This is a genomic window from Candidatus Chlorohelix sp. (genome assembly GCF_037138995.1).
In the GTDB taxonomy this organism is placed as follows: domain Bacteria; phylum Chloroflexota; class Chloroflexia; order Chloroheliales; family Chloroheliaceae; genus Chlorohelix.
Genome location: NZ_JBAXHI010000001.1, coordinates 57,672 through 173,014 on the forward strand (window position 1 = coordinate 57,672; position 115,343 = coordinate 173,014).

A 115,343-nucleotide genomic window follows, 5' to 3' on the forward strand; every position below is an offset into this window, starting at 1 on the left:
AGAATTTTTTAAGAGAATGGAACTTTTTAAGCAATTCTAACGTATTATAATATAGATATATACTATATACAGGTAAGCATTTGCTATTGCAAAAGCAAATGAGAAACTTTGCCTGTTGACCATTGTGGATATGTTGATATAATTGGGGATAAATAGTGTTATTTACCCCACACAACTTGTTGTATTATTAGTTTTAAGTAATAAAATTAGCCTTTCACGAGCGAAGTAGCCCGCGAAAGCGTACACGGAGGATGCCTACGCAGACCTTTTCCGAACACGATGAAAATCGCGAGTTACACAACCCCGATAAATTTTCCGATAATGAAAACACTGCGCAGGAAACCCCACCGAGCGCATACGAGCATCTTTTTGAAGAACCCCGTATTGTTAAGCCCAAACGTTCCAAAGTTCCGGTTTATCCTACGGGTACCCCGCAAGAGAAAGCCTTACTGGTTGGTGTGGGACAGCAGAGCGACCTGTTTGATGTCGAAGATTCGTTGCTGGAATTAGAGCAACTATGCGACACCGATGGGGTAGCGGTAATCGGCAAAACTTCCCAGAAAATTAGTACACCGAATCGCTCATATTTCATAGGCAAAGGCAAACTGCACGAGCTTAAAGCGATGCGCGAGAGCATGGAAGCGGATGTGGTGATATTCGATGTGGAACTTTCCCCCACTCACCAACGCGAAGTGGAAGAATATTTAGGGGTTAAAGTTATTGACCGCACCGCGCTGATATTGGATATTTTTGCCAAACGCGCCCGCACCAAAGAAGGACGCTTGCAGGTTGAACTGGCACAACTGGAATACCGTTTACCTCGCCTAACTCGCATGTGGACGCACCTTTCGCGCCAAACTGGTGGTGGGGTAGGATTGCGAGGTCCCGGTGAAACTCAGTTGGAAATTGACCGACGCGCCAGTCGTACCCGCATCAGCTATTTGAAAGAGCAGTTGGAGCATGTACACAATCACCGAGAGCTTTACCGAGAACGTCGCCGCACCGAAGAAATTCCGGTAGTTTCGCTGGTGGGCTATACCAACGCAGGAAAAAGCACCCTATTGAACAAGCTCTCTAACGCCGATGTGTTGGCAGAAGACAAACTTTTCGCCACGCTCGACCCCACCACGCGCCGCGTAAAACTGCCCAACGGTCGAGACATATTGTTGACCGATACGGTAGGGTTCATTCAACGCTTACCGCATGGATTGGTAGAAGCTTTCCGTAGCACTCTAGAAGAAGTCAACGAAGCGGACTTGTTGATTCACGTGCTGGATTTCACTCACCAGAACGCGCAAGAGCAAGCCCAAACAGTTGAAGAAGTGCTAAAAGAATTGGGTGCAAGCGACAAACCTCGTATTATGGCGCTAAACAAAATCGACCTGATGGTTGATTTAGAAGATACGGGAAGTAGAAATTCCACCACTATCAGCCAGCAGTTATCGAAAGAATTTGAACTGCCGGACGATTATGTGCCTGTTTCCGCGCAGACGGGCATCGGGCTTGACCAGTTATTAATACGGATTCAGCATATGCTAGATGTTGGTCTGGTCAAGGTAAAGCTGAACATCCCCTACAGCCAAAACAAATTGGTGGCGTTATTCCACCAGAAAGGGCATATTGACAAAGAGCAATTTCTGGACGAAGGCACCCATATCGAGGGACGGATACCCGCCCACCTTGAACCTATGTTCAGACCTTACACTTTCAAACGCGCCTCTTAAATAAAAGAAAACCCCCTTCCTGAAAACTCAGGTATGGGGGTAATTTTTTTATCCGGGTTATTCACTAATTAATCTGCCTGCAAGATTTGCCGCTTATATACCGTGCGCCTAATTGAAGCTCAAATATGCCCAATTTTCTATGCCATTAGGGCTGGGTTCATAGCCGTTAATATCTCGCCGTACTGCAACGGGCCAATCTACATAAGCCAAAGGTAGTAGGGGAATATCACTTAATAATTGATCGGTAACTTGACTATAAAGAGGTCTTCGGTTCACAAGGTTATTTTCGTTGCGGGCAACCTTTAGCCACTTCCGCACCACCGGATTGTTATAGCCCAAATCCTTGCGTTCCTCCCCAAAAAAGCGGAAAAGAAACTCTTCAGGGTCGCCATTTTCACCTTGCCAACCACCCATATAAAGAGTATAGCGCCCATCATCGCGATGTGGATTAAAATTAACCCACGAACTTTCTTCGTGCAGAACTATCTTGATGTTAATTTTTGCAAGGTCATCTACAATGGCTTGTGCTATTTTACCGGGGTCAGGATAATATAAGCGCGAAACAGGAATGACCCATAAGTCTATTGGAGTAGTAATACCGTTGATATAACCAACTTGCGCCAGCAAATCACGCGCTTTTTGCGGGTCATAAGGGTAAGATTTAAGGTCGGAACGGAAACTAAGCGCAGAGGGCGGCAAAAATCCGGAGGCGATTGTACCCAAGCCCTGATAATATTTACCCACTAAGGCAGCGGTATTAATCCCATAAGCAAGCGCTTGCCGTACCTCTATCAGATCGAACGGCGCACGAGTTTGATTTATACCGAGGAAAGCTATATTTAAAGCAAGGCGGTGCTTGATTTCGAAAATGGGGTCATTAAGATTAGCGGTCACATCCTCAGGTTTAATCTTATCGGTTGCGCTGATTTCACCGCTACGTAAAGCACGCAAGCCATCCTGATTTCCCGGCAACACCTTCAAAACGATAGTTTCAATGGCACGAGCGGGCAACATATTTGGGTCTTTCTCCACCGAATAATTTGGGTTTTTCTTCAATGTCATATAACGCTGCTCTAGTTTGGCGCGGCGGTCGTAGGGTTTATCCACCATATAAGCTCCGCTACCAACCGGCTTTATGAAATTACCCTCCTTATCAAAAGAACTTTGAGATACTATCGCAAATTGTGGCATGGACAACACCTGAAAGAAATTAGGCATTGGCGCTTTAAGATGCACCACCAATGTGCGTGAATTAGGTACTTCTAACCGATCCATATCAAGAATACCGGGATAACCGGGATAACCGGGTAAATCCACAAAAAAATTGCGGTAAGTGGAGAAATCACCCTTATGATAAACACTATTAGGGTTTGACCAGCGGATAAAATTCCAGCGCAAAGATTCCGCATCCAACGGAGTACCATCAGAAAAAACCAGTCCGCCACCAATACGAATTGTATATGTTAAACCATCTTCCGAAATGTAAAAGCCATCAGGTTTAAGGAGAGAGGCATATTGATATTGCATACTACCCGGTTTAAACTCGAAAAGAGTATCAAAAATCTGGCGAACGATAATCAAGGAGGGCTGATCAACCAGATTTGCGGGGTCAAGCCCTATGCCCGTGGAGGGGTCGTTGGGGCTAGTTCGCATAAAAGCAACCGGCTCTTGACTCAGCCCGAAAATAAATTCCCGGTCGGGCTTAAAATTAGCTGGCGTAGTTATTTCAGTAGCAGATGCAGGCGTACCATTTACTGCTGCTTGTGTGTGCTGTGGAGTAGGCTGTTCGGGAGTAACAACACTAACGGTTTCCTCAGTACAAGCCCCAAGAATTAGATTTAAAACCAGTATTGCAAGCAGAAACCTGACCAATTGCATTAGAACTCCGTTGCACTATTAAATCTGAATCTACCAACCCTAATAGCAGGAACCAATGAACCAAAAACGAAATTAGGCAATAAAATTCGGTTTTGTGTAAGGGCAGTTACATCCCGCAAAGCTTCAACCGCGCTTTGGGTGAAACGCAGGTTTTTTACCGGACGTACAATCTCACCGTTTTCAATCAAGAATGTGCCATCGCGGGTCATACCTGTTAGTATCGCTTTATCCGGCACAAGGGGATTAACATAGTGAAAGCGCGTAACCCAGACACCGCGTTTGATACCCTTAAGCATTTCTTCTTTACTGCTGTCGCCTGCTTCCATAAAAAGGTGAAGTGGGATAGGACCAGATTCATTCTGTGTACCTGTGCTATGCCCGGTAGTGCTTTTGCCGGGTTCGCGATTAGCAGTATAGGTATCGTACACTACCTCTTTTGCAACGCCTGCGGCAATCATATTAACCCGCTTCCTAGTAACCCCTTCCGCATCGAAAGGCATTATTATATTGCGAGGGTCACTTCCATCATCATAAATAGTTACGAGCGGATTCATCAACTGACGCTCTAGTTGCATAAAGCTGCGCCCTTCTTGGATAGATTGCGCCCCCATTCCAAGAAAGCTCATATACGAGAGCATTTCGGATACGGCATATTCTTCCAGAATTACCTCATACTCGCCCGGTTCTAATGGTGCAGGGTTCGCGCTTCGCAGTGTCTTGTTAATAGCTTCATCTGCTATTGCTTCGCCATCTATTTCAGAAACACGAGGGCTGAGGCGTTCAGCATAACCGCTACTATTCTCGCCCATTATCACAGTTACAATATCGCTGCTCGCGCCTCGATAATAATTTGAAAGCCCTAGTGAATTTATCACTGCCACTTCAAAACCTTGTGTTCTAAACGCGCCACTGGCAATAATGCCCTGTTCTTCCGCTTTGCGACAAATGATACTAGCAGCATGGGCGCGTACTTGTGGGTCAGTATTGTAGGTTGCAGCATCCGGCTCAGGCACATTTACGGCTGTTACCAGTTCCGACCCCGGCAATGATTTGAAATTAGGATCAACTACCTGTAATTTAGCCAACCTTTCAGCGGTCTGTACCAGTGCTTTTAAATCTTCCGGTTTCAGGCTGTTGCCGCTGGCAATCCCAACCTTTTGACCGAACACACTCCTTACCTTTATAACGGTGTTATGCTCTTGCACGTTCTGGTGAATATAATTATTGGCAAAGCGGGTGAGCGCGGTTGTACCACCGTTGAAGCTGATTTCTGTCTGGTCTGCGCGAGCAAACTTCAAAGTATCCTGCAAAAGTCGAGTAAGTTGCTCTTTACCAAGAACCTCCGACATAGCCATATCTCCTATTGGGGCGTTCCTAGAGAGTAATCCGTTATGTACCAGCTATTTTCAACCATTTGCAGCATGGAGGTAAAACTTCCGGTACGCCCATCGTTATAATTTATCTTACCGCTCAAGTTAATTACAGTATTTCCGTTGTTTGTGGAAATTTTGGAAGTGACGTTGGTCAAATTGCTATAACGCGAAAGATAGCTTCGCCGTTGGCTCACAAAAGTCTGCAAACTGACACGAGTCAAACGATTTTTGGCAGAAGGTAAAACCAATTCGTACATTTTATCGGCGTTACCTTCGCGGGCAGCTTTTAAAAACTGGTCGCTTACATTGAGGGCATCCTCACGCCACGTTGACACCGTAGCAAGGCTAAACCCTACCACTATTATGCCAAGTATAACAATTCCAACCCAACCCGCTAAAAGTAGCCAAGCCCAACCCGGTAACCCGCTTTTACGAGGTAGCAAATAAGGGTAAACGCCCTGATAATACTGGTTATAATAAACTTGCGCCGATTGATAAATCGGGGTTATAGGAGGATAACCCGGCGGAGGAGGCGGATACATCTGGGGCGTGAGCGATGTAGCCGGAATATCGGATATGGGTGTATCCTGAAGATAATTCACTAGCTTTCCGCCCCGAATACCTTAATATTGCAAAAACGCACCGGAGCCGCGCCATGTCCAACGTGCATTCCCTGCATTGGCTCGCCCTTGCCGCAATTCGGTATCGCCCAAATATTCCAGCTATCGAGACTGCCAATTGCCTCGGCGCTGCCCCAAAACTGGGGAGTCATGCCAGTGTACGCCGGGTTACGGTACATCTGCCCAAGTTTACCGTTCTTTATTTCCCAAGCGGCTTCCAACCCGAACTGGAAATTTAGACGCTTATCATCAATACTCCAGCTTTTATTGGTTTCCATATAGATACCGTCATCCACGCCACCGATTAAATCATCCAGTGAACCACCGTTGCCCGGTTCGAGGTTGATATTGGTCATGCGAATGAGCGGGATGCGATTCCAACTATCGGCGCGGGCAGTGCCATTTGACTGCTGACCAAGCACAGCAGCGGTTTCCCTGTCAGTAAGATAATTCACGAAAAGCCCGTTCTGTACAAGAGGAGTGCGCGTAGCTTTGATACCTTCGTCATCATAGCCAAAAGTGCCAAGCCCACGCGGGGAAGTGGCATCGGCAATGATATTTACAATATCTGCGCCGTATTTTAATTTCCCCTGTTTCTCGGTAGTCAAAAAACTGGTTCCGGCAAAACTGGCTTCCATGCCAAAAACCCGATCCAATTCGGTGGGATGTCCGCAACTTTCATGCACTTGCAAACCTACTTGGCTACCATCCAAAACCAACGTGGTAACTTTGCTAGGGCAAACAGGCATAGTGAGCAATTGTATTGCCTGTTCGGCTATCCGGTTTGCATGCTCAGGTAGAGCTAGGCGAGGTATTAGTTCATAGCCTCCAGTTTCCCATTGCCCACCTTCCGAGTTCGGGTAACAGCGCCGCTGAAAACCGCCTTCTCCCACTGCATAACACTCGATACCCGCGCCCGCTTCACTCAATTCTTGCTCAATATAACTACCTTCGCTGCTGGCAAAAATCTTGTTGGTATTCAATACGTTGATAAAGCCTTTCGCAACGTGAATACCCTTGATGCGGCGCATCGTGGCATCCGCTTGCAGCAAAAGCTCAATTTGCTGTTCTATCGGCACGCTGAAAACCGGAATCTCAACCGAAGCGCTGTATTTATCCACCACTGAAACCGGATCGCCTAATTGTACCGGACGGCGGTGAACACTGGCAGAGGCTTTGGCAATTGCCACGGCTTCGGCTGTTACACGCTCTATCTCATGCTTTGTAACCACACTGCTGCTGCTAAAGCCCCATGCACCATCCGCAACAACCCGCACCCCAAACCCGGCGCTTTCGTTGAGGGACAGCGATTCAACCACGCCGTTCTTTACCTGAACATTTTGTTTTTTATCGGTTACGAAGCGAATATCCGCATAAGTAGCCCCTCTCAAGAGAGCGGTATCTAAAGCTATATTTGCAAGGTCGCGCATAAGCACTCCTTCCGTAAATAGTACAGTAATCTGCAATTGCTTTACACCAAGCATGTTACCATATTATGCTTCGACTGGAAAAGGTCATCCAATATATATAGACTAAAAAGCATAGTTAGAATATACTTTAACATATAAAATTGTCTGACCAAACTACTCGCCGTCTCGGTAGAGGGCTTATTACCTTGAATGTGATAGACAGGAGTATCTTTCAATGTTCAACGATAAAGTAGGTTTGGGCATCGCTGCTGCTGCACTTACCGGGGGCTATGCCGCCTTCAGAATTATCAAGGCAAAAAAAGATAAAGTTCAAATACCTGAATCACAGCCGGAGCCGATACCTGAGTCCTTAAAAGAAGCCACCCACATAATTATTTACGAGAGACGCGAGAAGTTTGCTCCCGTAAAATCTAGCAAGCTCAACTTGAAAGCGGCAGCCGAAAACGTACGTGCCGCATTGAATCTTACGGTTCTTCAAATCAAGATGCTCGTAGCAAGTGGGCTGGCATTGGCTTTATTATGAAAGAATTTTTGGGAGGCTTTGTCTTCCTGCATCACTATCTTTACAGCAAAATCTAGAGGGTTCAGTGTGGTATAGCACTGAATCAAACCTTACAATGGGTGGGAAAGCAGTAGCATAAAACAATGGGAACAAGTTACTATATTGGGATAGAAGCGGGCAGCCGCACTATCGCCCTTTTAGCGGATAATGAAGGAAACATAGTGGGACGTGGGGCGGCTACCATGTCCACTTACTCGATTGTAGGGCAGGATCGTTGCAGCCAGACTATTTGGAGCGCGTTATTTGCAGCTTTTGGTGTAGCTGGGATTAACGCACGCGACTTGCTGACCAGCGGGTTGCCGCTCCCTGAAGTGGAAGCAATCGCAATAGGCATGCCCGGCATCGAGAAGCCCAAAGAGGAAGCAACACTACGCCGTATTCTGCAAGAATACAATTTCACCGATAATATCAAAGTAACTTCGGACGCACACATCGCGCTGCTGGCAGGTTCGGAAACCGGCTATGGCGTTGCGGTGCTATCGGGTGAGAGCGGTCTGGCTTTTGCAATGGGCGAGAACGGCAGCAGCGCAAGGGCTGGCGGTTGGGGCTTTTTACTCGGTGAGGAAGGCAGCGCATACTGGGTTGGGGTTGAAGCGGTAAAAGCGGTACTGGCAGCAGCAGACGGACGCGCACCTGAAACAACTTTAACTGAAAAGGTCGCGATGGAATGGAAAATCGCGGCTAAACGCCCCGACTCGTTATCGCAACAATTCTATCGTCACGCCGCCGCACTCGGTACGGGTGGCAATAAGGCGCAAGTTGAAGATACGCTGGATAACTTCAGGCGGCAGGTTGGCTCACTCAGCCCCATAGTGGAACGCGCTGCTGCCAAAGGCGATGCGATAGCTATCGCAATATTAGAACGCGCTGCCGACCATTTGGAATCTGCGGCACGCGCCGCCCTGAATCGGGTTGGGATGGGTTCTGAAACAAAGGCTCTCCAAATTGCCAAGCAGGTGCTACAGGTATCTACAGTAAGCGAAAAAGCGCCGCTGGTGTACGCTGGTTCGTTACTACTTAGCAATCCGGGCGAGCTACGCCGTCGCCTTACCGAACGGCTCGAACCTCTTTGCGCCGAACCGACGCTGGTTTCCGAACCCGCAGAAGGGGCAGTACGCCTAGCAATGCAACCCTAATGAACCTCACACAGCTATTGGTACAGAGCGGCGTTGCAGTCGAACAAGCCGCTCAAATAACAAGCGATGTGGAAAATCTCTATTCGGAAGCGGGCAGATATTACCATACGCTAGAACATATTACCTCCACTCTTAGCATAATTAAGAGCTTGCAAGACAAGGCGCAAAACCTTATAGCCTTGAAGTTGGCAGCTTGGTTCCACGATGTAATCTACGACTCGAAAGCGAAGGATAACGAGGAGCAAAGCGCCGCTTATATGCGCAAAATATTGGGCGCGGCGGGTGTAGCCCTAGCATTAATAGAACAATCCGAGCGATTAATTTTAGCCACCAAAACGCATCAAGCCGCCTCTAACGACACCGACTGCCAGATTCTTCTGGATGCAGACCTATCTATTCTGGGTAGCCCTGCCGAAGAATACGAAACCTATAGGCATAAAATCAGGCTGGAATACGCATGGGTTCCCGAAGAACAATACCGAACAGGGCGCATACAAGTTCTGGAAAGTTTTCTGGAAAGAACGAGCCTGTATTACACTCGCCCTATATATGAGTGGTATGAAATACAGGCACGTTTTAACCTACGAAAAGAAATCGAATCTTTAAGCTGAACGGTGCAGCAATCCCGGTTTATGGCAAGGCTTAGAGCATCGAATAATAATAATCCTCGTATTCAGCGATAATCCGCGACCAGCTAAATTTTTTCTCGATATAGAGGCGACAATGCGCCCGGTCAATTTCATTTAGGCGCTTCACTGCTGCCTCCGCCGCTGCTACATCCTCGTAGGGTAGTAAAAAACCTGTTTCGGCATGCGTTATTATTTCAGGAGCCGCGCCTTTGTCCCACGCAATAACCGGAGTACCAGCCGCCATGCTTTCCGCCAATACCAGCCCAAAAGGTTCTTCCCAACGACTGGTGAACAACACCCCATCGGCGCGACTCATCAACGCAAAAAGGTTAGCACGATGCAACTGTCCCACGTATTGCAGATTTTGGTCTGACTCAAGCTGAGAGCGAATCTTGCTTTCATAAAAGCCGGAATCGTAAATACCACCTGCTATTACCAGTTTTTTTCCTGCCATACGCGCAATTTCAATGGCAAGGTCGAGACCTTTTTCAGGGGTGATACGCCCGGCAAAAAGCAGAAAGCCCTCGCCTTTCGCCCCAAAGGGAATGGCAGCGGTATCAATCGCGTTATAAATCACTCGGTCAATTTCAAAATAAGGGGCGTAAGTGGTGGCGCAGGCATTTGAAACTGTAGTAGCGCGACTCTTGCCTGTTTCGATCCAAGTGGTACGCAAGATAGAGTTTATACGCGCATCTAGCGCACCGATATGCAAGGTATGGACAGTAGGCACACCGGAGAGAGGCGCAAAGGCAAAAGCGGGCAAATCGTAAGCCATCGCATGGGCAATATCAAAGGCAGGAATAGCCCGATTTATACGCAAGTAGGTTTGCAGGAAAAGCTCAGTTTGCCGAAAGAAAGCCTCATCATTTTCACGGTAGCCGTCCGCTTTACTGAAATCGGCAGGGGTGAGTTCACCGAGCTTAACCGGCACCTCCGCCAGCGTAATTTGCCGAGCTAAAGCGGCATCTGCGGGGTGGGTTGCTTCTATTTTAGAACCGGGAGCGGCAAAAAGCGTAACCTTATGACCACGCCGCGCCAATTCCAGAGTCATATCGTGCAACATGGCTTGCGCTCCGCCGATAAAGGGTTGAGCAATGGGGGAAACCAACGGAGCAAGCAGGGCGATGTTCAGCTTTTTTCTATTACTCATTCTTTGAACCTCGCGGGGATTATAGCATGTGTTGGTAGTTTTTGAGCTTGTTAACCGAGTTTTCTGACAAACTATATAGTATTAACCCGTTTGTTAGGTTAAACTTGAAGGAGTAAAGAATTGGTAAATAGCAAGGAGAAAATTTACACTTGGGCGAAACATTAAAAGGTAAGGTAGCAATAATTACAGGTGGTGGGCGCGGGATTGGCGCAGCAACCGCTCTGCTTTTTGCCAGAGAAGGGGCGCAAGTGGTAATTGCCAGTCGCACATCTCACGAATTGCAGAAAATTATCGCACAGATAGAAGACGAGAGCGGGAAGGGTAAAGCGTTGGCAGTTATTGCGGATGTGAGCCGAGAAGAAGAGGTGCAGAAACTCTTTGGAAAATGCCTCGCTACCTTTGGGACGCTCGACATATTGGTAAATAACGCAGCAGTCATCGAAAAGCGCGATTTTATAGATTTTGACGCTGAAACATGGGATAGCATAATGGCGGTAAACATACGCGGATCGTTTCTGTGCAGCCGCGAAGCTTTCCGGCAAATGCAAAAGGCGGGGCGGGGCGGTTGCATCGTAAACCTCAGTTCGTTATCAGGAGTGCGCGGACCTGAGAAATTCCCCGGCATGAGCAGCTATGTGGTCAGCAAATACGCGGTAACAGGTTTGACCGAGAGTCTTGCGGTGGAAGGTAGACCGCTAGGAATACGGGTAAATTGTGTTGCGCCCGGCGCAGTTGAAACGGCGATGCTCCGAAAAGCCGCACCCTTTCTGAAAACCAGCACCACCCCGCAAGATGTAGCGCAAACCATTCTATTTCTCGCCGATGAGAGTCAATCGCGCCACATGACCGGAGCATTAATTGAGATATTCAGTAACATGTAACAGGAGTTATAGATGGCAGTTGTATATCTGACACGACGCGCCACTTTCAGCAGCGCACACCGCCTTCATAGCCCTGAACTAAGCGCAGAGGAAAACCGACTTATCTTCGGTAAATGTAATAACCCCAATGGACATGGGCATAATTATACGCTGGAAGTTACAGTGCGAGGCGAAATAAACCCTGTTACCGGAATGGTGCTAAATCTGACTGAACTCAAGAAAGCGATGGAAGAAACGGTAATAGCGGAGGTTGACCACAAGCATTTGAATCTTGATGTACCGATTTTCCGTGAGATTAATCCAACCGCCGAAAACATGGTGGTGGTATTCTGGAAATTACTGGAACAAAGACTCAAAGGCGATATTCTGTACGAGGTCAAGCTTTGGGAAACTGAAAATAATGTGGCAGTGTATCGTGGGGAATAATAAAGCGGCAGCAACATGTATACTACTTGCCGCTTCATTTCTTTTTTCTTATTTCTCGTCCAAGATGCGGTATTCAGAGCGGTAATATAACAGAGGGGCGGGATTTTGTGCCTCAGTATAACCCAATGCCAGCACTTCCCCCAGAAAAATAGTGTGGTCGCCCCCATCATACTCAGCTACAATCTTGCAATCCAAATATGCCAATGCCTTTTCAAAAATCGGAGAGCCTGTTTCCAGCGCACGCAGATTTAGGTCATCAAAGGTTTTGCCACCTGAAGAATCGTGTTGTGCAAAGCGTTCTGATAGGTATTGCTGCTCACCAGAAAGCATACTTACCGCAAAAACCTTGCTTTTTTTAAGAACTTCGTGGGTATAAGTGGTTTTATCTATACAAATCAACGCTTGTGGTGGTTCTAGCGAAACCGAACAAAAGGCGTTGACAGTAATACCATAATATTTGCCGTCTAGCACAGTGGTAACAACATTTATACCAGTAGCAAAGTGACCCATAGTATTGCGAAAATCTATTGAGGTAAAGGACATTTGTTTTAAATATCTCCATAAAGTTTAATTAGAGTGTTAAGAGCAATAAGCTTAACATACTATGTAGAACTATTCAATAAAAACGGGTGAGAAGACAGGGGAGAGTAGTGGTAGGAATCAGTGTAGCCATTGCGCGATAATTTCACGGCATGACAGGCTGCTCCTTAATAGAAATATGTCACCCTTGAATTACTAACAGCCGGTTTTTTTCTTTGTCCAGCTATTTTTAATACTTCTTGCATTAAATCACATACCTAATAAAGCCCGCAGGTTTTTGGCATTGCCTCTACTTACCTGAACTTCACTATTCTCGCGGTCATTCACCTTTAGCACATAAGCGCCGTTAAAAAAGGGGTAAATTTCGATGACGTTTTTTAAGTTTACCAGAAAGGCGCGATGTGTACGCAAAAACGGCGGCGAAGGCAAGCGTCTTTCCAATTCCGAGATTGAATAGCGGGTCAAATATTCCTGCTCAAGCGTTTTGATATAAACATAATCGCCACGTGCCACCGCAAAGCGAATATCGGCAAGGTCAATCAGAATGGTTTTACCTTCCTTGTCAACGGGAAGTTTTTCCAATAATTTCTCGCCGGGCGGAGCATCAACTTTCTTCCGCGAGTACGCATCATCATCGCTCTCGACCACTGGAGAATCGCCGGGTCGTCGTGCGGCACGTTGCAAAGCTTGTTCCAACCGCTCTTTGGAGAAGGGTTTGAGCAAGTAATCAACCGCATCGAGTTCAAAAGCTTGTACGGCATAATCATCAAAGGCAGTAACAAAAACCACTTTGGGAGGTGAAGCAAACTGGCGCAACACGTGTACTAGTTCCAGTCCTGTTAAGCCCGGCATCTGCACATCAACAAAAATTATGTCGTATTTCTTCTCTTTAAGAAATTTTAAGGCTTCCAACACTTCACTGGTAGTATCTATCCTAGAGCAGTAACCGCTCTGATCAAGCATATAGCTCAATTCTTCCAGAGCAGGACGCTCATCATCTACCACCAGAGCGCGAAAACCCGGTTTAGTGGGAGGCATATTCTGTGTAAGCTGCGTCATGACACCACAATTCCTGATTTATATTTGGGTACGCGGAAAGTTATCTTCGTGCCTTCGCCCGGTTTCGTCTCAATTTGCAGCGCATTCTCCAAGCCGTAAATGCTTTTGACGCGCTCGCTAACATTGCTCAACCCCACACCGTAATTAATACCGGTACGCCGCTTGATAGCCTCTCTCAACTCTTCTTGGGTCATTCCTATACCATCGTCAATTACGCTAATAATACATTCTGCGCCATGGTCTTCGGCAGAGACAATTACCTTGCCGGGACCAACTTTCTTACCGATACCATGACGCACCGCATTTTCTACCAACGGTTGTAGGATTAGAACAGGAACAACAGTAGGCAACACCTCTGGGTCAACCCGATAAACCACCGTAAGCCTGTCGCCAAAGCGGGCTTTCTCAAAGCTGAGATATTGGTGTACATATTCAAGCTCTTCGGCAAAAGTGCTGTATTCGCCATGTTTTTTGAAAGTGCGGCGGGTAAATTCGGCAAACTGCACGATAAGCTCACGGGCGGTTTCAGGGCGCGTGCGAATGAAGGAAGCGATGGTATTAAGCGTATTATATACAAAGTGAGGGGAAATCTGGCTTTGCAAAGCCTGTAACTCGGCTTTGGCGAGCCGCTCGGTTTTACGGTCAAGTTCACTCAATTCCATCTGGGTACTCATAAGTTGTGCTAGACCAGTGGCAATTTTAATTTTCCCGGCAGTAAGGCTAGGGTTATCGCTGTATAAGAGCGTTAAAACGCCAACGGTGTTCTTCTGGATTTTGAGCGGCGCACTAACCGATGAAATCAGGTGGCAATCCCACAGCGGGAATTTACAGCCGATATCACTTTTACCATGCGCTACCCTCGTGCGTCCGGTTTTTATGACTTCACGGTTCACCTGCAAGTTATGGGTGGTACTCTGCGAGTGATGGTTATTCCCAACTCCAATGTAACTTAGAATCTCGTCTCCGTTGCTGATAGAGATAGCTTCCGCCTGCATATAGCGGTAGATGATTTCAGCGGTTTTCTCGGCGGTAGTTTTATTCAAGCCCTGCCGCAGAAAAGGTAACGTGCGATGGGCAAGATGAAGTGTCTGGAAAGTGGCTTCCTCACGCCCCTGCCCGAAAGTTTTGTTGCGTCTTATCACCAGTAGCGCAACTATAAAACCAACCAATGCGGTTATAACTACTTGAGCTAATAACATCGCCCAAAGTGGAATTTGCTCCATCGCGTTTTTTCCCTATTGCGATTGTAAGCTAAAAATACAAGATGGCTACCCCTTAAGTTTAAGGTGCAGACTATACCATGTCAACATGTTCTTTTAGTTGCCCTAATTAAAGCGATTTGAGGGTACTATTAATAACCCTTGGTAAAGGAAATAGGCTTTTAGAATTGTAATTCAGAATGGGTTGCACAGAGCATGCGACCATTTGCAGCCTTTCGCAATTTTTCCAGCGCTTTAGGGATACCACAGACTCCACAACGCGCCGCCAACCACGCCACCATCGCCGAATCGAGCCAGCGCTTGTCGCAAAAATGGTGATTGGTAGGAGACGAATCATCAAAAACCGCGCATTTGCCCTTAGTCGCAGCATGTTCCATCAATTCCCCTCAATCTCGCTGTTAGCAACCCGCTTAACCCCGTTCAATTTCAGCTTGCAATTTATCACATTCGCGTATCAAAGGTGCAGTGGTGCGATTGCTGCTATTGATAAAAACAGCCATAACCAGCAAAAGCAATACCAAGGGGAGTAGCAAGGCAACCCAGAAAAGCAAGCTACTCGACACCAGATTAGCCACCAGAATCGAAATACAGGCTACTAGAGTAATTCCCAGAGTAGCAATCGCACAACCTACGCCATAAATATCGTCTTTTTCTTTAAGTTTCCGATTTACCTCAACCAGTTCGAGTTCAGCAGGAGAAAGTTCTGCCTGAGTAGCGGTGCTTGGTTCAAGTCGCGCTTCCCCATCCGCTATTACCACGGCAAGCTCATTGCCACAATTCAAGCAGGCAAACATATTTATGCCTTCCGCTACTTTCAAGTGAGTCTGACAAATTGGGCAGGTCAGGCGGAAGGGTGGGTTTTCACTTTCAGCCATTAGTTTTCCTCGAAAATTTAGTAGAATATGCCGAAGTTGGTATATCATATTCGTTCAAGCGGTGCAACCCGGAGTAAGTTTTGTTATAATTTAGCTTATAAATAACGGAAAATAAACGGTTAAATTTTAAGCAAGTAGAGTGAGTTATTCGGAGATGAAGCAAGTATTACAAATGGGTTCACAAACTGTCCCCGAAATAGATGAAGCTTTGCTGAGAAAGCTTCTACCGCCCTACAAAGTAATTCTGCACAATGATGAGCATAATAGCATGGATCATGTGGTCAAAGCTTTGCTTAAATCGGTGCCACAATTAAAAAAGCAAGCTGCAATCAAAATTATGATGACAGCGCACGAAAAAGGCAAGGCAGTGGTAACGGCATGCCCAAGAGAAATAGCCGAGTTGTATCAGGCGCGTTTACTCAGTTTCGGGCTAACCTGCACTATCGAGCGGGATGAATAATCCGCCAAGCCATATCTTGCGCTCGTACTCTTGTCAGCCTTTGTTGATAAGCTCACTCAGCGTCGCCGTTTTTTGATAAGCGGCATAAACCGCTTTGGAAAGAATAGTACGCAACCCGCCTTTTTCAAGTTGGTATAACGCTTCGGCGCTGGTTCCGGCTGGCGAAGTTACCATATTACGCAGTTCGGCGGGATGGCGATGCGATTTTTGCGCGAACAATACCGAACCTAGCAAGGTTTCAGTAACCAACTCACGCGCATCTTGGCGAGAAAATCCAAGATGAACCGCCGCATCAATCAGGGCTTCCATCACCAGAAATACGTAAGCAGGCCCACTGCCGCTGATAGCCGCTGCCATATCTACGAATTTTTCTTCTTCAAAGTATTGTTCTTTGCCTAACGCGCTCAGAATAGCGCGAACCTGTACCCTTTGGGCTTCATTTACTTCTGGGGTACAAGTCCAAACGGAAATGCCGTGACCAATCTGTGCCGGAGTATTGGGCATGACTCGTACCACCGCCGCATGTCGAAGTTGTTGCGCTATTGAACTGGAATTTGCGCCCGCTACGATAGAAATTACCAATTGGGAACTCGTCACCACGCCCGCCAGTTCATGAAGAACCGCTCGCAAGCGTTGGGGCTTCACACAAAGAACAACGATATCGGCTGCTTGTGCGGCTTCCCGGTTAGAAGTAGTGCCGCATACCCCTAATTGTGTCTGCAATTCCTCGGCGCGTTTAGTGCGGGGGTGGCTGGCAAAAATATTCTGAGGCAGTATCAATTTTTTCTCCAGCACACCGCTAATCATCGACTCTGCCATAACACCACTACCGACAAAAGCCAGCTTTTTGCCTTCCAATACCGAATTGGTTTCGCTCAATTTATTTTCTCCTCTCTGAAAATCCGGGCAAATTATAGCACGGCTTTATAAAATGAGCTTATGGTATAATTCAAACCCTAAGAGCTAACCAAGCAAAAGTAGAAGAAAAGATGAACAAGAAGGTCAGAGAAGCGCGAGAACCGGAAATTGCCACCGGATTACAACTTCAGGATATAGCCTATGGAGGCGAAACAGTGGCGCGATTACCGATTAGCACCGAAGATTCTGGTACAGAAGCGGTAGTTTTTGTAGCGGGTGGCGTACCGGGAGAGATAGTTGATGTACAACTGTACCGGCGCAAGAAAAGCTATCTACGTGGTAGCGTGATTCGGGTTATCGAACCCTCAAAAGATAGACGCGAAACTCCTTGCCCTTATTTCGGCATAGAAAAATTCCCCAATTGTGGCGGTTGTCAGTGGCAACATATTAACTATGCACGCCAGCTTGAAGCCAAAGGACATATACTACGCGACCAGTTTGTGCGGTTGGGAGGAATTGCCGAGCCTCCGTTGCAAGCGCCAATCGGAGCATTAAGCCAGTGGGGCTACCGCAACAATGTCGAATTTCAGGTGAATGAAGAAAATAAACCCTGTTACCATCGCCAAAATAGCATTCGCCTTGTGCCGATAGCTTCTTGCCAAATCGCGCACCCCTTTATTACTCTGGCATTGGAGCCATTAGGACTCGCCCTGAAAAAGCATTTGCCCGGTAAAGTGCATCAGGTTACGCTAAGAGTAGGACCAGTTGCAAATGCCGCGCCCGTAGAAGCACACGAAATTCTTGCGCTCTCAAGTTTGGGACAGAACAAGGTGGAACAATTGGCGGAGCTTGAAAAGTTTGCTGCCAGTAAACCACTCGCAGGGTCGCTAAATACCCCTCAAACCACCCTTATGTTCGTTTTACGTATGTTAGGACAATGGACGGTTGACGATATGCGTCCTTTCGCACAGGAACTAGAGGCTGCTTTAGAGCGGTTCGTGCCAATTACGGTGCTAGGCGAGGGTAAAAAGCGTCGCATGGATTTGATTTGCGGGCAACCCTACCTTGAAGAAACGCTCAAAGGTATAACATACAGGATTCCGCCCTTGGGATTTTTCCAGAGCAATCCGGTAATGGCGCAAACGCTGATAAATGAGGCACTTTCTGCCTTTGAGTCGGTAGGCTTAAATTGGAGAGAAGCAAAGCTTCTGGACTTATATTGTGGAGTCGGCACGTTTGCGCTGCAAATGGCGCGTAGGGGAGCGCAAGTGCTAGGCGTAGAAGAATACGAAGGGGCAATTGAGTACGCCCTTGATAACGCCCGCTTGAATGGTCTGGATGGTACTACCCGGTTCGTAGCCGCTAAAGCAGAAGAGTATATTCTTAGCCTTGCTGAACCTTTTGATGGGGTATTGGTTGACCCGCCCCGGCGTGGTTGTGACCCAGTATTGCTGGATAGCTTACTCAAAATTCGCCCGCAAACGCTGGTTTATGTTTCCTGCGACCCAAGTACACTAGCGAGGGATGCCAAAATACTGGCAGCGGGCTATCGTCTGATTAGTTCACGTGCAGTTGATTTGTTCCCGCAGACCTACCATATGGAAAGTGTCTCGCTGTTCCAGCGAATTTAAACAAAAAAGGCGCGAGTGAATCGCACCTTTTCACGGGAGTTTAAATCAGCAATTCTAGGGATGCCCGGGACCGCTAATATCACTAGACATTTTAATCCAGCCGTGCCGCAGCGCAGTTATAACCGCCTGAGTACGGTCATTGGCGTTCAATTTCTTGAGAATGCTGGTGATATGATTCTTTACCGTTTGATCGCTAATGCTTAGGCTACGCGCTATTTCTTTATTGGAATTACCGCGTGCAATGCAGTCCAGAATTTCAACTTCGCGTGGGGTAAGTGGCGCGAAAATCGGCTCATTATCATTTTCGGTGGTACTTAGCTCGCGGAATTGGTTCAGTACGCGACTAGCAACGGTAGGTTTACTAAGCACATTATCATTAATAATATAGTTACCACGCGCTACTTGACGCACAATATCTACTAAGCGTTCAGGGCTTATATCTTTGGGAGAATAAGCCGCCGCACCCGCTTTAATAGCATTAAACAATTGCTCATCGTCTTCGTAAACGCTCAGAATTATAATATTTGATTGTGGTTGGCGGCGTTTAATTACCCTACTAACTTCAAGACCATTCATTCCGGGCAGATTAATGTCAATTAAAATTACATCCGGCAAAAGCTGCTCAGCCAACATTATGGCGCGTTGCCCGTCAGGAGCTTCACCAACTACCTGAAACTCACCGGAATCTTCAAGTGTTGTTCTTACACCGCGCAAAAAAAGCGGATGGTCATCTACTATTAGCAAACGAGGCTTTTCTTTGTGGATGCGTCTATCTTGTCTCCAATCGGTACCCGTAACGCTACCCTCTTTCTTTATATGATCCGGTTAACATTGCCTGATTACGAGCTAATTTTTGCGGAAGATTTTATTTCAATAACTATTGGTTTTCTGTGGCTTTTTTGCCACTACCGGCAGGTTTTATTCTTAAAATAACCTGAGTACCATCTCCGATAGCGCTTATAATTTTCAAAAAACCTCCAGCAAACGCTGCGCGTTCTCTCATACCGGAAAGCCCTGTGCTTTTGTTCAATTCAAGTTGAACTGCCTGATACTGAAAGCCCTTACCATCATCGCGGATGATTATGGAAATCAAACCATCTCCATCTCGCGTTCCGTAGATATGTACCTTGCGTGCTTCAGCATGTTTTCGGATATTTTGCAAGGTTTCTTGCACAATGCGGAACACTGCTATTTCTTGATTATGTTCTAGCAAGCCGCTGAAATCGGATAAATCTAGATTAATTTCCAGTGCATATAGATTAGCAAAATCGGTGCAATATTCCTGCAAAGTACGAGATAAACCGTGTTGCAACAAGGTGCGGGGTTGAAGGTTAAACATAAAACGCCGCATCTCACTAAGCGATTCGCGCATCACTCCGCTCAGGTTTTCCAACTCTTTTTGAACTTCAGAGCGGTTAGTGCGGAGGAGGTTAGAGCTATGTTCTAACCGCATCACCACATTGGAAAACACCTGAGCCGGTCCATCATGCATCTCACGTGCCAATCTGCCACGTTCATCTTCCTGACCCAGCACCATTTGAGTACGCAAAGCAATTTCCAAGGGATCAGAATGTCGATTTGCTGCTGTATTAATCGAAGAATTGCCAGTTTTTGTCAATAGGCTTCCGGCAATTTCAAAATGCCGTATCAATAATTCAATGCGCCTAGAAGAGTCTTCAAGATCATTTTGCAGTATTGAAAGTTTCGAATCACGAACTTCCAATTTTGTCTGTTTCTCATTAAGTACCCGGAGGCGGTTCTCTTTTTCTGCTGCGGATAGAGTATCTATTGGCGGATTTTCTGCTTTACGCGAATGAGTAAGCAGCCTATTTTTTTCTGACGGTTCAGTAGTATCGAGATACCGAATCCCATAAGTAATTTCTTCAAGTATCTGGTAAAGATTTTGGCGCTCTTTTGCAGTATCTTCAACCAGTTGCCGGGCGGCAGCGCTTAATTCGCGTAGTTGCTTTAGTTGGATTGAAACGAGGTCTGATGCCCGGCTCAGAAGAGTATCTCCAACCTCGCTTTGGAAACTTCTAGCTACGGACGAATTTTCTACAGGCGCATTTATTGCATTATCGCTATCCTTGCCAGAAGTGTTTGGAGTTTTATTGGCACCTTCGGGCATATTCAAGCCCGGATCACCTGTTTGCATTTAGCCAAACGACCTTGTCTTAATAGCCTCCGCAGATACCAATTCTCTACATCAAGTTAGCAGTAGATAATCAAATAACACTACTCTAAGGACTTTATAGCTATTATGGGAAAGTATATCATCAGCATTGACATAACGCAATAGTTACGCCAACTCAAAAGAATATTATTTTTTTATAAATAATATATAGTTTCGAGAGCTTTTTCGAGGATTTATCTAAATTAAAAAGCTTCTTGACTGACCGCAGTACCCGCTGGAAGTGTCGTATTTTCGTTTATTGGAATACGTATGATTACAGCAGTACCCTGCCCGACTATTGAATGAAGCTCTACCTGCCCACCCACTAACCCAGCGCGTTCACGCATATTGGTCAAGCCAAGACTACCGCGTTGTTCATAGTTTTTCTCAACCTGAGATACGTCAAAGCCACGCCCATCGTCTTGAGCCATCGCAATGATAAAGCCATCACGGGTTTCAAGATGTATCCAAATATTACGGGCGTGTGCATGCTTGCGAGCATTATTGACGGCTTCCTGAATGATAGTAAAGACCATCGTCTCGACCTGTGGTGCAAGCCTAAGATCAAAATTAGCAGTGGAGAAATGGGCGGTTGGGTCGCTAGGGTTATGCGGAAACCGTTTAGCGTATTGTCCAAGAGCCGGAATCAAACCTTGAGTCTCGAGTACCAACGGACGTAGTTCATAAAGCAAGGTGCGAATCTCACGGGAAGTTTGTAGAGCCTGCTTACCCAAATTAGCCAATTCTTCCAGAGCGCGGTCTGGCTCGGTTCTGAAAAGCTTACGGATAAATTCGGTTTGCATAGAGATAGCAGCCACAGACTGAGCAGGTCCATCGTGGAGGTTACGAGCTAGTTCGTGTCTTACTTCTTCTTCCTGAGTCAACAGCTTGTTACGATCTTCCAGCAAGTTATGATATAGAGTGGCATTTTGCATCGCCAACACAGTATGGGCACCCATACTGACCATCAGTTCGGTATCGCTGGTATTATAGGCATTTTCATTCTTGCTGGCTATCAGCAACAAACCAAAAACTTCCATACCACCGCGCAATGGAATCAACATAGTAGTCTGGCAAATACGTAGGGAAGGAAATAATGAGCGGATTCCTTCAAGTTCGGCAGGATCCACCAACAAACGAGGTTGCCCACTATTTAAGGCATCTTTAAAAAGGTTATTTTGCATTGAAATGCTCCGGTGCGATTCTTCAGGTGAGAACCTGAGAGAATCAACCACCTTTACATTATTCAGGCTACTATCAAAAAGTAACACTGCGCCACAGTGCATATCAAAAACCGTTTCCATTTCGTGCAAAATCGCTTTGATGACCTCCTGATAATCAAGAGTACCGCTCAGCGTATTAGCTACATGGGAAACGGCGCGGGTGCGGTTTTGCATATCCAGCAGATGGCTTTCGCCGGCACGCGCCAGCGCATCTTCAACCATAGTATTCGAAATACGGATAAGCGCATCGGGTGTTTGCGTGATAATGTAATAAGAAACTAACAAAAGCAATAATGCCCCAGATACGGAATAAAACTCTAGTAGCATCATGTCTTTCGGGTTGGTAACGCTGAAATTGGTGATATACAGGTCTACAAAATTCACAATCAGTACAACGAAAAGGGAAAATAGTGACGGAGTTAACCCGACTAGCAGTAATATGAGGAAAACAGGAAGGATAGCAAAAGAATATATAGAAGCTTGTAGAAAATGCGAGATTATACAGACAAAGATTAGGTCAAAAACGAGTGATACATTGATTAACAACCCGGCTTGTTTGCTGAAGGACAAAATCAGCAACCAGACTACCATATTAAAAACAATATAACCGCCGGTAAGCAATAAAGCAGGATTCGTAAAGGTGATGTTGCCACCGTTTAGCGATTGTCCTAGAAAATAATAGATTCCCAGAGCCAATATTATCAACCAACGCGCATAAGACAGCCTGATACCAAACAAGTTATCTATATCAAGCGTGCGTTGGGACATAAGTTTGCGAGATTGGTTAGTCAGATCTAAATCCCTCGTATCCTGTATTTTGGAAGGTGATGATGTTGTAATTTGCATAATTATATCAACGGTGTTATCACGCCGCATTATTTCCCTTTACGATGGAATTATCCCACTACCATGAAATTTTGACAAGCAATATTTGTTGTTAAAATTACACTTGTCCCTATATGTTAATTTTTCTAATAAATTCATAAATCCTTACCCAATAAGAAGTTTTTGTATGCCTTTTATGATAGCATGTTATCAGTTTGTTACGGTTTAATTAAATAGTACTCTGCTAGTACTATAAGGCTATCAAATTACTTACTTTTTATAGCTATGAAAAATAATTCAGCCCCTTCAGAAAATCGCTCGGATTTGAGTTTGAATAATACTATTATTCCACCAGCCTTTAGCTTTGCGTTGCTCTGTTTATTTATAGTTGCTTCTATTTCTTTTTATTTCTCTTATACCTCCCAACGAAATGCGGTTGCCGATTTCTACATCGAGTGGAAAGGAACACAGGTAGCGCTAGAGGGTGGAAATCCCTATAGCAATGAAACAACGCGCTTGATTCAGTTGGGCAGTAAAGGCAGGTTGGTTGAACCGGGAGAAGATCAACTGGCTTTCGTTTATCCGTACTGGAGAATCTTTTTTAACGCGCCAATCGCCTTTCTATCCTATGATTGGGCTTCAGCTGCTTGGCTGGGTTTTCTACTAACGCTCTATTGCGGGGCTTTGTATTTGCTTCAGCGTGGTTTGAATTGGAAATCGAAGTCTCCTATCAAAAACGCTTTCTATTATCTAGCTTTTATCTTTTCCTTCCCTGCTTTTTCCTCTTTGATGTTAGGGCAATCAGCTTTGTTGGTAACGGCGTTTATCGGTGGGGTTTATTATTTTCTCAAAAAGGGCGCAACCGGAACTGCCGGCGTTTTGCTAGCTCTGGCTACAGTCAAACCGCAACTAACTCTAGCGCTGATTCCTCTGCTGCTGATAAGAGCGTTGTGGAGACGCGAATGGCGTTTCATTATCGCTTTCTTCGTTACAATGGGTTTGCTGGCAGCAATCTCATTTATATTGTTTCCCGCTTGGTTAAGCGAATTTATAGCAGTTGCAACACGCTATCCTAGTTACAAGCCATCGCTCACCGGTACGGCTTTTGCGTTTGTGTGGCTAGACGGAGCAGTTGGTACAATTCTGGGATGGTTTTGCTGGTTGCTGCTGGCATGCGCCGGAGTATGGCTGTGGTGGCGTTTTACGCTAATAGAATCTGGTAAAATAAAAGCGGGCTTGGCTTATGACCTATCTTTTTCGATTGCCCTCATTCTTACACTTTTGCTACCGCCCCAAACCAATATCAGCAACCCTGTATTACTATTCGTACCTATTGCGCTGCTGATGAGCCGAGCAAGTGAGCGTGGGTTCTGGAGTCTCGCGCTGGGAATTATTGTTATTTCATGGTTAATTTATTTTCTATTTTACAGCGTAGCATACGGAGCAGTAATAATCATTCCACCAATATTAATAGCAATATTTTTGTTTTTCAACTTCCGAAAAGTGTTGTCTGAGCTTAACACAAATGCAAATTGAACCTCAAAATAAAGCACAATCGCCTGAAAAAAAGAAAAGTATATTTAAGATGCAGCGCTTAACCGGGACGCTTATCACATTTTGGGCAGTTATAATAGTGGCGGCATGGTTTGCGATACATCGCCCCTTTTCGGTAGATGCGCTGGGAATTTCCGCTTCCGCCGATATTGCCGCAGGAGTAGGACGAACCCTGTCAGATTTGTTGCTGCTGGCAGCGATAGCAACGGGAGCAGAAGCAAGCGGTTTCAGGCTGCTGGTGTGGCTAAAAATTAAAGAGGGCGCAACAGGGCTGGAAGCGGCGTTGTATGCTTTTGGGCTTGGGCTTGGCGTTGAAATCTTCACGGTATTGGGTTTAGGGCTACTGGGAGGCTTGAACAAGCCTGTTATGTATTTGTTGCTGCTGGGTTTAATTCTACTCAACCCACGCCAGAGCTTGCAAGTACTAAGAGGCTATCAAAAGCTGGTTCTTAAAATTTGGGGTTGGTTTCTGGGCGCAAACTGGTGGGAACGCGCTCTTGGGCTTTATCTGGGTATTGCATTGGCTATTCCTCTGACAATTGCTCTCAGCCCGGTTTTTAGCTGGGACGCAATTATGTATCATCTGGCTGCGCCCAAATTATATGTTCAAGCTGGTAGAATTTACAATATTTTTGAAATGCCCACCGCCAGTTATCCTTTTGGAATAGAAATGTTGTACACATGGGCGATGGTTTTGCAAGGCGATGAATTGGCACAGACCATTCACTGGTTATTTATGCCGTTAGGAGGGGCAGCAATTTGGGCTTTTGCCGAACGCTTTTTTACCGGGCTAGATGAGCATAACCGCCAAAGAGCAGCCCTTCTCACAGTTACTCTATATTTCTCGGTGCCACACGTACAGTTGCTGGCAAGTTGGGCTTATACCGATTTGCTAATTGCCTTCTACGCCCTGATTGGGCTTCACGCCCTGCTGATAGCTATCAGTAGAGGTAATAAAACCTCTTGGGGTTATGTAGCTATAGCTGCGGTGTTTGCCGGATTAGCGTTTAGCGGTAAGTACACCGCCGTTACCGTAGCAATCTCGATAGTAGCCACAGGGCTTTATTTTGCGCTGGTAACAGGACAATTTCAGGTGAACCGTTATGCTAGATGGGGCTTTTTGTACGGAGGAATAGCATTTGCAGTGGTGTTACCTTGGCTTATCCGTAACTGGTTCTTTACCGGCAACCCGGTTGCTCCTATTTTCTGGGGTGTAAATGGATGGCAACTTGACGAAATTGCCCCAATAGTTGGTAAAGGTCTGGGACAAGCTTTGAGTCTGGAAATGGTATTGGGACGACCCTTCAAAGCAGCTATTTTTGGTGCTGCCGGGGGTGTAATGGATGCCACCATTTCGCCTTTATACTTGGCTTTTTTACCGCTGACGGTGTGGGCGGCTTGGCGCGAAAAAGTAGCGGCAGCATTGCTACTCAATGTCGGAGTACAATATTTCTGCTGGATTGCTATAATCGTTTCAACTGCACAACTTGACCATAGCCGCATTCTGCTACCCACCTTCCCTCTGTTGGCATTGGCTACGGGCTATGGGCTGGCGATTTTACCTTCACTTAAAGTCGGGATATTGAAAACCTTTGCAGCCTTTTTACTCGGAATTTTCTTGCTTGGAAATCTTTTGAATCTGGGATTGTGGTTTGCAGCCGCCGATACTGCGCCTTATCTGGCGGGATTACAAACCAAAGATACTTTTTTGAACGGTATTCTAGGTTCGCAAATAAGAGCGGCGCACTTTGTAAATGCCCTCCCACAAGATAGCTACACCTTTTTCCTATTCGAGCCACGCAGTTATTATTTTGACCGAAAGGTTGCTCCTGATTTGAACGGCGGTGAAATCTTTTATTTTGTAGATAATCAACCTACGCCTGAAAAAATGCTGGCTGATTTGAAGCAGCGGGGTGTAACGCACCTGTTGGTCTGGGAAGCAGGCTTGAAATTTATGCAGGAGAACCCCGACTATGCAAAACCCGAACGGGCGCAAGCGGCTGTTAAGTTGCTAGAGGGCTTGAAAACCCGTTATCTGACTTTGCTGTATGAGGAAAAAGGGCAGTACAACGTGTATGCGCTTGGATAACGCTATCCCACTATTGGCTTCCAGCCTCAGAGTTTGACGTTATCAAGCTTTGGGGTTAAAATTTTGAGCGTTTTAATATACTAGAATATCATTCTTTTTTTGAGGAGAAACTTTTGGGACGCAAATTTAAGTTTTCCAGAGCGCTGGCACTATTAGCGGTTAGTACCATGATTGGGGCGCTTCTAGCGGCTTGCGGCACTACCACCGCTACTTCCGTACCAGTCGCAACTATAAACCCGTTTAATGCACCGATAACCCCCGTACCGACTCCGGCGGTTTCTGCAGCTGCCGATGCCCTTCCTAACTTAGCTTACAGTAGCAATAGTAAAGAAATAAAGGTCAGCGATACTATTGCCAAGCAAGTTATCACGAATATTGGCTCTGCTGCCTCGCTGGTCGGCAAATTCAACGGTAACAAAGTTAGCCTTTATTCTTCAAGCGACTCTAAGGAAACGATTGAGGAATACTATCGCAAGCTTATGATTAGTGGTAGTTGGGGCGCGTTCAATCGGCAGGAAGATGATTTTGGAACCATTCTGGTATATCAGAAAGCCGGAACCAAACTGGTAATTACTATAAATAAGCTAAGTAGCATAGACAATTTCCCGGATGACTTGAAAAGCCAGCTAAAACAGAACGATAGCCTGATTTTGGTGGCAACGGGTATCCCAACTGACCCGCCGCCAACCCCGCTGGTTATTCCGGGTACACCTATCGCTAATGTTGGCGCAAATCAGAAGAAAATCTTCACAATCGAACTGGATAAGGGCGGCACTATTACAGGAGAGCTTTATCCCGACCTTGCGCCTATTTCGGTGGAAAACTTTGAAAAGCTTTCCAGTAGCGGTTTTTACAATGGCTTGAACTTCCATCGGGTTGAACCGGGTTTCGTGGTGCAGGGTGGTGACCCGAAAGGGGATGGTACGGGCGGTCCCGGCTACACTATACCTGGTGAGTTTGAAACCAATACTGGGGTTTACACCCTACCGGCAAACCTGAAAGATAAAGCAAAACACGTTTATGGTTCGCTGGCAATGGCACGTTCCGCCGACCTGAACAGCGCGGGTAGCCAGTTCTACATCGTGACCGGACAGGAAGCCGATGTCAACGTAGCGGGCTTGAACGGTAAATATGCTGTTTTTGGTAAAGTCACACAGGGTATGGATTTGGTAGTAAAAATCCAGAAGGGTGACAAAATCAAGAGTATCAAAATCGAGGTTAAATAAATTAACCATTGACCCTCTCTTAAGCGGCTGTTACAATTCCTGCGTAAGGAGTTTTAACAGTTGCTTATTTTTTAAGAATAGGAGATATACTACGATGGCGACTAAAATTGCTACCATCAAACTGGCAAACGGTAGTACGATTAAAATTGAGCTTTACCCCGATAGCGCTCCAACCACGGTGGAAAATTTTGAAAAGCTTTCCAGTAAGGGTTTTTACAATGGTCTGACCTTTCATCGAGTAGAACCGGGTTTCGTGGTGCAGGGTGGTGACCCGAACGGAGATGGCACCGGCGGTCCCGGCTACAAAATCAAGGCAGAATTTAACGAGCGCAAACACATTACCGGAACTTTGGCAATGGCACGCGCCAGCGACCCCAATAGCGCCGGTAGCCAATTCTACATTTGCCTCGCTCCCGCGCCTTTCCTAGACAAACAATACACCGTGTTTGGTCAAGTAACAGAAGGAATGGAAGAAGTGCAAAAAATTCGACGGGGCGACAAAATGACAAGCGTCACCGTTGAAACCATTTAAAGTGATTTTCACACTTTCAGGTTGCGCTTGATTCTCTGATGCAAATAACGTTGGATAGCCTTGAACTAAATCTTGAACCGAGTTCAGGCTTGAAGCCTGAGATTGTACGGGCGGCTATGCAGAGAGCGGTTGAATACTTCGGCTCACTGCATAGCCCTACCGGCAATCTTTGGGATACACGCGATCAAAACAATAACCTGATGCTTGGCAAGTTTACCTATAATACTGCCGTAGGCATATTGCCCGGCACTACCCTTGAGCAACACGGTGCGCTCGAACACCATGCCCGCGAAATATTGGGAGAGCTTGATGAGAATTATGTGGTTGACCGTATCGAGCAGGTGGTGAGTGGTCGCACTCTTAGCTTAATGGGGTATGTTTCGGGTGGTTCATCCAGTTATGGGATGGTAGCTTTCCAGTTAGACCCACATTTGATGTATCTGCCAATGCCTCAGAGTGATAGGGTTTTTGAGACTGTCAGCCGTGCCTGTTATCTGCTGATTAAATCCGGTATGAATCCCCTAAAACCGACTGCCTTTCACGCCGAAATCAACAATCGCTACGGCTTCAGCCGTTACGCCAAATTGGAACACGACCGTCAGATAGCGGAAGGCAGACCAGAGCATGAGCTACCGCGCTATAAAAGCCATATTTACATTACCATGCCACACTTGTTACCGCTCAACGAAGATTTGATAGCCGAAGATTTGGTACGCGCCAACCTGCTACATTGGTCAAGGGGATAAAAAAACCCTTCCGATTTTCACAGGAAGGGTTTAGTCCGAAAATTTTTCTACCAGCGGTTACGGCGGTTCCAAGGATCATTTTTCCCCCTGTTTCTTCCACCTCTAATCAAACTCTTTAGCTTTTTCCAAGTAAAGACCGAATCTTGCTCAACCAAATCGCCGCGCCAGTATTGAGTTGTGGAGTCTTTATCAGGGTTTCCACCGAAGAATCGGATGAATATGGGCGCGATATAAAGTGCTAATCCGGTTAGCGCCAACAATTGCGCCACTATTTGGATACTGCTGAAATTCTCACTCACCATCAAGCCGAGAATAATAAAGAAGAATCCAAAAATAAGGTAGGCTAAACTCCCGGTAATTTTATGTTCACGAAGCCATTTACCAAAACCCGCCCCGAAAGAGTGCTTAGCGCGTATCGGGCGGGGCGGCATAGGCTGTAAAACTCCAATATTGGTTGGTGTTGGTTTCCTTTTAGGTTCACGCTCACGCTCTTTTTCTTGAGAAGGAGTTTCAGGAATAAAAGTATCCATCTTCTCCAGAATTTCGCGTATTTCTTTTTCGTACTTCTTCATGGCTTCACCATCCCGCTAGATAAGGTTTGGTCGGTTATATGACCAAAAGCCCCACAAAGGCGTGGAGCGCGTTCAATCTGTGTGTCAGATTGAAAAGACTGTGAGAGCAGGGGTTCAAAGTTTTAAGTATGTATTTTGATTGACCGGCATTGCTAAGGAGAACTAAAACAATACGGGGCTTTGCTGAGACTCTACTACAAACGTGAGCTGCTCCCCACACAGCTATATTTACATTTTAGAACAGGCTTGTGGAAAAGTAAATAGCATAAAATTCGGATTTGTAAGAACTTTTACAGATTTTTAGGTTTGACTCACCTGCGTCAGTGATGTAAAATTTCAAAGTCAAATTTTCACAGGCTAATAAAGCCAAGACGCGGATAGTTAGAAGCTGTGGCAAGCTGCCAGAGAACCGCCCCAAGCGCTGTAAGGGTGGTCAGCATGTCGCTTCGAGAAAGACCGCCGAGCTAACGGAAGAAATTTTGCGGGTTTATACCGCCAAAAAGTAGAACCGTTCGGGATGCTCCCGTTACAGAGCGCCGGTTGTATAAACCGGGCGAGGCTGCTTATCGTAAGGTTTGCAGCGAAGTAAGGTGGTAACACGAATTAGGTGATTGCTTTGTGCGACACATTCGTCCTTATAAAAATGGGCGGAAGTGTCGTTTTTTTGTTATATTATCATGGTCAAAATAGCTCTAAATTCATTGTAAAAGGAGATATGAAAATGCCAGCTGAATGTCCTGAATGCGGCGCAACCTTGAACCTCGCTGCGAATGTAGAAAAAGGGGAAATCGTACAATGCCCCGATTGTGGCGCAGAACTGGAAGTAGTCAGTGTCAATCCGGTAGAACTGGCGGTAGCGCCCGAAGAAGAAGAGGATTGGGGCGAATAAACCATGAAGATCGGCATGCTGCTTTCGCGGGTCAGAGTGGAGGAAAAATTACTTTTTGCCGAGTTTGAAAAGCGCGGCATTGGTTTTGACCGTCTCTACGACCCGGAACTGGTTTTTGATCTTGAGACTAAACCATTTGAATATGATGTGGTGGTGGAACGTTGCATTAACCATAGCCGCGCCCTCTACGCTCTCAAAATATTGAACGACTGGGGTATTCCCACCGTCAACACCTATCACGTGGCGAATGTTTGCGGTAATAAATTTCTTACCACCCAAGCGTTGATTCACGCCGGTGTAGCAAGCCCTATCACCAAACTGGCTTTTACCCCCGAATCGGCTTTGCAAGCGATTGAAGAACTAGGCTATCCGGTAGTTATCAAGCCGCCGGTAGGTTCTTGGGGACGCTTGTTGGCAAAGCTCAATGATCGCGAAGCCGCCGAAGCTGTTCTCGAACACAAGGAAACGCTCGGTCATTACGAACATAGCATTTTCTATGTGCAAGAATATATTTCCAAACCCGAACGCGATATTCGCGCCTTCGTGGTAGGCGGTGAAACGATTTGCGCTATTTATCGCCGCAGCCCTCACTGGATTACCAATACGGCGCGTGGCGGGGAAGCCACCAATTGCCCCATAACGCCGGAGCTTAACGAAATTTGCGTGCGTGCCGCCAAAGCAGTAGGGGGTGGCGTAGTAGCAATTGACGTGGTAGAAGACAAAAATCGGGGCTTCTTAGTAATCGAAGTAAATTACACAATGGAGTTCCGCAACAGCATAGACACCACCGGGGTCAACATCCCTGCCAGAGTGGTAGATTATGTGCTGGAAGTAGGCACCGGTAAGCATTCATAATTATAGAATGAGGGAAACGGGATGAAGTTAGCCTGACTCCCGTTATTCTTGAAATCAGGAGATAGAAAAATTGTCTGGCAGCAAGATTAGAGTAGGCATAGTTGGCGGTAGCGGTTACACCGGGGGCGAATTATTGCGAATTCTGCTTGGGCATCCCCATGTGGAAGTAACGCAGATTACCAGTGAAACCAACAGCGGCAAGTTTGTTCACATCATTCACCCAAACCTACGCAAGCGCACCGAACTCAAGTTCATCTCCATGACTCAGCTTGAGGAATGCGATGTATTGTTTTTGGCACTTCCGCATGGCTCTGCCATGGGCAAAATTGACAAGTTCGCCCAACTTGCGCCGCGCATTATTGACCTTTCCGCCGATTTTCGACTGCGCGACCCCGCCGATTACCCGAAATGGTATGAGCATGAACACCCCAACAGGGAATGGCTCTCTAAATTCGTGTACGGCATCCCTGAATTGCATCGTGAGCAAATCCGCGAGAGCAATTACGTAACCGGGGCGGGTTGTTCTGCTACCGCTGTGGCGTTGGGCTTGATGCCCTTATTTAAACACGGGCTGGTAGATACCAATATCATAGTGGCTGAAACTAAAATCGGCTCTAGCGCGGCAGGTAACAAACCAAGCCTTTCAGGGCATCACCCGGAGCGCAGCGGTGTAAGCCGAATTTATCAGGCTACCGGACACCGCCACAGCGCCGAAATTATTCAGGAACTTAGCTTCGGCACTAAACCCAATATACACCTCACCGTTACCTCAGTCGAGGCGGTGCGCGGTATCCTTGCAACCTGTCACGTTTTCCTGAAAGAAAATTTGCAGGAGAAGGACATCTGGAAGGTGTATCGTCAGGCATACGGCAATGAGCCATTTATCCGCATCGTCAAAACCAAAGAGGGGATTTATCGCTACCCACAGCCGAAGATTCTGAGCGGCTCCAATTACTGCGACATAGGGTTCGAAAAAGACGAGAACAGCAATGCGCTGGTGGTTATCTCAGCAATTGATAACCTCGTTAAAGGCGCGGCGGGTAACTGCGTACAGGCGATGAACCTCATGTTTGGGTGGGAGGAGACGCTGAGTCTTGAATTTACCGGGCTACACCCTGCCTGATAGCTGATTTTTTGAAGAGCGATTGTAAATAGAAGGGCTGGCATATGGACTGGATAGAATATCTGGGGCGACAAAACATTGAAAACTGGATTATCAAGCAGTTCGCAAACGCTGCCGAAAATTTGTTGTTCTCCAGAGACGATGCGGTAGGCTATGTTGAGCAAGCTTTCGATTACATCGAGAAGCACGACTTGATAGACTCGCTCTTACAACTGGATAAACGCACCATTTGCCAGATTATTTATCGAATCGCGATGAGACCAGCCGAAGAATATCTCTGGCAGGTACAAATTGACATGGCGTTGGCAGGCAAAGTGGATACTCCAGATGGCGCAATATATTATTACACCAAGAAGGCTGAGGATATTGGAGAGCGTAAAGCTACCTACCTACTCTCGGTGGAATTGAGCAAGCGGCGCGGTATCTCACCGCACTGGTAATATTGAATAAATTTTTAGCCTAAGAGAAAAGACAAATGATAGTCGTAAAAGTCGGGGGCGGTAAAGGAATTAATTACGAGGCGGTAACCTCAGATTTAGCCGAATTGCATGCTGCCGGGCAGAAAATTGTGCTGGTACATGGCGGTTCTTACGAAACCAACGTCCTCAGCGAAAAACTGGGACACCCGCCCAAGTTTGTGACCAGCGTTTCGGGCTACGAAAGTCGCTATACCGACCGCGAAACGCTCGAAATCTTCGAGATGGTTTATTGCGGTAAGGTCAACAAAAGCATCGTAGAAATGTTGCAAGCTAAAGGCGTAAATGCGGTAGGCTTGAGCGGGATTGACGGGCGTTTGCTGGAAGGTACGCGCAAGGATGCTATCAAAATTATTGACAGCGAGGGGCGCAAGCGCATTTTGCGGGACGATTTCACCGGCAAAGTGGAAAAGGTCAATATCGGGCTACTCACCTTGTTGCTGGATAACGGCTATTTGCCGGTAGTAACGCCTCCCGCTATCAGCTACGCGGGCGAGGCAATCAACGTAGATGGCGACCGCGCCGCCGCTATTATTGCTTCTTCGCTAGGAGTTGACCAGCTTATCATTTTGAGCAACGTGCCGGGCTTGTTGCGGGACGTGAAGGACGAAAGCTCGCTCATCACCCATATTGAAAAAGCCTTTGTGGAAGAGAGCATGAGCTTTGCCGAAGGGCGCTTCAAGAAAAAGGTAATGGGCGCATCGGAAGCGTTGCAAGAAGGCGTAAAAGAGGTGATTTTCGCCGATGCGCGAGTGGATAAACCCATTTCCGCTGCAATCGCGCACAAAGGCACAGTAATCAGTTAATTATTTTGGATAACCTGTTTTCTGAAACGGGTTACTATCCCCTGAGTTTGATGGAGGGAAAAAATGTCCGAAACGCTTGAAGTTGTAGATCAAATCAGAGCCACCGAAGATAGCCTTGAAGTGGGCGTATATCCCAAGCGCGAAGTAAATATAGTGCGAGGGGAAGGGGCTATCCTGTGGGACGATAAAGGCAATCGCTACGTGGATTGCGTGGGCGGTCAGGGTGTGGCAAACGTGGGTCACTGCAACCCGTTGGTGGTGAAAGCCATCGAGGAACAGGCTAAACGCTTAATCACCTGCCCTGAGATTTTCTACAATGATAAGCGTGCGGAACTTTTGCGAAAACTGGTCGAGGTTGCCCCCGCCGGATTGCGCCGGGTCTTCCTTTGCAACAGCGGTACAGAGGCGATAGAGGCTTCCATCAAGTTTGCACGCCTCATTACAGGCAAAACCGATATCATCGCCACTGTACGTAGCTTTCACGGTCGCTCGATGGGTGCGCTGAGCGCAACGTGGGAGAAAAAGTATCGCGAACCTTTTATGCCGTTAGTGCCGGGCTTCAGTCACGTACCTTACGGTAAAATCGAGCCATTGCGTAATGCCATTACCGAAAATACCGCCGCAATTCTGGTTGAGCCGATTCAAGGTGAAGGCGGGGTGCATATACCGCCCGCCGGATACCTGCGCGAGTTGCGCCAACTTTGCGATGAAACAGGGGTATTGCTGATTTTGGATGAGATTCAGACAGGCTTCTGCCGAACTGGCAAGTTCTGGGGTGGCGACCATGAGGGTGTGCGCGGCGACATTATGGCGCTGGCAAAAGCCATCGGCGGTGGCATGCCGATGGGTGCGGTGCTGATTGACGAGAAGTTCGGCGAACTGCAAAAAAGTACGCATGGCACAACCTTTGGCGGTAATCCGCTTGCATGCGCTGCCGCTATAGCTGCCATCCAGTTCATGCAGGATAACAAACTAGAGGAACGAGCCGCCGAGATGGGCGATTATCTGCGCTCTCGCCTTGCACCGCTTGCGGAAAAGGGCGATGTGGTGCGCGAAATTCGCGGACGTGGGCTAATTACCGGCATCGAGCTAAAGCAGAAGGTCGTACCCTATCTGAAAGCCTTGCTGGAACGGGGCGTGTTGGCGTTACCTGCCGGTCCGAACGTGTTACGCCTACTTCCGCCGCTGGTCATCGAGAAAGCCGATCTTGATTTCGCGATTGAGCAACTCATCGCGGTTCTGAGCTAATCTCAGCGTAAAAGAACAAATAGAAACGGCATGACCACGCCGTGCAGCGTGCTAAAGCTGGGCGCAAGCAGTGTCAACAATCATCTAATTTCCTGCAAAAAAAGTGAAAGCCCACCGTGTGAGCGGCGGGCTAAAATTGTGTCGGGAAGAGGATACGCTTTTATGTATCTTTCAGATTTTATGTTCTAATAATATACGGAAATTTGTTCGTTGTCAATAGGCATGTGGCTTTTTTCGCCAATTTCCTGAAAAACCCGATTTTGGACACTGGGCGCATCCGTTCCTCTCACAATTCATTAGCCCATCAGGGATATGTCACTAACATCTCAATCTGCGTCTTTGGTCACAATCATAAAGTGATTAAGTTCGGCATATCTCCAGACGGTTCTATCTTATTAGGCGCTACAAAGCCCAACAGCAGAAACATGAAGCGAGTCTGGATATAAATCTTCCAGCATATTAACCAAACGTGGGGAGAGATTCTGGTCGAAAAGCAACTTCATTCTTTAACCGTCAACATCAGCTTTTCCCGGTCAGCCGCATAACTCAGGCTGGCAAGAATATCTTCTTTCGTCAGGTAGGGGAAATCTTGCAAAATTTCTTCCACTGACATGCCGGAAGCCATATATTCTAGAATATCGTACACGGTGACGCGCATGCCCCGGATACAGGGCTGCCCTCCGCGCTTTCCCGCTTCAATCGTAATAATGCCTTTATAATCCACACTAACGCCTTTTTGTTTTTTACAAAAGGTTTTGCCTATTCAGACCCTATAGTAATCAGCTTGGGCAGTTTCGGCAATAACCCAAACCATATTTATCAACTGCATCGAATATGGACGCATCCAACTACCAACACGCCCTGTTTTCAGTCTGCCAACGCTTGCTCAAGGTCGGCGATAATATCCGCTACATCTTCTACTCCCACCGAGAGACGGATAAGTCCCGGCAGAATCCCGGCAGCGCGTAATTCTTCCTCAGTCTGGCGCGAATGTACCATCGAGGCAGGATGCGTGATAAGCGTCTCCACGCCACCCAAACTAACCGCTAACACACAAATTTTGGTGCGCCCGATTAGGCGATAGGCTGCGGCAAAGCCGCCTTTCATATCAAAAGCCAGCATTCCGCCGAAACCGCCTTTCATTTGGCGTTTTGCCAACACGTGTTGCGGGTGCGAGGGCAAGCCCGGATAAAAGACTTGCGATACCGCCGGATGCTTTTCCAGATAGTGCGCCACTTCCATAGCGTTGCGATTGTGCGCCGCCATCCGCAAACCGTAGGTTCTCAGACCGCGTTGCAACAGCCACGCCTCGAAGGGATGCAAAACCGGACCCATCACTCGCGCATAATCCCACGCCCGCTCTATCAAAGCCTGCTTACCCAGAATAACCCCTGCCGTCACATCGGCATGCCCGTTGAGATACTTTGTGGCGCTATGTATCACCACATCGTAGCCAAGTTCTAGCGGACGCTGATTCCATGTCGAAGCGAAAGTGTTATCGGTAATAGCCAACGCGCCCGCCGCATGCGCTATTTCGGCGGTAGCTTTCAGGTCGGTCAAATCCATAGTGGGATTGGTGGGCGATTCGGTATAGATAATTTTCGTATTGGGGCGAACGGCGCGGGCAAAGGCTTCAGGGTCACGCTGATCCACGAGCGTCACTTCCACCCCGTAAGAGGGCAAGGTATTGGTAAATAGTGTCAACGTAGCGGTATAGTGGGTATTCTGGGCAATCAGATGGTCACCTGCTTTCAGGTTGGACATCAAAGCGATACTAACCGCCGCCATGCCGGAACCAACCGCCAACGCCGCTTCCGAACCCTCCAAGTCAGCCAACGCAGCTTCCACCTGTTTGGTATTGGGCGTACCGTAACGCCCGTAAAGCGTGGCAGGCGCAATCACATTTGATAATTCCGCGCCCTCTTCTGGGCTATTGACCCGAAAAGTGCTGGTCTGGTAAATGGGAGGGCTAACGGCGGTGGTATCATCGGCAATACGAGGCGCATGGATAAGGCGGGTTTGAATGCCGTGACCAGAGGGAGAAGTAGCCATTTATAAAAGTTCCTTTCAAATTGAGAAAAAGTTAGGTGGCATAGCACAACAGACTTCTGTACATACGACCAAGCTATCATTTCACAGGTAGTAGCAAGCCTGAATGATTTCGTATCTATATCAGCTTAGCCCAAATTAAAGCAAACATCCCACATCCAGCCCTGATTTTTAGAACCATCATCCAATTCTACATTTATCCAGCGTATTCCTTCCGCTTCGGCGACATTCCCTAGAATTATAAATACAATGCCAGGGCGATATTCACCCTTCGTACCTTTGGTAGTGGAAGGTTCAGGACGTAGATTACAATTCGTTAACAACGCCAGTTTTTTAAGAGCAGGGGTAGGGGTTGCCGTAGATACTGGTTTTGGTACTGGAGTAGGCGAAGGCGCTATTATCGCAAGGGTAGTGCGGCTAACCGTTGTGGTTGCAGGTGTATTTACTATCGGGGAACTATTGCGCCCAAAATTCTCTACTAGATTAGAAAAATCTGCCCGGCTTAACACCATAATCAGAATTACAAAAGCGGTGATAGAGGCAATAGATATGATGGTAACATCGGCACAACCCATAGTAGGTCCTTTGTGCCGCAAATAATCCCGCTCTCGTCTGTCAAACATACCTTATTCCCTGCTCGTTTTGCAATGTGTGACTCTGTTAGTTCAAATTTCAATTCATATATTACACTAAAAAGCATTTAAAACTCAAAAAGGCTCACCCGCTACCATTGGTGAGCCTCTTTGAGAGGAGGAGAGATTAAGTTCATCTAAGAGATTTATTTCTATTTTTTCTTTACTATTTATATTGTAAAACATTAAATGTTAATATTCAATAGCTACAACGTACTACATGTCTAAATATTTATTAATCTAGGTCTTGAATTTGTTTCGCCATTCTAAATCACTTCAAGTTTAGTTTCGTGAGCGCGTCCCTTCTCAATCCGATAAGCGCGAGTCTCACAGTCTAAAGTGCCGTTATTGTTTTCAAAAACCGAGGTAATCAGGTACACCACCCCCGGCAAATCTGCCAGCCTTATATCGGTTTGGCTAGGACGAGCAGGATAGCGCGGGTGCGAATGGTAAACCCCGGTCAATTTCATGCCCCGCATCTCAAACGCCAGTAAAGTTTCCAGCGTCTGCTCCGGCGCGATATTGTATTCCAATTGCGGTTGCCCTGAGATATTGTGGGCAGGCTTTAGCTCCATTGCCTGACCAAGCACACTCCCGCCGAGAAAACCGCAAATCTCATATGGAAAGCCCTCTCGCGCCAGTTGCTCGACATTTGCCAACGCCTCGCGCTTGATAAAGAAATTCACGCCTATGTAGTCGTCTTTCGCTTAATCTGAATTACTTCGTTCAGGCTTCCGATGCGATAGCCATCTAAATCAAGCGCCACATAGCTGTAACCAAGCCGATGCAAACCCTCAGTTACCTGAGTACGGATGGGTTCCTGCACAAAAAGAGGCAAATCGGCGGGCGAAACTTCGAGACGTGCCATTTTATCGTAGTGGCGCACGCGCACCCCGCTAAAGCCCAAATCCTGTAGTAGTTCTTCCGCTTTGCCAATTATCTCCAGCGCCTCAACCGTAACCGTAGAGCCGTATGGAATACGCGAACTGAGACATGCCGCAGCAGGCTTGTTCCAAGTAGGCAAGCCAAGCGTCTTTGATAGGGCGCGAATATCTAATTTACCCAACCCTGCTTCTTGCAAAGGGCTACGCACTTGCAACTCTTTGGCAGCCTTCATACCGGGGCGGTAGTCGCCCATATCGTCTAGGTTAAACCCATCGGCGACAAATTTAAATCCGCCACTCGCCGCTATTTCACTAAGTTCCGAAAAAAGCGTGTTTTTGCAGAAATAACAGCGTTGTGGGCTGTTTTCCACATATCCAGCACGCTCCATTTCGTTGGTCTGAGTAATAATCAGCCGCGCTCCCATTTCTTCGGCATGCTTGCGGGCAAGCGCAATCTCACGGGGGGGTATGCTTGGCGAAATTGCAAGGCAACCTGCCGCATTCTCCGCGCCAAGCGTCAGGTCGGCAACTTTAAGCAACAAAGCACTGTCAACGCCGCCACTGTAAGCAACCAAGACCGATTCCATTTCAAGCAAGATACGCTGCAAATGTTCAGCTTTTTCGGCAAGCTCAGTCTCAAGCTCACCAAAAGGATTAATTATTCTATTATTAGCAAAATCTATAGTCATTTTATTAATATTCCTGATTGGTATTAGGCAAAACAGCTATATTCTTCAGGTTAGCACAGCGTCAAACCCAAATCAACCCTCCAGAATGTTCTCAACCACTTCAAGCCGTTCGAGTAAGCCGCTCCGGTTGAATTGTACCGCTACCAAATCGTAGCGACATTCCGGCGGCTCACCATGTGCATCATATAATTCAGGATGAGCTTGTAGATACAAGTCACCTAACAAGTGCAGGGTTCGCAGCTTGCGGGATGTCAGAGACTCTTCGGGGCTACCGGATTGGTCGCCACGTCTTGTACGCACTTCTACAAAAACAAGGCATTTTCCCTGCCAAGCCACTAGGTCAAATTCACCATAACGGCAACGCCAGTTTGCCTCTATAATTTTGTAACCCACCGCCGCTAATTTCTCGGAAGCCAAACGCTCCCCAAGGTCTCCCAATTTTTTGCGGGCTTTAGAGTCAGGTTGGTGCCTATCCATAATTATACGCTCTCTAGGTTGCGAAACGCTCATGCAAAGTGTAAACTTTGCTTAGATTGATGTCAACAAAGAATTCTTACTTATGCCAATATTTCCAAATCTTGAATTTGAACAAGCCCTTTGGCTAGAGGGGAAAATCCGCCTAGTAGGCTTGGATGAGGTTGGGCGTGGCGCTTATACTGCCAGTGTAGTAGCAGCAGCGGTAATCTTGCCCAACGATGAAAAAGCCCTCTCTGGGTTAGCCAGTGTACGTGACAGCAAAATGCTATCGCGTGAAGCGCGTGTGCGCCTTGTTTCGGTAATCCGTCAAACGGCGGTTGCCTACGGTATAGGAGCAGCCTCCCCTGCCGAAATCGAACGATTCAATATCCGAGGGGCTACCGCATTGGCGATGAAACGCGCCTTGAACAGAATCGGAGCATACGACCATCTGCTGGTTGATGGTTTGCGGGTAAAAGAGCTAGGTTTGGAACAGCAAACCGCCATTGTGAAAGGCGACGCGCTGTGCCTCTCCATTGCATGCGCTTCCGTAATCGCTAAAGTTTGCCGCGATGGGCTGATGTACAAACTGGCAGCGCGTTATCCCGGCTACGGCTGGGAAAACAATGTTGGATACGGTACGCCCGAACACATAGAAGGGCTAAATCGTCTTGGAATTACGCCGCATCACCGCCGCAGTTTTGCCCCGATTCGCGCATTACTACGGTGTGACGATAGCGCATAAACCAACACTAAAGGAACGGGAATTTTGAGTAGAGAAATCCGCATACTGGTTACGGGCGGTGGTACAGGTGGGCATGTGACTCCGGCAATAGCGGTAGTCCGCGCCATCCGTGAGCAAGCGCAAAATACCGCTTGGAAGCCTGTATTCCGCTATCTGGGCAATAAACGCGGCATCGAAAGCAAATTGGCAGTCGAAGCGGGCATCGAATTTGAAGGCGTAGAAAGTGGCAAGTTGCGCCGCGCTTATAACTTGCGTGGTTACTTTACTCGTGAGAATATCGCCGATGCTTTCCGAATCCCGGTTGGTATCGTGCAAGCACTCTGGAAAGTGTGGAAGTTTCATCCCCATGTGGTTTTAAGTACCGGAGGCTATGTCAGTGTGCCGCCTGTAATAGCCGCTTGGTTATTGCGAGTCCCGGTTATAACCCACGAACAAACCGTCCAAATTGGTCTTGCCAACCGGATAACGGCGCGGTTTGCCCGCACTATAGCCCTGACATTTGAAGGAGCAGCGCAGGAACTACCGCCCCGCTTACGGCGCAAAACTAGAGTAACAGGCAACCCGGTACGTTCTATAATTTTTAAGGGTGACAAAGAAAAAGCAATAGCCCATTGTAGTTTTGACTCTTCCGATAATCACCTACAAACCATTTATATAACCGGAGGGGCGCAAGGAGCGCGTATCATCAACCGAGCGATAGAGGCAGTTTTAGGCGAGTTGCTGCAATTTTGCCGAATTATGCACCAATGCGGGCAACAACCCGCAGGCGATGAGCAGGATTACGACCGCTTGGCAAAAGTAGAAAGCAGGTTGCCTACACAGTTGCGCCACCGCTACTGGCTAACCCGTTTTGTGGGAGATGAAATCGGAGATGTGTTCGCCCTTACCAACTTGGTAATCAGTCGCGCTGGCGCAGGAACGGTTACTGAGGTTTCGGCATTGGGTAAACCAGCGATTTTCATCCCCCTAGTGCCAACCGGCGGTGATGAGCAAACGCGCAATGCGAAGCGTAGCGTTGAAGCGGGCGCAGCAGTTATTATCCCACAAGCAGAATTGAACGGGGAGCGTTTGCTGGATGAAATCAAGAAGCTTCTAAAGAATACCCAACAACTTGAAGCAATGGGCAAAGCCGCGCTAACGCTGGCACGCCCTAACGCAGCGCATGATTTGGCGCAAGTTGTTTTGCAGGCTGTTTTATAATCTATTCCTTTTACAGAGAGGAGTCCACACTAGATGGCTGGTAATCAAGGTAATAAAAACGATCCTGAAAATTATGTGCCACAGCGAGAACGCACCATCAAGACATTACTTGTCTCCGGTATCGCGTTAATTGTGGTAGCAGCTATCGCGATTGTAGCATTGTTGGCGCTAGGCGGTAGCCAAACCCCTACCGCCGTAGTAACGGCTGAAGCTACCGAAAACCCACAGCAAGAGGTTAGTAGCGTTTTGGATACAACCCCCAAAGCTATCGAAAGTGCTGTAGTTGAGGGTGCGCTTGGCTCAGGTGGTTACTATAAAACCGATTGGTACTGGTTATACTTTACTGCGCCTGTTTACCCGGATAATCCTAACAATCACAAAGGCGGTCTTGACCAATACTTAACTAATTTCATCAGTACCGCCCAAAGCACCGTTGATATAGCCGATTATGACTTTGATTTGGCAAACGTAGCGGACGCAATGGTAGCTGCCGCAAAGCGAGGCGTGCGGGTGCGAATGGTTACAGACACCGATACCCTCACCAATAAAGACAAAAATATTCAAGCGGCTTTCGATAAACTGAAAAAAGCCAATATCCCTATTGTGGATGATCAACGCGGGGCGATTATGCACAACAAGTTCACGGTGGTGGATAATAAGGTGGTCTCTACCGGAAGCTGGAATTACACCGATGGCGATACTTATCACCTAAATAATAATGTGATTTTTATTACAAACCAACAATTGGCGCAAAATTATACTACCGAATTTGAGAAAATGTTCACCAAGAAGCAGTTCGGACCGAACAAAGATAAAGGCGTACCCTATCCTTCTCTGCTCCTCGGAAACACCAAAATTGAGAATTATTTTTCAGCCGAAGATGGAGTTGCCCAAAAGATTGTAGATAAAATCGGCGCTGCTAAATCCAGCATTTATTTTATGGCTTTCTCCTTTACTCATAACGGAATCGGCAAAGCCATTATGGATAAAGCAAAAGCAGGGGTGAAAGTCGGTGGCGTTTTTGAAACTACCGGTTCACAAACCGTTTATTCTCAGTACAAAAAAATGCTGGAGCAAAAGCTGGACGTTTATACGGACGGCAATCCTTGGGTTATGCACCACAAGGTTATTATCATAGATGAGCATATCACAATCTTTGGCTCATTTAACTTCAGCGACAACGCCGACAAGTCCAATGATGAAAATTTGCTAATTATTGACGATGAAGGGCTGGCTAAAGCCTTCAAAACCGAATATGACCGGGTATTGGAAGTGGCTAAAGCTAAAAAGAAATAGCAGCGTCACTTTTACTCCGCACCGCGTTTGGTGCGGATTTTTTATGCTCAAAATATCGGTTATAATGAATTGGAGTTTCCCCGTTTCATAAGCTGGAAGGAATATTGAAAATATGTTGCAGGCTGGAGACGTAATCAGTGGAACCTATCGGCTAGAGCGAAGATTGGGAAAAGGCGGTATGGGCGAAGTTTGGCTGGCACACCATAACCTCCTTGATGAGTCACGTGCAATCAAGATTGTATTGGGTGAACTTGCAGAAAACACCCAATTACGAGATAGGTTTGTGCGGGGAGAAGCCCGTAATGCACTGCGATTGGAGCGACATCCCAATATAGTGCGGGTTTATGAGCTTAGCCAACACAAAAATATGCCTTACATGGTCATGGAATATGTGGAAGGCAAAAGCCTACGCGACCTCATGAATCTGCGTAAACCGATGCCCCTCTTTGAAACGGGCGAGATTCTGCGACAGGTTGCCGCTGGACTGGAAGCCGCACACCGACAAGGGATGATTCACCGAGACATTAAACCTGCCAACGTTCTGATTGACGAGAAAAACGGAAATATTGCCAAACTTACCGATTTCGGACTGGTCAAAAACCTTGATTCGGATGGCGATAGCGGCTTGACCGCAACCGGGCAGTATATGGGAACGCCCTTTTATATGGCACCTGAACAAGCGCATGGTAATGCCGACAAACGCAGCGACATTTATTCGCTGGGCGCAATGGTTTATGAGATGTTGGCAGGGCGACCACCCTTCATCGGAGCTACCACTTCCGTAATCGTGCAACATGTCACCACGCCACCGCCACCTTTGAGGGAATTTAACCCCACCGTGCCGGCTGATGTGCAAAATGTAATTCTACGCGCCCTTGCCAAAACCCCCGAAGACCGTTTCCAGAGCGCTACCGAATTTTACACGGCTTATCAGCATGCCCTTAATATAAGCAACCCTAATTATAGTGAAAAAACTACGCCACTTGGTATGGTAGAGCCAATGCCGAATCCTAGCACCTTTGATATGTACCAGAATCCACAAACCCCATCCTCCCCAAATCCGGCGCATATTTCGGGCGCGAATACCCCACCTGACCTGAAATTGCCTAACGTAGCCAACCAAACACCTACGCCTACACCCACAGGTGAAAAATTCGGGAAAATGCCGTTATTAGTGATTATAGGCAGTGTAATCTTAATTCTGGCTACCGTGGTTGCAATGCTGCTGCTGATAGTTTCAGGCAATTCGAGCAGCAGTTCCAATGGCGCTTCCGCCGTCACCATCGGCGCATTTCGTCCAATAACAGCTTCTTACCCTTTACCTACGCGAAACGGTGAATCCAGAATCTTGGCGGGAGTTCCTCAGAACAATATAACTGCAATGGATATTTCACCGGATGGAAGTGTAATTGCAACAAGTTATAGCAATGCAACGTTAATAACATGGCGTGCTGAAACGGGAAAAGAGTTAACCCGACTGACAGGTTTTAATGGCTCCGTAAACGGGTTACGCTTCTCACAAGATGGAAAGCAACTATTGGGATGCGGTTCAGCTAGTTCTTTGCTTATTTGGAATATGCCCGATGGTAAAATCCTACGTACTTTAGAGGGTCAAACCGTCACTGCGGTGGCTTGTGATTTTATAAATAGCGGTAAAACCGTGTATTCAATAGCCGAAGATAACTCGCGCCGTCAGTGGGAGCTAAACAACCCCGGCAATACCCCTGCTAATGTGCAACCCGGACAAAGGCTCGAATCCAATCTGGTAACTTTCTCGCCCGATGGCAAATTCGTAGCGGTGATTGATAAGCCACAAAATCTTTCCATTACCAACCTTACTACCTTTAGTGAAGCGGGGCGGATTGCCTTACAAACTAACGAGAATATTACGGCGGTTGCCTTCAGCCCTTCGGGTAATGTACTGGCTACTGCGGTTGACGATGGTTCTTTACGCTTCTGGAATATTATCGCCAATCAAAATACAATGAGCTTTAACCCTTCAGTAAAACTAGCATTACCTAATACGGAAACGCTATCAGCATTGTTATATACACCGGATGGGAAATTTCTCATTGCAGGTAATAGCGAGGGACACTTGGAAGTATGGGAGGCTGAACAGGGTAAGCAAATTGCAGAGTCTAACCCCCATGAACGTAGCATAACCCGCCTTAAGTTGATGCCCGGCTCTAAACAAGTGGTAACTGCTTCAAACGATAATACGGTTGCCATCAGCACGTTAGAGGGGCTAAAGCTGGACAAAAGCATAGGCTCGGCATCCTCACCAGCGAGAACTATGGCACTTTCACCAGAAGGGCAACAGGTTGCTTTTACCCAAAACAAAAAAATCGTACTATTCGACCTTGCAAAAGGTACTATCCGCTATCAGTTAGAAGGTCATAAAAACACGCCCTATAATCTGGCTTTCTCGCTAGATGGCAAGCGGCTTGTCTCAACCTCCTACGATGAGCTATTGCTATGGGATACAGAAGCTGGCAAGCAAGCGGAGATTGCACAATTCGATAATGCCATCGGAGGCATTGCTTTTTCGCCGGATGGTAAAAAGCTGGCGGTTGGCTCTTACAAACAGGTTTATCTTTATGATACAAGCAATTACCGAATTGCCAAAGAATTAAAGCCGAACACACAGGAAGAAATCAGCGCCACCAGCCTAGCATTTTCAGATAACCAGACTCTGGCGCTGGTATGGGGCAATAAAAATACCTATCTTTGGAATATAAATGGCAACGAACAACCAAAATTGCTGACCAAAGAAGATGATAATATCGCCACTCTGGCGATTTCGCCTGATAAAAAACTTCTCGCGGTAGGTAGCAGCGGTAAGGTGCGTATGTACGACCTGCCAAGCGGCAAGGAAAGGCTTTTGCTAGACACAAAAGATTATGCGGTGCGACAATTGACTTTTGACTCATCGGGAAAGCGGCTTGCGGCTGCGCTACCGGGCAATAATATAATAATCTGGCAATTGTTGAATCAAACTCCGGTCAGCCTGCAAGGGCATCAGGATAGCATTACAGGCTTTGCCTTCGTACTGGATGAGAACTATGGCTTAAGCGCATCGGAGGATGGCACACTGCGAATCTGGAAAGTTTAATTATAAAACCAAATATGGGATTAGTACGCTCTTGGGGATGAGTCGCGCACCCCTTGACATGGTTCATGAATTAGGTTATAATGCGCTTGAGTTTGAAAATTACGGTAAGTCGCCCTCCTCCCGACAAGTGGACGAGCAAACCTTTTTCAAACGCGAGTCTGCCGACCCCACAATTAGAATGGCAGTACAAGCAAAACCCCGGTTTGTGAGCAACTGGGGTTTGATTTTTTCATAAGAAAATTGCCTCTACCTGCGTAAAAATCCGTTCAGCTTTAATTAATGATTCTTGCCTCAAGCCCATTATTCCAGAGATGCTCCACCAATTGGCTATGCTGTTCACGAGCGCGACACTCGATTTGCAATACTACTTCGGTGCGCCCTACCGGTACGTTAAGTTCGCCCCGCCGATGTTCCACCTGACGCAAATTCATACCCATTTCAGCTACCAGCCTGAGAAGGTTAAGGAGTTGTCCGGGCTTATCGGTTAAGATTATCGAAACTGCAAATAACCTGCCACTGCTAGACAAACCATAATCAATAATGTTTCCGACCAGCGGCGTATCAATATTTCCACCGCTGAGAATTATCGCTACCCGTTCGCCAGTTTTTAGCGGTATTTTACCTGCCATCAACGCGGCAAGCCCAACCGCACCCGCGCCTTCTACCAATGTTCGGGTACGTTCCAAAACTGAAACAATCGCTTCCGAAATTTTACCGTCATCCACCGTCACCACATCGTCAACGTAGCGGCGCAACACCAGCGAAGGACGCTCACCCGGCATCTTCACCCGAATACCGTCAGCTATAGTAGTCGCATCCGGATTAATTGCATTATACTTCCCGCTTTGAATAAAACCATAATAGGGTGAAACCGTAGCAGTTTGTACTCCTATAACCCGGACTTTGGGCTTTTGTAACTTTAACGCCAGCGCAACTCCAGAAAGCAACCCGCCACCGCCCAGCGGCACAACCACAGTGCTGACATCATGTAAATCCTGAAGCATTTCAAGACCAATTGTACCCTGTCCGGCAATCACATCCCAATCATCATAGGGATGCACCATCATTAATTCGCGCGTTTTTGCCAATTCATTTGCAAAGATAAAAGCATCTTCCAGCGTATTCCCATGCTGAATGACTTCTGCCTTCAAGTCGCGGCAAGCCTTTACTTTAGTCAGGGATGCCCCTAGCGGCATTACTACCGTAGCCTCAAATCCGCTAAACAGCGCGGCGCTGGCAACACCTTGAGCATGGTTGCCCGCGCTAACACAGATAACCCCCAACGGACGTTCACCGCCGCGCATTTCTGCCAAGCGGGAAATTTTATTATAAGCGCCCCGAATTTTAAAAGAACCGGTGCGTTGCATATTTTCAAATTTAAGAAATACGGTTGCCCCGCACTCTCTACTAAAAACCTGAGATTCCATCAAATCGGTACGCCTTACCACACCGGAGAGACGCCCTGCTGCTTCCAGAATATTTTCCAATTTTACGGGTATCTCAGTTGAGGTTGTCATTCTTTCCCACCACTATCTACAGGTTACAGGTTGAATAAAATAATAGCGGAATTATACTCTAAACCGGAAGCTTGAGAAGATGGCCACAGGGGTTTTTGAGCTATACTGCAAAAGGCAAAATGCTTTAATTTCTGTAAAAAAAGGGTATAATAACCCCACAAATTTGTCCAGTTTTGCAATTCCTTTATCGGCTAACTGCGCCATGTGGAAAAAACACCCCTTAACTCGCTTCATTGTCGGCTTCAGTCTTGCGCTACTTTTTGGTCTTGGGCTTGGGGTCGCATACATAATTGGCGAGGATTACTGGAGCGATGGCAACAACCCACCAGTTGTAGTTGAAGGCAAAATTTCTAATAAAAGCCCCCGCTCATATCCTCGCAACAATAACGGCAGCTTTGACCTGATAGAGAGTACCACAGGCTCATTAATTTCGCACTTCGAACTACGCTCAGAAATTATTCGGCAGATTCAAAACGGGCAAAATGTGTTAATTTCTATGTCTCCCCACATCCACCATATCTATTCGCTTAATGTCGAGAACTTAGGAGAATTGGTACAAGATGAGTGGGTTGAAGGGGCGTTTTTTCAGGAATATCAAGCGCCTGTATTCTGGACAGTGGCATGTGTTGGCATATTAATAGTGTTTATTCTTATCTATGCACTGCTCAATCTTGCAGATTGGCTGTTACCGCCCTATCGCAAACGTGGAATAGTAGTGGCGCGAATTGAGCAAGCCGATTTCAACGCGGCAGACTACGGCTTGCTTTTGCGCGGTTTGCCCTCCCCCAAAGACCGAAAAAGCTTCCGCTTTGAATTAAATGAAAAGGATTTCCTGTCAACCGATGGGGCGGATTTTGTCGAAGTCTGCTACACTCCTCTATTCCAGTTTGTGCGAGAAGTGAAAATACTACGGCGAGATGATTTTGAGCTAGAGCAACTGCTGGTGTTGGAGCGGGAACAGCGCAAGGCAATACATTTACGTTATCTGCCGGGTTGGCAACAAAAATTAGCCCTGCTATCTGATGGTATAATCGCTACAGCATTATTTTCTGGTGGAGCAATTTGTTTATTCAACTCGATTCTGGGTTGGCTGGATTCTAATTTCAGCAATTATAACGCTACTGCCGAGCGTTTTCTTTTGCCGGGTACTGCCCTTTTTCTGTTTTGTATGGGGTCGCTGTTCAGCTTTAACTTTTTGCAAAAACTCAAAGACCTGAAAGCACCCAAAAAGATTACAACAGGACCGGTGTTGAGCAAATGGCGCGTGAACGGCGGCACGAACGAGATTCGCCGTCAGATTGTAGTAGCAGAGGGGGGTCTGGAGTCAGGCAGTGACGGTGTGCGTAAGTTTGAGATAAATAATTTCCTGTTTGATGAATTGCAGGTAGGGGACTTAGTAGAAATAGAACATACGGCACGTCTGCGCTTTATCGTGCGGTTGGAAGTAAAAGGACATCAGGAATTGCTACGAGAGGTCTAACCCGATAAACGGAATGACTCATTGAAAAAGATAGAACATTTACTTGAAAATAGCTAAAGCATCTTGAACTATCAAAAATCTACTTCCAAATCTCTGGTACTTACTCCCGAAACCCGCAAACTGATAATGCTGGTAGGGGGCGCTTTGTTGTTGGGCGTGGCGGGGGGTTTTATGGCAGTGGCGCTACCCAACCCGCTTTTCGGCTTTGGCGCGGTAGCAGGGCTGGTAGTAGCTTATTTCATGCTTGGTCGCCCCATTTTCACCCTGATGGTAGGGGTAAGTATAGCCCTGTTATTACCTTTCGCCGTTATCCCCGTGAAGCTTGGTATTACACTCACCCTACTAGAAGCTTCGCAACTGGCATTATTCACAGTCTGGTTATTCCGCTTGGCATTGCGAAGTGACGATGATGAGCAAAAGCTGGTTTCTTCACCCTTCGATTGGGCAGTATTACTGTTCTTGGGCGTATGCCTTTTCGCTTTTATTCTCGGCTTTGGCTATGTGAACAGCAGCGATGTAATGCACAACTTCTTCAAATTGATGCTTTCCATCGTGAGCTTTTTCGCCATAATAAATATTGTGCGTACCCAAACGATTCTGGATAAAGTGGTGAAATTGCTGGCATTGGCAGGTTCTGGCGCAGGTTATAGCGGGCTGGCGCTTTATATATTGCCAAAAACTTTGCAAGAACGGCTTTTGCTGGCGTTGCAAACCATCGGCTACCCCACCAACCGGGTGTTGCGCTACGTGGAGGACGACCCCGCCAAAGGGCAACGCGCCACCGGAACCAGCGTTGACCCTAATAGCTACGGCGGTTTGCTGGTACTGGTTATTGCGCTACTTTTTGTACAATTGGTTTCGCCCAAACCGATTTTCAAACGTTGGGTACTGGCGTTGTTAATGCTTGGTCCTGCGGCTGCGCTGGTGCTGACTTACGGGCGTGGGGCGCAATTGGGTACGCTGGTAGTAATCGCTTTCGTAGCAACGGTGAAGTATCGCAAAATTTGGCTATACGCCATCCCTGCGGCTATCGCTGGTTGGCTGGCGCTGCCGGGAAATATCAAAACGCGCTTCGCAGAGGGCTTTGCCCTGCAAGACCCTGCCACCTTGATGCGCCTTGCCGAATACCAAAACGCCCTTGAAATTATCCAGCGTTACCCTTGGTTTGGGGTAGGTTTTGGCAACGCCCCTTCGGTTGACCTCACGACAGGGGTTTCAATGATTTACCTAACCATTGCCCAACGCATGGGTTTGTTTGGATTGATTTCTTTTCTGATGGTGATGGGGCTATTCTTTGCTTTCTGCCTTAAAGGAATGGGACGTTTATCAGACCCACGCCAACAAGCATATTTGTTAGGCTTTGCGGGCGGAATCGTGGGAGCATTGGCGGTTGGGGTGCTGGATCATTATTTTTTCAATATCGAGTTCTCACATATGGCGGCGCTCTTTTGGCTTTTTATGGCGCTAGCAGTGGCACAGGTGAAAATTCAGGAAACCAAAGCTGAAAAAAATGAGCAATGATAGCGGGCTAATTCAACAATACAAGAAAATCAAGGCACAGTATCCCGATGCGATACTGCTGTTTCGATTAGGTGATTTTTACGAAACTTTCGAGCAGGATGCTATTACCGCTTCCGAAAAGTTAGGCTTGTATCTGACCAAACGAGGCTTCAACAAGAATGACAGCCTACCAATGGCGGGTATTCCCTTTCACGCGCTAGAACCACACCTCAAAAAACTGGTGGATTTAGGCTACAAGGTCGCCATCTGCGAGCAAATGACTGAGCCAAAACCCGGTTCGTTAGTGCAGCGCGAGGTAATCCGGGTGGTTACTCCCGGTACGCTGGTAGAACCGCATTTGCTAGAACCACGCCGCAACAATTTTATCGTTGCCATGTGGCTGGAAGAAAAAAGCGCAGGACTGGCTTATACCGACATCTCCACCGGGGAGTTTCGCGCCACCGAATTTAATGAGCAAAACAAGGCGGAATTGCTCAATGCGGTGCGGCAGGAGATTGTACGCATCAACCCGGCTGAATTAGTGGCTCCACGCCGTAACGAACAACGCCGCATACGCCCTGAAATGCTGTTCCAGACCGAAGCGGATGAAGATGACCCTTTGCTACCTTATCGCACCCTTGCTAACGCTTGCGAAAAAGCAATGCTCACCCAGTTTGAAAACTTTCGCTGGCAAGAAGATAATGCTCGTCACGCCCTACTAGAACATTTTGAAGTAGCCTCGCTAGAGGGCTTTGGCTGTGCGAAGATGCCTTTGGTAATTCGGGCTTCAGGTGCGCTGGTAGCCTATCTTAAGGAAACGCAAAAATCCATCGCGGCACGTCTGAACTCGTTGGTTACTTATAGCCTCAAGCAGTTTATGGCGCTTGACCCGCAAACCCGCCGCAACCTAGAACTGGAAGAATCCAGCCGCACCGGGCTGAAAAAAAACTCGCTTACCACCGTACTGGATCGCACCCATACCGACATGGGAGCGCGTTTGTTACGCCGTTGGATTGGGCAACCACTGTTGGAAGTGCCACGCATTCAGGCGCGTCTTGATGCGGTAGAAGCTCTTTTTCGTAACGCCACCTTGCGCGATGCTTTAATAGACCATCTCAAGAATATTCGCGACATAGAGCGCACTACGCAGCGTATATCGCAGGGCGTGGCTGTCCCTAAAGAGCTATTATCCTTTAAGGCTTCGCTGGAACGGGTAGAACCTCTCGCCGAACTGCTAAAAAACGCCCAACCGGAAGTGCAGAGCGCGTTATCCTCTATCATCAAACGGCTTGACCCTTGCACCGATGTGACCGGGCGCATTACCGAAGCAGTAATTGATGACCCCGATTTGCTGGCGCAATTCGCCGGACGAGGCGCGGTAAACAAGGCGAAATATGTCATCCGCGAAGGCTACTCCGAAGAGATGGACTCAATCAAAATCGGAGTGCGGGAGGCAAAAGAGTGGGTTGCAAAGCTAGAAGAGCGGGAGCGCACCCGTACCGGAATCCCCAATCTGAAAGTAAGCTACAATCAGGTTTTTGGCTATTATATCGAGATTAGCAAATCCTACCTAGCGCAAGTGCCACCCGATTATATTCGCAAGCAGACTATTGCCAACGGCGAACGCTTTTTCACCAGCGAATTGAAAGAGAAAGAGAGCCTGATTGTCACGGCTCAGGATAAAATAGACGCGCTGGAGACCCGCCTTTATAAGGAGTTGCTTGAGTTTACCGGCACATTTGCCCCACGATTGCTGGAAACTGCCTCGGCAGTGGCACATATTGACGCTTTTGTAGGGCTGGCAGAAGTAGCCGAACGCAATAATTTCGTGCGCCCGCAAATCAATAACGGTTCGTTGATAAAAATTGTGGCGGGGCGACATCCGGTAGTTGAAGCGGCAAACCCCGATTCAGTCTTTGTACCAAACGATGTGACGCTCAACACCGAGCATGAGCAAGTAATTATCATCACCGGACCTAACATGGCAGGGAAAAGCACCTTCATGAGGCAGGTGGCATTGATTGTACTGTTGGGGCAAATCGGTTCTTTCGTGCCTGCCGACTCGGCAATTATCGGTCTGGTAGATAGAATCTTCACCCGCGTAGGGGCGCAGGACGACATTTCCGGCGGGCAAAGCACCTTTATGGTGGAAATGACTGAAACCAGTTATATCATGTCGCACAGCACCCCACGCAGCCTAATTCTGCTGGATGAGGTGGGGCGTGGAACCAGCACTTATGATGGATTGGCAATTGCTCATGCGGTGGTGGAATATATTCATAATAACCCCAAATGTGGCGCAAAAACCCTCTTCGCCACCCACTACCATGAATTAATCGAATTGGCAGCCGTACTGCCACGAGTGGTTAATTACAACGTGGCTGTTACCGAGGAAGGCGGCAAGGTTCTCTTTCTGCGTAAGCTGATACCGGGAGGCGCAGACCGCAGCTACGGCATCCATGTGGCGCAACTGGCAGGCTTACCGCGCAGCGTTATTCATCGTGCAGAAGAGTTGCTGGCACAATTGGAGGGGATAGAGAAAAACGAATCGAGACGTGGACGCTCGCGCAAAGCAGCCCGCCCCCTCAATGGGTATGACGAATCCGCGCAAATGAGCCTGTTTTCAGACTCGATAAGGCAGGCGGAAACGGAGCATCCATTATTGGCAGAATTACGAGAGCTGAATATAATGGAGTTATCGCCAATAGAAGCGATAAATAAACTCTACGAACTACAACAAAAGTCCCTGAAAACCGAATAAACGCTATTCAATATAGCTATTTGTCGTTGTTCGTTATGTTAATCGTTAGGTTTTCCTGCTAAAATAGAGTAGTTAATCAATTATAGAAACATAGTGGTATCTACTTTATGACAGAAAAAACCAATTCAAAGACAGAATCGGTAAATACAGCAATAGCCGATAAGGTGTTGATAGTTGACGATGAGTCCGATATAAGGATTTTAGTCGAATATCATCTTAAACGCGCCGGCTACAATGTGCTGGTGGCAGCGGGCGGTAAAGAAGCAATCGAGATTGCGCGAAGAGAAAATCCGGTTGTAGCCGTACTGGATCGAATGATGCCGGAAATGGACGGCGTAGAAGTCTGCCGCCAATTCCGCCAGATTAATCCGAACATGTTTATTATAATGCTCACTGCGCTGGACACGGAGGATCAGAAGATTCTCGGCTTAAGCGCGGGCGCAGATGATTATGTTACCAAACCTTTCAGTGGGCGCGAACTGGTGGCGCGAGTAACCGCGATGGTTCGCCGCAACAAAATCCAGGCTGAAATAATCTTAGCGCCAAAAGCCACCGAAGCTCCTTCCAAAACCGGGCTGATTATAGATTCAGATCGAAGGCAGGTTTGGAAGAACGGGGAGGAAGTGGATTTAACCAAATTGGAGTTCGACATACTAAAATACATGTACGACCATCCCGGTTTTGTTTTCAGCCGTGATCAATTGCTGGAGCAAATCTGGAATTACGAGTATTTTGGTGATGGGCGCGTGATAGATGTACACTTGGCGCGGTTGCGTAAAAAGCTGGAAGAGGACCCTTCCAACCCTCGTTATGTGCAGACTATTCGTGGAGTCGGTTATAGATTTTCGGATAAACCCTAACCACTTTGCTTATCGTAGCAGGAATGGTAAAATTTCTCCCGTAGCAAACGCTGTTACGGGTCTTTTTATTGATGGGTGTATAAATGTTGCCACAGGATTTTCAGGCAGAACTAGACGAAATAGATAATATAAATATCGCCACCGCGCCCTTATCGCGTCTTACCCAGATAAGCAAACCGCTGCCTGAGCTATTTGAGCTTGAGCGAGACGATTTGAAAAATGTTGTGTTGAGCTTCGGGCAACCTGCCTTTCGCGCTAACCAAATTTGGGATTGGTTATACCGAAAATTTGCGGCAAATTACAGCGAGTTAGGCAACTTGCCACGCCCACTGCTGGAAAAGTTGCAGGGGAAATATCGGCTTGCCCCGCTGGAATTGGTAACTGAAAAAGTTGCACATGACGGACAAACCCGTAAAGCTCTATTCCGGCTATGGGACGGCGCAGAAATCGAAACGGTATTAATGCTTTACTCCGATCGCGCTACCGTATGCGTTTCAACTCAGGCGGGTTGCGCGATGGCTTGTTCTTTCTGCGCGACTGGCTTGATGGGCTTGAATCGCAACCTGACTGCTGGAGAAATCTTGCAACAGATTTTGCATTACGAGCGTTTCCTAATACACACCGAAAATCAAAAATTGACTTTGGGGCATAAGCGGGTTTCCAACCTTGTGTTTATGGGAATGGGCGAACCGTTGGCAAATTACCTGAACTTGTGGAAAGCGATTCGTCGCTTGCATGACCCGAACGGTATCAACCTGAGCGCCCGCAAAATGACCGTTTCCACCGTAGGTTTGCCACAGATGATAAGACGCTTCGGGCAGGAAGAATTACCTGTGAATCTAGCTCTTTCGCTACACGCCCCGAACGATGCGCTACGCAGCCAAATGATGCCAATCAACAGGCGTTACCCCATTGCCGAGCTAATCGAGGCTTGCCGGGTTTATATCGCTAATACCAATCGCCGCCTTAGTTTTGAATATACACTGGTAGAAGATGTCAACGATACGGCGGCTTGTGCTAAAGAACTGGGCAAACTCATCAAAGGGATGCTATGCCACGTAAATCTGATTCCCATGAATCCGGTTCCCGGTAGTAAGCAGCGCAGTTCTGACATAAATCGGGTTAGGGCTTTCCAAGCAGAACTAACCAGTTATGGCATTCCTAACTCGGTGCGGGTGGAGATGGGACGCGATATTCAGGCGGCTTGTGGACAGCTAAAGGTAGCGCAAGACGGTAAACACAGCCGCTTGAGCCAATAATCCATTTTTTACCCTCAGAAAAAAACTAAGCAAATGAGCAAACTAATTTACTTTGACGCATTTTCCGGTGTAAGCGGCGACATGACACTCGGCGCATTGCTGCATGCCGGGATGCCGCTTGATTACCTCAAAGCGGAACTGGCAAAACTAGGCATAGCTAATTATCGGATCGAAATGAACCGAGTCGAGCAACATAGCATTAGCGGAATAAAGCTGGATGTAATTTTAGAGCAACCGGAATTGGAAACGCATCGTCATCTTGGCGAAATACTCGCTATTATCGAAAATAGCGCGTTGGCGGGTAGAGTCAAAGATAGAGCCTCTCGCATTTTCAGAGCATTGGGAGAAGCCGAAGCTCATGTGCATGGAGTACCGCTTGAACAGGTGCATTTTCACGAGGTGGGAGCGGTAGATGCAATAGTGGATATTGTAGGAGCTTGCATTGGCTTCGAATATTTCGAGGTAGCGCATTTTTATTGCAGCGCATTACCGTTGGGTAGCGGCTTTGTAAATACGGCGCACGGTATCCTGCCCGTTCCTGCCCCTGCCACCTTGCAACTGCTGGCAAACTCCGGAGCTATCTTGTCACCGCAACTAACCTTACGCAACGGTAGCCAATACCCTGCCCGCAGCGAAATGGTAACACCTACCGGAGCAGCAATTATATCAACCCTGTGCCGCTTCACACAACCCGCTATGCAATTGGAGAAAATAGGCTATGGCTTCGGGAGTCGCGAATTTGATTGGCTAAATGCGCTGCGCTTGTGGCTTGGAGAATCTTTGCCGGAAAGTGAGGCACATAAGCACCGCAAGATACTAGCCGAACAAATGCAGGATAGCAGTTCTTTTGAGCATGACGAAATTTGCGGACTGGAAACCAATCTTGACGATATGAGCGCGGAGGGCTTGGGCTACCTGATGGGGAACTTGCTGGCGGAAGGTGCGTTAGACGTTTATTTCAGCCCTATCCAGATGAAGAAAAACCGCCCCGGTGTAATGCTTGGCGTGTTAATAAATACCGCCGATGAAGCGCGTATTGCCGAGCTTATCTTGAAAGAAACCAGCGCGTTTGGTTTGCGAGTAAGCCAGTATCGGCGCTACAAAGCCGGGCGCAATTTCAGAGAAGTGGAAGTTTCAGGCGCAAAAGTCCGACTCAAGCTCAAGTTTCTCAACGAGGTAGAAGTTGAAGCAGTGCCGGAATACGAAGACGTAGCCACAATCGCACGCCGCACAGGACGACCATTCCGTGAAATTTATGAAGCAGCCAAAACCGCCCCCGAAATAAAAAATCCCCCTTCAGCATAGAAGGGAGAAATCTCAGTTAATCAATAGAGTAGCCGATTTTAGTCTTTTTTATTAAGTTGCGCGGCAGAGTCAATCTTACTCTTACGCTTGAGCAACTTCTTGAGACTATCCATAAAACGTACCCGGTTATCTTTTTCCTTGAAAATATGGTATGCCCCAGGCGCTACTGAAGCTAGAATAATCAGGAATATAATCGGTAACAGGAATTTATCTATGTCCGGTATTACTTGACCCAAGAAATAGCCCGCCAGAGTGATACAAACTGCAAACACGAAAGCGCCCACCACATTGTAAGCCAGAAATGTGACATAGCGCATTTTACCCATGCCCGCTACAATCGGCGCAAAGGTGCGTACAATCGGTACAAAACGCGCCAGCAGAACTGTTTTGCCGCCGTATTTATCGTAAAATTTTTGGGCGCGAATAATATGATCCTTATGAAAGAAAAATGAATCTTCCTTGTTAAACAGCTTCGGTCCAAACTTGTTGCCCGTCCAATAACCTACGCTATCGCCCAAAACTGCCGCAATAAAACATAGTGGAACCAATAACCAAATATCGAACCAACCCTGAGAAGCAAAAAACCCCGCAGTAAAAAGCAAGCTATCACCCGGAAAGAAAAAGCCGAACAGCAAGCCCGACTCGGCAAAGACAATTAGCACTACACCGAGCAAGCCAAGAGTTTTGATAAGATAAACCGGATCGAGGAAAAAGCCGCCTTCTTTGGCGACAGTGTCTGTTGCTGCAATTACATCATAGTTAAGAAAAGTTGTCAGTTCCAAATTCCGCAAACTCCTTTTTGGATATTTCCATTAAAATTTTCCACAAAAAACCGTTCTCAATCCCTTGTAGTCGAGGGTTAAAAGCCAAGCCACAATATGCCCCCACCTGTGAACGGCAAGAAAATATTCACAAACTTCTTCAAGAGCAAAAGCTTATTTCTTGCCTTTGCCGCCCGCAACCGAAACGGCAAGGGATTCTTGCTTGCGCTTCTTCAGCGAGTTCACCACAAACCAGATAACCAAAATTAGAATGACCACAGCAATCGGATAATCTAGCCAGCCAATTGATGCTCGAATAGATTCGAATTGCGCCCCTAGCAGATAACCCACCCAAGCTAAGCCCCATGACCAGATAAAGGAGCCAATGAAGGTTAAGGGTAGAAAAACTGCAAGATGAGTGCGTACCACCCCAGCGGGCAAACTTACAAAAGTGCGTACCACCGGCAGCAAACGAGAAATGAAAGTAGCGAGCGCACCCCAACGATCAAGCCAGCGTTCGGCAATTTCTAGGTGTCCAACGTTAATCAGCACATACTTGCCGTATTTAACTACCAGAGGTCTGCCGCCAAAGAGTCCGATGTAGTAGCCGATAAGCGAGCCGATAGTGCAGCCTATACCACCGATTACACCCGCCCAAACCAGTTGCAACCACACGGGAATATCACTGGCAATAGTACCCACCAGCATCCACCCTGCCAGCGGCATAATAATTTCGCTTGGTAGCGGAATCATCATGCTTTCGATTGCCATCATCGCTATTACGCCCCACCAGCCAACGCTACCGTAAAAAGTTTTCAGAAATTCGATTAGCCAGTCTTCAAGACCCTTTAACACAATTAATCCTCCGATAAATAATTAAAAAAACCACTATTCAAAAATAGTGGTAAAGCGGGCTTTTGTCAACAAAAAATTATTACAGTCAGGTTAAAAACTACTCCCTCGTCCAACGCCAGTATAATACTACTGGAATTAATGCCAGAACAGAGGCGACCAGCAAACCCACATTTGAGATGGTGCGGAAAATCCAAAGTGCCACCCACATATTGCTATCTCCGGTTAGGTTCGGGTACAGGTAAATATTCGCGACATAGTGAGGTATGGAGAAAGTCAAAATCAACAACCAACCCGCGATGCGAGTAAGCCCTTCTACAGGAGGTTTTTGGATAATTTCTAGCAATTCACCCAGAATACGAGCAAACCAGAAAAGCGCCAAAGCCAGTATAATAAAGCCTATATCCAGCAGTAAAGCTTGCAGTTGTTGTTGCTGGAATAACTCGATAACATTGCCGAATACGGTCATCGCATCTGCCTCCCTTTACTCAGCCGCCAGTATATCTTTGGCAATATTGCGAAATACATTGATAACCGCAGCACAGGCTATGCCAGAGATGAATAACGAGGTAAAACCAATCCAGCGATCCTGATCGTTCAAACTGCCTCTGGAAATGAAAGCTAGAATTGTAACAACGTTATAAACCATAATTCCGATTGGAGCCAGCAACAGCAACTGCCAGTAGGTGCGTTGTTGAGCCAGCGTCTCAAAGCGGCGGGCAATTACCGCTATCATTACGAATACCAGAAAAAGTACCAAACCTCCAACGATAGTAATAACATTGGTGGCTTCATTCAGCAAGAAATTATATTTTTCGCGAGGCTGTGGCACAGTGCCACCGGGCGAAATCGATTCATGTATGGTAAAAATACCCGGTTTATTTACATCGCGAGGACCCGTCGGTGGAGTTCTCCCAAGACTCTTGGGATTATCACCCCCAATAGAGGAATGCGAAAGATTTACCGAGCCGGAAACGCCGATTTTATTCAATAAGGTTTGCGGAGGATTACCCCAACTTACCTGATCGAGCAGTTGACCTCCCTGTAACAAGGTAATGGCATCATCTTTAGGGTCAAGTTCACCGAGAACACTCGAACCGTCAAAGGGTACCGCTTTAGAAGATGGAAAAGCGGCTTTGAAATTTGAAACGCTTGATACTACCACCAAGTAAGCGCCGCCCGGAACTGGCTTCCCTTGTCCTATATCTAGCAAATCGGTTTTCGAGGGGATTAACGCTACTGCCTTTTGGTTACTCAAATCCAGCGAACCTTTAGCAGTTCTAAGGGTAAGACCGGTAAGATCTAGGCTATTTTCTCCATCCTTGCCCGCCGCATTTGCCAGAATTTCCACCCATTGCAAACCGCCCGCCGCAGAACCGGAATATACTTCATTCAACAAAAAACCGGTCGTATTCCCGCTGGGCGTTAGTTCGCCACAGGCAACCAACCCCAGCGCCAGAACCATTAACAGAGCAAGGATGGAAGGTAACCGCTTTTTATGTTTCATATACATCTGCCTCGTCAACCCTATAATCAAAAGCCACCGCAGAGATTTAGAATAAACCGGAAAACTATTACCTAATATTGAAAAGCTTGTCAACACAATCGCGCATGTGATCTCTCAGCATATCGGATTTTTTTGGACCTACCAACAAGCGTGAGAGTTTTTGAAAGTTAGCCACCAACTCATAAGCCTGATCGAGTGTTATGTCGGTTTCGATATAAATATGCGTGCGTTGATATGCTTGGTCTATCAAGTTTTTAGCGGTTGTACCTAACACGCCGAAAGCTAGTTCGCTTAACTCTGTATAAAGGATGTATTTAACATTGCGTTGCTGTTTTTCCACCAGACCGAGTTGAAGCAGATGCACAATTACTTTCTCGGTATTATGCAGGCTTATATTACTTTTGCGAGAAATAGTGGCAATATCGTCCTGACCGTTGATAAAAGTAAGTAATTTCCACTCTTCCGGACGCAGGTTTATACTGCCGCCCCCCACAGTATGGGGGTTATCAGCAAGGCGTGGCACAATAGCATCACTAGGCAATACCTGACGAATGAGTTTGACCTCATCAGAGCGTTTAATGCCTTGCATCATAAGCATTTCGCTACTGCTATGAATTTCCTCGCGAGGAGCGGGTTCGCCAGTGATAAATCTAAATTCGCCATCATCGATTGAGAAAAAAGAAAGGAGAGCTTCCATGCTAGGCAAATTATCGAGTTCGGCGAACACCACGTTCCCGCCTCTAAAATAAATACGCCCCACCGTGGGTTGCCCGCGATAGGCGACTTTAATCTCAGCGGCGCCTGTCTGCTTAGTCAAGCTTACCATCTGAATAATGTCTGTTACTGGAAATTCGCGTAGCGAACCTTCCAGAGCCATGCTGTTTCCTTCACGTTAGCTGTAGATAGTGTTCGGAGGATTAGGGCAACCAAACGGTAAAAGCCTGTTAAGGTTGCTACTTTTAATCCTTGTTCTTAATTATAACTTACTGATAACCAGTTTACTGATTGACTTAAGCGTATCAAAAACCCCATCGCCCTTGCTGGCAATCGCCTCAAAGCGCGGGACTTTTATGGAAGAATTTAGATAATGATCCAATACTTCAACTGGTACGGCGTTGGGCATATCTCGCTTGTTATATTGCAATACCAGCGGGAATTCCAGAAATTTCTTACCCTGAGCCTGAATATTCCGAGCTAATTCTTGTAAACTTTGAATATTCTCGCGTAATTTGCTTTGCTGGCTGTCTGCTACGAAAACTACCCCATCCGCTCCGTTCAACACCGCCACGCGAGTGCGTTCATACAACACCTGACCCGGTACGGTATATAGGTGGAAGCGGGTTTGGAATCCGTGAACCTGACCCAAATCGAGCGGAAGAAAATCAAAAAACAGAGTACGCTCGGTTTCGGTAGCAATTGAAAGTAAATCACCTTTGGCATGACCGGGTACCGCGGAATGAATGTACTTTAAATTTGTGGTTTTTCCGCATAAGCCGGGTCCGTAATAAACAATTTTGCAGTGTATTTCGCGAGCCGCAACATTTATCAGAGCCATTTTTTATTCACCGCAAGTATAAATTAGTCCTTAAAGAGTAGGTCAATTGTATCTTCCACGCTGGTACGAAAACTGGTGCTGATTACAGCATCTTTAGCGCGGCTCTCTATTTTTACTCTTTCCAAAACAGCCCCAAGCTCATCAGTAGCACGCTTGCTCAACACTTTTACCAAACCGATATGGGTACGCTTGTCAAACATAACTACCAACATCCATTGCTCTTGAATCAGTTCGGTAAAAATATTCTCGCGAACGCCCTGTTGGAATAATACCCTAAAATCTTTTTCTTTTAATAAACGCGCTACTTCCCGACTACTAGCAAAAGTACCGGCTAACAACGCGCCTAACGCCGTTATATCCTGACGATCTGTATCACCCTGAGAAGCGATGACCTGACCGCTCTTGTCTAGCAACATTGAATAGTTCGCCCCAGTTTCAGCCACAAGACGCTCAAGGCATTCCTCAATATTGGAGGTTTCAATCTGAGAAACTATTATACTAGTTAATTGAGGATCCATAATCTCTCCTGTCAATTCCCGTTATGCCAAGCGGGAGTTGTGTTACAGCTTGCGGCAATTTTAGGCGTGCTTTACCAAAGCGTAAAAAAGCGCCCGAAGCTTCAAAATTGATTATACAATATAGTATTTGTAAAACCAATAGTAATTGCTTTATTCACCCAGAGCATCAATTAATAATTGGCGATATTTTTTACCCAGATAACGTATCTTGCCAATACTATTGGGGTCGGTAGAAACCACCAGCAACATAGTTTCTTCAGTCAAAGGCTCTAGCACTATTGCGCCGCCCGTATATTCCAGTACAGCCTGTGTGGTAGTGCCACGTTCTGTTTCATGACCGAGAGCCACGCTCATTTGCAAACCGGTAGTAGCAATAGCACAAATCGAATCTACATCCAAATTGCCCCTACTAAAGCTATCCAACTGCATGCCATCCAAGCTGACTATTGCCGCCATCTCTACGTCTTTTACCGCTTTAAACTTGTTTAATACGTCGCGTAACGCCGCCATTTGCCAGCCTCCCTTTAATAGAGTAGTCAGTATTTAAACTTTTCAAGGTTTATAAGGATTTCTACACAGTTATAACATGATTATGTCAAATTATCATCTAATATGCAAGACCCGGCAATAGCCCTTTTCAAGTAAAATTTGACAATGATTCTTAATATAGAAATGCCTATTTCAAGCTTGGGAAAACAACAGGCGGGTGCAGATAAAAGGCAATTCCTAAAATCGCATAAGCCGCCAGCAATTGCAAACCTTCAAACCAGTTACTCTCATTATCCTGCGTAACCAGATTCATAATTACTACCGAAACTACAATTGCAATCAACTCAAACTCTCCAAAATAAAGGTCAAGCTGACTATTGCCGCCCATAAAAAAGCCTACAAACACCAGCACCGGAGCGACAAAAAGAGCAATCTGCGCCGCGCTGCCGATTGAGATACTCAACGCCAGTGTCATTTTGTTCTTCATCGCTACTGTGACAGCAGTGAGATGTTCGGCAGCGTTCCCGATGATTGCCACCAGAATTACCCCAACAAATAGCTCAGTCCAGCCCAGTTCTTTGGTTAGTGGCTCTATACTACCAACCAATGTTTCGGAAATCATCCCAATAGTAACGGTAGCTATAACCAACGTAATCAAAGAACGCTTCACACCCCAAGCTGACCCGTGTATAACCTCATCGGTTTTAGCTATCTCATTTTCATATTCCTGCAAACCCTCCGGCAATTCTTCATCGGCAGTTTCTTTGCTATGAGTACGAAGCGTAAAGAAAAGTTGCGCGGCGTAGGATACCAGCAGAATAACCGAAACCAGCAAGCTCAGGTTTTCCACCAGTGAAGGCAGGTTATCATTGCGCCCAGATGTGGCTACAAATACCGAAGGTACGATTAGAGCAATACAGGCAAGGGTCATCTGACTAGCGGAAGAACTAGCAATATAGCGGTTAAAACGCTGATTTTTATAACCCAAGCCCCCGAAAAACATAGACAAGCCCAATACAAACAGGATGTTACCGATAATTGAGCCGGTAATAGAAGCCTTTACCACCTCCGGTATGCCCTTGGAAAGCGCAATAATGGCAATAATTAATTCCACCGCGTTTCCAAAAGTAGCATTGAGCAAACCGCCTAGAGTTGCGCCCATTTTGGAAGCAATTGATTCGGTAGCCTCTCCCAATAGCTTGGCAAGCGGCACAATTGCCAGCGCACAAATAAAGAAGGTGGCTATTGGTGACAAATCGGCAAAACGCGCTAACAAAGCAAGCGGTACAAACACATAAAATACGGTCAAAATTTTGTCGAAAAGCGAGGCACGTCCAAATTCCCCAAAGGCACGCCCAACAAATCCTGCTACCATTTGTACTCCCGTCTGCTAAAGTGGTGGTATCTGTTCTTTATCCAGAAAAAACTTCACGGCGCGTTCCAGTTGTGGGTCGCGTCCTGCGGTAATGTCATCCTGAGTCTGATTTACAACGATATTAGGCTGCAAGCCCTGCTTTGATATATCTATTTTAGCAGGAGTGTACCATTTTTCAAAAGTGATACGGGCGGTTGAACCATCAAAGAGCGACACTACATATTGGGCTACCCCTTTGCCATAAGTACGCTGTCCGATTAGGGGGGCGCGGTTTCTATCTCGCAACGCCCCGGCAGTAATCTCGCTGGCGCTGGCAGAATCCTTGTTGACCAGCACTGCCAACGGAATATCGTACAATGCCAGACCACCTTTATTTTCGGCTACGCTCTCGCTACGGAATTTTACATTATCGGAAGGAATATCGGCATAATATGCCACGCCCCCATTCAGAAACCGCGCTAACAAATCTTTAGCAGTATCTACTAACCCGCCACCATTGTTACGCAAGTCCAAAACCAACCCAGTAGCGCCGGCATCGGTAAGGCGTTTCACTTTTTGGTCAAATTCCTTAATAGTATTAGAGCCAAATACCGAAACATTGATATAACCAATTTTATCCGGTAGTAATTTTACAGTTACAGAAGGGCGGATAAACGAATCGCGGGTAATTTCAATATCCAGTTCACGATTATTTTCCGAAGGGCGGCGTAAAGTAACCGTTACTTTTGTACCCTTATCGCCTCGCAGCAAAGTTGATAATTGCGTTAGATCCTTGCTAGAGTCACCTGTCTGTGTTAGTTCCTGTCCACCCACTTTCAGGAAAATATCGCCTTCCTTCAAGCCTACTTTCTCGGCAGGAGTACCCTCAAACACCTCTTTTATTGTAATCGTCTTATCTAGGTTATATTGTGTGATAATACCAATACCAACCTGCTGACCCGATAGGTTTTGGCTCAATTCGGCGCTACGTGCGGGTGGCACAAATTGGGTAAAAGGGTCACCCAACGAATTAGCGACCGCTTGGGCTGCCGCATAAGCCATATCCTTATGTTTGATTTTATCGCGTTCGTAATAATAACGGTCTATTAGCGTAAAGGTCTGGCTTAAGTCTAACCATTGGCGATGGGCATCAGTAGGGATATTACTAGAACTCAGGATTGGTTTCTGAATCAGGTTCAAAAACCCGTCATCGAAAGGCGTATTCTGCATAAAAATAGTAAAAATAATTCCCAGAAAAAAGGCAACCACGAACAGAAATATCCCGCCAACTGCTATTTGCAATTTTACAAAGCGTGGTAACAAGATATAATTCGGTTTGGAAGGTGGAAGAATCTGAGGTTCAGATTCCAGATTTAAATCTTCAGGTTTTGCATCTTCTTGCATTCGGTTAGTCAATTCCCCTAAATATAGGTCAAATTAGAGAGTATAGTGCGGTATAGTAATGATAAAGAAGCAACGTCAGCTAGTCAAACCGAGTCAGACCAATTCAATTTGAAGCGTGTTGATAGGCATGATAAAATTTAACATTATTCGGAGCCATTCTACATTCAATGCGGAAGCTGAGAAAGGGAAATGCTATGACCCAGCAGAATGAAGTACAACACAAAATCAGAGTATTAATCGCGAAACCCGGTTTAGATGGGCATGATCGGGGCGCGAAGGTAGTAACGCGCGGCTTACGAGATGCCGGTATGGAAGTAATCTATACAGGGTTGCACCAAACCCCAGAAATGATAGTAGAAGCAGCGCTTCAGGAAGATGTTGATGCCATTGGGCTGAGTATTCTCAGCGGCGCTCATACTGTCCTGTTTCCGCGTGTCATGAAGTTGCTGAATGAAAATAACATGGAAGATGTACTGGTATTCGCCGGTGGCATCATTCCACCGGAAGAAGTGGAAGAAATCAAAAAGCTAGGCATACAGGCTGTTTTCGGTCCCGGCACCACTATTGAAGAAACTGCCAACTTCATACGCAAGAACGTGCGCCCGACAGCAAGCGCGGCTACCGGGAGTGAAAAACGCTAAATGGCTTCAAGTTCAATCCCGCAGCCTACTCCCGAAATTCTGGGATTAGTAGAACGTGGTTTGGGAGGTGATCGGCGTGCGCTTGCTCGCGCCATCACTATCGTGGAGAATCGTACTGCTGAAGCCTCCATGCTCCTTAAACAATTGTACCCTCTAACCGGACGCGCCCATATCATCGGCATTACTGGCGCACCCGGCGCCGGTAAAAGTACCTTGACCAATCAGCTAATCAAGGAATTCCGAAGGCGCAACCATTCGGTTGGGGTAATAGCGATAGACCCTACCAGTACCCTGACCGGTGGCGCGGTTCTGGGCGATCGCATACGCATGCTCGAAAATTACAACGATAAAGAAGTATTTATTCGTAGCATGGCAACACGTGGGCAACTGGGCGGCTTGGCTTCTGCCACTAGCGATGTGGTGAGAGCTATGGACGCTTTCGGTAAAGACATCATCATCCTTGAAACAGTCGGTGTTGGGCAAGATGAAGTGGATATTGCCAAAGCAGCCCACAGTACAATACTGGTAGAAGTACCCGGCATGGGCGATGATATTCAGGCAATCAAAGCTGGGGTGTTGGAAATTGCCGACCTGATTGTGATTAATAAAGCCGATCGCGATGGAGTCGAGCGCTTGCAATTGCACCTACGCGCAATGATGAGTCTTGCTTCCAAAAAACGTGATTGGGAAATACCTATTCTTAAAACCATAGCGGCTGAAGGTTCTGGTATTTGCGAATTGGCAGACCAAGCGGAAGCCCATCTAGCCTATCTGAAAAGCAGCGGTGAATACGGCAAGCGCGAAAAACTTCGCCTGCGAGATGAGATGCTTTCACGCATAAGCGAGGAAATATTAATACGGCTGCTAAAATCGGAAAATGCGCCGGGCGGTTTGAAAGAGTTGCTTGAGCGAATTGAGCAGCGCGAATTGGATCTTTACGAAGCGGTTATAAAACTACTCAATGGAGCGCTCCAGTAGCGGTAAAATCAAATGCGCCTATTACATATTGCCGACATTCATTTTGGCATCGAAACCTATTCGAGGGTAGATCCGCAAACGGGCTACCCTACGCGCCTACTCGATTTCATGTACGCCTTTGACCGAGCCATAGAAACAGCAATGGAAATGGGCGTGGATGCGGTTTTGTTCGCGGGCGATGCCTATAAAAGTCGCGACCCCAACCCTACCGTACAACGCGAGTTTGCTCAGCGAATCCAGCGCCTTGCCTCAAATGGTATTCCGGTTTATCTCTTGACCGGAAACCATGACCTACCAAGCATTAGCAATCGCGCCCATGCCATTGAAATTTTCCAGACTCTGCATGTGCCAAATGTGTATGTTGCACGCGAAATCGGGCTGACCTTAATCAAAACCAAAAGCGGACCACTTCAGGTAGTCGCACTCCCATGGGTTACACGCGCCGGATTAATTGCCAAAGAAGAATATCGCGGCAAAGCTATGGAAGAGTTAAATGAATTAATGACTGTGCGAATAACCAACGCCCTAAACGCCTTTATCACCAAGCTCGACCCGCAAATACCGGCAGTGCTGGCAGCACATGCTACTATCGCCGGATCGGTTTTTGGTCTCGAACGCTCGATAATGTTAGGTCAAGATTTGGTAATCCAGAAAAGTATGCTAAGCGCATCTCGTTTTGATTACGTAGCGGTTGGGCATATCCACAAACATCAGCATTATGAAGTGGATGGCGTTTCCATCGTGTATCCCGGCAGTATCGAACGAATAGATTTTGGCGAAGAAAAAGAAGATAAAGGCTTCGTAATTGTGGATATTAATGATCAGGGCGGTGGGCGTGCGTCGCGCAACACTACTTGGGCATTCCATGCCGACCACCAGACGCGCCCTTTTCGCACGCTGGAATTAGATATAAAGCAAGTTGAAAGTGATGGGTTGGTAACCCCCACTACGGCAATTATACAGGCGTTACAGCGTGAAGCTAGTAAGTGGGAAAACGGCTTGAACGAAGCAATCGTTCGCCTCAAAATCAAATTGCGACCGGAACAAGAAGGGCAAGTGCGCGAAGATGAAATAAGGCGCGTCTTGCATGAAATGAAAGTTTACCTAGTTGCTGCTATCAGTCGGGAAGTAGATAAACCGCGTAGGACTCGCCTCGCAGGACTAGAAGTAGAAGAATTAACGCCACTTCAACTACTCGAAAAATACCTTCAAAGTAAGCAGGTTGACTCGCGCCGCATCGAGATTTTGCTCAAACATGCCCGCGATATCATCAACCCAATAGGCTCTCAATAGGTTTTCCGACTAAAGTATTGCCATTCTATATAGTTTACCTTATAATTACGCTACATAACTAATTTTATGTAAATAATGAGACACAATTAAATTAGCAGGAATAACTCCAATGGCGGGCGAACGAGTTAAACTCGATGAGATTATTAATCAGGCTAAGCAACTCATGGAGAATGGTGAGCCTGATAAGGCAGTTTTGTTATGCCAGCATGTTTTCCGCTATTACCCTCGTTGCCTTGAAGCTACACGCCAAATGGGCGAAGCTTATACTGAGAAGCGGTTGCTGGAAGAAGCGGATAAACTGTTCTCTTACGTGCTGGCAGCAGACCCTCATGACGTGCTGGGCTATGTAGATAGAGGTTTTATTGCTTATGAGCGGGGCAATATTGACAACGCTATAGTTTATTATGAGCGTGCGCTAGAGCTTGACCCCAACATAGAACAATTGCGGGTAGAGTTACTGCGTCTATACCGCGAGCATCAAGGTATGGAGCGTCCGCGCTTGCGCCTCACCAAAGCCGGATTGGCGCATCAGCGTATCCGCGATGGTTTTTTCAGCCAAGCGATTGATGAGTTTCTCGCAATCCTTCGCGAAACCCCCAACCGCATAGATATTCAAACCGGACTGGCAGAAGCCTACTGGCGCAATCGCGATTACTACCGTGCAGAGCAGCTTTGCCGCGAACTGCTGGAAGAACAACCCTACCTGATTAAATGTAACCTGATTTTGTGGCATATTTACGGGGTTCGCCGCCGCGAAGAAAGAGCCGCCGTCTATCTGGAAAAAGCGCAAGCACTTGACCCCCTGTACCTAGTAGCCGAACGTCTCTTTGAAGACCCTGCCGCTTCGGATGGAGCATTAAATTATCTGGCAATGTTAGGGGCTGCCCAATTGCCGCCGCCTGATTGGTCGAAACTCGAAGCCGAAAAAGAAAACCAGCCTCTATTACCAGCATGGGTTACTGCCGATGCCGCAACCGACCTACAACTGGGCTTGAAAGGCGTAAACCCCGATGAAGAGGAGAAAAGCACCTTTAAAGAGCTTACCGGAGAAAATGACTGGTTCGAGCGCCTGTTAGCAGAGAGCGAAGCGGTTGCAGAGCAGGAAAATAAGGCACAGGAAGAAATCGAAGCAATCGCGGAGCTTGAAAAAATCAGGCGGGGTGATGAGGATAGTGCATTCGATAGTTTCTTTGATGACATAGATATACCGCATGCTGCAACCCTTGCTCCGTCGCCACCCTCATTTGCGCCGAAAGTAGCTGAGGAAGAACTTGCAGGACTACAACCTTTCAGTTTCGACATCGAGCAGGAAGATTTAGAATTAGTAGATTTTGCGGCTTCAGCTTATCCAACGGGAGTGAGTATCCCTACCGCCGAGACCGACAATCAAGAAAAATCGAGCGCGTCTAACGAACTATTTGACCTGTTTGATGTAGAAGATTTTACCCCTACCCCAAATCTAGCTACCAAGCTGTCAGTATTTAAAGAGTCTTTTCAAGAACAATCCCTTGAACCAGCTTTAGAATTTGAGCATGAACTTAGCGGAGTGGAACAACCGCCTGTAATCAACCCTGACCAAGAAGAAATTGCGTATGATAATTCATATTTTGAGAATCTATTTGTAGAACAGCAGATACCTGCAAAGGTCAATGGAAAAGAAGCAATAGCTGAATTTATTGATGAGGAATGGGCTGTTCATGCTGAAACTGGCACTCCCGGTATAATTCAGGAGCATGCTTTCCATATGCGCGATGAGCGTGGTCCAGAACCTGTATATGCCGCCGAAGAAATAGCCAAAAGTACAAATATTCCACCCATAGGGGTGTTGGAAGAGGAAGTATTACAAACCGAAAGTAGTATAGCTTCCTCAGATAGCAAGGAGATTGAGGAAATGCCTATCAAAAGAGGCAAACCGGAAGAAGAAGGCGATTTATTTGATTGGGAGCGAGAAGAACTTCCGGATTACTTGCTGCCTTATGCAATGAATGAGCAAGAAGCTGAAAAGCTTAGTTTTCAGCAAGAAAACCCTCCGATTGAGGATGTTTCTACATCACCTGCACGCATCCGCCCACGCGAAATTACTCTTGGCGGTAATGACCTTCCTGATTGGCTAAACCCCGGCGCAAGTCAGCAGAGTACAACCGCTCGTGAAAATATGAGGGGTTCAAGCAGCAGTATGACACCAAGCGATCTTCCTAATTGGGTAGATAGTACGCTGGAAGGGCAGGCACATCCCACCGCTACGTTCAACCCCACTCCCGGAGATTTTGGGCTGGATGAATTACAGCCTTTCTCGCTTGAAGAATCGGGAGTATTTGCCGCGCCCGTCCCACAAGTACCTACGCCACCACAGGCAGCGCCACAAACGCCACCGCCAACCCTAAATAACCAACCGTTGCATGCTTATATCCCAGATGATAGGGACTTTAACACGCCCACAGCCCCGATTTCACCTTTTAAAGATGATGATGATCTTATCCCATTCTCTTTTGAAGATATTACCGGACAACCGCCCAATCTTGGTTTTGGAACCCAAGCTACTGCGCCTTTCAAGCCACCGGTGCAACCTGTCTCAGTGCAACCAACTACAGCTTTCTCCATGCCTTCCGGTTTGGAGGATATGGATGATTTGATACCTTTTAATCCTTTTGAAGAAGCGGTCGAGAAAACCCAGAAGCCAACACAAGCGCCGATTCCACCTCAATTCAACCAACCCTCGGCGACTAATCCTTTTGGAACGCCCCGCGGTGGCACTCCCCCGACTTCACCTTTTGAAAGTTGGGGAAATCTGGATGATCTAGAACCATTTACCTTTGAGGAGGAAGTATCCGGCGCGAGTTCCCAAACCGGAAGCCCTTCCGGAGCTTTAAAGCCGCAAGGCTTCCAAGATATGAGCGGAATGAAGCTAAATGATTTATCATCCGCCACTTCTCAGGACAACTCCACAACCGGAATACCCAGTTTTGGTGGACTTTCCTCAATCCCATCGCAACAGCTTCCATTCTCCGAGGAGTCATCTTTAGATGACTTGGAAGGAGTGGATCTTGAACCATTTTCGCTGGAAGGATTCGAATCAATACCCGGTTTGGGCAAAGGCAAACCAGCTTTGCGTCCCGATTACCAGCCAGAACCTTTTATGCCTTCTACTACACGTCGTCCGCGCGAACCTGAACCGGAAGTAGAACCCGGACAAGAACGACCGTTGCGCCGCTTTAGTTGGCTGGAAAATCGCAAGAGAAAATCATCAGAATCTGAATCTGATGCCGAAGAAGCGAAGTCGAAAGGTTCAATGTTTGAACGAATGGCAGCACGCCATCGCCAAAGCGAAGAGCAAGGGCAGATTCCAGCTGAATCGGTTAAGCATGAAGAACCTGTACCACAAGAGTTCGATATTTTCCCATCATTTGAAGAAATCGAGCGACTGGCAGCAACAGGCGCAACCAGCCTTAACGAAGATGAAGCGCTATTATCTGAGCAAAGTGACATCCTAGAAAGCTTCACAACTGCTACGAATCAATCCGATTCTTTTGGGGAAGAAGAGATTCCAGCTTTCAAACCGGAGCTTGAAGCCGAAATGCAAACCGCCTTTACCGAAGGTGTTGCTGAAACTCAGGTTGAGCAGGAAGTTTTTGATTTAGGAGAGTTGCAATTCGATCAGTTTGACCTGAATGAATTTGCGCCTACTACTCAGAAAACGCAAGAACCGCTTGAAGAAGCCGAGCCGTTCAGCTTTAAACCGGACGAAACTGTTACTGAAGCAGTTACTCCCGCGATTGAAGACGAATTGTTCCCGCTCATTTTCGATGAGGAAGCGAAACCATTCGAGCCGATTGCTGCTGAACCGTTTGATATTAAAGCGGAAAGCGATTTCAGTTTTGCTCCATTTCTTACAGCCGAAGAAGCACCCACCTTCTATGCTGAGCCGAAACCAACCGAACCGTTCAGCTTTGATAATCTGTTTGCTGAACCTTTTGAAAAGGTGCAAAAACCAGCAGCCGAAGAAATCCCAACCTTCCAAGCTGAACCAGAACCAACCGAACCGTTCAGCTTTGATAACCTGTTTGCTGAACCAGAAGTAAAAGCGCAGGAACAAAAACCAGCAGCCGAAGAAATCCCAACCTTCCAAGCTGAACCGGAACCAACCGAACCGTTCAGCTTTGATAACCTGTTTGCTGAACCAGAAGTAAAAGCGCAGGAACAAAAACCAGCCGAGCTAGATTTATTGGGTGACTTTTTCAATGAACCGGAATTTATGCAGCCTATCGATGAAGGGCTGGCAATGTTCCACCCTGAACCGGAAGAAACGCAGCCTACTAGCAATTTAATGTCATTTGAAGAAGCTTCTAAAGCCTTCGGTATTACATTACCGGAGCAAGTGCCGCAAGAAGAATTTCCTGACTTCGATTTCGAATTGGCAATGCAGCCCGAAGCTGAGAATAATCTAACTGACTTCACACTTGAGCATTTTGAAGCGCCGGTTGAAGAATCCTATGCTGAAGCCTTGCCACAGCTTCCAGAAACAGAACTTGCTTCGGTTGAGGAATACAAACCAGCGTATGAGACAGAAATTCAGCCTATACCTGTAGAAGAACAGGAAACGCAAGAGGCTGCTACTCCGGTTGAGGCTGAAACGCTACAAGTGAACGAGGCAGAATTAATTACCGCAGAATCGGCACCCGTATCAGATTTAGCAGATTATCTAAACCGGGTACAGAATAGCCCGCGAGATTTCTCCGCCAATTTTGAGCTTGGCAGAGCTTATATGCAGCAAAAAGACTATAAGCAAGCCCTCGAATATTACGCTATGTCAATAAAACTGGCGGATAAAAGTGCCATTGATAATATAGTGGCTAAATTGCAAGAAATGTCTTCCCAATCCACTGAATTGCCGCGCTACCATCGTGTTCTAGGCGATGCCTATATGAAGCAAGGACATTATCACTGGGCATTAAGCGAATATAGCAAAGCGCTGGGTACAAAGAAATAAAGCTCAAGTCGGCAACACTTACATAAAATGCCGTCGCCGGGAAAATGCGGCGGTTAGGAGAGGCAATGGCTAAGTATTTTGAGGAATTGGTTAAACTTGACGGAGTTATTGGCGGTCTCCTTGTTGGAAAAGATGGTTTGGTAGTTCAGAGCCTCATGATAGAAGAGGAAGACGCTGAAATATTAGGTGCGATGGCAGCCAGCACTTTTGATACAGTAGCACGTACAACTGAAAGGTTGGGTATTGGCAAGCTAAATGATGCAATCGTAGGCGCGGCGGAAGGCTCATTGCAAATGCGCGAAGCAGGAGATTTGGTACTGGTCGTCATTTGCCAACCTCCTTACAATGTGGGCGAAGTGCGACTGGCGATGGCAAAAGCGGCACGGCGGGCGCGAGACGATTTTCAAGAATAGCGCGTTTGCCCTTTTGCCCAAAAAGTATTATCCTTATATCGCTTTTGTAAAATAATTGAAGTAGCCCAAACGCGGTGCCAAGTTCCGCTTTTGGGCTGTTTTATGGCTTGAGTTTTGCAATATAAGGAGAATTAAACAAGTGAGCCTCGAACGAACCCTGATTATTGTTAAACCTGATGGTGTACAGCGTGGCTTGACCGGTGAAATTATCAAACGTTTTGAGCAACGCGGCTTAAAATTTGTCGGTATGAAGTTGATGCACATTTCAACTGAACTTGCCAATAAACACTACGGAATCCATCAGGGTAAACCCTTCTTCGAGGGGTTGGTAAAGTACATTACCAGCAGCCCGGTATTGGTAGCAGTCCTCGAAGGCAAAAAAGCAATTGAAGTCGTCCGCAACACAATGGGTTCCACCAACCCGGTATCTGCCCCTCTTGGTACAATTCGTGGTGATTTGGCAGTAGAAATTGGGCGCAACCTAGTACATGGTTCTGACTCGCCGGAGAATGCAGCGATAGAAATCAATCTTTTCTTCAAACCCGAAGAATTGGTAAGCTACGAACGCGACACCGATAAATGGATTATGGAGTAAAAAGCAGCTTTTCCACAAAGCTGTAATGAGCATAGGTACGTTCGATAGAATCGGGCGTGCCTATCGAACGCGATTCGCCACCTAAGCAAGTTCAGTAGAAAAATTCTATTTGCATTTTTACCGATAAAAAGATATATTCTAAATAGAACAAAGACTCTATTACAATTAACTAGAATGGAGAAAACGAAAAGATTTAGTGCTTGGTGAAGTTTTCATCTCTATGAAAGACTTACTACAATTAGCTAAAGGGGTTGAAAAAAATCCCTTGCAACATTACGCCCAAAAGAAATCGTTAATTTTATAGTAGAACCTGACGAACGCGAATGGAAAAATGAATGGCGCGTGCAACTTTTGCAGTACAATTTATTTGACCTTGATGATAAAGGACAAGGTAAAGAAAGAAGAATTATTAGAAAATTACCGTATAAATATTCTTATGAATTTCTAACCGAGAGAGATTCCCGCCCTAGAAAACTAATGATAGAAGATTGGGAAATTGGTGCTCTTTATTGGAATTGTCTTGCTCTCACTGGAGATGAGAATGAGGCAAATAAACTTGTAAGAAAAAAATATTTTGATGATTTTGTTTCAAAAAATGATCTCTATTTCTTCTTGGGAACAACGTTACAATACCATATCAAAAATGCTCCTAACCCCTTCTTGATAATTGGAGTATTTTACCCGCCAAAATCAGGAACTGAAGAGCAACAACTATCTATGATAGATTTATTCAATTTGTAAGAAATAAAAAGTTTTATTTCTCCAGAAAAACGGTGACTTCCTGCCGATTGTGGAACAGATGCTTTGCTTGGACAAGGCGGAAACTTTGGCGCAACAGGGTAAGCGCTTGGCGCATATGCAATACCGGGTCAAGCGCAGGTGATGCAAAAGGTAGTTTGAGAGTAACCAATCCATGACCTCTGGGCGGTAATAAGTTGGCAAATTGCCCCATAAGCTCGGAAGTAGTGCGTGCATCTACCCTCATATCGCTTAAAATAAGGTCAAAGCGGCGTCTCTGCTTTTGTGCCAATCGTAAGTAATCGGCAGCATGCCCACGGAAATGGCGCAGGTTTGTATAGGAATTCAGACGTGGGTCTAATTCTGCGGGGTCAACCGCTACCACCTGTAACCCATTTTTGAGCAAAAGACGAGTCCAACCACCCGGCGCAGCGCCAAGGTCAAGCGCACTACCTGAATCCGGCAATTTTAGCCCGAAAATATCCATTGCTTCCAGCAATTTAAACTCGGCACGGCTGATTTGTTGCGACTCACGGGAAAAACGGCGCATACCGCCCGCCCAATCGCTCAAATTCTGGCTTACTTTTGAAATACCAACATAGGCAGTAGCTTCATAAACCGCCACCGAAACTACCACTTCCGGCGTTTTGATATTCTCAATTGCGCCAAATTTGGCTATTATCTTTTGGGATATGCCCTCTTTGATGGCGTAAGCGGTTAAAACGTGCTGTGGGTCTTCGCCCAAAAAGCGAGCCTGTACCGAAAAAGAAACTCCCTCAGATAGCAAACGGGCGGTAGCAGGCAATTCTACCAAAACTTGGGTGAGAGCAGCTAATTCTTCCCGCTCACGCAGCTTATGAATCAGCCAGACAGGGCAGATATGCCGCAAGAATACCGGCTCAAGCTTTTGCAAGCGCGTTGAGAGGGTTTCAAAGGGCATGGGACCTGTTACTAGCGAAACGCCGTCTCCAAGTAGCTTTTCGACTGTAATGGCAGGATCGGCTTCACACAGTTCTTCAAGGGCAGTGCTGATAAAATCAGAGGAAGCAGTTAGGATAGTTTGGGTCATAAGTTATATACCAAAATCTTCTCCGGTTATGCGCCGATAAAGCCACTCAAGCTCTTCTTCGCTATAAAATTGAACCACCAGTTTGCCCCCTCGCTTACTACGGGTTAATTCGACCTGCATGCTAAGCGCGTCACGGAATCTTTGCTCAAGGGCGCTGGTTTCAAGCTCGGAGATGCGCTGCTTTTGGCGATTATCGGGGTCTATTTCATCATTATAAGCGCGGGCAGCGTGGGCTGTATTCATCCGGCGGGCTGTTTCCTCAGTCTGGCGCACGCTCATAGCTTTCTCAACAATCAAGTTCATTAAGCGCAACCTGTCGCGATTATCCTTTGCCATTAGCAAGGCACGGGCATGTCCTTCCGTGAACAGATTATCACTCAAGGCATCGAGAATTTCTTTAGGCAAATCCAGCAAGCGCAGTGAATTGGTAATGGCGGTGCGGCTTTTACCGACTTTCTCCGACACCTGTTCTTGAGTGAGGCGAAATTCATCTACCAGTTGGCGATAGGCGTATGCCTCTTCAAGTGGGTTCAAGTCGGCACGTTGGATATTCTCAACTATTGCCAGTTCCAGCATCTGTAAAGGTGTTGTTTCTTTGACAACAACCGGAATAGTGGTAAGCCCAATCAGTTTGGCAGCTTGCCAGCGACGTTCTCCAGCAATCAACAGGTAACGGGCGCGATGCTCTTTCTTAACCCCGTCACCATCTGTAAGAGTCTCTTCCAGATAATCCGGGTCGTAATCGGGGTTATAACTTACCACCGGGGGTTGCACCAAACCGTGTACCCGAATTGAATTGGCAAGTTCTTCCAGCACATCTGGGTCAATTTTTTTACGCGGCTGGTAGGGGTTAGGCGCAATACTGGTAATAGGTACAGTTAATAAACCGATTTTGCGAACTTCTGACAATTTGCTCAAGGCATTTTCAGAGGGAGAGTCAGAAATCGAATCAGAAGTAATGGATTCCTCGCTCTCATCTTCGAGGGATGGTTTTATTTCTTCCACCTCACGAGCAGGAATTGCCCCCGGTATCAGTGCGTTCAACCCGCGACCCAGACCACCTCTTGCCTTAGCCATCTCTTGCCCCTCTACTTAATGCGTGCTACCATCTCGCGTGTCAGAATTTTGTACGCCTGAGCCCCTCGACTATTCGGGTCATATTCAAAAATAGACTGCCCGAAACTGGGAGCCTCACTCAAGCGCACACTACGCGGCACAACCGTATTGAATATTTGCTCCGGAAAATACTTTTTGACCTCTTCAACCACTTGCAATGCTAGGTTGGTACGTCCGTCATACATCGTCATAATGATGCCAAAAATGGTAAGCCGGGGGTTGAGCGCGGCTGTTACCAAATCAATTGTATTTTTTAGCTGAGTCAAGCCTTCCAACGCCAGATATTCACACTGGATCGGAATGATTACACCATCAGCAGCAGTCAGCGCATTCACAGTTATTTGACCCAGCGAAGGAGGGCAATCAATCAGGATATAGTCAAAACGAGAGCGTACCGGCTCCAGCGCCATTTTCAAACGAAAAGCACGCTCATCCTCGGTCAAAGTGGTAAGCTCTACTTCTGCGCCCGCCAATTCTACTGAAGCGGGTAACAGTTCCAGCCTTTCCCTACCCGAAGGCAGTATTGCCTGAGTAGCGGTACTTTCGCCCACCAGTACCTCGTAAAGCGATACTTCCAGTTCGCGCTTGTTAATACCAAGACTACCGGTAGCATTCCCCTGTGGGTCGCTATCTACCAGCAATATACGGTAGCCATCGGCGGCTAAGCCTGCGCTAAGACTTACGGCAGTAGTGGTTTTGCCCACACCGCCTTTTTGATTCGCAATTGCGATAATTTTATTCTTCAAAACCTGAAGCTTCTTTATATATTAAATTATCCCAATAAAGTAGGTTAATTTTAACAGCTTTAAGCCTAAGCCGCAATCTGCTTTCCATAATGTGGATAAATGGGGATATTCTGTGGAAAACGAGGGTCAATTGTGGATAAATAGCTTTATTATTGTATTGTTAAGGCTGGGCTAAACAATTTTATTTGTACTCAGTCCAGCCTTACTCGATTTAATTAGTTTGCTTTGAAGCGGGTGAGTGGAATAGGCGATGATATATTTTCCTGCCGAAGTAAAAGACTAGCCCCATCAATGGCACAAGCCAGATGCCATATAGCGCTAGGGTTACAGTTACAGTTGCCAGACCCTGCAAACCTCGCAAAGAGCCTTCCCATGCATCCGATAAAATCAAGCCGAAGTCCCAGTTGTTACCCGTTTTAATTACGGAGGCTGCGCCTTTGGGCGAAAGATTGACCGTTACCTGCGAATAGTCGCTTTTCTTCTCCAAATAGCTCATTCGCCCCTGCCTCCGCTCGATTTCGCCGCGCACGCTGGTCAATTCGCGCTGTACTGTCAGCGTTTCATTCACGTTGGTAGCCTTTTTCAGCAACTCTAGCAACTGAGCTTCGGTTGCTTTAAGGTTACGCATTTGCGAGTCTAAATCAACGTATTCTTCGGTCACATCTTGGCTAGTGGTAGTTTCGTTATCTACCTTGTAAACCAAAGCGCGTAGGCGAATCATCGTGTCATCAAACGCAACTGAGGGTATTTGCAATACAAGCGTGGCATAAGTCTTATCATCGCGGACGGTGGTATTGCTGCTGAATACTGTACCTTGCTGCTGCGCCACCAACGCCCGAATATCAGCCAGCGACTTCTCCATATTCTCCACCGTGACACTCAGAGTAGCATTACGGATTATCATCTGGTTGGCGCTTGTGCCAATATTATAACTACCAGAGCCTGTAGAAGTTGAGCTACTGGTAGAAGCAGGTACGGGCGCTTTAGCTGCTGACCCGGCTGCTGAGGTGGACTGTGGGACGTAGCCAAGACTCTTTTGAGTCGAACTAAATACGCTACCCGTTTGAGGACTCAAAATCACGCCCAATACCGCTGAAATAACCAGTATCACGACCAATACCACTGAGCCGTAAAGGAACAAGCGACGACGTGACGAAAAAAAACTTGGAGATTTCATTTGTTTGCTCCTGCGTTTAATAATTATTCCATTAACCGATAGTGTCATTAGGTTTCTACTTATTAAAACGTAGGTTATAACAAAAAAATCACATGGTTTATGCCTTTTTCTAAAAAACCGGGGAAATAACAGCCGGTAAAATTGGTAAGATACTAGCAGAAAGTTATTTAGAGCCTTTTTCCTGATTCTCGGAAAGTTGGGACACTTCGCCAACAAGTTCCTGCGCCAGCGTATTAAGTTCGGCAGCACGTTGCTTGAGCTGGCTAAGAGTATCGGGGCGTAAGCGTTGTTCGTACTCGTTCCGCAAATCAAGAATCAATTGGGCTAGACGGGCAATTTGCCGCACCTTCACCACAGGGCTATCCAATTTTACAGGTTCGCTGTATGCCATTTTTTCTCCAAAGTATATAATACAAAATTCGGCATAAGTTAAATTCAAAGAAATCAGGACGGTTTACCACAAAGATTCTTCAAAGATACTTTTCCGACTACTGCCTAATTAATCGTTGACCAATTTTTCAAATTCTTGCTCAGATAGGATCTTTATTCCGAGCGCCTGAGCTTTTGCCAGTTTGCTACCGGAATCCTCACCCGCAACCACATAGGTTGTATTTTTGCTTACGGAACTGCCCACAGTAGCACCTTTGCGCTTGAGCAACTCCTCAGCCGATTGCCGGGTATAGTTTAGCAATTTTCCGGTCAACACAAAGGTCATATTGGAAAGGGGTTTGCCGCTTTTCTCATCGCTATCATCAGGGTCGGCAGCACGCACCCCAAAAGCCAGAAGTTTATCCACCAACGCGGCGTTGCGCGTATCGGTAAAGAAAGCCACAATGCTTAGTGCCGCAACCTTACCCATGCCTTTTATCTCGGCAATTTCATCTGTACTTGCAGCCCTTAAGCGAGCTAGGCTCTTAAAACGCTGCGCCAGCATTTCAGCCGCTTTCTGCCCAATACCCTCAATTCCCAAAGCTGCCAACAGTTGCGAGAGCGGGCGCTGTTTGCTTTCCTCAATTTGCGCCAGCAACTTGTCGGCAAGCTTTTCTCCGAACCGCTCAAGGGAAATCAACTGTTCTTTTTTAAGGCTGTAAATATCGGCAAAATCTCGGATAAAGCCTTCATCATAGAAACGGTTGGTTATTTTTACGCCCAACCCTTCCATACCCATCGTCTGGATGAAATGGTTAATCCAATCACGGGTGCGATCCGGGCAATCAAACGAGTTATTGGTACAGTATAAAACCGCGTATTCAGGGTCACGGCGCGTTGGGAAACCACAACTAGGGCATTTTGGGGGCATCTCGAAGTCGGTTTCCTTGCCGGTGCGCCGCTCCTCGAAAACCTTCACAATGTTGGGAATCACATCTCCGGCGCGTTTAACCAATACTGTATCGCCGATTTTCAAGTGCAAGCGACGAATCTCATCTTCATTAAAAAGTGTAGCGTTTTGTACCGTAGTACCGCCGATTTGCACAGGCTCAAGTACCGCTTTTGGGGTAATGCTACCCGTGCGCCGTACCGATATGGTTATATCTTTCAGTACGGTAGTAGCCTCTCGCGCCGGAAATTTATAAGCGGTAGCCCAACGTGGGTCGCGCCCTACATAGCCCAGCAATTCCTGAGTTTTGAAATCGTTAAGCTTAATCACTGCGCCGTCAATCTCAAAATCGAGCGAGTCGCGGCGTGCCAACCAATCTCTGACGCAGTTTTCCACTTCTTCAAGAGTACGGCATAGCTTTATATCTTTAGCGGTGCGGAAGCCAAGCTTCCGAAAATATTCGAGTGCTTGAGTCTGGGTTTGAATTTCCAATCCATCTTCTATATAACCAAGGTTATATAGATAAATGCTAAGCGGACGAGAAGCTGTAATCGCTGGGTCTTTTTGGCGTAGAGAACCGGCAGCGCTGTTGCGCGGATTGGCAAAAAGCTTCTCCCCCTTTTCTGCCAGTTCACGATTCAATGCTTCAAAATCCTTTATCGCCAGATAAACCTCGCCCCTAACTTCAATGCGGCGTGGTATAGGTTTACCCTCTAATTGGCGTAACTTGAGCGGTACACTCTTAATGGTCTTGATATTCAGCGTAATATCTTCGCCAATAGCGCCATCACCCCGCGTTGCGGCGCGAACTAGCACGCCATCTTCATAGGTAAGCGCAACCGAAAGCCCGTCAATTTTAGGCTCTACCACATATTCAAATGCAACCTTGCCGGGAAAGAACTTGCGAGCGGCAGTATCCCAGCGCACCAAATCTTCCATGCTAAACACATTACTCAGGCTCAACATGGGGTAAGGGTGGCGCACTTTAGCAAAATCGGTCTGGGCGGTAGAAGTACCCACCCGGCGCGTAGGCGAATCTTCTGAAATTAGTTCGGGGTGGGATTCCTCTATTTGCTTTAGTTCGCGATATAAAGCGTCATATTCGGCATCGCTGACAATTGGGTCATCCAGCACATAGTAACGGTAATTGTGATAATCAAGCTGATGTAGCAGTTCAGCGACCCGCCGCGATAGCGCGTCTTCGTTTTCTGGAGTATGGCTCATTTTTTCGCTGCTGTAAAATTAGGGCGCATAACAGCGCCCCTAACCATTTTCTACTTCTTTAAGTATTTGCAAATTTCTAGCGATTAGCGAGGTGCATCGGCATAATCACGTGGGTGTAATCTTCCTTTCCAACGGGCTTGATAACACCCGGATTGCTAGGAGATTGGAGTTCGATGGCTACCTGCGCGGTGTTTATTGCATCCAATACATCGTTTAAATATTTGGCATTAAAGGCAATCTGGGCGGGCTGTCCTTCTACAGTCGCTTCAAGCTCATTACGGTTATCGCCCACTTCCGCCGCGTTGGCAGTCAGCATAACGCTACCGGGAGTTACATCTTCGCCCGGAGTAACCGACATCCGAATTATATTGCCGCCGCTATCCCGCGCAAACAAACTTGATACCTTAACAGCTTTGAGCAAATCGGCAGTATTAATCAAGGTACGGGTATCAAACCGCTTTGGAATTATATGTTGGAAATTTGGGAAACTGCCTTCAATCAAGCTGCTGGTAAAATCAATTCCTTGCGCTTTGAACAAAGCCTGACTCCTATTGGCGGTAACGCTTATTTCAATCGGTGAATCATCGTCACTGACAATACGGGAAAGCTCTTGCATGGCACGAGCAGGCAGAATTATACTAAAATTATTGCTTACCGAAGATAGCAAAGAGGCTTCTTTAACCGCAAGCCGGAAACTATCCGCTGCCGCCATAGTGACTTTATCGCCACTGAAGCTGGCATAAAGCCCGGTCAATACCGGACGAGTTTCATCGGTGCTGGCAGCAAACGCCACCTGCTTTACCGACTCCCGGAATACGTTGGAGGCGATTTCGGCACTGTTGCCGGGATTGGTTACATTTGGTAGGGCTGGGAAATCCTCTGCGGGAATACCTTTTATATTGGCTTCATAACGAGCGCTACGCACATTGAGCGAAAGGGTTTGCTCGTCAAGGCTCATATGTACACGTTCATTGCCCAATTGGGAAATAAATTCGGAAAGAAGACGCGCCGGTATAGTGATTTCGCCCGGTTCAGCCACCTGTGCCGATACCCAGTAGGTTATACTGATTTCGAGATTAGTCGCAGCCAGCTTTAACCGCCCGCCATCATCGGTAGTTTCGGTAGCAATCAATATATGATTTAAAACCGGCAGCGTAGTCTTGGTGGAAACGGCACGCCCGACTACCGACAAGCCTTTGCTAAGTTCTTCTTGCAGGCAACTAACCTTCATACTTGGTTTGCTCCTTTTCGACCTGATTTTCAGAGTGTTACGGTATTTTAGGAAAAAATATTTGGGCTAAATTATAACACAACTTCGGCAAAGGTAAATATTTTTCCACAGTTTGTGGAAATATCTGGATAAAATTTTATTTCAGCCGATTGCAACGAGCTAACGAATAAGCTAAACTTGGATAGTGGCAAAAACAAGCGCGAGGGTGTCATAATTGGAAAAAAACATCTCTGAATTCGATAAGCTGCTAAAGGATGGGTATCGTCTTTTGGACGAAGCTTCGGTTTCGCTTACACCGCAACAGGCAATCCACCACTGCGGGGAAGCTTTGGCAATATTCAAGAAAACGCTCGAAATCGCCACCGAAGAAGAAGAACCCTTGCAAGCAGCGCGAAAGGCTTTAGCCGATGCCTACAGTCAGCGTGGTCATCAGCAACGTTATATACATAAGTACAAAGAAGCGGTAACTGATTTGACACAGTCAATCCGCCTTAATCCCGCGCTGGCAGAAGATTATTATTATCGCGCAATGAGTCACCTGAAAATTGACGACCGTTCTTCTGCTCGCAACGACCTGACTCAGTATCTGCGCTACGGCAAAGTAGAGTATCTGCGCGAATCTGCCCAGAAATACTTGACTGAGCTTGCCCCACGCACTGATAATCTGGCATACGCAGCGCATCTGGCAAAAGAAGGGGCAAGGCTATCATCCGAAGCAACTAGCCTATTAAACCCAAAGGAAGGCATACAACCAGACTCGGCAGGCGCGGTACGTCTGTACAATCAATCAATTGATACTTTCCGCAAAGCGCTTGAGCTTTCCCCTAAAGACTTTCTGGCACATATAGGTTTGCTGGCTGCTTTGAAAGATCAGGCTGAAGCATATCTCGCTATTCAAGAATATGACCTTACTATCCAGAACCTGAACGAAGCTTTAAAGCTAAAGCCCAATCTGTCTTTATTATTCCGGCGAGGCGAGGTTTACAAATTGTCAGGACACCGTGAGCATGCGGTGGCTGATTTTACAGAGTTTCTTCAGACTTCTACCAATGGCGAATTGAAACAGAGCGCCGAGAAATATTTGAGAGAGCTTCAACAAACGAAAAGTGGAGCAGAATGAGCGATTTTCCTGCATTGGCAATCGTGATAGTCAGCTATGATTCCGCAGCAGACTTGCCGGAATGTCTTAAAACGCTGTTAGAAAATTGTGCGGCTTACCCTGCTCAAACGCAAGTGGCAGTGGTTGAAAACGACGATAACGCGGCGCAACAGCGTACCCATAATACAATAAAGCCCTTCCTAAAAAGTGGTCTGAAATGGCTACCCGCCCCTGAAAATCTCGGCTATGGCGGAGGCGCTAACTACGGCTGGCAGCATCTGGAGGGTGAGCTTTATATAGTTCTCAATCCTGATATGAGTTTTCCGGCGGATTGGCTGGGAAAACTTGTTGCGCCTTTCTCCAAAAACCCCGAAATTGGCATAGCCGGTTGCAAGTTGCTAACCAAAGAGGGCAAAATCCAGCATGCGGGCGGGTTGATTATGCATGGAAGCCTCTTGGGTTCCCATTTCGGATACGGCGAAGAGGATGACGGACGCTGGGATGAAAGCGGCGAAGTAGATTTTGTAACAGGTGCAGCGCTGGCAATACGCGGGGAAATAGTACAAACGTTGGGCGGTTTTGACCTTGCTTTTCACCCCGGCTATTACGAGGATGTGGATTTGTGCCTACGCGCAGGCAAATTGGGTTGGAAAATCTGGTATGAAGCAGACGCGGTAGCCTATCATTACGAGGGTACGAGCTTTGGGCGCAAAAGCAGTTATTATGAATTACTGCACCGTAACCGGCTACAGCTTGCTCAGAAACACCTTAACGCACAGCAATTCTTCACCGAGTTCATAGCGGAGGAAAGCAAGCGTATTGCCATAACCCCTCCCAGCCTAGACTTATCAGCCAGTATCAAAGTATATCAAACACTTGCTCATTCGTGGCAAGTGTTTGATAATAAGGATGAAATTATTGTGAATGATGAAAATCCTGTGTTAGAAAGGCTACCATCCCGCCTGAGCGATGTGAAAAAAGGTTGGTTGGTTGAGGAAAAGTCTTTCAATAGCCGCATACCCTTTGTGGCAGCCTTACGCGAACGTTTTAACAATATTTCGACTCGCTGGTATGTTAAGCCTATCCTGCAACAGCAGGTGGATTATAACGCAACAGTAGCACGCGCTATCGAAGACATGGGTCAGTTGGTTTTAGCCCATGAGACAGCGCGAAACATCGAGTTAGCCGCATTGGCAGAACGTTTTACAGGGGTAGAAAAGCGATTAAACCGGATTGAAGAAATGTTGGCAAAACTTGTGAGCGAGAAAAAATTATGAATGAACCAGTTGTAATAGCAGGCGGCTTTCTAACTGAACCCGGCGATTACCTTCCTTGGATTAAAGCGCTGAGCAAACCACCCTATTCTCGAAAAGTCTTTGTCTCATCGGTTGGAAGACTGAAATGGGCGCTCACCCGTGATGAAAGTTTTCAACCCCAAATAGTAGATCTGGCAAAGGTCATAAAAATAGCCATCCAAAGTACCGGCGCAGAAAAAGTTTGGCTGATTGGACACAGCGCAGGAGGGCGCATTGGGCGCCTGTGGATGGGTGAAAGACCCTACGGTGGGTTGAAGTGTAACGGGCATCGTTTTGTACGTGGGTTAATAAGCTTAGGCTCGCCCTACACCACCAAAGAACCATGGGCAACAAAAAGCGCGGCATATGCCAACAAATATTACCCCGGCGCATACTATCCCGACATCACTTACGTAGCAGCGATTGGGAAAAGTATATTCCCGCGTCGCCACGGTTCTCCGGCAGAGCGTTTCGCCTACCAGTCTTACAAACTGCAATGGCCTGAAAACCCTAACCAATGGGGTGACGGTTTTATAACGATAGACGGAGCTTATATGCCCGGCGCGGAAAATCATGTGTTGGATGGAATATACCATTACAATCTATTCGGACGCATTGATTATTCTCACCCATCGGCTACGAAAGTTTGGGCAAAGCATCTCGAACAGGAAGCTTAATACTCTTCGCAGATTAGCATGCAAACATTACAAACTATTACACCCCATGGCACACCCATGCGGAAGATTTCGTATTGGTCATGATCGGAAACTCCGGTGCAAAGGCGACATCTGGAGTTAGGAATTACTCCTACATGTGTAACTTTCCCCGCAACCGTCTCTATTTCAATTCCACACATACATTGCACATCTTCCCGTTCGCTTTTAGGGCAAGGCTCAATACCATCTACTGCGTGACCCATCTATACCTCCTCGAAGGTTTTTAACTCTTTTGTCTGGGTACAACTTCTTTTGGTGGCGCAAAGAGGGTAAGTCTCTACCAATACAATACGCCGCACAAGTTTGCAATAAAAAATGCTCCGGGTATATAAAAATCCCCCGAAGCATTTCAATCAGAATTTATAAAACGTCGTCTTCCGTAGTAGTTTCTTCCTTAGCTTCTACCTTGCGTTCAATCGATTCTGCCACACGGGTGGTAGGTCGCTTGAATACAAAATAGCTGTTCTCAGTAACACCTAGTGGACTGACACCGGATAATTCCCAGCCTTCTGCTCCTAACTCGTCCAAAAATTTGCGAACGAAGGTACTCCGACGCTCACCTCTACCAATTAATAGTTGCTCGCCTTCTGCGCTGATTTGCCCTTTGAAGTTCACGTAGGCTACCTTATATTCCCAGCGTTGCCCGATGTAAGGCTTGCTGTCGTGCTTACGGGCTTTGGGGGGAGTGTCTCCGTCTCCTCCTGAACCTTCATCTTCTTCTTCAATTTCAACCTGATCGGGACGAGGCATAGAACTGTTCATCGAGGTTTCAATCTTACCAAGCCAGTTTTGCCCTTCTCGAACAAATTGCCCGAACATATCCTGCCAGTTGGGCGGTAAATTAAATCTGTCGCTCATGTTAATGTCCTTTCCGAAACCGACGTGGCTGTCAGCCCCATTTATTAAAACAACACTACCGGATACCGTTTTTTGCCACCTTACGGTCTTATAACTCCGGTCTACTTTTTGATTCTATCACTGAATCTATACTATATATAGCGCTACATTGTTAGAGTTGCGTATGAACTCACTTCAATTCATTCGCGTGACTATAGACGCGAGTAATGATTGACAAAGCTATACCCCTTTGCTATGATTTTGAGGAAATAAGGTTTTGCAATGAGCTTTTCTAAATATCTGACAAATCATAAACCTAAATTATCTATAATAAGGTTTTTATTATTTACCGCAGCAAACGGTAGTGAGCGAATCCCGAAACATGCTGCAACTTCCACCTACTTTGCCCCAACTTTTTGCGCTGCTGTTTCTAGCTGCCATAGCTGCACTTCTAGGTGAGTTAATTGCAGGCGCTGCGCCCGATTTCGGTTTTTTTGGAGCATTGATATTAGCATTTCTAGGAGTTGTTATTTTAATCGAGCTACCTTTACCGCAATTCGATTTTGAACCTACAATTGAGGATCTACCGATAGTAAGGGGTGTGCTAGGAGGGGTTTTTCTGGTATCAGGATTTGGGTTCTATCGCAAACGACGCAGACGTTAACAAAAAGCCTATGAAGCAACCCAGCATAATTGGAATAGTTTATGCTTTGTTAAGTCTAATCGGCTCTTTACTACTTGTTCGTTTTATTTTCAAGCTCTTAGCTGTTTCACAAAATATTATATATAACTTGACAGAGCCGTTAGTAGCGCCTTTCAAAGCTATTTTGAAACCTTCAGACCTAGTTGTAGGAGTAACATTTGAATCTTATACGCTTTTAGCGTTTTTCCTTTTATTAGTGATGGGTGTGGTAATAGCCGGAATTATAAGCTATATTAACTATAAAGACTCCGGCTATTCCGTTAAAGCATAACCTCGTTTCAAGAAGACCTAAATCCTTCGCGAATCCTCATTATTACTTTTCTGAAGCTATGCAGTTAGTATTTTTTGGGAGGCTAGGTAAGCCATGCACAAGAATGAGTTCATTAAACAAATAGCCCGTGAAACTTCTCTCCCTCAAAAACAGGTTAATCAGGTCGTCAAAGCCACGATTGAACTGATTGCCCACAGCCTTCGCAACGGAGACAAAGTAGTGCTGACGGGCTTTGGCACTTTTGAAGTGCGTACTCGGCGCGAACGGCAGGGGGTAAATCCTCATACCAAAGAACGCATTGTAATACCCCAAACCCAGACTCCCGGCTTTACCGCCAGCAATACTCTGAAAAATATTGTTCTAGGCAAAGCCGAACCCTCGTTATTATCTAATGAATTCGATAGTAACCATAATGAAAACGAAATACCCAATCAAAGAAGAAGGCGCGGGAGAAAAAACGGCGTGTAGAACCACTCAATTTATTTTATAATTGCTCATAATAATGATAACAAAAGTGACAGGCTTATATACTGTTTTTTTGATATGCCTTTTGCTATTAGTCTTGACAGTAATAAGTCATTATGTTAAATTTGGCGAACTGTTTTAATTCCAACATTCGCTCAAAATTCCTGATGTTTGGTGCATTTTTAAATTTTAAGCCTGCTCCCTATCCTAAAAGTTCCGTATGAGTCAGGCGATGAAAGCGGACAGACTATGGAAGTAAATAAGACCAACGTTCCCCAGCCTGTAGATTCTATCCCTAAAAGGGGACGAGGTCGTCCTAGAACGCAGCCACTAGAGATTAAAAGCAGCGTAAATACTAATGCACCGGAAAATCTTCCAGCTAACGGGGTGGAAAATATTAGTACGACCCACGAAACAGAAATAAAAAGACGAGGTCGCAAAAGTAAAAACCCCAATCCCGGAAGTGGGTTTGAAGTTCGCATCAACCCGGATAAAGCAGTATATCCGCTTAGCATTGCAGCAGACATCCTGAAATTACACCCTCGCACCTTGCGCATCTATGAAGAACAAGAGTTAGTTGTACCATTTCGCACCAAAACCCAACGCCGCCGTTATTCCCAGAACGACATTTTTAAATTGCAATTTGTTCAATTTCTGACACAAAAACGGGGCGTAAACCTGAGCGGTGTCAAAATTATTCTCATAATGCTCGATGAGTTGCAAAAAACAATTAGCGACCCCATAAAATATGTCTTTCCAGACTTTATAGAAATGGAGCAGTGAGCGGTTTTTGCTCTAAATGGGTAATTTTGACCAAGTTTTCCAAACAATCATAGTCGTCTTCGGTTTAGTGATGGTCGGAGCAGGTGTTCGCGCTGCCCAATGGTTACGTCCAGAAGATGCCAAGCGCATTTTCCCGCCACTGATTAACAACGTCTTTCTTCCCGCTGTTATCTTCAACGGCATAAAAAAAACCAGAGATAAACCCATCTCCCCAGAAGTCCTCAAAGTTTCGCTTATCGCCTTGCTGGTAATCGTCTTTTGCGGGCTGATGGCGTGGAGTTTAGGGCGTATCCTCAAATTACAACGCCGCCAAATGGGCGCTTTTATCCTAACCGCTACTTTCGGTAGCACCGGGTTTGTGGGCTTGCCGCTGGTCAAGGGCATATACGGTGACAAAGGAATCCTACCTCACGCCTTTTATAGCGAAATCGGCAGCCTAACTCTACTCGTAACAATGGGCGTGATTATTGCTTCTTTCTATGGCGAAGGCGGGCGCTTTGGCTGGCAAACCCTGCTGGCAATCCCTCGTTCAGGACCTTTTATCGGGTTGGTACTGGCTCTAATCTTCTATAAGGACGACTTGCCAACCTTTATAACTGCTACCCTTGATACGCTGGGAGCGGTAACTCTACCGTTAATGATGTTCTTGGTAGGCGTGACTATCGTTTGGAAAAATATCGGTAGTATCTTACCTTCTATCATTGCGCTGAACCTAATCAAATTGCTAGTCTCTCCGATCATCGCAATTGTACTTGCCAAAATCTTGTTACAAGACGACCAGATGGCACAGGGCGTAATTTTACTAAACGCCTCAACTCCGGCTATCATTCTCTGTCTTGCCTACGCCAACCAGTACAAATTGGACGAAGAATTTACCAGTGCAGCAGTTTTTTCCAGCTTCTTCTTTTCGCTTCCTACAATTCTTCTTATGACAGCCTTATTCTTACCGCGTTAAAACCGGGCAGGAGCGCAGATGGAATTTATCATTGTCTTTCTCGCTTCTCTGCTACCCGGATTATTTTGGATGTGGTGGTATTATCGCCAAGATAAATACGAAAAAGAACCCAAACGCTTGTTGGCTTTTGTTTTTATTTGTGGAATACCGCTTTCATTGCTAATCGGCTTGTTTGAATATTCGGTAGATCAAGCTGGAAAACAGGGTAATACCCCGCTAAGTCAAAGTGGAAATATTCTGTCGGTAATACTCTTCTATCTATTAATAGTATCTTTAACCGAAGAGTTGGGCAAGTTGGCGATAACTTATTTTCTGGCTTACCGCAATCCTGCTTTCAACGAACCGGTTGACGGTATTATTTACGCGGCGGCAAGTGGGCTAGGTTTTGCGACTTTTGAAAATGTTTTCTTTATAATTAATGAAGGTCCTTTAATTATCCTGCTGCGGGGACCTGTTAGCACGCTCGGTCATGTGCTTTTCTCCGCAATGTGGGGCGCAGCGCTTGGACTCGCCAAATTCGATCATTTGAGGACAACAGCAAGGAAGCGAGTTGTTGTCGGTTTTATACTGGCAGTAATCACCCATGCTATCTTTGACCTTATTATCGCATTAGGTCAAAGAATAGCCGAGTGGGTGGCTTTATCATCTGTTCTATTTATGGGATTGCTATATCTGGTAGTATCTCGCCAGATAGCAGCATTATTGAACCTTTCACAGTTTAAACCTGCTACAATCGCAAGCCAAACCTTACACAATTTACGCCAGCGTAGCTCTAGCGAAAACAACCAACATTATGTGCCAAATCCATATTTAAGGAAACCCGAAATAGATTTAAAAGAAGATGAGCAAGATAGATAGCCCACCGCAAACGATTTATTTGGTAGTCTTGGCTAAAATCGAGGTAGCGTTGAGGCATTTGGATTTCTAGAAAAACAGCAGGTAAAGATACATCAGTAGGATAATGGTTGCCAGCATAATCAGTAGCAACCCGAAATTAGTGACAGAAACAAAAGTACGACTATGCACACGGGTACGGCGCACCGGACGTGGGTGTAGCTTCCCGACTCCACGCAAAGCATAGGGCGAATTGAATTGAGTAGCAGCACGTTGCCAAAAAGCATCATTATCTAGAGCAGCAGATACTGACGAATCAGCCGAGACGGTAATAACCGATTTTTGCGGAGGTGATGCTGTTTTAGCGGGGATTTGCAAAATTGGAGTAGCGACAGGGCTATTTTTTTGTTGTTCTATTTCCTGCTCAAAGAAAAAGTCATGAGCCGTTTCAAAGGTAATAGGTTCGCTTATTTCTCCTAATGCCGGTAAAAGCTCATCATTATGTGCAATAATAGGTTCAAAAGCAGGGGTTTGTTGTGCAACCGCTTCTTTTTCAACAATAGGTTCTTCAAATTCTGTTTCCGTAATTCCAGTAGTAGCTTCAACAAACTCAATAGGGTTGCCACCCTCCGCTAAAACAGCTTTAGCCTTGTTTGCGCGGGAAGGTCTCCCCGCTTTACGAATCGATGTGTTAGCTTCATTGCTTGTTGCCAGAACAGCAATTTCAGCTTCGGATAAAATATCAGAGAGAAATAATTCAGCTTCGGGGGTTTCTTTCAACTTGCGAGATAGCGTTAGAGCAGCCTGGTGGTCAGGATTAAGCTTTAAAAGCTGATTTAACGCTTGCTGAGACTTTTCACGCGGTTGCGCCAGAGACAAATATAACCATGCCTGCTGGTTGGCAGGCTCTTTTGCAACCACAGTGGAAAGCAAACGCAGCGCAGTATTCTTGCGTCCTGCCGCCAAAGAGGCGAAAGCGCTATTGAGGCGTTTTAAATCATCTTGCAAAAGAAATAGCTCCCAGAAAAGGGGTTATTTGTCTTTTTTCTCAGCCTTACGAGTATTTCTCGCTGCACTCGCATCGCCAATCAATTGCTGACGGCGGTCAGTTTGGCGCGTTTGCTCTTCCTGATAGGCTTCTTTTGCGCCGCTTGCTACTTCTTGCACTAAACCCTTTAGCTGTTCTAGGGTTTGTCCGCCATCGCGCGTCACGATGAAGGTTGCTACGGCAGCCCCAACTGAAGCGCCTACACCTACACCGATTGTAAATTTAAGTATTCCAACAAAAAAACCCATTTTTATTCCTTCCGTCCGATTAGTTTTAGGTAAGCTGCGAATGGCTGTATTGTATAGCCATGCGCCCTAACATGGCAAGTTAATTACAGCCTCAAAAATAAAAAGGCAGTAGGTTTTTTGCCTACTGCCGAAACATTACCATCAGGTTATTCTTTCCTGACTAAGCTACCACCGCTGCTATTGCCCCTGCTTTATTGAAGTAGAACTAGTGGGGTGGTAACCAATTTTAGAATGGAACAAATTCTTAATCCAGCGCCATAACGGGCTATTCCGTCTTTCAAGTTTGAATACCTCATCCCCCAGCGCATCTTTAGCAGATTGGGCGCGGTATTCAGCTTGCTTCATTTTCGCCAATTCCAATTCATAGCCTGCCATTGTAAACCTTCCTTACTAGGAATCTTCCCAATATCTATGGTAATTCAAGGATTTTTAATCAAAATAAGCTCAGTTGTAAGACTTAAAATCATTTTTGTGGCGAAAATAGAAGGATATGTTTCACTATATGCTTGCTTTACAGTTCCATCTTAACGTTTAAAGCGTTATAAAAGCGTTACACAAAATAGGATTCTATATTTTTAACCATTGAAATTATTCCAAAACTGGTACATACTGGAATTAATGTTGCTTTTTTAGCGCGATGCTACAAAGGAAACTTTGGTAAACTTGAGGTTTAAAGTATGACATCAGTAGTCAAAGTCAGACTGTTAGGGGATTTCCTAATTGTGATGGCTAACCAGCCTCTAGCCCTTACCACTTCCTTAAGATTCAAATCGTTGCTGGCATACTTGGTTTTTTATTTCAATTCAACACATTCACGCTTACAACTCGCCTCACTTTTATGGCCTGAATCTACCGAAGCACATGGATTAGCCAACCTGCGAGGGTTACTCTTTCGGTTACGTGCCGTTTTCCCAGAATCGGAACAACTCTTCCATATTGAGCATACTCAAATAAAGTGGAATGACGCTTACACGTTAGAATTAGATACAGCCAGTTTTGAACAAGAGGTCGCATGTGCCAATAAAGAGGAACATGCCGGAAACCAAACCGAAACCGTTCTTCACCTTGAACGGGCGGTAAAGCTATACGGCGGGGAGTTGCTACCCGACATTTATGATGACTGGGTAATACCTGAGCGTGAGCGCCTCGCTAAAATTTATGTCAGAACAGTTAGAAGGCTGGCGGTATATTATGAACAAATAAGAGATTGCGTGACCGCTATCATGTATGCAGAATTATTACTCAAGCAAAATCTTCTGGATGAAGAAACCTATCGTATGCTTATGCGCTTGCAGGCTGCTTGCGACAAGCATGCAGAGGCAATCAATTATTATCGGCTGTGTGCTGAAACGCTAAGACAAGAATTGGACATTGCGCCGGACCCAGCTACTACTGACCTTTATCAGCAACTTTTAAAACCCGTCTCTATTCCAAAGCAAACCGATGGAGATGAAGAACCAAACCATTGATAGCAGCAGGGCTTGAACAAACTGTTTTATAGAAAAAAACGGTAGGTTTTTGCCTACCGCCTTTCTTTTGTACTTTCTGATAGCTTAAAGCTCTGGAGAGCGGTTTACTACCCGCTCGCGCACGTGCGCTACAAACTCATCCAAAAGCATAGAGCCTAAATCTTGGTTATTACGTAAACGCACCGCCACCGCGCCCTGCTCGGCTTCCTTGTCGCCAACTACCAGCATGTAAGGGATTTTCTGGAGTTGCGCCTTGCGTATTTTCTTCTGCATCGACTCGCGGGCATCATCCAGTTCGACACGCATACCACCGATAGCATTCGGTATATCGGAGTTAAAGAGCGTCTCATAAACCTTGCGAGCGTACTCGTTATGGCGGTCAGCGATGGGGATGACCACCGCTTGCACCGGAGCAAGCCACACAGGGAAAGCGCCCGCGAAATGCTCTATCAGGAAGGCAACAAAGCGTTCATGAGAACCAAGCGGAGCGCGATGAATCACGTACACCGGATGTTCCTTGCCATCCTCGCCCGTATAAACCAACCCGAACCGCTCGGTTGCGAGGAAATCTAACTGATTGGTGGAAATGGCATACTCCGTACCGATAACGCTCTTAATCATAAAGTCAATCTTCGGTCCGTAGAAAGCTGCTTCGCCCTCTGCTTCGATATAGGGCAAACCCGATTCGTCCATTGCTTCCTTGACCACGTTCATGGCTTCAATCCATTTTTCCGGCTCGTTCACATATTTATCCAGTTTGTTCAAGTCCGGTTTGGAGAAGCGCATATAATAATCGTCAATGCCTAACAACTTATAATAACGCGAGTGTAGGTTCATAACCCGCAAAAATTCCTCTTTTGCTTGGTCGAAGCGACAATAGATATGGGCATCGTTCTGCGCCATACCGCGCACCCGCATCAAACCGGAGAGAGCTCCGCTCTGCTCGTAGCGATATACCTGCCCATACTCTGCCAGACGCAACGGCAAATCTCGGTAGCTGTGGGGGCGTGCCAGATAAATCTGGTGGTGGTGAGGACAGTTCATCGGCTTGAGAAAATATTCCTCATCGTCAATAATCATAGGCGCATACATATCTTCGCGGTAGAAAGGCAAGTGACCGGAGCGATAATAGAGTTTGGCTTTGGTAATATTGGGCGTAGAAATGCGGTAGTAACCGTCCCGACGTTCTTCTTCCTTGGACAATCTCTCCAACTCGTCACGCAGTACCGTACCGTTAGGCATCCATAGCGGTAAGCCCGGACCTACCTCATCGGAAATGACGAAAATATCAAGTTCCTGACCTAGCTTGCGATGGTCGCGCTTCTTAGCTTCTTCCAGTTGCCATAAATACTGGTCTAGTTCTTCTTTGGTGGCAAAAGCCGCCCCATACAGGCGTTGCAATTGTTTATTCTTCTCATTTCCGCGCCAATATGCCCCCGCGATGTTCATAAGCTTGAACGCCCCGATTTGTACCGTACTATCCACATGGGGCCCGCGACACAAATCTACGAAATCGCCCGTTTTGTAGAAGGAAACGCTGGTAACACCACCGCTCGCATCCGTATCCACCACATCAGCATCGCCTGTCTCTTTGGCAACGGCGGTGCTGCCCTTTTCCTTGAGCAATTGCAATAGCTCAACCTTATAGGCTTGCCCACGTTTTTCCATTTCCGCAATTGCTTCATCAACAGGCAGTTCTACGCGCTCAAATGGTAGTTTCTTATTTTTCAACTCGCGCATTTTCTGCTCGATTTTGCCCAAATCTTCGGGGGTAAGCTGCACTGGCAAATCCATATCGTAGTAAAAGCCGTTCTTGACCGCCGGTCCTACTCCAAAACGGGCATCGGGCCAGAGTTGCTGTACGGCAGCAGCCATCAAGTGCGCGGCAGAATGGCGCATCTGCATTACTTCAGATTCGGAAAGTTGTTTTTCGTTTTTTTGGCTCATTTTATTGCACCTCGTCTGTGATTGAGCGGGGTAATTTTGCCTATAAAAACAAAAATCCCTTCGCTCTGTTTATCAAAACTGAACGAGGGACGAAAGTTTCAAGATACTTCCGTGGTTCCACCCTGCTTCCGTCTTTGCCCCTAGCAAAGACGCTCTTTTATGCGGTAACGGGCATGTCCGCGCTCTTTAGCATGCGCTTAGCGGAGCGACTCACAGGTGGTTTTCGCCACATTTTCGGATAAGGCAGTTTTCAGCTAATTACTCCCTCTCTCTGAAACCGACTCTATGGTTAATTGTCCTGCTCAACGTTTCTAAATATTTAATTGTGAGGAAAGTATAGCCAGCAGAACAATTGCTGTCAAGTGGATTTTTACCAACATACCAACCCACTTGAGCATAAATTCAACCGCCAAGACCACCTAACGCCGAAATAGAATCTAATTCGCCGAGATACTGTCCCGAAAACAGGCAACAAAAATGATTTGCGGGCAGTTTCGTGGCTGTGCTATACTCCCCTTTGCAACCAAATCAGAGATAGGCAAACCGATAGATTGGGGGAAGTGTAGTTTGGCTAGAAGAGTTGTTGTTACAGGTATGGGCGCAATCACCCCGCTAGGGCTAGATCTCGAAACCACTTGGAACGGGTTGGTAGAGGGCAAAAGCGGTATTGGCTCTATAACTCTGTTCGATGCCTCCGAGCATAAAACCAAAATCGCAGGGGAAGTCAAAAACTTTAACCCCGATAACTACAATATTGACCGCAAAGATGCCCGCAGAATGGATCGATATGCCCTGTTTGCGCTGGCAGCTACCAAACAAGCGCTCGACCATTCAGGCTTGAAAATTGAAGATAACAACCGCAACCGAGTGGGCGTTATCTTGGGAAGCGGTATCGGCGGCATCGGTATTCTGAGCGAGCAATTCAAAGCGCTGCACGAAAAAGGACCAAGCCGTGTTAGCCCATTTTTTATCCCAATGATGATTGCCAATATGGCAAGCGGGATGGTTTCCATTTACTATGGAGCGCGTGGCACTAACTTCTGCGTGGTCTCGGCTTGCTCTACCGGAGCGCATGCTATCGGTGAGGCGGGCGAAATCATCAAGCGGGGCGAAGCGGATGTAATGATAGCGGGTGGCAGCGAAGCTCCTATCGTGCCTATCGCGGTGGCGGGCTTTAACTCTATGACCGCTCTTAGCCGCAACAACGATAATCCACAGAAAGCCAGCCGCCCTTTCGATGCCAAACGCGACGGTTTTGTGATGGCTGAGGGCTCAGGTGTGCTAATTCTGGAAGAACTGGAGCATGCTTTAGAGCGTGGCGCTACTATCTATGGGGAATTGAGCGGATACGGCAGCACTGACGATGCCAGCGATATTGTTCAGCCAGAAGAAACAGGTGAGGGCGCTGCCCGCGCTATGACGTTAGCAATGGAACGAGCCAAGCTCGCCCCTGAACAGATAGATTACATCAACGCACACGGAACTAGCACCCAGCTAAATGAAAAAGCTGAAACCGCCGCCATCAAACGAGCAATGGGTAAGACCGCTTACGAAGTTTCTATCAGTAGCACCAAATCTATGACCGGGCATTTGCTAGGCGCGGCGGGTGCATTTGAAGCGATTGTCTGCCTCAAAGCCATCAACGAGGGAATTATACCCCCAACCATTAACTACGAGTTCCCTGACCCTAATTGCGACCTAGATGTAACTCCCAACGTGGCAAAGAAAAAGCCGATTCACCATGCTATGTCGAATAGCTTTGGCTTTGGCGGACACAATGTCTCTGTGATTCTCAGCAAATTTGAGAATTAGCCAGAAAATAAATTATCCCCTTTCCATTGCGGGAAGGGGATTTTTTTCTAATCTTCCTCAATCTCAATTTTGATAGAGGTATCAGAACTCTCCTGAGTACGGGCGCGGCGAGAACGTTCGAGTTCTTCCTGCGTCCTAATCCGTTCCAACTGGTAATCAATCAACTTACGCCAGCCCAGCAAAAACTCGCGTTGGGAGTTACGAAACAGGCGGCGGGCATCTTCTGGAATAACCTCATCGGTGGCATCACGCACACGGAAAGCAATCTTATCAGAGAAGTCGCGCACCATTTCGGGCATACGCTCAAACCCCCAAAAGCGATAGGTATCGCCACTATCGTAATCATCAAAAACCTGCTCTTTGGGAGAAGAGGCTTTCGGGTTATCTAAATCATCAATATCAATATGTTGGTCGCTCATAATTCACCTAAATATATAATTATTGTTTTACTTTCAAGCGTTGGAACGCCTGCAAATCGGCGATACCATGTTCATTATCATTTATAGCGATAAAAAGTTGTCCCCGCAACTGGTATGCAGTGGCATAGGTAGAACGCAACTCAATCGCCTTGCTAAGCGCGTCAATCGCTTCCATTATCATGCTTTGGTTCTTGTACGCAAGACCTAGATTAAAATAACCATCGGCATCATTGGGTTTCAGTTTAACATACTCGACAAATTCCTGTGCAGCAAGATGGTAGTTCTCGCGAGAGGTATAAGCCACGCCCAGATTGTAATGCGCGTCAGCTTTCTGCTCAACACTTGGCTCTGATGATAGCACAGCCTGAAACTGTTCGATGGAAAGCTCAACCCTACCTGCGAGCGCGTAGGCAGAAGCCAGCAATTCGCGAATACGCAGGTCATTGGGTGAATAGGTAAGAGCGGTTTCGTACTGAGCAATAGCCAATTCAGCTTCAGCCTGTCGCTGATAAATCTGACCAAGCGCCAACAAAGCTTCTACTGCATCTGGTTTGATGCGAATAGCATTATTGAGAGTATTAACTGCTTCCTGAGTTTGTCCCATTTGCAGGTAAACCCTGCCCAGAAAAATATAGGCGCTGTAATCGTGCGGGCGAATCCGCACCACTTCAGTAAATTGAAGAACCGCATCCTGAATCTGCTTGCGACCGAGATAAATCATCGCCAGATTAAAACGAGCATCCGCCGAATCAGGGTCAATTCGGAAAGCGTTGATATAACAGGACATTGCCTGAGACTCGTCTTTGGAGCGGCGATAAGCGTTGCCAAGCCAAAATTGAAGGCGAGCGCTGCGCGGGTTGCGAGCGGCGGCGTTCTTGATAATATCGAAAGCATTTTTCTCGTCACCCAACTCCAAATAGAGGCGGCTCAGGCGGTTATAAACCTCTTCGGGCGCGTTAGGCAACTTCATTACATTCTGATAGATGGTAAAAGCCTGATTGAGCAAATTGGTTTCCTGATAAACCACGCCCATATACAGCATCGCTTCAGCGTTATCCGGCTCCAATTGCAAAGCTTTCTGAAAAGCTTCACGGGCTTCCGCGAATTGCTGGTTGCCAAGATTGCCGATACCCTGATTAATATAGTCCTGAGCGGTAGCAGGCGATAAGGCGGCGCGGGCGCGAGTGGCTTCCTTGAACTCTTCTTTGGCTAATTCAACCTGACCACGTTGTTGGTAAATTTCACCCTGCGCGTAGTGCGCCAATGCGTAGAAGGGGTCACGCTCGGTACGACTCTGGCGCACCGCTTCCTTGAGCGAGAGTACCGCACTTTCGAGGTCTTGCTGTTCGCGCAGTAACAAACCCAGCATGTAATGCGCTTCCACCAGTGTATGGTCAATACGAAGGGCTTCCTGTAATTCTGCAGAAGCCTGATGATAGCATTTTTCAGATTCATACAAATCAGATTGCGCCTGATGTAGCCGAATGCGCCCCAAATCTACTCTGGCGCGAGCATAATCTGGTTTAAGCCGTAACGCATCGCCAATGCGAGTAATGGCTTCTTCATAAAGTAGGTGATTATCTGAATTATCTTGTTTGGGAGAGGGCAATGCCTTATTATCGGCGCGATTCTGCTCAGATAACTGCAATTCCTTAAAATAAGATATACCCAACCCTCGAAAGGCAACAGCATAGCGCGGGTTAATCTTGATGGCATTTCCTAACTCCCGGCGGCACTTGCCGAAATCACCCTTTTCTAGATAAGCCATACCGAGGTTATAACGAGCTATCGCCAGTTCAGGATTATCTCGTACCACCCCAATAAAACTTTTTACCGAAAAATCGAGCTTACCCTGTAACGCCAGCGCTACCCCCATATTTACGCGAGCTTCAAATAACTGGCTATCGAGCGCCCATGCTTCCTGATAACAGCGCAAGGCTTTCTCAAGTTGATTGCAATAGTAATAAGCGTTCCCCAGAAAAAAATAGATAATGGCGCGTGCCACCGGATTTTCATAACGCGGATAAACTTCGCTCATTATATTGGCAATAAGCGCCAAACTAAATTCATTACGCGCCTGCTCGAATTTACGCAAACCGTAAGCGCCCAACCCGGATACAAAAGCATTGAAAGATGCGCTATGATGTGCCGAGTGTAGCCCCAGTTCAAAGCTGGATAAACACATTATCTGCATATCACCTGCGGGAGGAGGCGCGTCTTCCAGCGAAGCCAATATTTCAAAGACAGGCACAAACTCACGCCGAGTATGGTAAGTGTTCCAACCCCAGATAACCACATGCGCCCGGTTCAGTTCAGCATGTTGCTTAGCAGTAACGGAATCATCAGCGTAAGCGGTCTTGAAAATCGCCAAATCGTCCACGCCTGACTGACTAATTGCCCGCCCGATTCCTTCCACCAGAAAAGCCGAAATTTGACGCGCCCCGCTCACATGCATCCAGCGGTCTAAATAATCAGGGCGGATAAATTTCTGGCGCGTCTTGCCTTCCTGTTGTGGTTCTCCTATTTCGTTAGTGGCAACCAAGCTTGAAGTAGTGCTAACCCCGCTAACAAAGCGAGTAACGGCAGCAGCAGATTGGGTAGTATTGCGATTCGGACGAGTTGCCAGCGCAGTAGAAGCGGTTGTGTTCAAGCCGTTCCGGGCAAAACTCTCAGGCAAAGCCGCAGATTGTTTTTCACCCTGCAACGCCGCTACAGGCTGCGCTCGGCGTTTCTGTCGCAAGTTATCGAGAAAGTGACTTCCATGCAAACTTTCTTCAAAAGGTAATGATTCATCCTCAAAATGAACAGGCTCGGAAAAGCGTCCAAACGGCAAACGCCGGATTCGCTCAGGTCGCAATATGCCAATATAGCCGCCATCCGGTTCTGTTTCTTGACTAAATTCCGCCAGCGCAATAATGAATTTTCCGATGGGCAACTTGGGAGGTGGTAGGTTCAAGACCAGCCAAACCATCAATACAACCGCCGCAATAAAAGTCCTGAATAGAAAGAAAGCCGGATTGCGGGGAAAATTAACCCAGTTGAAGATGTCGCTAAACGCAATAGTAAGAGCCAGCGCCATTACCAAAGTGGCAACTAAGGCAAAGCCTTTTCGTTTTGTTAATTGGTATAACTGCATTTTATCGCGTGAACCTGCTTACCAAAAAATTTTACTACTGTTGAGGTATAACTTAAATTGCCGCATGCCATAGCGAAGCAATACGCTTAATATTGCTCCAGCACCTCCATATCAACGGCTGGAATCATTAGCCTTCTACCGCCACCCACCTCCACTTCTACCATCCGGTCAAGCGCGTTAGCTCCCACATAACGACGCTGTGGTAGATTGATAACCCGCCCTAATACACCCAGATAAGTCGGATTGGTAAGCCTAACCAGCGAATTAACATGGGGCAATTGTGCTTCAAGGCTTATATCGGTGGATGGGTGCGTATATTCTGAGCCTACCACTGCGATTATTTCAGGGCGTTGCCAACCACGCCGCAAGCGCGTTATGCCATTTATCGAAATCTGCAAACCGTTTTGCTCGGAAAGCATATCAAATACCCGGTTCGCCATAGGACGTTGCCCGAATCCTTCGGTCAATATCAGCGTAAAGGGGCAATCAAGGGGATTGAGTTCGGCGGGAAACCGCCAATTATTTTGTCCCACCTGATAAAAAGATTCGCGTTTGCGATAATCCAAAAATTTGGTCATTTCTTCTTCGCGCATGCTTCCGGCAATGACACCCTTTACCCGAAACTCTACCGCCTTACGTAAAACCTCAGCCGTAACCACCGCCCCTGCCAACAAAATAAAATAGGTGCTACGGGAGTCTATACTTTCAGGACTCACCGAATGGGTTGGGTCGGCTACCATGCTCCGCAATACACCGTGAACCTCACCGCCGAAACCAACCGCCCCTCGCAGGTAATTTGCCCTAGTTTCTATCTTTACTCCATAACCCGGCACAGTCTCGGAAACTATTCCTCGTACAAATGCTTCCAATACCAAAGGTGTGGGCGAAGGAGTCAGGCTTAAATAGCCAGTTGCCTCATCATACGCGCTCAGAGTAGCGGCGAAAGGCGCACGAAACTGCATGCCTCTGAACCCTTTTTTCTGGGCAATAATCTCTCCATCAGAAAGGCGATCGCTCACCTTTTTGAGCAATAGCTTGTTTACTTCCTTAGGAGGCATACCAAAATACTCACTAAGATTGAATAATCTAGGGCGACCCGGCAAGAGAGTGCGTGCTACAGGCGTATCATTATCTACCCGTTGACCAGCGGCAACAACTACCTCTCCCACAAGCGGCAAGTAGCGTTCCACCATTATAGGAATATTCCACGCCAACGTTGGATAAGGGCGAAACGCCGGAACGGGGATTGATTGTTGGAAACGCATATTAACGCTCATAAGTCCCACTATCTTTTCTTCTTGCCTTTTCCGGTCAATTCTTTTCGCAATAGCTCTTCAGGAGTTAACTCCGAAAGGGAAGTCGGTTCCACAGTTTTCTTTTTGGCTGGCTTGAAAGTTTTTTGCGGTTTTGTCTTCGCAATCGGCTTTGGTGTAGGCGCGACTTTCACTGGCTCTTTTTCAGGAAGTGCTTTTAGTTCAGCCACAGGCTGAGAAGGTGGAGCTTTGCTGTTGTTCAAAGCCTGCAACGAATAACCACCCTGATTATCCTGCTCGGCTCTCTGAAGAGCATTGCGGTAAGCGCTATACCAGTGGGCAACTAATTCTTGCCGCTCATCCGAGTTAGAAGGAAAATGTAAAGGGCGACCACGCGCATCAATAACCAACCCCACCGAACCGCCGTTAATAAATTCTTGGCTACGTATCGGCACACCTGCTGCGGCGCTACCGATTCTGAAACCGGGTGCAGGTATAATCTCAAGGGTTGCTTCTTCATCGGAATAAAACGGAATAATTTCTATATCCCCGTATTTCACTTTCAATTGGCGAGTACGCCCGGAACGAGTATGCAAGCTTACAGTTACAGCAAGGCTACCCGGTGAGGCATGCCCCAACGGTACAACCACCGAACCAAGTCGGTTAAGGCAATCATATTGGAACAGATAAGCCGCTGCATTAGGATTGTAAGTTGCCAGCGTACCGGCAGTTGACATTAGCATTGTGGTATCTAGTTCTATATCAAGCAAACCCGTACCATCACTGCCGGCAGGCTCAAAAGCATCCAGCAGCATCAATACCGCATGCCAAGGAGTAACATTTACCAGAGGACCGCCCACCCCGATAATCCGGTTATAATCCAGCCCTTTGGAACTCTGCTTGGATAGCATTATATAGTTACAACGCAAAGCCTCACGAGCAAATGCGGCTTCGATATAACGCTCTCGTTCATCTGCTGGAATAGAATTTGGGCGCAGGGTTTTGTTCAAGGCGTAATGGATTACCTCATCTTCGGTAATGTTAAAAGGAATCCATCTTAGTATCCTTACTACCCCTGTCTGTGCCAATACATTACTCAGCCCATAGCTCAAGCCAAAATCGCCCTGCACCATCGAGTTAAATTCCCCAGCGGTGGCATAAAACAGAGAAGTGTTATTCCCGCCAATATCGGCGGTCAAAACCTTATTTCCCGCAATCTGGTGCGCTAAATAGCGAGTCATCAAGCCAACTGCGCGGCAAGTTGTATTTACCTGTCCGCTCGATAATTGGGCAAGTTTCTGATAACCCGGCAAGCCCGGCAAGAGCCTTTCCTGATAGAGTAAGGAAAGTTGGTTCTGGAGCGGTTCAAGATTCTCCCGGTCATAGGAGGGTTTGATATTATCTACGAGAAAGGACTCCAATTGCCCTGACATTTTTCCCATCAGAGCATCATGCGCTTTTGAATTACCTGCAAATATAAGGGTTGGTGCTTTATGATCTACTCCGGTTGCCATTGCCAGAACCGCTTCTTGACGATTAGCTTCAAGCACCACATCGAGCAAAGCCAGCAACGGTTGATAAGAAGAACTATCAACGCCACCGCTCATTACAATAAAGTTAGGGCTTAGTCTCCTCAACTTAGCGATTTGCCGCTCACGCCAATGTCGCAAGGTGCGGTCACCTGCTAGGCTTATGCCTTTTTGTTTCTTCTTTGTACGCTTGCTGGCTAAAGCCTCTTGCCCACTACCAAAAATAGGCGGTCTGGAAGTAGAACCTTTAAAAGGGTTAAATTCGGCTTCAGGGTTATCAAAATCAATCTCGACAGTAGTAAAACCGGTTGCAGAGTCAAAGTCATCACCGTAATCATCAAGGCTGATAGTATCCAAAACGGTGGTATAAGTGGAATGGCTACCACGCGCAGCAGCCGCAGCCGATTCATTCTTTACCAAACCGGCGGCAACTAACCGCAAAGGTTCGGCAGCGCTACTACTTGCCAAGAAAGCATCTACTCCGGTTCGGTCATCTTCTTGTGGTATCAGGATACGACCGTCAGAAATAAGCTTTCGACCAGTGCTGGCTTCAATCGAAGCGATAGCGTTCATGACTCCGACAGTCACATCCATAAAGGGGGCTTCGGAAGTGCTAGGCGCTTCACCGCGAGCTATAAAGCGATAAGCATTATCGACGATTTCTATCAAAACTACGCGGGTTACATTGCTGCCGCAATCCGCTACCAACGCCGACTCTAATTGCCCAACCAACATTTGACGACTGGAAAACACCGGGTCAGCCTCCTAATTTGATAAGAAACATCAGCCGATCTAGCAAAGCCGCAAAATAAGTCAAGAATACTGACCCAAAAATTGCGCCAAATGTTAGCATTAAAGACCAGCGCCCCAACAAACGCACTATCACCCCTGCTTGTGCCGTGCCGCTTTCTTCAGGGTTCTTACGTATGGTAAACTGGAAATAAGCCAGTGAAAGTAGCACCCCTGCTACCAGCACAATATTGCCGAGAATGTCCCAGCTATTCGACCCGGCGCTCCCACGCAGATTAACAATGGTTTGCCCGACCTGCGGAACTAACGTGCCGAATACCGCACCCGACAACGCTAACGCAGAAACCGTACCTATTACCATCGCCATAATTATATTGTGGAGAGAACGAGTGGCGCGTCCTACTCTAACCAACAGAAGCGCTCCCAGAACCAAAGGAATCGCAAAGGTTAAAACGGTGGCTAAAGTGGGTGAACCTCCGGAGGTTTCCTGCCGGACGGCATCAAAAGCCGGAATAATAATTCCAAATATTATCTGTAGCACAGCCCAACCGAGGCTAACCCCAACCAACAGGTATTCGGCAATCCGAAACAGCACATTATCGCTTACCAGATAGCTATATACCATCAGTGTCAGTACCACCGCGATACCTGTTCCCAAGCTTGACCAATCCATCAGGCAGACCCCCGTCGTTTCCTTAACTCAGCCGATAAGTAAACCACGTTCACTACAATAATTATCAGTACCAAACCCAACGACGCAAAAGTTTGTGCATTAAGGCGTTGGAGCAAATTCACATTGCGATCTGAAGAAATATTACGGTCAAGCAGTAATTGCTGGTATTGCGCCGCGCCGCTCAATCCGGTAAGCAAAGCTTGAGGTCGGGTAAACTTGCCGAAGCTTCCCGCTTCTGCGGCTGGTGGTCCAAACACATAGGGCTGCGCGAAAGGTTGGACTGCCGAGGGAGTTACCAATAACAAGCGGGCATTTGGCTGAATACTTAATTGCTCGACCCATGAACGTACACTGCCTTCATTACCAGCCAACACAATTATCATGTCAAAGTCCTGCAAACCGTTAATTCCCTGCATCACCGGGTAACTGGATGCCTGTGCGCCTTTTTTGTAATCGGGCAGAGCGCCGATATTAGAGAAAAGGCTTCGCAAGGCGGCTTCATTACCAGAACGGTAGCCTAGATTCAAATATCCGGTGCCATATTCGTAAAGACGAGTAGCGCTGTTACCGTACTCAGGGCGGGTAGCAAGTTCGTTGAGAATTTGGCTGGCAAGGGCAGGTCCTTGCGGATTCAGGCTAACCGTCACAATACGCGAACGCTTCGCCATAACATGCTGGGTCACACTCTGCGATAGGCTTCGCATTTCACCGTTTACTTCAGCATCCCAATCATAAGCCAGTAACACTTTCTGGTTTGATTGCAGACTTTCAACCGCAGTAAAAAAATTAAGGGTATTAGGCTGAATATTAATTGAGGCATCTTTTATCGGCGTTAACAGGATACCAAGCAGAGCCGCCAGCAACAGCGCCATAAAAGCGGCGTATCGTAACAAAGTAGCCCGGCTAATAAGCGGTTTTTTCTGCTCTTTTTTATCCTCAACCACTATTTTATGAGACGAGGATAACAAAGTATTAAGCACATCTGCACCCACCAGAATTACAGGTATGGTCACTACAGGAAGGTTATCGGCTAGTTTAACCGAGTCAGAAAGTAAATCCGGTTCTTCAGTTACAGTCGGACCAACAGTGCGTAACCATGATGGCAATTGTCCCGGCACAAATTCTGTCAGGCTTGGCTGGCTGATTGCTTGAGCAGGCTCAGGAACAACAGGTTCGGATTGTTGTGCCAACCATAAAGGCACATCAAGATCACCGAGAAAGTTCTGACCTTCTATTTCAAGAGACAGTGGTGATGCAACTTCCATCTGTGGCATCTGCAAATTTGGCTGGAGAGTACCAACATCCTCTATTTGGATGATACCCTTAAGGTCTGCCGTATCATCTTTTAACCAATCCGGTATTTCAGAGAGCGGCATGGGTATTTCAGGCGCAGGTTCGGGCTTCTTTTCGGCGTTAAGCCATTCCGGGACTGTTACGGGCAGTGGCTCATCATCACCCAACAGCGCAATTTCGCGCAATAGTGCGCCTATCTGCGACTCTTGAGCAACCGGTTTCGCCACATCGGTATCCGGAGAAGTGGGCGCGGCGAGTGTTTCGGTTTTATCCTTTAACCATTCCGGTATATTTTCAAGCTGCGCATCCAGAGCATAAGACCCTACCTGTGAATAGGTTTTAGGGGCTTCTTCCGCCTTACGAGTTGGAGCAGTACCTTGCATCATAGATTTGAGCCAGTCAGGGGGTTCTTCTTCACCTGCCTGACCTTGCGGATATTCAAACTCACCTAGCCATTCCGGGATTTCAGCGCTAGAAGTACCCGGCGCATCCACAACTGTATGAGATGACTCGCTAACTTCCGGTTCTGTATCCACAAAATTGGCAAGGTCAAACGGTTCGAGTGTATCTTCGGTTTGTTCGCGCGGAGCGTCAATCGGCGCAGGAACGCTTTCAGAAACGGGCGGTTGTAACCACTCCGGCACTTCCTCAACAGGCTTAGCGGTGGTTTCTAGGTCAACCTCACCCAACCACTGCGGAAACGCTTCGGTGGGTACAGCGGCAATGGGTTTTTCTATGGATAGTTCTTCTTTTAAACCTTTTAGCCAATCCGGTATATTCTCTTCTTCCTGCGCTTGATTCTCAGATTGGACTCCGGTTGTAAGCCAATCTGGAACGGCTTCTGCAACAGTAGTAGAATCAGGAGATGAAATTTCACCTAGCCAATCCGGTATAGCTTCTTCTTCCTGCACTTGCTTTTCAGCTTGGACTCCGGTTGTAAGCCAATCTGGAACAGCACCGGGTGTAGGTGTAACAGGCTCATCGCCAATTTCGGCTTTCAACCATGCGGGCAGTTCATCAGGTATTTCTTGAGATTCAGTTGATGTTATCTCACTATTCAACCATTCCGGCATATCAAGAGAGGCTACTTGCTCAATCAGATTTTCCTCAGACGAGGTTTCTTGCGGCAAATCTACAGAGCTATCCGAGATTTGCTGTAAAGCCAAATCAGCAAGACTAAATTCTTCGATTGGATGCGCCTGCGACTCAACTAACGGAGGATTAGCTATATCCTCCGAAGATTTTACCTCTTGTAGTAACATCTCAGGACTGGTTAATTCATTAGTCTGGCGCAACAATTCACGCATTGAAAGTGGTCTTGTTTCATCAGAGGATTGTACTGAACCAGCTTCTTCCTCTGTCCATTTAGGCTTATCTGCCTCAAATTCGTCTGTAGGAATAAACTTTGAGGACTCAATTTGCTGTTCAACAGCAAGAGTGAAAGGCGCAAGCGTTATTTCCGATTTTGAAGTGGTAGGCGGTGTGTAATTTGGAAGCTCTAGACCTCTAAGCCATGGAGCAACACCTTCACCCCAAGGCGCGACAGGCTGAGTCGGAGCAGTTTCCCTTGATGTAGCAACGTCACTCTCTTCAACACTTTCTTCGATGAACAATTCTTCCAGCGGAGGTAGCGATGCTGAGTCTACTAACTCTGAAGTTCCACTTTTCCTCACTACGCCAACCACATTATTATTGCTCAAATCGGGAAGCTCTTCAAGCTCAAATGTGTCAAAACCAAGTAATTTTCTGGCGAGAGATTTGGGGTCGCTTTCTTCAAAAGCCTCCTCCAGAGCCTTTTCAAGTTCAACATCACCGAAACCACCCGGTTTTCCGATTGAAGAGTCTTGTTCGGCTTGATTACGCTTGAGCCATTCCGGCACATCTCTTGAAGGGCGAGGCTGTCTTTCGGTCGGAGAGAACAAACCTTCCGGTGGTTCTACCAGTTCATCAGTTTGGTGCGGGAAAGGAACAAAAACCGGCTGATCTCGCAAGCGGCTTGAAGTGCGATTTTCCTGCTTTTCCGAGGAAGGGGAAGTAAGGTCGCGCAACCATGTAGGCATACCATTATCCAAATCTTCGGTAGCAGGCTTGCTGAAGCGGCTATCAGTATCTAGCCCTCTTTCAGCCGGAGATAATTCAAAGGGCGCGACTTCCGAAGAATTAAAATTTCCGGTTTCTTCGAGCGAAAACACATCAAGTGCAGGATTTTGCTCTACACTTGAACTGTGAAATACTGATTCGCCGGGAGGTTGTGCCATAGATAACCAATCTGGTAATTCACCAGTCTGCGGCAAGTTCGAGCGACGAAGCGATGGGGCTGCAATCGGACGTTCTTCCGGCGGAATTTCCTCAATCGGCAAGCGTAATTCCTCGGCAAGTAGCCCAAAGTCTTCCGGCGCAAAAGCGGGTAACTCCAAATTAAGTTCTTCCAGCGCACCAGATTCCTCATCATCCGGTGAAAAATCAGTGGGTTTGGGTAAATCGCTCCGCAAAGCACTGAAAGAATCAAAAGACTCAGTATGGGAGGAGTCGTTTCCTTTTTCTTGGCGTTTTTTAGCAGCGGCTTCGGCAAAGCGAGAGAGCTTACGGTTAGAAGTGGGAGTCTCCTGTCCGAACTGTTGCAAGTTTATCCGCCCCCCAAGCGTAGGTGTTTCCTGATTCCCTACCTGATTTTCATCTTTCTTTGCTTTTATATGTGAACGTGGCGTACCACAATTCTGGCACAGGATAGCATTAGGCGAATTTAGTTGCCCACACTCTTGGCATTTATTAACCTGTTCAGCCCGGTCAGACATAAAGTTACCCGAATCCCGTTTACAACTTTATAAAACGTCTTTTGGCAAATTTTCAGCCCAGATAACGGTTATCCACTCCTAAAATATAACGCAAACTGGTTGCAATCGCTCCTAAAGCCGCACCAATTAGCACGCCGCGCAATACTCCCATAACCGGATAATTCTGGAACCAGTGTGCAAGGTCGCTCAAACCACCGAATGGTTGTAGCGCAACTTGCCCTAACAATACAATCAATGCACCCACCAACATTAAAGTTGACTCTACTGTTCCTATTCTTAAAGCTTTTATCGCTGCTGAAACCATCAGGAACGCCAGAAGAGAAAACAAAGTGGTCGAAAGCGGTTGATAAATATATTGGTATATCCAGTTTGTAACATCATCTTGCAGGTTTGTGACTCGCCCGATTATACCACCAACAAGCACACCACCCGCACTCAAAAGCAATATCAGGCTGTAAACGTAGCCCGATTCGCGCTTTAGCGCTCGCCCGAAATGGACTCGTACCACGTTGCCCAAGCCTACCAGCACGGCAAACGCCATAATAATAGAAGCCCAAAGCCCCAACAGCGAGGCAAAACCCTCTACTACATTATTGGTAAAAAAATCTATTAAAACCAGAGCCGCGCTCAGGTAAATAATGATTATTGGTATATATAATCCGGGTTTACGCATAAGCTATTACCGTAAAAATAAATCGCCAACATTGAATCCGAGAGTTGCCGCCACTACACCCCCCAGAATGCCGATAATTATCAATATTCGAAATACATCCTGCACTTGAAGCGAGGCTAACTGAGACGGTTTACGGCTGAGATAGGCAGGAGCAGCATATACTTCTTCGCCCAGCAGCGTATTTTCAAAACCGGCGCTGGCAATTGCCAAAGGCATTGCTTGTGTGTTGGTAGTACCCACCACCTGCGGGAGGTCGAGCCGATTTGCCATATCACCCAACAACAGATACTCAGGACCAATCCGCCCGATTAGAGCGGTCCCGCTAATGTTTGGCTCTGCGATTATCGAAACAAGCCCTGCCGCATAAGCAGCATTTTGTTGCTGTGTAATAAAGAGGGTTTGCTCAGGTTTATAATCCTGAAGGCGACCAGACTGAACATATTCGGCATCAGAGGTAGCATCTGCCATCAAATAGGTAATCGCATCGTTAGTGGTGGTGATTACGCTACCTTTACTTCGTGCTGCCACCTGTTGGACTGAGGATAAAGAGCTGATTCCACTAAGGGTTTCAGCAGTACCGGCTTCACCTTCCAATCCGCCATTCCCAACCGAAAAATGCACTTTTGAGCCTGTTTCAACCGTTCGCTGAACCATTAGACGCAACCGATTCAAGCCGGGTAAAGGGCGTAAATTAACAGCGCGTTTTCGTTCCAGTTGCGCCCAGCTATAGAAATACAGTAGCACAAACGCCAGAATAATAACTATGGAAATCAGCGTACCACTGGATAAGTCTGCCATTATTTCTTACCTCTTTGTTGCCTACGCTCTTGCGCCAACCGTTCCAGCTTACAAACCAGCCGATCAAGGTTGGAGCGTTTTTCCAGCAATTTACTCCAGCATCCGGTCGGGTCGTTCAAACCGAAAGCGGTACGGGTAAACGGCTGCATCGCCAGTAAAAACTGGCTTCCGAAAAAACTTAAAGGACGATTTGTGGCGAAAAACAGTCGCGCCGCCGAGTTCAACCCAGAACGGTGAAACCAATTTGCCATTTTATCCAGTTCAAATTCTTCATCAAAAGGTTGTGATTGAGTCTCGCCCTTCGCTGCGAGAGCGGTACAACTATCAGGTAACGAAACGGGTTCGTTGTTGCGAAATTGATTTACCAAATGAGCCGGTAAACGCACCATTAGCCCACCTGCCTGACTGGCATGGCGGGCTTGAGATTCGCTTATTGCGCCCAGTTCAAGGAGTCGCTGCGCTTGCGCGGGGGTAGCCTGTATATTGACATAGCTTTCCCCAATATTTTCGCTATTTCTCATTACGCAGTTGCGACCGGCTTAAGTTACCTCAAACCCGAAATAAAATTCAATAAATATTTGTTATGTTAATACGTCTCAGCCCTATGATACCATATTTTAAGGCTTTGTAAATGGTTAATGCCTAATAAATAATTGGAAAGCGCTCTTCAAGGGTAGTACGCAATTTCTCAAGCAAGGCTGAGTCGGAAGGAAATGGAAGATAGAGGGCGCGAAACACAGCGGCGCGTGATTCAAGCGGAATTATCCAGAAACCTTGAGCAGTTTCGCGGCATCCGCCGAAATCCAACCATTTATAATGACGGCTGAATAACTTGAAACCGCGTTGGATAGTTATGCCATCGGCATTTATCCGGTAATAACTTGGAGTAAAAAAGGGGAGTAAAGTAAATAAAAGAGCTAATGCCAGCGCACCTGCCACCATTAGGGGCAGACTAATCACCAGCGCCAGCCATATTACTGTCAATAATGCTAATAATATAGCAGAGCGCAGCCCACCACCGCGCTCCACCATAAGCCACTTACGCCATTCCAGCTTTTAACGCCTTGCTCGTTTGCGCCAAAGTATATAGGCTGACCACAAGCCGGAAATAGCTAACGAGAGTGTGCCACTGCCAACCAATAACAAACCCCACCAACGCGGAAAGACTGAATTAGTAGAGCCTGTGGCAGGAGCTTTACCCGGTACTGCGGGTTGCGGTTGTAATTGAGTCCGACTCTGCCCGGTCTGGCTGCTGATAGCCCCAGCATAACCTTCGTAGCGACTGCCAGTGACTGCATCAATTACTTCGGCGAAAACATCCTGCGATAACAAGCTGCCTACAGTACCGGCGGAGGCGGGAGGCGCTTCCACAGTCAGGCTGAGTACCGCAGAACGACCGGACGGCACATCGTAACCGCTCCAAATCACACGTTTGCCGTTATCTTCAGTGCGGGTTGAGCCAACATCTGATGAAGCCGATACCACCGACACGCCATTAGCAAGAGGGATTTCCACAGTGTTTTGCACATTTATGGTGTTCTGGAGACCGTTATGCAACGTGAAAGTTAACACATAGCGGTTGCCTTTTCCAGAGGCGATTGGCGGCAACTCGGCAGCGCGGCACACTACCAAATCTATCCGTCCTTGTATTGGGCTGGTCGGCGCACAATTGCTACCAGCTCCGGTACTTTCGGTAGTTGAAGGAACTGTAGTGGTGGGCGGAACGGTAGCGGTAGGAGGAGCAGTAGTGGTCGGTGGAGTAGTAGTAACAGGCGTATTAGTAACCGGACGAGGTATCAGATTAAAATTAACGTATGAGATTGCACCCCCGCTCACCGATACCTTCACTGTATCCAGCCCATTATCGGTCACATACAGAGTTCTGTCATAATCAACCCCAATCGTATGGTTGCCGGGTTTTATATCACCATAGCCATAATTGCCCCACGCATCAACATATTGTTGTTGCCTTCCGTCCAGAGTAACTTTTCCGTTAGGACCGGGATAAGGCTTGCCCTGCAAGGTAATTTTTCCAACGATGGTCCCCAACGTAAAGCCTTGTCCCGATAGAGAAATGGGATAAATAAGTCGTGCTGCAGTGCCGTAAGCAACTTCCAGAGTAGCGTTGTAATTCGCAATGTTAGTGGGACTAAAACTAACATTATATGTACAGCTTGCATTTGGGGCTAACCCTCCACTGCAAGTGGTACCTGTAACGCTGAAAGCAGAGCCTCCGGGTACAATGCTATACCCGGTAATGTTGATAGTATTTGGGTTAGTATTACTAAAAGTCACTACACTGTTAGCAGTAGTACCAACATTTACCGAACCAAAATTCCCGCCAGATGCAGTTTGAGAAACTGGCGCAGCCTCAACCCCGATAGCAGGCGCTAAACTTACTAATAATAATAACACCCAAAGAATACGCCCTAAGCGAGCCGGATTAAGACCGACTCTGCGTAGCTTTGAGGCAACACTTTTTTGCTGATTCCGCTTTAATCTGAACATGCCTTTTCTCCTGTAAAGCCAACAACTAGAGGTTAATTTGCAAATTTTATATTGTTGAACCGTAGGATTTTAGTTTATTGAAGATAATACTAACTAATCATAACAAAGATAGTAGTATAGTCAATAACAATAAACGCAAGGGAGCGGGAATTTTACGAGACAGATTATTTTTTATTGTTAGCTTCGGCGCTATCTATAACAATTGTTACAGGTCCATCGTTTTCTATCGCAACCAGCATTTCTGCGCCAAAACGCCCGGTTTCTACTTTTAATCCGGTTTCCCTTATTTTATTGACGAAGTAATGCACCAGCGGTTCCGCTACATCCGGCAATGCGGCATTTAGGAAGCTGGGTCTTCTGCCTTTACGGGTATCGGCATAGAGCGTAAACTGGGATACCACCAGCAATTCGCCGCGAGGCACAAGGTCAAGCGCGGATAGATTCATTTTACCATCATTATCTTCAAATATACGTAGGTTGGAAATTTTGTTGGAGAGGTAATCGGCATCGGCTTGGACATCGCCATGTGTTACTCCTACCAGCACAACGAAGCCTTTGCCGCATTGCCCTACCACTTCGTTTTCCACCGTAACCTGACCCCGCCGCACCCGCTGAATAATCGCTTTCATTCTGAGAAGTCTCTTTCCTTTATCACAAACGAAAAGCGACGTTACCGCCGCCCTGCGTCAAAAAAATCAAAGGGTTTTCCGAAATTACCGCTTGTGCAATAGCGCTACTGCCTGCCCTTCCATACCTTCCATGCGCCCGACAAAACCAAGTTCTTCGGTAGTGGTGGCTTTAACATTAATGAGGGTAGCTTCAATTTGCAAAACCTGTGCCAGCGCCTCGCGCATAGCCGGAATATAGGAAGCTAGTTTTGGACGTTGTGCCGCTACCGTTGCGTCAATATTCAAGATTTGCCAGTTGCGTTCGTAGATAAGATTACGGACATGCTCCAGCATTTTAAGGCTGGAAATATCCTTGTAAATTGGGTCGGTAGGCGGAAAGTACCGCCCGATGTCGCCCAAACCAGCAGCGCCTAGCAGCGCGTTGATTATCACATGGGTTAGCACATCGGCATCGCTATGCCCATCCAGCCCAAGCTCAAAAGGCACTTCCACGCCACCTAGAATCAGTTTTCTACCCTTTGCCAGACGGTGTACGTCAAAGCCCTGTCCTATCCTAATTTCGGGAAGAGTTTTGCTAACCGCCGTTTCTATTACAGCCGTAGTCTCTGGTTTTTGCTCCTGCGATTCTAGCGTGAAAAGCTGTCGTGCAATAACCAAATCTTCAGGGGTAGTTACTTTAAAGTTGTTATAGCTGGCACGATAAACCTTTACAGGCTGCCCCATCAATTCAAGCAGCATCGCATCGTCTGTAACATCAAGGTTGCGTGTAATTGCTTGGCGGTGCGCTTCACAGATTGCAGAGTAGCTAAAAATCTGGGGAGTCTGGATTGCCCACAGAAGGTCGCGGGCAGGCGTACTCTCCACCAAACCATTCTCGTCCACCAGTTTGATAGTATCCTTAACGGGAACAGCCGCTACTGCTGCGCCATGTTCCTGCGCTGCTGCCAAGCCATCCATAAGTATTTGCGGGGTAATGAAAGGGCGTGCGCCATCATGAATCATCACCCAACCGGGCGGGTTAGCTTCAAAAGCCTGTAAACCTGCCCAGACCGAATCTTGGCGACGCGACCCACCCGGTACAATCCTTTTCAGCTTTTGCAAGCCCATTTCGTAAGCCAGAGCGCGTCCACGCATCAGGTTATCTTCATTTAGCACTATCACATATTCGGAAATTAGCGGTGAGGCTTCAAAAACCTCAACGGTGTGAAATAACAGTGGGCGACCTTCCATCAGTGCAAATTGCTTGTCCAGACCAGCCATGCGCGTACTGCGCCCCGCTGCTACTATTACAGCCACAACCTTGTTTGAATTATTATTTTGTGTCATTATTCATAGCCAGAGTTACGCACTTGTGCGAATATCATACGTCCTGCTACGGTTTGCAGCACGCGGGTAACAGTAATAGTAACTTCTTGGTTCATATAACGCCTGCCGTTTTCAACCACTATCATCGTGCCGTCATCAAGGTAACTCAAGCCCTGACCCATTTCCTTGCCTTCCTGAGTTATCCGTACTATTAACTCTTCACCGGGCAACACCACGGGTCGGACTGCCTGAGCCAATTCGTTGACATTCAAAACCTTAACACCTTGTAATTCCGCCACCCGGTTAAGGTTATAATCGTTGGTAATAACGGGAAAATGGTTAGTCTTGGCAATTTTTACCAGTTTGCCATCTACCTCGTTTACATCGGGCGTATCAATTTCGGAGATTTCAATCGGTACAACCGAGTCTTTTCGAAGCTTCCGCAACATTTCCAAGCCACGCTGCCCACGATTGCGGCGTTGCGGGTCGGAGCTATCGGCAATGTGCTGGAGTTCGTTTAGTACGAAACGAGGAATAATAAGCGTACCTTCAATGAAGCCGGTCTGGCTCACATCGGCAATACGCCCATCTATAATAGCG

Annotated in this window: 108 protein-coding genes (2 of these 108 cut by a window edge); 48 read left to right on the top strand and 60 right to left on the bottom strand. The window is 46.8% G+C overall.

Annotation, left to right across the window (positions count from 1 at the left end; genetic code table 11):
- Positions 1 to 50: the end of a tRNA (adenosine(37)-N6)-dimethylallyltransferase MiaA gene (miaA, locus tag WCK19_RS00245; RefSeq protein WP_342395329.1), read on the top strand. The gene continues 913 nt to the left of window position 1, outside the view; 50 of the gene's 963 nt are visible here — the last part of the coding sequence; the start codon falls outside the window, past its left edge; its stop codon occupies positions 48 to 50.
- Between the two features lie 201 nt (positions 51 to 251).
- Positions 252 to 1,724: a GTPase HflX gene (gene hflX / locus WCK19_RS00250; protein ID WP_342395330.1), complete on the top strand. Its 1,473-nt coding sequence runs from the start codon at positions 252 to 254 to the stop codon at positions 1,722 to 1,724.
- 108 nt (positions 1,725 to 1,832) lie between these two features.
- Here hflX and WCK19_RS00255 read toward each other — a convergent pair whose 3' ends face one another.
- The 4 genes from WCK19_RS00255 to WCK19_RS00270 are packed head-to-tail and all read right to left on the bottom strand — an operon-like array spanning position 1,833 to position 7,025.
- A complete protein-coding gene (locus tag WCK19_RS00255) occupies positions 1,833 to 3,602 on the bottom strand; it encodes an ABC transporter substrate-binding protein (protein WP_342395331.1) in 1,770 nt (589 codons plus the stop codon).
- Positions 3,602 to 4,951, bottom strand: a complete 1,350-nt coding sequence (locus WCK19_RS00260) for a TldD/PmbA family protein (protein WP_342395332.1) — start codon at positions 4,949 to 4,951, stop codon at positions 3,602 to 3,604. Before WCK19_RS00260 ends, WCK19_RS00255 begins: the two co-directional genes overlap by 1 nt.
- An 11-nt stretch (positions 4,952 to 4,962) precedes the next feature.
- Positions 4,963 to 5,577, bottom strand: a complete 615-nt coding sequence (locus tag WCK19_RS00265; protein ID WP_342395333.1) for a hypothetical protein — start codon at positions 5,575 to 5,577, stop codon at positions 4,963 to 4,965.
- A complete protein-coding gene (locus WCK19_RS00270; protein ID WP_342395334.1) occupies positions 5,577 to 7,025 on the bottom strand; it encodes a TldD/PmbA family protein in 1,449 nt (482 codons plus the stop codon). Before WCK19_RS00270 ends, WCK19_RS00265 begins: the two co-directional genes overlap by 1 nt.
- Before the next feature lie 214 nt (positions 7,026 to 7,239).
- Between WCK19_RS00270 and WCK19_RS00275 the strand changes: the two genes are divergently transcribed.
- The 3 genes from WCK19_RS00275 (at position 7,240) to WCK19_RS00285 (ending at position 9,334) form a co-directional block, all read left to right on the top strand.
- Positions 7,240 to 7,548, top strand: coding sequence for a hypothetical protein (locus tag WCK19_RS00275; RefSeq protein WP_342395335.1), 309 nt, complete (start codon positions 7,240 to 7,242; stop codon positions 7,546 to 7,548).
- A 122-nt stretch (positions 7,549 to 7,670) separates the two neighbouring features.
- The gene (locus WCK19_RS00280; protein ID WP_342395336.1) at positions 7,671 to 8,723 is read left to right on the top strand and encodes a BadF/BadG/BcrA/BcrD ATPase family protein; all 1,053 of its coding nucleotides are present in this window, start codon (positions 7,671 to 7,673) and stop codon (positions 8,721 to 8,723) included.
- The gene (locus WCK19_RS00285) at positions 8,723 to 9,334 is read left to right on the top strand and encodes a hypothetical protein (protein WP_342395337.1); all 612 of its coding nucleotides are present in this window, start codon (positions 8,723 to 8,725) and stop codon (positions 9,332 to 9,334) included. The genes WCK19_RS00280 and WCK19_RS00285 overlap by 1 nt, the downstream gene beginning before the upstream one ends.
- A gap of 31 nt (positions 9,335 to 9,365) precedes the next feature.
- Here WCK19_RS00285 and WCK19_RS00290 read toward each other — a convergent pair whose 3' ends face one another.
- Positions 9,366 to 10,502, bottom strand: a complete 1,137-nt coding sequence (locus tag WCK19_RS00290; protein ID WP_342395338.1) for a glycosyltransferase — start codon at positions 10,500 to 10,502, stop codon at positions 9,366 to 9,368.
- 149 nt (positions 10,503 to 10,651) lie between these two features.
- Between WCK19_RS00290 and WCK19_RS00295 the strand changes: the two genes are divergently transcribed.
- Both WCK19_RS00295 and WCK19_RS00300 read left to right on the top strand, forming a co-directional pair.
- A complete protein-coding gene (locus WCK19_RS00295) occupies positions 10,652 to 11,383 on the top strand; it encodes an SDR family oxidoreductase (RefSeq protein WP_342395339.1) in 732 nt (243 codons plus the stop codon).
- A gap of 12 nt (positions 11,384 to 11,395) precedes the next feature.
- Positions 11,396 to 11,809, top strand: a complete 414-nt coding sequence (locus WCK19_RS00300; protein WP_342395340.1) for a 6-carboxytetrahydropterin synthase — start codon at positions 11,396 to 11,398, stop codon at positions 11,807 to 11,809.
- Between the two features lie 48 nt (positions 11,810 to 11,857).
- Here the strand turns inward: WCK19_RS00300 and WCK19_RS00305 are convergent, their stop codons facing one another.
- From WCK19_RS00305 to WCK19_RS00325, 5 genes are all read right to left on the bottom strand, one after another.
- Positions 11,858 to 12,352 (bottom strand): flavin reductase family protein, encoded by a 495-nt coding sequence (locus WCK19_RS00305; protein ID WP_342395341.1) that lies wholly within the window; start codon positions 12,350 to 12,352, stop codon positions 11,858 to 11,860.
- A 246-nt stretch (positions 12,353 to 12,598) separates the two neighbouring features.
- Positions 12,599 to 13,408: a LytTR family DNA-binding domain-containing protein gene (locus WCK19_RS00310; protein ID WP_342395342.1), complete on the bottom strand. Its 810-nt coding sequence runs from the start codon at positions 13,406 to 13,408 to the stop codon at positions 12,599 to 12,601.
- Positions 13,405 to 14,631 carry a histidine kinase gene (locus WCK19_RS00315; RefSeq protein WP_342395343.1) on the bottom strand — a complete coding sequence of 409 codons (1,227 nt, stop codon included), beginning with the start codon at positions 14,629 to 14,631 and terminating at the stop codon, positions 13,405 to 13,407. Before WCK19_RS00315 ends, WCK19_RS00310 begins: the two co-directional genes overlap by 4 nt.
- A 158-nt stretch (positions 14,632 to 14,789) precedes the next feature.
- Positions 14,790 to 15,005, bottom strand: a complete 216-nt coding sequence (locus tag WCK19_RS00320) for a hypothetical protein (protein ID WP_342395344.1) — start codon at positions 15,003 to 15,005, stop codon at positions 14,790 to 14,792.
- A gap of 33 nt (positions 15,006 to 15,038) precedes the next feature.
- Positions 15,039 to 15,503 (bottom strand): hypothetical protein, encoded by a 465-nt coding sequence (locus tag WCK19_RS00325; RefSeq protein WP_342395345.1) that lies wholly within the window; start codon positions 15,501 to 15,503, stop codon positions 15,039 to 15,041.
- A gap of 154 nt (positions 15,504 to 15,657) precedes the next feature.
- Between WCK19_RS00325 and WCK19_RS00330 the strand changes: the two genes are divergently transcribed.
- Positions 15,658 to 15,963 (top strand): ATP-dependent Clp protease adaptor ClpS, encoded by a 306-nt coding sequence (locus tag WCK19_RS00330; RefSeq protein ID WP_342395346.1) that lies wholly within the window; start codon positions 15,658 to 15,660, stop codon positions 15,961 to 15,963.
- Positions 15,964 to 15,996: 33 nt separating this feature from the next.
- Here WCK19_RS00330 and proC read toward each other — a convergent pair whose 3' ends face one another.
- The gene (gene proC / locus WCK19_RS00335) at positions 15,997 to 16,842 is read right to left on the bottom strand and encodes a pyrroline-5-carboxylate reductase (protein WP_342395347.1); all 846 of its coding nucleotides are present in this window, start codon (positions 16,840 to 16,842) and stop codon (positions 15,997 to 15,999) included.
- 110 nt (positions 16,843 to 16,952) lie between these two features.
- Between proC and WCK19_RS00340 the strand changes: the two genes are divergently transcribed.
- On the top strand, positions 16,953 to 18,452 hold the full coding sequence (locus WCK19_RS00340) for a class I SAM-dependent RNA methyltransferase (protein WP_342395348.1): 1,500 nt from the start codon (positions 16,953 to 16,955) through the stop codon (positions 18,450 to 18,452).
- A 54-nt stretch (positions 18,453 to 18,506) separates the two neighbouring features.
- Here the strand turns inward: WCK19_RS00340 and WCK19_RS00345 are convergent, their stop codons facing one another.
- The 3 genes from WCK19_RS00345 to WCK19_RS00355 form a co-directional block, all read right to left on the bottom strand.
- Positions 18,507 to 19,196 carry a response regulator transcription factor gene (locus WCK19_RS00345; protein WP_342395349.1) on the bottom strand — a complete coding sequence of 230 codons (690 nt, stop codon included), beginning with the start codon at positions 19,194 to 19,196 and terminating at the stop codon, positions 18,507 to 18,509.
- 133 nt (positions 19,197 to 19,329) lie between these two features.
- Positions 19,330 to 20,607, bottom strand: a complete 1,278-nt coding sequence (locus tag WCK19_RS00350; RefSeq protein ID WP_342395350.1) for a sensor histidine kinase — start codon at positions 20,605 to 20,607, stop codon at positions 19,330 to 19,332.
- Positions 20,608 to 20,828: 221 nt separating this feature from the next.
- Positions 20,829 to 22,724 (bottom strand): GAF domain-containing sensor histidine kinase, encoded by a 1,896-nt coding sequence (locus tag WCK19_RS00355; protein ID WP_342395351.1) that lies wholly within the window; start codon positions 22,722 to 22,724, stop codon positions 20,829 to 20,831.
- Positions 22,725 to 23,003: 279 nt separating this feature from the next.
- Here WCK19_RS00355 and WCK19_RS00360 point away from each other — a divergent pair, with 279 nt between their 5' ends.
- From WCK19_RS00360 to WCK19_RS00380, 5 genes are all read left to right on the top strand, one after another.
- Entirely contained in the window at positions 23,004 to 24,209 is a 1,206-nt protein-coding gene (locus tag WCK19_RS00360; RefSeq protein WP_342395352.1) for a glycosyltransferase family 87 protein, read from the top strand.
- Between the two features lie 49 nt (positions 24,210 to 24,258).
- Complete coding sequence (locus WCK19_RS00365) at positions 24,259 to 26,316, top strand: hypothetical protein (RefSeq protein WP_342395353.1); 2,058 nt, start codon at positions 24,259 to 24,261, stop codon at positions 26,314 to 26,316.
- A gap of 113 nt (positions 26,317 to 26,429) precedes the next feature.
- Positions 26,430 to 27,542 (top strand): peptidylprolyl isomerase, encoded by a 1,113-nt coding sequence (locus WCK19_RS00370; RefSeq protein ID WP_342395354.1) that lies wholly within the window; start codon positions 26,430 to 26,432, stop codon positions 27,540 to 27,542.
- Between the two features lie 94 nt (positions 27,543 to 27,636).
- On the top strand, positions 27,637 to 28,074 hold the full coding sequence (locus WCK19_RS00375) for a peptidylprolyl isomerase (RefSeq protein ID WP_342395355.1): 438 nt from the start codon (positions 27,637 to 27,639) through the stop codon (positions 28,072 to 28,074).
- Positions 28,075 to 28,112: 38 nt separating this feature from the next.
- Positions 28,113 to 28,820, top strand: coding sequence for a hypothetical protein (locus tag WCK19_RS00380; protein WP_342395356.1), 708 nt, complete (start codon positions 28,113 to 28,115; stop codon positions 28,818 to 28,820).
- 47 nt (positions 28,821 to 28,867) lie between these two features.
- On the opposite strand, the gene WCK19_RS00385 is transcribed toward WCK19_RS00380, so the two are convergent.
- Positions 28,868 to 29,392 (bottom strand): hypothetical protein, encoded by a 525-nt coding sequence (locus tag WCK19_RS00385; RefSeq protein WP_342395357.1) that lies wholly within the window; start codon positions 29,390 to 29,392, stop codon positions 28,868 to 28,870.
- 721 nt (positions 29,393 to 30,113) lie between these two features.
- On the opposite strand from WCK19_RS00385, the gene lysW reads away from it, so the two are divergent.
- From lysW to WCK19_RS00415, 6 genes are all read left to right on the top strand, one after another.
- A complete protein-coding gene (lysW, locus tag WCK19_RS00390) occupies positions 30,114 to 30,281 on the top strand; it encodes a lysine biosynthesis protein LysW (protein ID WP_342395358.1) in 168 nt (55 codons plus the stop codon).
- Between the two features lie 3 nt (positions 30,282 to 30,284).
- A complete protein-coding gene (gene lysX, locus WCK19_RS00395; protein WP_342395359.1) occupies positions 30,285 to 31,136 on the top strand; it encodes a lysine biosynthesis protein LysX in 852 nt (283 codons plus the stop codon).
- A gap of 70 nt (positions 31,137 to 31,206) precedes the next feature.
- Complete coding sequence (gene argC, locus WCK19_RS00400; RefSeq protein WP_342395360.1) at positions 31,207 to 32,259, top strand: N-acetyl-gamma-glutamyl-phosphate reductase; 1,053 nt, start codon at positions 31,207 to 31,209, stop codon at positions 32,257 to 32,259.
- 44 nt (positions 32,260 to 32,303) lie between these two features.
- Positions 32,304 to 32,699, top strand: a complete 396-nt coding sequence (locus WCK19_RS00405) for a hypothetical protein (protein ID WP_342395361.1) — start codon at positions 32,304 to 32,306, stop codon at positions 32,697 to 32,699.
- 35 nt (positions 32,700 to 32,734) lie between these two features.
- On the top strand, positions 32,735 to 33,541 hold the full coding sequence (locus tag WCK19_RS00410) for a [LysW]-aminoadipate kinase (RefSeq protein WP_342395362.1): 807 nt from the start codon (positions 32,735 to 32,737) through the stop codon (positions 33,539 to 33,541).
- A 63-nt stretch (positions 33,542 to 33,604) separates the two neighbouring features.
- Positions 33,605 to 34,789, top strand: a complete 1,185-nt coding sequence (locus WCK19_RS00415; RefSeq protein ID WP_342395363.1) for an aspartate aminotransferase family protein — start codon at positions 33,605 to 33,607, stop codon at positions 34,787 to 34,789.
- 395 nt (positions 34,790 to 35,184) lie between these two features.
- Here the strand turns inward: WCK19_RS00415 and WCK19_RS00420 are convergent, their stop codons facing one another.
- The 7 genes from WCK19_RS00420 to WCK19_RS00450 form a co-directional block, all read right to left on the bottom strand.
- Entirely contained in the window at positions 35,185 to 35,292 is a 108-nt protein-coding gene (locus WCK19_RS00420; protein ID WP_342395364.1) for a DUF5615 family PIN-like protein, read from the bottom strand.
- Positions 35,289 to 35,513: a DUF433 domain-containing protein gene (locus WCK19_RS00425; RefSeq protein WP_342395365.1), complete on the bottom strand. Its 225-nt coding sequence runs from the start codon at positions 35,511 to 35,513 to the stop codon at positions 35,289 to 35,291. The genes WCK19_RS00420 and WCK19_RS00425 overlap by 4 nt, the downstream gene beginning before the upstream one ends.
- Before the next feature lie 143 nt (positions 35,514 to 35,656).
- A complete protein-coding gene (locus WCK19_RS00430) occupies positions 35,657 to 36,841 on the bottom strand; it encodes an aminotransferase class I/II-fold pyridoxal phosphate-dependent enzyme (RefSeq protein WP_342395366.1) in 1,185 nt (394 codons plus the stop codon).
- 125 nt (positions 36,842 to 36,966) lie between these two features.
- The gene (locus WCK19_RS00435) at positions 36,967 to 37,461 is read right to left on the bottom strand and encodes a hypothetical protein (protein WP_342395367.1); all 495 of its coding nucleotides are present in this window, start codon (positions 37,459 to 37,461) and stop codon (positions 36,967 to 36,969) included.
- Positions 37,462 to 37,736: 275 nt separating this feature from the next.
- Positions 37,737 to 38,156, bottom strand: coding sequence for a M67 family metallopeptidase (locus WCK19_RS00440; RefSeq protein ID WP_342395368.1), 420 nt, complete (start codon positions 38,154 to 38,156; stop codon positions 37,737 to 37,739).
- 2 nt (positions 38,157 to 38,158) lie between these two features.
- Entirely contained in the window at positions 38,159 to 39,043 is an 885-nt protein-coding gene (gene larE, locus WCK19_RS00445) for an ATP-dependent sacrificial sulfur transferase LarE (protein ID WP_342395369.1), read from the bottom strand.
- Between the two features lie 72 nt (positions 39,044 to 39,115).
- Positions 39,116 to 39,520, bottom strand: a complete 405-nt coding sequence (locus tag WCK19_RS00450; protein WP_342395370.1) for a YraN family protein — start codon at positions 39,518 to 39,520, stop codon at positions 39,116 to 39,118.
- An 82-nt stretch (positions 39,521 to 39,602) separates the two neighbouring features.
- Here WCK19_RS00450 and WCK19_RS00455 point away from each other — a divergent pair, with 82 nt between their 5' ends.
- From WCK19_RS00455 to WCK19_RS00475, 5 genes are all read left to right on the top strand, one after another.
- Positions 39,603 to 40,244 (top strand): ribonuclease HII, encoded by a 642-nt coding sequence (locus WCK19_RS00455; RefSeq protein WP_342395371.1) that lies wholly within the window; start codon positions 39,603 to 39,605, stop codon positions 40,242 to 40,244.
- A gap of 24 nt (positions 40,245 to 40,268) precedes the next feature.
- Complete coding sequence (gene murG / locus WCK19_RS00460) at positions 40,269 to 41,444, top strand: undecaprenyldiphospho-muramoylpentapeptide beta-N-acetylglucosaminyltransferase (RefSeq protein WP_342395372.1); 1,176 nt, start codon at positions 40,269 to 40,271, stop codon at positions 41,442 to 41,444.
- Positions 41,445 to 41,477: 33 nt separating this feature from the next.
- Complete coding sequence (locus WCK19_RS00465; RefSeq protein ID WP_342395373.1) at positions 41,478 to 42,740, top strand: phospholipase D-like domain-containing protein; 1,263 nt, start codon at positions 41,478 to 41,480, stop codon at positions 42,738 to 42,740.
- Positions 42,741 to 42,852: 112 nt separating this feature from the next.
- Positions 42,853 to 45,852: a serine/threonine-protein kinase gene (locus WCK19_RS00470; RefSeq protein WP_342395374.1), complete on the top strand. Its 3,000-nt coding sequence runs from the start codon at positions 42,853 to 42,855 to the stop codon at positions 45,850 to 45,852.
- A complete protein-coding gene (locus WCK19_RS00475) occupies positions 45,824 to 46,087 on the top strand; it encodes a hypothetical protein (RefSeq protein WP_342395375.1) in 264 nt (87 codons plus the stop codon). Before WCK19_RS00470 ends, WCK19_RS00475 begins: the two co-directional genes overlap by 29 nt.
- A 37-nt stretch (positions 46,088 to 46,124) precedes the next feature.
- Here WCK19_RS00475 and ilvA read toward each other — a convergent pair whose 3' ends face one another.
- On the bottom strand, positions 46,125 to 47,369 hold the full coding sequence (gene ilvA, locus WCK19_RS00480) for a threonine ammonia-lyase (RefSeq protein ID WP_342395376.1): 1,245 nt from the start codon (positions 47,367 to 47,369) through the stop codon (positions 46,125 to 46,127).
- Positions 47,370 to 47,571: 202 nt separating this feature from the next.
- Here ilvA and WCK19_RS00485 point away from each other — a divergent pair, with 202 nt between their 5' ends.
- From WCK19_RS00485 to larC, 6 genes are all read left to right on the top strand, one after another.
- Positions 47,572 to 48,849, top strand: coding sequence for a hypothetical protein (locus WCK19_RS00485; RefSeq protein ID WP_342395377.1), 1,278 nt, complete (start codon positions 47,572 to 47,574; stop codon positions 48,847 to 48,849).
- 63 nt (positions 48,850 to 48,912) lie between these two features.
- Positions 48,913 to 50,370, top strand: a complete 1,458-nt coding sequence (locus WCK19_RS00490; protein ID WP_342395378.1) for an O-antigen ligase family protein — start codon at positions 48,913 to 48,915, stop codon at positions 50,368 to 50,370.
- Entirely contained in the window at positions 50,360 to 53,110 is a 2,751-nt protein-coding gene (gene mutS / locus WCK19_RS00495; RefSeq protein ID WP_342395379.1) for a DNA mismatch repair protein MutS, read from the top strand. Before WCK19_RS00490 ends, mutS begins: the two co-directional genes overlap by 11 nt.
- A gap of 107 nt (positions 53,111 to 53,217) precedes the next feature.
- On the top strand, positions 53,218 to 53,970 hold the full coding sequence (locus WCK19_RS00500; protein WP_342395380.1) for a response regulator transcription factor: 753 nt from the start codon (positions 53,218 to 53,220) through the stop codon (positions 53,968 to 53,970).
- 83 nt (positions 53,971 to 54,053) lie between these two features.
- Positions 54,054 to 55,229: a 23S rRNA (adenine(2503)-C(2))-methyltransferase RlmN gene (rlmN, locus tag WCK19_RS00505; protein WP_342395381.1), complete on the top strand. Its 1,176-nt coding sequence runs from the start codon at positions 54,054 to 54,056 to the stop codon at positions 55,227 to 55,229.
- Positions 55,230 to 55,262: 33 nt separating this feature from the next.
- A complete protein-coding gene (gene larC, locus WCK19_RS00510) occupies positions 55,263 to 56,534 on the top strand; it encodes a nickel pincer cofactor biosynthesis protein LarC (protein ID WP_342395382.1) in 1,272 nt (423 codons plus the stop codon).
- 38 nt (positions 56,535 to 56,572) lie between these two features.
- Here the strand turns inward: larC and WCK19_RS00515 are convergent, their stop codons facing one another.
- From WCK19_RS00515 to WCK19_RS00560, 10 genes are all read right to left on the bottom strand, one after another.
- Positions 56,573 to 57,316, bottom strand: a complete 744-nt coding sequence (locus WCK19_RS00515; RefSeq protein ID WP_342395383.1) for a VTT domain-containing protein — start codon at positions 57,314 to 57,316, stop codon at positions 56,573 to 56,575.
- Between the two features lie 153 nt (positions 57,317 to 57,469).
- Positions 57,470 to 58,150, bottom strand: a complete 681-nt coding sequence (locus WCK19_RS00520; protein WP_342395384.1) for a DedA family protein — start codon at positions 58,148 to 58,150, stop codon at positions 57,470 to 57,472.
- 97 nt (positions 58,151 to 58,247) lie between these two features.
- Positions 58,248 to 58,616 (bottom strand): hypothetical protein, encoded by a 369-nt coding sequence (locus WCK19_RS00525; RefSeq protein WP_342395385.1) that lies wholly within the window; start codon positions 58,614 to 58,616, stop codon positions 58,248 to 58,250.
- Positions 58,617 to 58,631: 15 nt separating this feature from the next.
- Complete coding sequence (locus tag WCK19_RS00530; protein WP_342395386.1) at positions 58,632 to 59,654, bottom strand: hypothetical protein; 1,023 nt, start codon at positions 59,652 to 59,654, stop codon at positions 58,632 to 58,634.
- Between the two features lie 67 nt (positions 59,655 to 59,721).
- A complete protein-coding gene (locus tag WCK19_RS00535) occupies positions 59,722 to 60,531 on the bottom strand; it encodes a DUF4388 domain-containing protein (RefSeq protein ID WP_342395387.1) in 810 nt (269 codons plus the stop codon).
- Positions 60,532 to 60,630: 99 nt separating this feature from the next.
- Positions 60,631 to 61,209 carry an ADP-ribosylation factor-like protein gene (locus WCK19_RS00540; RefSeq protein ID WP_342395388.1) on the bottom strand — a complete coding sequence of 193 codons (579 nt, stop codon included), beginning with the start codon at positions 61,207 to 61,209 and terminating at the stop codon, positions 60,631 to 60,633.
- Between the two features lie 23 nt (positions 61,210 to 61,232).
- Positions 61,233 to 61,727 (bottom strand): roadblock/LC7 domain-containing protein, encoded by a 495-nt coding sequence (locus WCK19_RS00545; protein ID WP_342395389.1) that lies wholly within the window; start codon positions 61,725 to 61,727, stop codon positions 61,233 to 61,235.
- A gap of 150 nt (positions 61,728 to 61,877) precedes the next feature.
- Positions 61,878 to 62,237 carry a roadblock/LC7 domain-containing protein gene (locus WCK19_RS00550; RefSeq protein WP_342395390.1) on the bottom strand — a complete coding sequence of 120 codons (360 nt, stop codon included), beginning with the start codon at positions 62,235 to 62,237 and terminating at the stop codon, positions 61,878 to 61,880.
- Positions 62,238 to 62,403: 166 nt separating this feature from the next.
- On the bottom strand, positions 62,404 to 63,591 hold the full coding sequence (cax, locus tag WCK19_RS00555; RefSeq protein ID WP_342395391.1) for a calcium/proton exchanger: 1,188 nt from the start codon (positions 63,589 to 63,591) through the stop codon (positions 62,404 to 62,406).
- 15 nt (positions 63,592 to 63,606) lie between these two features.
- The gene (locus tag WCK19_RS00560) at positions 63,607 to 64,974 is read right to left on the bottom strand and encodes a S41 family peptidase (protein ID WP_342395392.1); all 1,368 of its coding nucleotides are present in this window, start codon (positions 64,972 to 64,974) and stop codon (positions 63,607 to 63,609) included.
- Positions 64,975 to 65,168: 194 nt separating this feature from the next.
- Here WCK19_RS00560 and WCK19_RS00565 point away from each other — a divergent pair, with 194 nt between their 5' ends.
- The 7 genes from WCK19_RS00565 (at position 65,169) to WCK19_RS00595 (ending at position 74,622) form a co-directional block, all read left to right on the top strand.
- Positions 65,169 to 65,615, top strand: coding sequence for a cobalamin B12-binding domain-containing protein (locus WCK19_RS00565; protein WP_342395393.1), 447 nt, complete (start codon positions 65,169 to 65,171; stop codon positions 65,613 to 65,615).
- Entirely contained in the window at positions 65,616 to 66,593 is a 978-nt protein-coding gene (gene meaB / locus WCK19_RS00570; protein WP_342395394.1) for a methylmalonyl Co-A mutase-associated GTPase MeaB, read from the top strand. It begins immediately after the preceding gene.
- Positions 66,594 to 66,605: 12 nt separating this feature from the next.
- Positions 66,606 to 67,886 (top strand): exonuclease SbcCD subunit D, encoded by a 1,281-nt coding sequence (locus WCK19_RS00575; RefSeq protein WP_342395395.1) that lies wholly within the window; start codon positions 66,606 to 66,608, stop codon positions 67,884 to 67,886.
- Positions 67,887 to 67,995: 109 nt separating this feature from the next.
- Positions 67,996 to 72,873, top strand: coding sequence for a tetratricopeptide repeat protein (locus tag WCK19_RS00580; RefSeq protein WP_342395396.1), 4,878 nt, complete (start codon positions 67,996 to 67,998; stop codon positions 72,871 to 72,873).
- A 65-nt stretch (positions 72,874 to 72,938) separates the two neighbouring features.
- The gene (locus tag WCK19_RS00585) at positions 72,939 to 73,286 is read left to right on the top strand and encodes a roadblock/LC7 domain-containing protein (RefSeq protein WP_341468737.1); all 348 of its coding nucleotides are present in this window, start codon (positions 72,939 to 72,941) and stop codon (positions 73,284 to 73,286) included.
- A gap of 139 nt (positions 73,287 to 73,425) precedes the next feature.
- Positions 73,426 to 73,881 carry a nucleoside-diphosphate kinase gene (gene ndk / locus WCK19_RS00590; protein ID WP_342395397.1) on the top strand — a complete coding sequence of 152 codons (456 nt, stop codon included), beginning with the start codon at positions 73,426 to 73,428 and terminating at the stop codon, positions 73,879 to 73,881.
- A gap of 342 nt (positions 73,882 to 74,223) precedes the next feature.
- Entirely contained in the window at positions 74,224 to 74,622 is a 399-nt protein-coding gene (locus WCK19_RS00595; RefSeq protein ID WP_342395398.1) for a hypothetical protein, read from the top strand.
- Positions 74,623 to 74,635: 13 nt separating this feature from the next.
- Here the strand turns inward: WCK19_RS00595 and WCK19_RS00600 are convergent, their stop codons facing one another.
- The 7 genes from WCK19_RS00600 to dnaN form a co-directional block, all read right to left on the bottom strand.
- Positions 74,636 to 75,688 (bottom strand): SAM-dependent methyltransferase, encoded by a 1,053-nt coding sequence (locus tag WCK19_RS00600; protein WP_342395399.1) that lies wholly within the window; start codon positions 75,686 to 75,688, stop codon positions 74,636 to 74,638.
- 3 nt (positions 75,689 to 75,691) lie between these two features.
- Positions 75,692 to 76,765 (bottom strand): ParB/RepB/Spo0J family partition protein, encoded by a 1,074-nt coding sequence (locus WCK19_RS00605; protein WP_342395400.1) that lies wholly within the window; start codon positions 76,763 to 76,765, stop codon positions 75,692 to 75,694.
- An 11-nt stretch (positions 76,766 to 76,776) separates the two neighbouring features.
- Positions 76,777 to 77,550: an AAA family ATPase gene (locus WCK19_RS00610; protein WP_342395401.1), complete on the bottom strand. Its 774-nt coding sequence runs from the start codon at positions 77,548 to 77,550 to the stop codon at positions 76,777 to 76,779.
- Between the two features lie 211 nt (positions 77,551 to 77,761).
- Positions 77,762 to 78,727, bottom strand: coding sequence for a DUF4349 domain-containing protein (locus WCK19_RS00615; RefSeq protein WP_342395402.1), 966 nt, complete (start codon positions 78,725 to 78,727; stop codon positions 77,762 to 77,764).
- A 163-nt stretch (positions 78,728 to 78,890) separates the two neighbouring features.
- Positions 78,891 to 79,118, bottom strand: coding sequence for a hypothetical protein (locus WCK19_RS00620; RefSeq protein WP_342395403.1), 228 nt, complete (start codon positions 79,116 to 79,118; stop codon positions 78,891 to 78,893).
- Positions 79,119 to 79,226: 108 nt separating this feature from the next.
- Complete coding sequence (ligA, locus tag WCK19_RS00625) at positions 79,227 to 81,269, bottom strand: NAD-dependent DNA ligase LigA (protein WP_342395404.1); 2,043 nt, start codon at positions 81,267 to 81,269, stop codon at positions 79,227 to 79,229.
- Between the two features lie 76 nt (positions 81,270 to 81,345).
- Positions 81,346 to 82,500: a DNA polymerase III subunit beta gene (dnaN, locus tag WCK19_RS00630; protein ID WP_342395405.1), complete on the bottom strand. Its 1,155-nt coding sequence runs from the start codon at positions 82,498 to 82,500 to the stop codon at positions 81,346 to 81,348.
- A gap of 214 nt (positions 82,501 to 82,714) precedes the next feature.
- Here dnaN and WCK19_RS00635 point away from each other — a divergent pair, with 214 nt between their 5' ends.
- Genes WCK19_RS00635 through WCK19_RS00645 form a run of 3 tightly spaced genes read left to right on the top strand, consistent with a single transcriptional unit; the run spans position 82,715 to position 85,571 of the window.
- Positions 82,715 to 83,620, top strand: coding sequence for a hypothetical protein (locus WCK19_RS00635; RefSeq protein WP_342395406.1), 906 nt, complete (start codon positions 82,715 to 82,717; stop codon positions 83,618 to 83,620).
- Positions 83,617 to 84,876, top strand: coding sequence for a glycosyltransferase family 2 protein (locus WCK19_RS00640; RefSeq protein WP_342395407.1), 1,260 nt, complete (start codon positions 83,617 to 83,619; stop codon positions 84,874 to 84,876). Before WCK19_RS00635 ends, WCK19_RS00640 begins: the two co-directional genes overlap by 4 nt.
- Positions 84,873 to 85,571, top strand: coding sequence for a hypothetical protein (locus WCK19_RS00645; RefSeq protein ID WP_342395408.1), 699 nt, complete (start codon positions 84,873 to 84,875; stop codon positions 85,569 to 85,571). The genes WCK19_RS00640 and WCK19_RS00645 overlap by 4 nt, the downstream gene beginning before the upstream one ends.
- Here WCK19_RS00645 and WCK19_RS00650 read toward each other — a convergent pair.
- Both WCK19_RS00650 and WCK19_RS00655 read right to left on the bottom strand, forming a co-directional pair.
- Positions 85,568 to 85,813 carry a hypothetical protein gene (locus WCK19_RS00650; protein ID WP_342395409.1) on the bottom strand — a complete coding sequence of 82 codons (246 nt, stop codon included), beginning with the start codon at positions 85,811 to 85,813 and terminating at the stop codon, positions 85,568 to 85,570. The two genes, WCK19_RS00645 and WCK19_RS00650, sit on opposite strands and share 4 nt — an antisense overlap.
- A 157-nt stretch (positions 85,814 to 85,970) precedes the next feature.
- Positions 85,971 to 86,468 (bottom strand): hypothetical protein, encoded by a 498-nt coding sequence (locus WCK19_RS00655; protein WP_342395410.1) that lies wholly within the window; start codon positions 86,466 to 86,468, stop codon positions 85,971 to 85,973.
- A 343-nt stretch (positions 86,469 to 86,811) separates the two neighbouring features.
- Between WCK19_RS00655 and WCK19_RS00660 the strand changes: the two genes are divergently transcribed.
- The 5 genes from WCK19_RS00660 (at position 86,812) to WCK19_RS00680 (ending at position 90,482) form a co-directional block, all read left to right on the top strand.
- Positions 86,812 to 87,111: a hypothetical protein gene (locus tag WCK19_RS00660; protein WP_342395411.1), complete on the top strand. Its 300-nt coding sequence runs from the start codon at positions 86,812 to 86,814 to the stop codon at positions 87,109 to 87,111.
- A 403-nt stretch (positions 87,112 to 87,514) separates the two neighbouring features.
- Positions 87,515 to 87,889 carry an HU family DNA-binding protein gene (locus WCK19_RS00665; protein ID WP_342395412.1) on the top strand — a complete coding sequence of 125 codons (375 nt, stop codon included), beginning with the start codon at positions 87,515 to 87,517 and terminating at the stop codon, positions 87,887 to 87,889.
- Between the two features lie 246 nt (positions 87,890 to 88,135).
- The gene (locus tag WCK19_RS00670; protein WP_342395413.1) at positions 88,136 to 88,669 is read left to right on the top strand and encodes a MerR family transcriptional regulator; all 534 of its coding nucleotides are present in this window, start codon (positions 88,136 to 88,138) and stop codon (positions 88,667 to 88,669) included.
- 16 nt (positions 88,670 to 88,685) lie between these two features.
- Positions 88,686 to 89,624, top strand: a complete 939-nt coding sequence (locus WCK19_RS00675) for an AEC family transporter (RefSeq protein WP_342395414.1) — start codon at positions 88,686 to 88,688, stop codon at positions 89,622 to 89,624.
- An 18-nt stretch (positions 89,625 to 89,642) separates the two neighbouring features.
- A complete protein-coding gene (locus WCK19_RS00680) occupies positions 89,643 to 90,482 on the top strand; it encodes a PrsW family glutamic-type intramembrane protease (protein ID WP_342395415.1) in 840 nt (279 codons plus the stop codon).
- Positions 90,483 to 90,548: 66 nt separating this feature from the next.
- Here the strand turns inward: WCK19_RS00680 and WCK19_RS00685 are convergent, their stop codons facing one another.
- The 3 genes from WCK19_RS00685 to WCK19_RS00695 form a co-directional block, all read right to left on the bottom strand.
- Positions 90,549 to 91,466 carry a hypothetical protein gene (locus tag WCK19_RS00685; protein ID WP_342395416.1) on the bottom strand — a complete coding sequence of 306 codons (918 nt, stop codon included), beginning with the start codon at positions 91,464 to 91,466 and terminating at the stop codon, positions 90,549 to 90,551.
- Between the two features lie 24 nt (positions 91,467 to 91,490).
- Positions 91,491 to 91,754, bottom strand: a complete 264-nt coding sequence (locus WCK19_RS00690; RefSeq protein WP_342395417.1) for a hypothetical protein — start codon at positions 91,752 to 91,754, stop codon at positions 91,491 to 91,493.
- Positions 91,755 to 91,931: 177 nt separating this feature from the next.
- Positions 91,932 to 92,129, bottom strand: coding sequence for a hypothetical protein (locus WCK19_RS00695; RefSeq protein WP_342395418.1), 198 nt, complete (start codon positions 92,127 to 92,129; stop codon positions 91,932 to 91,934).
- 302 nt (positions 92,130 to 92,431) lie between these two features.
- On the opposite strand from WCK19_RS00695, the gene WCK19_RS00700 reads away from it, so the two are divergent.
- Positions 92,432 to 93,223 (top strand): BTAD domain-containing putative transcriptional regulator, encoded by a 792-nt coding sequence (locus WCK19_RS00700; RefSeq protein WP_342395419.1) that lies wholly within the window; start codon positions 92,432 to 92,434, stop codon positions 93,221 to 93,223.
- Between the two features lie 84 nt (positions 93,224 to 93,307).
- Here WCK19_RS00700 and thrS read toward each other — a convergent pair whose 3' ends face one another.
- Complete coding sequence (gene thrS, locus WCK19_RS00705; RefSeq protein WP_342395420.1) at positions 93,308 to 95,170, bottom strand: threonine--tRNA ligase; 1,863 nt, start codon at positions 95,168 to 95,170, stop codon at positions 93,308 to 93,310.
- Positions 95,171 to 95,737: 567 nt separating this feature from the next.
- Here thrS and fabF point away from each other — a divergent pair.
- Complete coding sequence (gene fabF, locus WCK19_RS00710; protein WP_342395421.1) at positions 95,738 to 96,982, top strand: beta-ketoacyl-ACP synthase II; 1,245 nt, start codon at positions 95,738 to 95,740, stop codon at positions 96,980 to 96,982.
- A 47-nt stretch (positions 96,983 to 97,029) separates the two neighbouring features.
- Here the strand turns inward: fabF and WCK19_RS00715 are convergent, their stop codons facing one another.
- The 14 genes from WCK19_RS00715 to WCK19_RS00780 form a co-directional block, all read right to left on the bottom strand.
- Positions 97,030 to 97,401 (bottom strand): hypothetical protein, encoded by a 372-nt coding sequence (locus tag WCK19_RS00715; protein WP_342395422.1) that lies wholly within the window; start codon positions 97,399 to 97,401, stop codon positions 97,030 to 97,032.
- Between the two features lie 19 nt (positions 97,402 to 97,420).
- Positions 97,421 to 100,537: a tetratricopeptide repeat protein gene (locus tag WCK19_RS00720; RefSeq protein WP_342395423.1), complete on the bottom strand. Its 3,117-nt coding sequence runs from the start codon at positions 100,535 to 100,537 to the stop codon at positions 97,421 to 97,423.
- An 86-nt stretch (positions 100,538 to 100,623) separates the two neighbouring features.
- Positions 100,624 to 101,814, bottom strand: a complete 1,191-nt coding sequence (locus WCK19_RS00725; protein WP_342395424.1) for a hypothetical protein — start codon at positions 101,812 to 101,814, stop codon at positions 100,624 to 100,626.
- A gap of 8 nt (positions 101,815 to 101,822) precedes the next feature.
- The gene (locus tag WCK19_RS00730; RefSeq protein WP_342395425.1) at positions 101,823 to 104,072 is read right to left on the bottom strand and encodes a glutamate mutase L; all 2,250 of its coding nucleotides are present in this window, start codon (positions 104,070 to 104,072) and stop codon (positions 101,823 to 101,825) included.
- A gap of 4 nt (positions 104,073 to 104,076) precedes the next feature.
- Positions 104,077 to 104,742: a hypothetical protein gene (locus tag WCK19_RS00735; protein ID WP_342395426.1), complete on the bottom strand. Its 666-nt coding sequence runs from the start codon at positions 104,740 to 104,742 to the stop codon at positions 104,077 to 104,079.
- Positions 104,742 to 108,830, bottom strand: a complete 4,089-nt coding sequence (locus tag WCK19_RS00740; RefSeq protein ID WP_342395427.1) for a zinc ribbon domain-containing protein — start codon at positions 108,828 to 108,830, stop codon at positions 104,742 to 104,744. The genes WCK19_RS00735 and WCK19_RS00740 overlap by 1 nt, the downstream gene beginning before the upstream one ends.
- 52 nt (positions 108,831 to 108,882) lie before the next feature.
- Positions 108,883 to 109,503, bottom strand: coding sequence for a hypothetical protein (locus tag WCK19_RS00745; protein ID WP_342395428.1), 621 nt, complete (start codon positions 109,501 to 109,503; stop codon positions 108,883 to 108,885).
- A 6-nt stretch (positions 109,504 to 109,509) separates the two neighbouring features.
- Positions 109,510 to 110,301, bottom strand: coding sequence for a DUF6754 domain-containing protein (locus tag WCK19_RS00750; RefSeq protein ID WP_342395429.1), 792 nt, complete (start codon positions 110,299 to 110,301; stop codon positions 109,510 to 109,512).
- The gene (locus WCK19_RS00755; protein ID WP_342395430.1) at positions 110,301 to 110,822 is read right to left on the bottom strand and encodes a hypothetical protein; all 522 of its coding nucleotides are present in this window, start codon (positions 110,820 to 110,822) and stop codon (positions 110,301 to 110,303) included. Before WCK19_RS00755 ends, WCK19_RS00750 begins: the two co-directional genes overlap by 1 nt.
- Positions 110,823 to 110,943: 121 nt before the next feature.
- Positions 110,944 to 111,333 (bottom strand): hypothetical protein, encoded by a 390-nt coding sequence (locus WCK19_RS00760; protein WP_342395431.1) that lies wholly within the window; start codon positions 111,331 to 111,333, stop codon positions 110,944 to 110,946.
- Between the two features lie 24 nt (positions 111,334 to 111,357).
- Complete coding sequence (locus WCK19_RS00765) at positions 111,358 to 112,809, bottom strand: choice-of-anchor D domain-containing protein (RefSeq protein WP_342395432.1); 1,452 nt, start codon at positions 112,807 to 112,809, stop codon at positions 111,358 to 111,360.
- 164 nt (positions 112,810 to 112,973) lie between these two features.
- Positions 112,974 to 113,438, bottom strand: a complete 465-nt coding sequence (dtd, locus tag WCK19_RS00770) for a D-aminoacyl-tRNA deacylase (protein ID WP_342395433.1) — start codon at positions 113,436 to 113,438, stop codon at positions 112,974 to 112,976.
- A gap of 84 nt (positions 113,439 to 113,522) precedes the next feature.
- Complete coding sequence (ispD, locus tag WCK19_RS00775; protein WP_342395434.1) at positions 113,523 to 114,764, bottom strand: 2-C-methyl-D-erythritol 4-phosphate cytidylyltransferase; 1,242 nt, start codon at positions 114,762 to 114,764, stop codon at positions 113,523 to 113,525.
- On the bottom strand, positions 114,764 to 115,343 hold the 3' portion of the coding sequence (locus WCK19_RS00780; protein ID WP_342395435.1) for a PIN domain-containing protein. 494 nt of this gene lie beyond the right edge of the window; 580 of the gene's 1,074 nt are visible here — the last part of the coding sequence; its start codon lies off the right edge, out of view; its stop codon occupies positions 114,764 to 114,766. The genes ispD and WCK19_RS00780 overlap by 1 nt, the downstream gene beginning before the upstream one ends.

Excerpts from the sequence above, each read along its gene's own strand:
- WCK19_RS00565 (WP_342395393.1), top strand. The coding sequence starts at position 65,169 with ATGACCCAGCAGAATGAAGTACAACACAAAATCAGAGTATTAATCGCG.
- larE (WP_342395369.1), bottom strand. The coding sequence starts at position 39,043 with ATGACTATAGATTTTGCTAATAATAGAATAATTAATCCTTTTGGTGAG.
- WCK19_RS00530 (WP_342395386.1), bottom strand. The coding sequence starts at position 59,654 with ATGAAACATAAAAAGCGGTTACCTTCCATCCTTGCTCTGTTAATGGTT.
- lysW (WP_342395358.1), top strand. The coding sequence starts at position 30,114 with ATGCCAGCTGAATGTCCTGAATGCGGCGCAACCTTGAACCTCGCTGCG.
- WCK19_RS00720 (WP_342395423.1), bottom strand. The coding sequence starts at position 100,537 with ATGCAGTTATACCAATTAACAAAACGAAAAGGCTTTGCCTTAGTTGCC.
- WCK19_RS00675 (WP_342395414.1), top strand. The coding sequence starts at position 88,686 with ATGGGTAATTTTGACCAAGTTTTCCAAACAATCATAGTCGTCTTCGGT.
- WCK19_RS00310 (WP_342395342.1), bottom strand. The coding sequence starts at position 13,408 with ATGACGCAGCTTACACAGAATATGCCTCCCACTAAACCGGGTTTTCGC.
- WCK19_RS00375 (WP_342395355.1), top strand. The coding sequence starts at position 27,637 with ATGGCGACTAAAATTGCTACCATCAAACTGGCAAACGGTAGTACGATT.
- WCK19_RS00285 (WP_342395337.1), top strand. The coding sequence starts at position 8,723 with ATGAACCTCACACAGCTATTGGTACAGAGCGGCGTTGCAGTCGAACAA.
- WCK19_RS00670 (WP_342395413.1), top strand. The coding sequence starts at position 88,136 with ATGGAAGTAAATAAGACCAACGTTCCCCAGCCTGTAGATTCTATCCCT.
- WCK19_RS00500 (WP_342395380.1), top strand. The coding sequence starts at position 53,218 with ATGACAGAAAAAACCAATTCAAAGACAGAATCGGTAAATACAGCAATA.
- WCK19_RS00615 (WP_342395402.1), bottom strand. The coding sequence starts at position 78,727 with ATGAAATCTCCAAGTTTTTTTTCGTCACGTCGTCGCTTGTTCCTTTAC.
- meaB (WP_342395394.1), top strand. The coding sequence starts at position 65,616 with ATGGCTTCAAGTTCAATCCCGCAGCCTACTCCCGAAATTCTGGGATTA.
- WCK19_RS00380 (WP_342395356.1), top strand. The coding sequence starts at position 28,113 with ATGCAAATAACGTTGGATAGCCTTGAACTAAATCTTGAACCGAGTTCA.
- WCK19_RS00525 (WP_342395385.1), bottom strand. The coding sequence starts at position 58,616 with ATGACCGTATTCGGCAATGTTATCGAGTTATTCCAGCAACAACAACTG.
- WCK19_RS00280 (WP_342395336.1), top strand. The coding sequence starts at position 7,671 with ATGGGAACAAGTTACTATATTGGGATAGAAGCGGGCAGCCGCACTATC.
- WCK19_RS00350 (WP_342395350.1), bottom strand. The coding sequence starts at position 20,607 with ATGCAAACAGGTGATCCGGGCTTGAATATGCCCGAAGGTGCCAATAAA.
- WCK19_RS00430 (WP_342395366.1), bottom strand. The coding sequence starts at position 36,841 with ATGGCTACTTCTCCCTCTGGTCACGGCATTCAAACCCGCCTTATCCAT.
- WCK19_RS00435 (WP_342395367.1), bottom strand. The coding sequence starts at position 37,461 with ATGTTTGACAGACGAGAGCGGGATTATTTGCGGCACAAAGGACCTACT.
- rlmN (WP_342395381.1), top strand. The coding sequence starts at position 54,054 with ATGTTGCCACAGGATTTTCAGGCAGAACTAGACGAAATAGATAATATA.
- WCK19_RS00330 (WP_342395346.1), top strand. The coding sequence starts at position 15,658 with ATGAAGCAAGTATTACAAATGGGTTCACAAACTGTCCCCGAAATAGAT.
- WCK19_RS00690 (WP_342395417.1), bottom strand. The coding sequence starts at position 91,754 with ATGGGTTTTTTTGTTGGAATACTTAAATTTACAATCGGTGTAGGTGTA.
- WCK19_RS00450 (WP_342395370.1), bottom strand. The coding sequence starts at position 39,520 with ATGGATAGGCACCAACCTGACTCTAAAGCCCGCAAAAAATTGGGAGAC.
- WCK19_RS00305 (WP_342395341.1), bottom strand. The coding sequence starts at position 12,352 with ATGTCCTTTACCTCAATAGATTTTCGCAATACTATGGGTCACTTTGCT.
- WCK19_RS00700 (WP_342395419.1), top strand. The coding sequence starts at position 92,432 with ATGACATCAGTAGTCAAAGTCAGACTGTTAGGGGATTTCCTAATTGTG.
- cax (WP_342395391.1), bottom strand. The coding sequence starts at position 63,591 with ATGGTAGCAGGATTTGTTGGGCGTGCCTTTGGGGAATTTGGACGTGCC.
- WCK19_RS00405 (WP_342395361.1), top strand. The coding sequence starts at position 32,304 with ATGGACTGGATAGAATATCTGGGGCGACAAAACATTGAAAACTGGATT.
- WCK19_RS00600 (WP_342395399.1), bottom strand. The coding sequence starts at position 75,688 with ATGACCCAAACTATCCTAACTGCTTCCTCTGATTTTATCAGCACTGCC.
- WCK19_RS00580 (WP_342395396.1), top strand. The coding sequence starts at position 67,996 with ATGGCGGGCGAACGAGTTAAACTCGATGAGATTATTAATCAGGCTAAG.
- WCK19_RS00560 (WP_342395392.1), bottom strand. The coding sequence starts at position 64,974 with ATGCAAGAAGATGCAAAACCTGAAGATTTAAATCTGGAATCTGAACCT.
- ligA (WP_342395404.1), bottom strand. The coding sequence starts at position 81,269 with ATGAGCCATACTCCAGAAAACGAAGACGCGCTATCGCGGCGGGTCGCT.
- WCK19_RS00355 (WP_342395351.1), bottom strand. The coding sequence starts at position 22,724 with ATGCGGCGTGATAACACCGTTGATATAATTATGCAAATTACAACATCA.
- WCK19_RS00540 (WP_342395388.1), bottom strand. The coding sequence starts at position 61,209 with ATGGCTCTGATAAATGTTGCGGCTCGCGAAATACACTGCAAAATTGTT.
- WCK19_RS00465 (WP_342395373.1), top strand. The coding sequence starts at position 41,478 with ATGGCTGGTAATCAAGGTAATAAAAACGATCCTGAAAATTATGTGCCA.
- WCK19_RS00715 (WP_342395422.1), bottom strand. The coding sequence starts at position 97,401 with ATGAGCGACCAACATATTGATATTGATGATTTAGATAACCCGAAAGCC.
- WCK19_RS00725 (WP_342395424.1), bottom strand. The coding sequence starts at position 101,814 with ATGAGCGTTAATATGCGTTTCCAACAATCAATCCCCGTTCCGGCGTTT.
- WCK19_RS00415 (WP_342395363.1), top strand. The coding sequence starts at position 33,605 with ATGTCCGAAACGCTTGAAGTTGTAGATCAAATCAGAGCCACCGAAGAT.
- larC (WP_342395382.1), top strand. The coding sequence starts at position 55,263 with ATGAGCAAACTAATTTACTTTGACGCATTTTCCGGTGTAAGCGGCGAC.
- WCK19_RS00275 (WP_342395335.1), top strand. The coding sequence starts at position 7,240 with ATGTTCAACGATAAAGTAGGTTTGGGCATCGCTGCTGCTGCACTTACC.
- WCK19_RS00620 (WP_342395403.1), bottom strand. The coding sequence starts at position 79,118 with ATGGCATACAGCGAACCTGTAAAATTGGATAGCCCTGTGGTGAAGGTG.
- WCK19_RS00680 (WP_342395415.1), top strand. The coding sequence starts at position 89,643 with ATGGAATTTATCATTGTCTTTCTCGCTTCTCTGCTACCCGGATTATTT.
- WCK19_RS00760 (WP_342395431.1), bottom strand. The coding sequence starts at position 111,333 with ATGGTGGAGCGCGGTGGTGGGCTGCGCTCTGCTATATTATTAGCATTA.
- WCK19_RS00485 (WP_342395377.1), top strand. The coding sequence starts at position 47,572 with ATGTGGAAAAAACACCCCTTAACTCGCTTCATTGTCGGCTTCAGTCTT.
- thrS (WP_342395420.1), bottom strand. The coding sequence starts at position 95,170 with ATGAGCCAAAAAAACGAAAAACAACTTTCCGAATCTGAAGTAATGCAG.
- WCK19_RS00575 (WP_342395395.1), top strand. The coding sequence starts at position 66,606 with ATGCGCCTATTACATATTGCCGACATTCATTTTGGCATCGAAACCTAT.
- WCK19_RS00475 (WP_342395375.1), top strand. The coding sequence starts at position 45,824 with ATGGCACACTGCGAATCTGGAAAGTTTAATTATAAAACCAAATATGGG.
- WCK19_RS00315 (WP_342395343.1), bottom strand. The coding sequence starts at position 14,631 with ATGGAGCAAATTCCACTTTGGGCGATGTTATTAGCTCAAGTAGTTATA.
- WCK19_RS00645 (WP_342395408.1), top strand. The coding sequence starts at position 84,873 with ATGAATGAACCAGTTGTAATAGCAGGCGGCTTTCTAACTGAACCCGGC.
- dnaN (WP_342395405.1), bottom strand. The coding sequence starts at position 82,500 with ATGAAGGTTAGTTGCCTGCAAGAAGAACTTAGCAAAGGCTTGTCGGTA.
- WCK19_RS00455 (WP_342395371.1), top strand. The coding sequence starts at position 39,603 with ATGCCAATATTTCCAAATCTTGAATTTGAACAAGCCCTTTGGCTAGAG.
- WCK19_RS00255 (WP_342395331.1), bottom strand. The coding sequence starts at position 3,602 with ATGCAATTGGTCAGGTTTCTGCTTGCAATACTGGTTTTAAATCTAATT.
- WCK19_RS00735 (WP_342395426.1), bottom strand. The coding sequence starts at position 104,742 with ATGGATTGGTCAAGCTTGGGAACAGGTATCGCGGTGGTACTGACACTG.
- WCK19_RS00290 (WP_342395338.1), bottom strand. The coding sequence starts at position 10,502 with ATGAGTAATAGAAAAAAGCTGAACATCGCCCTGCTTGCTCCGTTGGTT.
- WCK19_RS00745 (WP_342395428.1), bottom strand. The coding sequence starts at position 109,503 with ATGCGTAAACCCGGATTATATATACCAATAATCATTATTTACCTGAGC.
- dtd (WP_342395433.1), bottom strand. The coding sequence starts at position 113,438 with ATGAAAGCGATTATTCAGCGGGTGCGGCGGGGTCAGGTTACGGTGGAA.
- WCK19_RS00545 (WP_342395389.1), bottom strand. The coding sequence starts at position 61,727 with ATGGATCCTCAATTAACTAGTATAATAGTTTCTCAGATTGAAACCTCC.
- WCK19_RS00605 (WP_342395400.1), bottom strand. The coding sequence starts at position 76,765 with ATGGCTAAGGCAAGAGGTGGTCTGGGTCGCGGGTTGAACGCACTGATA.
- WCK19_RS00665 (WP_342395412.1), top strand. The coding sequence starts at position 87,515 with ATGCACAAGAATGAGTTCATTAAACAAATAGCCCGTGAAACTTCTCTC.
- WCK19_RS00550 (WP_342395390.1), bottom strand. The coding sequence starts at position 62,237 with ATGGCGGCGTTACGCGACGTATTAAACAAGTTTAAAGCGGTAAAAGAC.
- WCK19_RS00655 (WP_342395410.1), bottom strand. The coding sequence starts at position 86,468 with ATGAGCGACAGATTTAATTTACCGCCCAACTGGCAGGATATGTTCGGG.
- WCK19_RS00740 (WP_342395427.1), bottom strand. The coding sequence starts at position 108,830 with ATGTCTGACCGGGCTGAACAGGTTAATAAATGCCAAGAGTGTGGGCAA.
- hflX (WP_342395330.1), top strand. The coding sequence starts at position 252 with ATGCCTACGCAGACCTTTTCCGAACACGATGAAAATCGCGAGTTACAC.
- WCK19_RS00695 (WP_342395418.1), bottom strand. The coding sequence starts at position 92,129 with ATGGCAGGCTATGAATTGGAATTGGCGAAAATGAAGCAAGCTGAATAC.
- WCK19_RS00535 (WP_342395387.1), bottom strand. The coding sequence starts at position 60,531 with ATGGCTCTGGAAGGTTCGCTACGCGAATTTCCAGTAACAGACATTATT.
- WCK19_RS00650 (WP_342395409.1), bottom strand. The coding sequence starts at position 85,813 with ATGGGTCACGCAGTAGATGGTATTGAGCCTTGCCCTAAAAGCGAACGG.
- WCK19_RS00470 (WP_342395374.1), top strand. The coding sequence starts at position 42,853 with ATGTTGCAGGCTGGAGACGTAATCAGTGGAACCTATCGGCTAGAGCGA.
- WCK19_RS00585 (WP_341468737.1), top strand. The coding sequence starts at position 72,939 with ATGGCTAAGTATTTTGAGGAATTGGTTAAACTTGACGGAGTTATTGGC.
- WCK19_RS00640 (WP_342395407.1), top strand. The coding sequence starts at position 83,617 with ATGAGCGATTTTCCTGCATTGGCAATCGTGATAGTCAGCTATGATTCC.
- lysX (WP_342395359.1), top strand. The coding sequence starts at position 30,285 with ATGAAGATCGGCATGCTGCTTTCGCGGGTCAGAGTGGAGGAAAAATTA.
- WCK19_RS00260 (WP_342395332.1), bottom strand. The coding sequence starts at position 4,951 with ATGTCGGAGGTTCTTGGTAAAGAGCAACTTACTCGACTTTTGCAGGAT.
- WCK19_RS00385 (WP_342395357.1), bottom strand. The coding sequence starts at position 29,392 with ATGAAGAAGTACGAAAAAGAAATACGCGAAATTCTGGAGAAGATGGAT.
- WCK19_RS00270 (WP_342395334.1), bottom strand. The coding sequence starts at position 7,025 with ATGCGCGACCTTGCAAATATAGCTTTAGATACCGCTCTCTTGAGAGGG.
- WCK19_RS00300 (WP_342395340.1), top strand. The coding sequence starts at position 11,396 with ATGGCAGTTGTATATCTGACACGACGCGCCACTTTCAGCAGCGCACAC.
- WCK19_RS00750 (WP_342395429.1), bottom strand. The coding sequence starts at position 110,301 with ATGGCAGACTTATCCAGTGGTACGCTGATTTCCATAGTTATTATTCTG.
- WCK19_RS00420 (WP_342395364.1), bottom strand. The coding sequence starts at position 35,292 with ATGAAGTTGCTTTTCGACCAGAATCTCTCCCCACGTTTGGTTAATATG.
- WCK19_RS00320 (WP_342395344.1), bottom strand. The coding sequence starts at position 15,005 with ATGGAACATGCTGCGACTAAGGGCAAATGCGCGGTTTTTGATGATTCG.
- WCK19_RS00765 (WP_342395432.1), bottom strand. The coding sequence starts at position 112,809 with ATGTTCAGATTAAAGCGGAATCAGCAAAAAAGTGTTGCCTCAAAGCTA.
- WCK19_RS00325 (WP_342395345.1), bottom strand. The coding sequence starts at position 15,503 with ATGGCTGAAAGTGAAAACCCACCCTTCCGCCTGACCTGCCCAATTTGT.
- WCK19_RS00410 (WP_342395362.1), top strand. The coding sequence starts at position 32,735 with ATGATAGTCGTAAAAGTCGGGGGCGGTAAAGGAATTAATTACGAGGCG.
- ispD (WP_342395434.1), bottom strand. The coding sequence starts at position 114,764 with ATGACACAAAATAATAATTCAAACAAGGTTGTGGCTGTAATAGTAGCA.
- WCK19_RS00340 (WP_342395348.1), top strand. The coding sequence starts at position 16,953 with ATGAACAAGAAGGTCAGAGAAGCGCGAGAACCGGAAATTGCCACCGGA.
- WCK19_RS00755 (WP_342395430.1), bottom strand. The coding sequence starts at position 110,822 with ATGAGAAATAGCGAAAATATTGGGGAAAGCTATGTCAATATACAGGCT.
- ilvA (WP_342395376.1), bottom strand. The coding sequence starts at position 47,369 with ATGACAACCTCAACTGAGATACCCGTAAAATTGGAAAATATTCTGGAA.
- mutS (WP_342395379.1), top strand. The coding sequence starts at position 50,360 with ATGAGCAATGATAGCGGGCTAATTCAACAATACAAGAAAATCAAGGCA.
- WCK19_RS00365 (WP_342395353.1), top strand. The coding sequence starts at position 24,259 with ATGCAGCGCTTAACCGGGACGCTTATCACATTTTGGGCAGTTATAATA.